67 protein-coding genes, 10 pseudogenes and 1 CRISPR repeat array (2 of these 78 running past the window's edge) are annotated in these 115,343 nt (G+C 70.5%); of the genes and pseudogenes, 49 read left to right on the top strand and 28 right to left on the bottom strand.

The features are described 5' to 3' along the window. The 7 genes from Prum_RS05600 to cas2 all read left to right on the top strand — a co-directional run. A protein-coding gene (locus Prum_RS05600) for a helicase HerA domain-containing protein (RefSeq protein ID WP_308785333.1) crosses the window boundary here: on the top strand, positions 1-2,451 show its 3' portion. The gene continues 897 nt to the left of window position 1, outside the view; only the last 2,451 of its 3,348 coding nucleotides appear in the window; the start codon falls outside the window, past its left edge; its stop codon occupies positions 2,449-2,451. A gap of 219 nt (positions 2,452-2,670) precedes the next feature. After that, positions 2,671-3,909: a type I-G CRISPR-associated RAMP protein Csb1/Cas7g gene (cas7g, locus tag Prum_RS05595; protein WP_173074543.1), complete on the top strand. Its 1,239-nt coding sequence runs from the start codon at positions 2,671-2,673 to the stop codon at positions 3,907-3,909. Then, positions 3,906-5,426: a type I-G CRISPR-associated protein Csb2 gene (csb2, locus tag Prum_RS05590; protein WP_173074541.1), complete on the top strand. Its 1,521-nt coding sequence runs from the start codon at positions 3,906-3,908 to the stop codon at positions 5,424-5,426. Before cas7g ends, csb2 begins: the two co-directional genes overlap by 4 nt. Continuing rightward, entirely contained in the window at positions 5,423-8,161 is a 2,739-nt protein-coding gene (gene cas3g, locus Prum_RS05585) for a type I-G CRISPR-associated helicase/endonuclease Cas3g (protein ID WP_173074539.1), read from the top strand. The genes csb2 and cas3g overlap by 4 nt, the downstream gene beginning before the upstream one ends. After that, positions 8,158-9,207 (top strand): hypothetical protein, encoded by a 1,050-nt coding sequence (locus Prum_RS05580; protein ID WP_173074537.1) that lies wholly within the window; start codon positions 8,158-8,160, stop codon positions 9,205-9,207. The genes cas3g and Prum_RS05580 overlap by 4 nt, the downstream gene beginning before the upstream one ends. Continuing rightward, positions 9,207-10,820, top strand: coding sequence for a CRISPR-associated endonuclease Cas1 (cas1, locus tag Prum_RS05575; RefSeq protein WP_173074535.1), 1,614 nt, complete (start codon positions 9,207-9,209; stop codon positions 10,818-10,820). The genes Prum_RS05580 and cas1 overlap by 1 nt, the downstream gene beginning before the upstream one ends. Next, complete coding sequence (gene cas2, locus Prum_RS05570) at positions 10,817-11,119, top strand: CRISPR-associated endonuclease Cas2 (protein WP_173074533.1); 303 nt, start codon at positions 10,817-10,819, stop codon at positions 11,117-11,119. The genes cas1 and cas2 overlap by 4 nt, the downstream gene beginning before the upstream one ends. A gap of 185 nt (positions 11,120-11,304) precedes the next feature. Next, positions 11,305-19,539: direct repeats of the CRISPR family, unit length 36 nt; unit sequence GCCGCAGCTCCCACCGGAGCTGCCCTTCATTGAGGC. A 1,082-nt stretch (positions 19,540-20,621) separates the two neighbouring features. Here the strand turns inward: cas2 and Prum_RS05565 are convergent. After that, positions 20,622-21,785, bottom strand: coding sequence for an aldo/keto reductase (locus Prum_RS05565; RefSeq protein WP_173074531.1), 1,164 nt, complete (start codon positions 21,783-21,785; stop codon positions 20,622-20,624). 260 nt (positions 21,786-22,045) lie between these two features. Between Prum_RS05565 and Prum_RS05560 the strand changes: the two genes are divergently transcribed. Then, positions 22,046-22,909 (top strand): helix-turn-helix transcriptional regulator, encoded by an 864-nt coding sequence (locus Prum_RS05560; protein ID WP_173074529.1) that lies wholly within the window; start codon positions 22,046-22,048, stop codon positions 22,907-22,909. A gap of 125 nt (positions 22,910-23,034) precedes the next feature. Continuing rightward, positions 23,035-23,412, top strand: coding sequence for a nuclear transport factor 2 family protein (locus tag Prum_RS05555; RefSeq protein WP_173074527.1), 378 nt, complete (start codon positions 23,035-23,037; stop codon positions 23,410-23,412). Positions 23,413-23,586: 174 nt separating this feature from the next. Here Prum_RS05555 and Prum_RS05550 read toward each other — a convergent pair whose 3' ends face one another. The 5 genes and pseudogenes from Prum_RS05550 to Prum_RS53570 form a co-directional block, all read right to left on the bottom strand. Continuing rightward, the gene (locus tag Prum_RS05550; RefSeq protein WP_173074526.1) at positions 23,587-24,630 is read right to left on the bottom strand and encodes an NAD(P)-dependent alcohol dehydrogenase; all 1,044 of its coding nucleotides are present in this window, start codon (positions 24,628-24,630) and stop codon (positions 23,587-23,589) included. Positions 24,631-24,647: 17 nt separating this feature from the next. Continuing rightward, positions 24,648-24,832: pseudogene (locus tag Prum_RS50980) on the bottom strand (DUF2255 family protein). 178 nt (positions 24,833-25,010) lie between these two features. Further along, positions 25,011-26,486: an MFS transporter gene (locus Prum_RS05540; RefSeq protein ID WP_281368845.1), complete on the bottom strand. Its 1,476-nt coding sequence runs from the start codon at positions 26,484-26,486 to the stop codon at positions 25,011-25,013. A gap of 230 nt (positions 26,487-26,716) precedes the next feature. Further along, positions 26,717-27,712 carry a cation:proton antiporter domain-containing protein gene (locus Prum_RS53575; RefSeq protein ID WP_281368844.1) on the bottom strand — a complete coding sequence of 332 codons (996 nt, stop codon included), beginning with the start codon at positions 27,710-27,712 and terminating at the stop codon, positions 26,717-26,719. Then, complete coding sequence (locus Prum_RS53570) at positions 27,664-28,302, bottom strand: cation:proton antiporter domain-containing protein (protein ID WP_281368843.1); 639 nt, start codon at positions 28,300-28,302, stop codon at positions 27,664-27,666. Before Prum_RS53570 ends, Prum_RS53575 begins: the two co-directional genes overlap by 49 nt. A gap of 191 nt (positions 28,303-28,493) precedes the next feature. On the opposite strand from Prum_RS53570, the gene Prum_RS05530 reads away from it, so the two are divergent. From Prum_RS05530 to Prum_RS05515, 4 genes and pseudogenes are all read left to right on the top strand, one after another. After that, complete coding sequence (locus tag Prum_RS05530) at positions 28,494-29,381, top strand: helix-turn-helix transcriptional regulator (RefSeq protein WP_173074522.1); 888 nt, start codon at positions 28,494-28,496, stop codon at positions 29,379-29,381. Positions 29,382-29,578: 197 nt separating this feature from the next. Then, positions 29,579-30,280: a flavodoxin gene (locus Prum_RS05525; protein ID WP_173074520.1), complete on the top strand. Its 702-nt coding sequence runs from the start codon at positions 29,579-29,581 to the stop codon at positions 30,278-30,280. 151 nt (positions 30,281-30,431) lie between these two features. Beyond that, a pseudogene (locus tag Prum_RS54925) lies at positions 30,432-30,758 on the top strand (DUF2255 family protein); the annotation flags it as partial. Positions 30,759-30,867: 109 nt separating this feature from the next. Further along, positions 30,868-31,755, top strand: coding sequence for an aldo/keto reductase (locus tag Prum_RS05515; RefSeq protein ID WP_173074519.1), 888 nt, complete (start codon positions 30,868-30,870; stop codon positions 31,753-31,755). Positions 31,756-31,954: 199 nt separating this feature from the next. On the opposite strand, the gene Prum_RS05510 is transcribed toward Prum_RS05515, so the two are convergent. Beyond that, positions 31,955-34,393 (bottom strand): glycoside hydrolase family 2 protein, encoded by a 2,439-nt coding sequence (locus Prum_RS05510; RefSeq protein ID WP_173074517.1) that lies wholly within the window; start codon positions 34,391-34,393, stop codon positions 31,955-31,957. Positions 34,394-34,623: 230 nt separating this feature from the next. Here Prum_RS05510 and Prum_RS05505 point away from each other — a divergent pair, with 230 nt between their 5' ends. From Prum_RS05505 to Prum_RS05485, 5 genes are read left to right on the top strand one after another with little or no spacing between them, the layout of a single operon-like run. Beyond that, positions 34,624-36,303, top strand: coding sequence for an ABC transporter substrate-binding protein (locus Prum_RS05505; protein ID WP_173074515.1), 1,680 nt, complete (start codon positions 34,624-34,626; stop codon positions 36,301-36,303). Positions 36,304-36,312: 9 nt separating this feature from the next. Then, positions 36,313-37,302, top strand: a complete 990-nt coding sequence (locus Prum_RS05500) for an ABC transporter permease (protein ID WP_173074513.1) — start codon at positions 36,313-36,315, stop codon at positions 37,300-37,302. Continuing rightward, positions 37,302-38,522, top strand: a complete 1,221-nt coding sequence (locus tag Prum_RS53565; protein ID WP_281368842.1) for an ABC transporter permease subunit — start codon at positions 37,302-37,304, stop codon at positions 38,520-38,522. Before Prum_RS05500 ends, Prum_RS53565 begins: the two co-directional genes overlap by 1 nt. After that, positions 38,501-39,046, top strand: a complete 546-nt coding sequence (locus Prum_RS05490) for an ATP-binding cassette domain-containing protein (RefSeq protein WP_173074509.1) — start codon at positions 38,501-38,503, stop codon at positions 39,044-39,046. The genes Prum_RS53565 and Prum_RS05490 overlap by 22 nt, the downstream gene beginning before the upstream one ends. Beyond that, positions 39,043-39,852 carry an ABC transporter ATP-binding protein gene (locus Prum_RS05485; RefSeq protein ID WP_173074507.1) on the top strand — a complete coding sequence of 270 codons (810 nt, stop codon included), beginning with the start codon at positions 39,043-39,045 and terminating at the stop codon, positions 39,850-39,852. The genes Prum_RS05490 and Prum_RS05485 overlap by 4 nt, the downstream gene beginning before the upstream one ends. A 68-nt stretch (positions 39,853-39,920) precedes the next feature. Here the strand turns inward: Prum_RS05485 and Prum_RS05480 are convergent, their stop codons facing one another. Then, complete coding sequence (locus tag Prum_RS05480; RefSeq protein ID WP_173074505.1) at positions 39,921-41,198, bottom strand: ROK family transcriptional regulator; 1,278 nt, start codon at positions 41,196-41,198, stop codon at positions 39,921-39,923. Between the two features lie 219 nt (positions 41,199-41,417). Between Prum_RS05480 and Prum_RS05475 the strand changes: the two genes are divergently transcribed. Next, positions 41,418-42,935, top strand: coding sequence for a cellulase family glycosylhydrolase (locus Prum_RS05475; RefSeq protein WP_173074503.1), 1,518 nt, complete (start codon positions 41,418-41,420; stop codon positions 42,933-42,935). Positions 42,936-43,164: 229 nt separating this feature from the next. Here the strand turns inward: Prum_RS05475 and Prum_RS05470 are convergent, their stop codons facing one another. Then, a complete protein-coding gene (locus tag Prum_RS05470; protein ID WP_246277669.1) occupies positions 43,165-43,542 on the bottom strand; it encodes a winged helix-turn-helix transcriptional regulator in 378 nt (125 codons plus the stop codon). Between the two features lie 102 nt (positions 43,543-43,644). On the opposite strand from Prum_RS05470, the gene Prum_RS05465 reads away from it, so the two are divergent. Then, on the top strand, positions 43,645-44,301 hold the full coding sequence (locus Prum_RS05465; RefSeq protein WP_173074499.1) for an NAD(P)-dependent oxidoreductase: 657 nt from the start codon (positions 43,645-43,647) through the stop codon (positions 44,299-44,301). A 247-nt stretch (positions 44,302-44,548) separates the two neighbouring features. Here the strand turns inward: Prum_RS05465 and Prum_RS05460 are convergent, their stop codons facing one another. The 5 genes from Prum_RS05460 to Prum_RS05445 all read right to left on the bottom strand — a co-directional run bounded on the left by Prum_RS05460 (position 44,549) and on the right by Prum_RS05445 (position 49,027). After that, on the bottom strand, positions 44,549-45,847 hold the full coding sequence (locus Prum_RS05460) for an ArsB/NhaD family transporter (protein ID WP_173074497.1): 1,299 nt from the start codon (positions 45,845-45,847) through the stop codon (positions 44,549-44,551). 88 nt (positions 45,848-45,935) lie between these two features. Beyond that, positions 45,936-46,568, bottom strand: coding sequence for a ThuA domain-containing protein (locus Prum_RS50970; RefSeq protein ID WP_246278528.1), 633 nt, complete (start codon positions 46,566-46,568; stop codon positions 45,936-45,938). Next, positions 46,469-46,915: a hypothetical protein gene (locus tag Prum_RS50965; protein WP_246277668.1), complete on the bottom strand. Its 447-nt coding sequence runs from the start codon at positions 46,913-46,915 to the stop codon at positions 46,469-46,471. Before Prum_RS50965 ends, Prum_RS50970 begins: the two co-directional genes overlap by 100 nt. 26 nt (positions 46,916-46,941) lie before the next feature. Continuing rightward, positions 46,942-47,754, bottom strand: a complete 813-nt coding sequence (locus Prum_RS05450) for a citryl-CoA lyase (RefSeq protein WP_173074495.1) — start codon at positions 47,752-47,754, stop codon at positions 46,942-46,944. A 76-nt stretch (positions 47,755-47,830) separates the two neighbouring features. Beyond that, on the bottom strand, positions 47,831-49,027 hold the full coding sequence (locus Prum_RS05445; RefSeq protein WP_173074493.1) for a CaiB/BaiF CoA transferase family protein: 1,197 nt from the start codon (positions 49,025-49,027) through the stop codon (positions 47,831-47,833). A 152-nt stretch (positions 49,028-49,179) separates the two neighbouring features. Here Prum_RS05445 and Prum_RS05440 point away from each other — a divergent pair, with 152 nt between their 5' ends. From Prum_RS05440 to Prum_RS05420, 5 genes are read left to right on the top strand one after another with little or no spacing between them, the layout of a single operon-like run. Beyond that, positions 49,180-50,670, top strand: coding sequence for an aldehyde dehydrogenase family protein (locus Prum_RS05440; protein WP_173074492.1), 1,491 nt, complete (start codon positions 49,180-49,182; stop codon positions 50,668-50,670). Beyond that, complete coding sequence (locus Prum_RS05435; RefSeq protein ID WP_218577077.1) at positions 50,667-52,442, top strand: thiamine pyrophosphate-binding protein; 1,776 nt, start codon at positions 50,667-50,669, stop codon at positions 52,440-52,442. The genes Prum_RS05440 and Prum_RS05435 overlap by 4 nt, the downstream gene beginning before the upstream one ends. A gap of 39 nt (positions 52,443-52,481) precedes the next feature. Further along, positions 52,482-54,623 (top strand): outer membrane protein assembly factor BamB family protein, encoded by a 2,142-nt coding sequence (locus Prum_RS05430; RefSeq protein ID WP_218577076.1) that lies wholly within the window; start codon positions 52,482-52,484, stop codon positions 54,621-54,623. A 10-nt stretch (positions 54,624-54,633) separates the two neighbouring features. Next, positions 54,634-55,092 carry a type II 3-dehydroquinate dehydratase gene (locus Prum_RS05425; protein WP_173074490.1) on the top strand — a complete coding sequence of 153 codons (459 nt, stop codon included), beginning with the start codon at positions 54,634-54,636 and terminating at the stop codon, positions 55,090-55,092. After that, positions 55,083-56,165 (top strand): Gfo/Idh/MocA family protein, encoded by a 1,083-nt coding sequence (locus Prum_RS05420; protein WP_173074488.1) that lies wholly within the window; start codon positions 55,083-55,085, stop codon positions 56,163-56,165. Before Prum_RS05425 ends, Prum_RS05420 begins: the two co-directional genes overlap by 10 nt. Positions 56,166-56,251: 86 nt before the next feature. On the opposite strand, the gene Prum_RS05415 is transcribed toward Prum_RS05420, so the two are convergent. Both Prum_RS05415 and Prum_RS05410 read right to left on the bottom strand, forming a co-directional pair. After that, complete coding sequence (locus Prum_RS05415) at positions 56,252-56,914, bottom strand: TetR/AcrR family transcriptional regulator (RefSeq protein ID WP_173074486.1); 663 nt, start codon at positions 56,912-56,914, stop codon at positions 56,252-56,254. A gap of 147 nt (positions 56,915-57,061) precedes the next feature. Then, entirely contained in the window at positions 57,062-57,871 is an 810-nt protein-coding gene (locus tag Prum_RS05410; RefSeq protein ID WP_246277666.1) for an IclR family transcriptional regulator, read from the bottom strand. Between the two features lie 317 nt (positions 57,872-58,188). On the opposite strand from Prum_RS05410, the gene Prum_RS05405 reads away from it, so the two are divergent. From Prum_RS05405 to Prum_RS05390, 4 genes are all read left to right on the top strand, one after another. Continuing rightward, on the top strand, positions 58,189-58,752 hold the full coding sequence (locus Prum_RS05405) for a TRAP transporter small permease (protein ID WP_173074484.1): 564 nt from the start codon (positions 58,189-58,191) through the stop codon (positions 58,750-58,752). Further along, the gene (locus Prum_RS05400) at positions 58,749-60,029 is read left to right on the top strand and encodes a TRAP transporter large permease (RefSeq protein WP_173074482.1); all 1,281 of its coding nucleotides are present in this window, start codon (positions 58,749-58,751) and stop codon (positions 60,027-60,029) included. Before Prum_RS05405 ends, Prum_RS05400 begins: the two co-directional genes overlap by 4 nt. Continuing rightward, a complete protein-coding gene (gene dctP, locus Prum_RS05395) occupies positions 60,002-61,132 on the top strand; it encodes a TRAP transporter substrate-binding protein DctP (protein ID WP_173074480.1) in 1,131 nt (376 codons plus the stop codon). Before Prum_RS05400 ends, dctP begins: the two co-directional genes overlap by 28 nt. An 86-nt stretch (positions 61,133-61,218) precedes the next feature. Then, positions 61,219-62,073 (top strand): shikimate dehydrogenase, encoded by an 855-nt coding sequence (locus Prum_RS05390; RefSeq protein ID WP_173074478.1) that lies wholly within the window; start codon positions 61,219-61,221, stop codon positions 62,071-62,073. On the opposite strand, the gene Prum_RS50960 is transcribed toward Prum_RS05390, so the two are convergent. Both Prum_RS50960 and Prum_RS05380 read right to left on the bottom strand, forming a co-directional pair. After that, the gene (locus Prum_RS50960) at positions 61,974-64,475 is read right to left on the bottom strand and encodes a TIM barrel protein (RefSeq protein WP_246277665.1); all 2,502 of its coding nucleotides are present in this window, start codon (positions 64,473-64,475) and stop codon (positions 61,974-61,976) included. The genes Prum_RS05390 and Prum_RS50960 overlap by 100 nt on opposite strands. A gap of 387 nt (positions 64,476-64,862) precedes the next feature. Next, positions 64,863-66,719, bottom strand: a complete 1,857-nt coding sequence (locus Prum_RS05380) for an alpha/beta hydrolase family protein (protein ID WP_173074476.1) — start codon at positions 66,717-66,719, stop codon at positions 64,863-64,865. A gap of 468 nt (positions 66,720-67,187) precedes the next feature. On the opposite strand from Prum_RS05380, the pseudogene Prum_RS50955 reads away from it, so the two are divergent. Continuing rightward, positions 67,188-67,277: pseudogene (locus tag Prum_RS50955) on the top strand (hypothetical protein); the annotation flags it as partial. A gap of 43 nt (positions 67,278-67,320) precedes the next feature. Here Prum_RS50955 and Prum_RS05370 read toward each other — a convergent pair. Then, positions 67,321-67,854: pseudogene (locus Prum_RS05370) on the bottom strand (hypothetical protein); the annotation flags it as partial. 131 nt (positions 67,855-67,985) lie between these two features. Then, entirely contained in the window at positions 67,986-68,504 is a 519-nt protein-coding gene (locus tag Prum_RS05365) for a P-loop nucleotide/nucleoside kinase family protein (protein ID WP_173074474.1), read from the bottom strand. A 1,168-nt stretch (positions 68,505-69,672) separates the two neighbouring features. On the opposite strand from Prum_RS05365, the gene Prum_RS05360 reads away from it, so the two are divergent. From Prum_RS05360 to Prum_RS05345, 4 genes are all read left to right on the top strand, one after another. After that, on the top strand, positions 69,673-69,948 hold the full coding sequence (locus Prum_RS05360) for a hypothetical protein (RefSeq protein WP_246277664.1): 276 nt from the start codon (positions 69,673-69,675) through the stop codon (positions 69,946-69,948). Positions 69,949-70,019: 71 nt separating this feature from the next. Next, positions 70,020-70,529 (top strand): SigE family RNA polymerase sigma factor, encoded by a 510-nt coding sequence (locus Prum_RS05355; protein WP_173074472.1) that lies wholly within the window; start codon positions 70,020-70,022, stop codon positions 70,527-70,529. A 2-nt stretch (positions 70,530-70,531) separates the two neighbouring features. Beyond that, positions 70,532-71,128, top strand: coding sequence for a hypothetical protein (locus tag Prum_RS05350; RefSeq protein ID WP_173074470.1), 597 nt, complete (start codon positions 70,532-70,534; stop codon positions 71,126-71,128). After that, a complete protein-coding gene (locus Prum_RS05345) occupies positions 71,101-71,751 on the top strand; it encodes a hypothetical protein (RefSeq protein ID WP_173074468.1) in 651 nt (216 codons plus the stop codon). The genes Prum_RS05350 and Prum_RS05345 overlap by 28 nt, the downstream gene beginning before the upstream one ends. Positions 71,752-71,995: 244 nt before the next feature. Here Prum_RS05345 and Prum_RS05340 read toward each other — a convergent pair whose 3' ends face one another. Further along, positions 71,996-73,030 (bottom strand): pyridoxal-phosphate dependent enzyme, encoded by a 1,035-nt coding sequence (locus Prum_RS05340; protein ID WP_173074466.1) that lies wholly within the window; start codon positions 73,028-73,030, stop codon positions 71,996-71,998. 138 nt (positions 73,031-73,168) lie between these two features. On the opposite strand from Prum_RS05340, the gene sbnB reads away from it, so the two are divergent. The 4 genes from sbnB (at position 73,169) to Prum_RS05320 (ending at position 81,502) form a co-directional block, all read left to right on the top strand. Further along, a complete protein-coding gene (gene sbnB / locus Prum_RS05335; RefSeq protein ID WP_173074464.1) occupies positions 73,169-74,203 on the top strand; it encodes a 2,3-diaminopropionate biosynthesis protein SbnB in 1,035 nt (344 codons plus the stop codon). Between the two features lie 72 nt (positions 74,204-74,275). Continuing rightward, positions 74,276-75,205: an ornithine carbamoyltransferase gene (locus tag Prum_RS05330; protein WP_173074462.1), complete on the top strand. Its 930-nt coding sequence runs from the start codon at positions 74,276-74,278 to the stop codon at positions 75,203-75,205. Positions 75,206-75,222: 17 nt separating this feature from the next. Then, positions 75,223-80,733, top strand: a complete 5,511-nt coding sequence (locus Prum_RS05325) for a type I polyketide synthase (protein ID WP_173074460.1) — start codon at positions 75,223-75,225, stop codon at positions 80,731-80,733. Between the two features lie 37 nt (positions 80,734-80,770). Continuing rightward, positions 80,771-81,502: a thioesterase II family protein gene (locus tag Prum_RS05320; RefSeq protein WP_173074458.1), complete on the top strand. Its 732-nt coding sequence runs from the start codon at positions 80,771-80,773 to the stop codon at positions 81,500-81,502. A gap of 38 nt (positions 81,503-81,540) precedes the next feature. On the opposite strand, the gene Prum_RS05315 is transcribed toward Prum_RS05320, so the two are convergent. From Prum_RS05315 to Prum_RS54920, 3 genes and pseudogenes are all read right to left on the bottom strand, one after another. Beyond that, positions 81,541-83,817 (bottom strand): lantibiotic dehydratase, encoded by a 2,277-nt coding sequence (locus Prum_RS05315; protein ID WP_173074456.1) that lies wholly within the window; start codon positions 83,815-83,817, stop codon positions 81,541-81,543. Next, positions 83,814-84,158, bottom strand: coding sequence for a hypothetical protein (locus tag Prum_RS05310; RefSeq protein WP_173074449.1), 345 nt, complete (start codon positions 84,156-84,158; stop codon positions 83,814-83,816). The genes Prum_RS05315 and Prum_RS05310 overlap by 4 nt, the downstream gene beginning before the upstream one ends. After that, positions 84,107-85,915 (bottom strand): annotated as a pseudogene (locus Prum_RS54920) (lantibiotic dehydratase); the annotation flags it as partial. The gene Prum_RS05310 and the pseudogene Prum_RS54920, both read right to left, overlap by 52 nt. A 428-nt stretch (positions 85,916-86,343) precedes the next feature. On the opposite strand from Prum_RS54920, the gene Prum_RS50945 reads away from it, so the two are divergent. Both Prum_RS50945 and Prum_RS54915 read left to right on the top strand, forming a co-directional pair. After that, a complete protein-coding gene (locus tag Prum_RS50945; protein WP_246277661.1) occupies positions 86,344-86,544 on the top strand; it encodes an MbtH family protein in 201 nt (66 codons plus the stop codon). Then, a complete protein-coding gene (locus Prum_RS54915) occupies positions 86,499-87,515 on the top strand; it encodes an LLM class flavin-dependent oxidoreductase (protein WP_371871356.1) in 1,017 nt (338 codons plus the stop codon). The genes Prum_RS50945 and Prum_RS54915 overlap by 46 nt, the downstream gene beginning before the upstream one ends. Positions 87,516-87,594: 79 nt before the next feature. Here Prum_RS54915 and Prum_RS54910 read toward each other — a convergent pair whose 3' ends face one another. Both Prum_RS54910 and Prum_RS05295 read right to left on the bottom strand, forming a co-directional pair. After that, complete coding sequence (locus tag Prum_RS54910; RefSeq protein ID WP_371871355.1) at positions 87,595-87,858, bottom strand: acyl carrier protein; 264 nt, start codon at positions 87,856-87,858, stop codon at positions 87,595-87,597. A 512-nt stretch (positions 87,859-88,370) separates the two neighbouring features. Beyond that, positions 88,371-92,507, bottom strand: a pseudogene (locus Prum_RS05295) (amino acid adenylation domain-containing protein); the annotation flags it as partial. Positions 92,508-92,616: 109 nt separating this feature from the next. Here Prum_RS05295 and Prum_RS50940 point away from each other — a divergent pair. The 7 genes and pseudogenes from Prum_RS50940 to Prum_RS49260 form a co-directional block, all read left to right on the top strand. After that, a complete protein-coding gene (locus Prum_RS50940; protein ID WP_443094357.1) occupies positions 92,617-95,328 on the top strand; it encodes a non-ribosomal peptide synthetase in 2,712 nt (903 codons plus the stop codon). Further along, positions 95,289-98,989 (top strand): annotated as a pseudogene (locus Prum_RS55710) (amino acid adenylation domain-containing protein); the annotation flags it as partial. The gene Prum_RS50940 and the pseudogene Prum_RS55710, both read left to right, overlap by 40 nt. Beyond that, positions 98,989-102,804, top strand: a pseudogene (locus Prum_RS50925) (amino acid adenylation domain-containing protein); the annotation flags it as partial. The pseudogenes Prum_RS55710 and Prum_RS50925, both read left to right, overlap by 1 nt. Positions 102,805-102,838: 34 nt before the next feature. Further along, positions 102,839-103,741 (top strand): condensation domain-containing protein, encoded by a 903-nt coding sequence (locus Prum_RS54905; RefSeq protein ID WP_371871354.1) that lies wholly within the window; start codon positions 102,839-102,841, stop codon positions 103,739-103,741. Between the two features lie 36 nt (positions 103,742-103,777). After that, positions 103,778-105,018, top strand: a pseudogene (ectB, locus tag Prum_RS50920) (diaminobutyrate--2-oxoglutarate transaminase). 134 nt (positions 105,019-105,152) lie between these two features. Next, positions 105,153-105,350 (top strand): AfsR/SARP family transcriptional regulator, encoded by a 198-nt coding sequence (locus Prum_RS05275; protein WP_173074443.1) that lies wholly within the window; start codon positions 105,153-105,155, stop codon positions 105,348-105,350. After that, positions 105,347-107,716 (top strand): annotated as a pseudogene (locus Prum_RS49260) (AfsR/SARP family transcriptional regulator); the annotation flags it as partial. The gene Prum_RS05275 and the pseudogene Prum_RS49260, both read left to right, overlap by 4 nt. 203 nt (positions 107,717-107,919) lie before the next feature. On the opposite strand, the gene Prum_RS50915 reads toward Prum_RS49260, so the two are convergent. Continuing rightward, positions 107,920-109,173 (bottom strand): MFS transporter, encoded by a 1,254-nt coding sequence (locus Prum_RS50915; protein ID WP_173074442.1) that lies wholly within the window; start codon positions 109,171-109,173, stop codon positions 107,920-107,922. 2,099 nt (positions 109,174-111,272) lie between these two features. Here Prum_RS50915 and Prum_RS05265 point away from each other — a divergent pair. Then, positions 111,273-111,440 (top strand): universal stress protein, encoded by a 168-nt coding sequence (locus Prum_RS05265; RefSeq protein ID WP_246277659.1) that lies wholly within the window; start codon positions 111,273-111,275, stop codon positions 111,438-111,440. A gap of 67 nt (positions 111,441-111,507) precedes the next feature. After that, on the top strand, positions 111,508-114,951 hold the full coding sequence (locus tag Prum_RS05260) for a tetratricopeptide repeat protein (RefSeq protein ID WP_173074440.1): 3,444 nt from the start codon (positions 111,508-111,510) through the stop codon (positions 114,949-114,951). Here Prum_RS05260 and Prum_RS05255 read toward each other — a convergent pair. Beyond that, a protein-coding gene (locus Prum_RS05255) for a tetratricopeptide repeat protein (RefSeq protein WP_173074438.1) crosses the window boundary here: on the bottom strand, positions 114,948-115,343 show its end. Its footprint extends 2,964 nt past the window's final position; the window shows 396 of its 3,360 coding nt (coding positions 2,965-3,360); the start codon falls outside the window, past its right edge — the gene reads right to left on this strand; its stop codon occupies positions 114,948-114,950. The genes Prum_RS05260 and Prum_RS05255 overlap by 4 nt on opposite strands.

Here is a 115,343-nt window from a genome sequence, read left to right as displayed (position 1 = left end):
CTGCCCGTGTCGTGGGCGGTGATCAAGAGCAACGCGGTTGACACCGTGCAGGACCGGTTTCGCGAGACAGCCACGCTCGAGTCGATCCCGGACGCCGGCGTCGGCAGGTCGCTGATCGAGCGCCGACTCGCTGCGCACTACGACGAGGTCGGGTTCGTGCCGCCGTACCCGACTTGGCCAGTGCGGCCCGAGGCGTTCGCCGACGCCGCCGACTTCACGCCGCGACAGCTGCTCATCAACGTCGAACGACACATCCGCTCGTGCGTACTCAACGGCGAGCTCACCGAGATGACGACGCTCGCGGCCGCAGCCGAGACAGCGGCGCCGGTGCCAGCGCAGGCCGACCGCTCGTCGCTACGGCTGCTGGACGAGCGGTACGCGGCGCTGCGGGAACACGCACAGGTGGCCAGGTTGCTCGACCCGGAGAACGAGGATACGGAGGTGCCGTCCCTGCTCGCGTCCGCCCTGAACGCGTGGATCAGGGAGGGTACGGACGCCGACTTCGACCAGGACACGATCCCGGTCCGCAAGCCCGCGCTGCATGCACGGCTGCGGCGGACGCTGGACGAGCGGAATGGGGACGAGGCCCATTGGGCTTTCCGGGCTATTGCCGCGCAGCATTACAACGCTGAGCTGGCCCGCCTGCGCAACGCCTGCGTGGCTGCCGGCCTGGCCCACGGGGTCGCCCAGCGGCGGCTTTTCGTACTGCGCAACGACGAGTGGTCGGAGAGTCCCAAGCGGCGCAAGGCGGTGGAGGAGTTCGTCGCGGTCGGCGGGCGGACGCTGCCGCTCGGCGAGAACGACCTGCGCAGCCTTGTCGCGCTACGGACGTTGCTCGCCGAGGAACCGGACGATCTCCAAGCCTGGCTGGCCGATCGGCGCCCGGCCTCGCGGATCGCACTGCTGGCGACCGCGCTGGCTGATGCCGGACGCGAGCCAGCCGCTGAGAGCGTCCAACCTGGCGCGGGAGTGACGCCGGTCGACGTGGAGACGCCCCTTCGGGCCGACTGGGTTGATGCCGTGACCGCCGGCGTGGACACCGAACCGACTGCCGCGGCGGACGCTGACCCGTCTGTCACGCAGGTCGAGGTGACTCTGGAACCAGCCGGCGTTGATACCGGGAGCGTTGCGGTGGCCACACCGGCTGGGGCGTACATCCAGGTGGGTATCGAATTCGACCGGGACGACCCCATCCACGTGGAGCTCGCCGCGCTGCGCAAGCACACGGCGATCTTCGCCGGGTCGGGATCGGGCAAGACAGTCCTCATCCGACGGCTGGTCGAGGAGTGCGCGCTGCTGGGCGTCTCCGCGATCGTCCTCGATCCCAACAACGACCTCGCCCGCCTCGGCGACGCTTGGCCGGACGCGCCACATGCGTGGAGCGACGCCGACGCGCAGGCGGCGACCGACTACCTCGACTCGACGGAGGTCGTGGTCTGGACGCCGGGGCGGGAGGGCGGAAGGCCGCTGACCTTCCAGCCGCTGCCCGACTTCAGCGGCGTGCGCGACGACCCTGACGAGTTCACCCAGGCGGTCGACAGCGCAGTCGACGCGTTAGCCCCGCGCGCCCAGGTGGCCGCCAACACGGCCAAGTCCCTGCGTGGCCAGGCGGTGTTGCGGCAGGCATTGCGGTACCACGGCCGGCACGGCGGGGCGGCGACCCTCAGCGGCCTGATCGAGCTGCTGCGGGACTTGCCCGACGGGGTGAGCGAGCTGATCGGCGCTGCGGCGATCGCCGCCGACCTGGCGGAGAATCTGGAGGCTGCCCGGATCAACGACCCGCTCTTCGGTGGCACCGGCGAGTCGGCCGACCCGGGCACGCTGCTGACGCCGGCACCGGGCAAGCGCGCCCGCGTGTCGGTCATCAGCTTCGTCGGACTGCCGGGCGAGGAGAAGCGGCAGGGCTTCGTCAACCAACTCCAGATGGCCCTCTTCTCTTGGATCAAGCGCAACCCGGCCCTCGACCGGCCACTGGGCGGCCTGCTGGTGATGGACGAGGCGCAGACGCTGGCGCCGTCCGGCCCGGTCACGGCCTGCACGCGCAGCACGTTGATGCTCGCGTCCCAGGCGCGCAAGTACGGCCTCGGCCTGGTCTTCGCCACCCAGGCGCCCAAAGGCTTGCACAGCCAACTACCCGGCAACGCGGCGACGCAGTTCTTCGGGCTTCTCAACGCGCCGGTGCACATCGAGGCGGCCCGCGAGATGGCTCGCTTCAAGGGCGGCGACGTACCGGACATCTCTCGCCTGAGGAGCGGGCAGTTCTATGTGGCGGTCGAGGGTCAGCCGTTCCGCAAGGCGCGGACCCCGCTGTGCCTCAGCCACCACCCCGCGAGCCCACTATCCCCTGAGGACGTCGTCGCCCGCGCCCGCCGCTCGCCTTCCGCCGCTTCCGGCAGCCCAGCTACATCACCTTTGGGAGGAGGCGCGGCTGTCACATCGAACGCGACGTAGGTGAAATCTGAGCCTCAACGAAGGGTGCCTCCCTTGCCGGTCACCCTAGCAATCAAAGCGGCAAGGACCACGGTGTCCCTCGAACGAGGGATTGTTCCGTCCAAGGCGCCGCATTGGCTACTTGCGCCCCATCTAACTACATAGGACGGTCATGTGGGGCGGCGGTTTCGGCTGACCCCGATGCCCGAACCCGCGTTGTCCGAAATGGAGAGTTGGCTTATGCGTTCGTTGGATCTTGCTGTCCTGCTTGCCGCTGGGTCGCCGGGCGGGTCCAGTTGCCTTGCGTCGACGACGTCGCTGGAGCCGGCCGGTGGGCGGCATACGTCGGTCGCTCCGGCCAAGTTCGCCGAGCGAGGCAAGAAGGGTGGCGTGTACGCGTACGAGCAGCGTTACCTCGGTGACGAGAGCCGCTACGCGGTCGTCATCGACTCCAAGCAGTCACAGCTCAACCGGGCTGAGCAGGCATTGGCTCAGGCCGTCGAGGACGGGCACCCGTTGCTGTCCCGTGTGCCGCACGTGCAGGTCACGTACGAGCGTGACGGCATGGTCGAACGCTACTACGACCTCACGCTGCCACACCGCGTGTTCGACGGGCACATCCGCGCCGGCATGATCGACGGGCAGCCGACCACGCAGACGGCGGCGTACCGCGCCGTCCGGGACGCGACCCCGGCCAACGCGCGGGCGTTGCTGGAGACGAGCCCGGTGACGCTGGTCTTCGGGGGCTGGGACTCGAGCCGGCGCAGCCGGCAGGGTCGCTGGCGTAGCGCGCTGGTCGGGGAGATCGTCGGCTTCGTCTCGGCGAGCCGTGACGGGACGGGTGTGCTGACCGAGCCCAAGCCTGGGATGCGCGGCGGCGCGCGGGTCGACCCGGTTGGTATGCAGATCAACCTTGGCAAGAAGGTGATGGCCGAGACGGCCGAACGGCAGCGGGCGGAGCTGAGTCCAGGCAACTATGACGGTATCGTCAAGGTGGCGAACGGGATCAAGCCCGGCGACGCGAAGTCGGCGTCCGCGCTCGGTCTAGGTGGAATCCCGCCGACGTTGGACCAGTTGGCCGGCGTCGCCTGCGACACCATCATCCGTACGCACGTACTGTCCTTCGCCACGCTGCGCCAGATGCGGTTCGGGGCCGGTGTCGAGGGCGACGCGGCGTGCCGGGCGTTGCTGGCCGCGCTGGCGCTCAACGCGCTCGCCCGGTCTGACGCCGAGCTCTACTTGCGGGCCAATTGCGACCTGGTCGAGGCGGAGGTGCCGATGGTCCGGCTCGACCAGCGGGGCGGCGAGTTCCTCGACGTCGAGCCGCTCTCCATCGACGCGGCCGACCTGCTGCTGAGCGAGGCGCTCGCGCACGCCGAGAAGGTCGCCGACGTCACGTGGTCGGGCCTGGCATTGCGGGTCACCGGCAACCCGGACATTGTCTCCGGCGCGGTCGACACGGATGCGGAAGAGAAGTGAGCTTCGCGATCGTCGCCGAGCCCCTTCTTGGTGTCTACAAGGGACACATAGGCGACGGCCAGCCCGACCCGCTGCCGTCACCGGCCCGGCTGCACGCCGCCCTGCTCTGCGCGGCGGCGCAGGGCGTCCGGGCGGTCGCCGAGGCCGATGGGCTGCGGCCATGTGACGCCGACCGCGACGCGTTGCGCTGGCTGGAGGCGAACCCGCCGGACGGCATCGCCGTGCCGCAGACTCTGCGCAACGGCGGTGCCGCGACGGCATACCGGAAAGAGGGTTTGGTCGTCAAAGAGGGCCGCAACCCACTCTCGGACAAGCTGATCGGCAAGCCGGCGGTTCGTGGTGTCGCGGTGACCGGACGGTTCGCCTGGACGTGGGAGCAGAGCCCGCCCGAGCCGGTCGCTGCCGCGCTGGCCGAGTTGTGTCCCGAAGTGCCGTATCTCGGGACCAGCGAGTCGCCGGTGCTGCTCTCGGTGGTCGATGCCGAGCCGACCCACCGCCTCGACCGGGAGGCCGACCTATTCACCGGCGACGGCCTGGACCTCGCGGTGGCCGTCACCGGCCGGGTCGATGCGCTGGAGGCGGCGCACCGGGCGGCCTCTTCGCCGCCGCCGCTGAAGGCCGACGCGCACCGGTCGAGCGAGCGGACCGAGCCGCCCCCGGTGGCGACGGCAAGCCTGACTATCGGCCGGTATTCCCAGCCCCAGCCGCCACCTTCGCCGACTCCATGGGCGTCCGCGCTGCTTTTTCCGCTGGAGCGGCCGATCCCGCCGGAGTCGCGGGTGCGGTGCGCGGTCGCCGTGCATCGCACGCTCATCGCGCTGGTCGGTGACGGTGCGCCCGCGATCCTGACCGGCGTCTACGAAGCAGGGGTGCCACGCCCCGCCAACCGGTGCGCGATCCAGTTCCTTGGACCCGGTGCTCCGGCCGTCGGCGGTGCGGCGGCGGTGCTGTTGCTGTTACCGCGGGAGGCGAGCGACGTCGACCTCGCCCTGATCCGGATCGCGGCGCCACGGCTGCGGGTCGTCCGGGTCGCTTCCGGCCCGTTCTCTGTCGGTGTGCCGGTGGAGGTCCCGGCCGACCGGTTCTGGCCGGAGCCGGCCGCGGGGACTGAGCGTTGGTGGCAGACCGATCCAGTCGCCGTGCCCGACACCCGGCCGCCGCGCGGCGGCCGCTGGTCTCTGGCCGACGCCGCGGCGTTGTCGGTCGCGTTGGTCTGGCGGCAGGAGATCTCGGCACTGGGTCGGGGTGACGCACGATATCGAGCCTTGGCCGAAGCTGCCGCCGGCCGCGGGGTTCGGGTCCAGTCCGCGGTACGGGTGATGGACGGCGACGTCGGCCGCTACGTGCACCGAGTGCACCCAGACACGCTGATCCAGCCGTACCGGGCCATCCTGGGCCTTGGCGACCTAACCGGTCCCCGGACGATCGCCGCCATCGGGCAGAGCCGGCACCTCGGCGGCGGCCTGCTCGTGCCCGTGGACCTGCCCGCCGACATCGCGCGGAGGATGGTCCGATGAGCCTCGACCGCACCGACTTCGGCGCCTTCTTCGGTGAGGTCCATGATGGACATACGCCGTTCCGGTGGCAGGAGCGGCTTCTTGACCACCTCCTCCACACCGGACGGTGGCCGGACCAGCTCGTCGCGCCCACCGGAGCGGGCAAGACCAGCGTCATCGACGTACATGTGTTCGCGGTGGCGCTGATGGCGTCCGGTCACCCGGTCCGGGTCCCGCGCCGGCTGGCGCTCGTCGTCGACCGCCGCGCCCTCGTCGACGACCAGCACGAGCACGCGAAGTCTGTCGCGGAACGCCTGACGGATGCCCGCGATGGTGACGGCGTACTCACCCGGATGGCCGAGGCGCTCAGCTTGCTGCGCCGGCAGAGCCGGAGGCCGGTCGACCCGCTGCTGTGGACGCCATTGCTGCGTGGCGGGGCGCCCCCGTCGCGGGAGTGGCTGGATGACCCGGTCGGTTGCGCTGTGCTCTGCGCGACGCCCGACATGTGGGGCTCGCGCCTGCTGCTGTCTGGCTACGGGTCGCGGGCACAGGCGCGGCCCCGTGAGGCGGGCCTGCTCGCGTATGACACGGTCGCCGTCGTCGACGAGGCACACCTCTCTCGGCAGTTGGTCACCACGGCGCGCCGCGTCGCCGAGCTGGCCGCGGTCGCGGAGGAGCCACTCGACGTCCCAGTCCTTCAGGTCGTCGAGACCACCGCCACGCCCACCGCTGACGCCGGTGTAGCGGTCGGTGTCGAACCGGACGACCTGGAGGTGGACGAACCGTTGCGACAACGGCTGACCACGCCGAAGCCGGTTACCCTGCTGCCGCTCGCGTCCTGGCCGCTCCCACCCGGCGGCCCGGCCCGGAAGGCAGGCGTCACAGCGCTGGCGGACGAGGCGGTACGGCTGCGTGAGGCATACGGCCCGACGGTCGGGTGCTTCGTCAACACGGTCGCTGTCGCCGCCGACGTCGCCGCCGAGTTGCGCGCGCGTGGCATGAAGATCGAACTGGTCTGCGGGCGGGTGCGCCCACACGACGTGATCCGTCTGAAGCCGCCACGGTCGGGTCTGCTCAGCATCGCCGGCGACGCCACGGTCGACGTGCTGGTGGCCACCCAGAGCCTTGAGGTCGGCGTCGACCTCGACCTGGCCGCCATGGTGACGGAGCTGGCACCCGGTGGGGCCATCGCCCAGCGGGCCGGCCGTGTCAACCGGCTCGGGCGGCGTACAACGGCCATCTCCGTGGTGGTGCCGGCGGCCGACCTTCCCGCCGGGGACCGGCTCGGGCCGTACCGTCGTGAAGACCTGGCGGCGGCCCATGCGTGGCTGGCGGAGCGGCAGTCCGATCCGCACGGCCTGGCGCCGTGGGCGCTGTGCGAGGACCGGCCGCCGGTCCCGACACCGAGCCGCGAGCTGTTCCAGCGACTGGAGCTGGCCGAGGCATGGCATCTGGCCCGCACCAGCGACGACCTGGCCGCCCCGCAGGAGGACCTCGACCTGTGGCTCTCCGACGACCTCGACGAGGAGGACCACGAGTTCGGCCTCGTCGTACGGCACGCGCTGCCGGAGGATCCGGGCGACGCCGTACGGCTGATCGAGGCACTGCCGCCCCGCGGATACGAGGTGTTCCCGGTCTCGATCCGCCATGCGGCGACGATCCGGGCGCGCCTGAAGCCGGATCCGGGCGCGCTGCTGCTCCGGCCCGGCGAGTCACCGTGCCCCTTGGGCGACGAACGGCTGCGGCCGGGCGACCAGGTGGTCGTGGACGACACCGCGGAGCTGTTCCGTGCCAAGGTCTTCACGCCGGACGGCAACGAGCGGGTCGACGACGTGCTGGACGCGCTCGACAGACCGGGTCCGGGTGAGGTCGTGCTCCGGATCGAGGGCGAGACCGCCGGGCATCGCCGGCTCCTCGGCGCCGTGGCCGCCGCGACCGACAACGCGGATGACCCCGACCCGGTCGCGATCGCCCGGCTGCTCCGTGAACACCAAGAGGAGCTGACGCCGCGGCCGATGGTGCTTGCAGCGGCTGACCTGCTCGACCGACCGGAGAACGAGCCGGCCGGAGCCGAGGCGAGGTTGGTTTGGCGCGATCAGGACGACGACGAGCGGGACCTGCTCCGGCTGATAGTGGTCGACCTTCGCCAGGCGTTCGCGGACGCGGAACTTCGGCAGACGTGGACCCCGTACCGCAGGCGTGTCACGCTTCGGCGGCATGCCGAAGCCGTAGCGGAACGGGCCAAGCTGGTCGCCACCCGGCTTGGCCTCGGCGCGGAACTGGTAGAGACGTTCCGCCTCGCCGGACTTCACCACGACGACGGCAAAGTGGACGAACGGTTTCAGCGTTCGTTGCATGCCGACCCTGCCCTCGGGGAGCCACTGGCGAAGAGCGGGGTGCGGGACGCACGGATGATCCGGCGGCTCCGCACGGCCTCCGGCCTGCCGACCCGCTGGCGGCACGAGCAGCTCTCCGTCGTACGCGCCTGGCCCGAACTGTCCACACTGGACCAAAATTGTCGGGATCTGGCGGCTCGGCTGATCGGCACGAGCCACGGGCACGGCCGGCACGGCTTCCCGCACACGGGCGAGCAGTTGGTCGACGGCGCCGACGACGTCACCACCGCGCTCTTCGACGAGGGTCTGTGGGACGAACTGATCGAACGTACACACGCCCGTTGGGGTGTGTGGGGCTGCGCCTACCTGGAGGCGTTGCTGCGCGCCGCCGACGGCCAAGTCTCCGCGGAGGGATCATGACCAACTTCGTACTGGCGACCGCCGAACCGAAGACGATGCTTTCGCACATGGCGCTGTACGGCCTCGCGGCGATCGTCGAAGACAGTGGACTCGACGACGTCCGGCTGTTCTGGACCGGCGGCATGGAGTCCCGACCGGTGCTCACGGCGCCGCGGGCCACGCCGGAGACGATCGGCGAAATCGTACGCGCACACGCGGCCCAGCGCGCCACCCCGGACAGTTGGCCGAGCCGGGCAGTCAGCGACGGCGAGCCGCGAGCGCTGATGAGCCCTCGACTCAGCGTCATCCCCAGCAGCGAAGGCTGGAGCTCGCTCCAGGACCGCCGACGCGACGTGCTCGACCGGCTGACCCGGTCGCGGGCGCTGCTCGACCTGCGGCTGCTCGCCGCGCTCGGCGAACCGAGCTATTGGAGCCTCAACCGTAAGGGCGAGCGGTTCCAGGACGACGGCGCCAGCCGACTGGAGATGCAGCCCCGCAACCAGGGCTCCGAGTTTGTGGGCAACCGGATACGCCCACTGGCCGCGGCGGTCGCCGCCCGGACCGCCGCGGCGGTCAGCGACGGACTGCTCGGCCGCAGCTGCCGCGACGAGATCGGCAAGGACGCCGCAACCAGCCGCACGCCCACCGGTTTCGCCTCGCCAGGGCCGACCGACAACGCACTCGCGTGGTGTGCCCTGTGGGGCATCTCGCAGTTCCCCATCGCGCAGCGGATTCGCATCCGTGTACGTGGCGGCCGCGAGGGCTTTGCCATCACGACCGGCCATATTGGACAGGGCACGGCCGGACATTGCTACGTGCCTATCTGGTATGGGCGCTGGCGTACGGCTCGGCTGCGCTCCATCGTCGCGAGTAGACAGCTCCGCGAGTTCGCTGCGACCGGCCTGCCTTCGGAAGAGGTTGGACCCATTGACCCGACCGCCTGCCAGTGGTTGGCGATTCGGGGCGTCGGCGCGGTAGTGCGGTTCACAGTGGAGCGGTTCGGCAGTGACAGCGCACCCGAACGCCGCGCCGCGCTCGGCGAAATCGTCAAGACCGGTCGCCGCTGATGCCCGAGACCCTAGGTGAAGGGCGCGACCTGATTCCCATCAGCCTGGTGGCACATCAGGCGTTCTGTCCTCGCCGGGCCTGGCTGGAGGCGATGGGGGAGACGACCGACACGCACCAGGTGGCGGTCGGCACCGAGGCCCACGCGCCGGCCGACGACCCGACCGGGTCACGGTCCCAGCGCTACCGCGCAGTCGACGTGATCAGCCACGACCTCGGCGTGATCGGACGCTGCGACACCGTCGAACTCGATGAGAGCGCCGCGATGACGGTCGTCGAGCACAAGGCCACGCCGGTCCGCCGGCGGCCCGAAGTCACCGAACCGATGCGGGTCCAGGTCGCGCTCCTGTCCGGTGCCCTGGCCGACATGGGATACCCGGTGACGGGGCAGGCGATCTACTTCATCAATCACCGCACCCGGGTCGACGTTCCCCTCTCCGAAGAGGACAAGGCGTTCGCGCGGGAGACAGTCGCGGCCACCGCCCGCACCCTCGCCGCGGAGGAAGCGCCGCCCCCGCTCGAAGACGATCGGCGCTGCTCCCGCTGCTCGCACATCACCGTCTGCCTTCCCGACGAACGCCCGCTCGCACCGGTAACCCGCCGGATCGTTGTAGCCGACCCGGACACGCAGGTACTGCACCTGACCACCCCAGGCTCCCGCGCGTACGTCACCCGCGGACGGATCGAAGTCAGCAAGAGCGGCGAGAAGCTCGGCACCTTCCCAATCGAACGCGTGCAGGGCGTCGTGGTGCACGGCAATGTCGACCTCTCCAGCGGCCTCATCCGGGAACTGTTGTGGCGCAGCTTGTCCGTCGTCTGGTGCACCAGCACAGGCCGAGTCACCGGATGGGCCAGGGCGGCCCAGGGGCCCAACGGCGGGCCGCGACTGCTTCAACACCTCGCATCCCACAGCGGGCGCATCGACCTGGCCCGACAGTTCGTGTCCGCCAAGGTCGCCAACCAGGCGACGCTGCTGCGCCGACATGGTGACACCCCACTTGTGGTCGCACGGCTGCGGGAGCTCCAGCGGGAGGCGCTCGAGGCACCATCACTGGCGGACCTCTTCGGTATCGAAGGCGATGCCGCGGCACGCTACTTCGAGTCCTTCCTCACCATGCTCAGGCCCAGAGTCGTAGCGGCCGAAGAGCTGACCTTCTCCGTACGGACGAGACGCCCCGCCCGCGACCCGATCAACGCGGCGCTGAACCTCTGCTACGGCCTGCTGACCGCGGACGCCCTACGAGCCGTCGTCGCCTGCGGTCTCGACCCCCACGCCGGCTTCCTACACAGCAGCGGACGCAACAAGCCAGCACTGGCGCTGGACCTGGTCGAGGAGTTCCGCGCGCCGGTCGCCGATTCAGTCGTCATCAACGCCTTCAACAACGGCGAGGTCCGCGCCCGAGACTTCTCGACCGTGCTCGGAAGCACCCGTATCGGCGAGCGTGCACGCAAAGCACTGATCGCCGGCTACGAACGCCGGGTCACCGGCACCTTCCGACACCCCATATTCGGGTACGACGTGACGTGGCGACGCGCGATGGAGATTCAGGCACGACTGGTCCTTGGAGTGGTCGACGGGACGCAGCCCCAATACCAGGGCATCAAAGTCCGATGAGCCTGGACGACGTACGGCGCTACCTCATCGCCTACGACATCTCGGACGACGTCCGGAGAACGAACGTAGCCAAGAAGCTCGAATCGTACGGCGACCGCGTCCAGTACAGCGTCTTCATCGTGGACACCTGCCCAGCCAAGCTCCTGCGGCTTCGTACCCAGCTCATCGACCTGATCGACCAGGGCACGGATTCGATCCTGTTCTGCAACCTGGGTACTCTGCGCGACAACCAAAGCCGAACGCTCGACGTAATCGGCCGCAGCCGCACCATCACCGACCACGGGCCAGCAATCCTCTAGACCATCGGCGAAGCCTCCGTCATCCCGCATCCAAGCGTGCACCTGTCGCGCGGGTGTTTGTCCAGCCAGCGCGCCCTGCAGGACGCCGCACTGGCAGTCGTGATGGCGCTATCCGATCATGGGAAACAGACCCTTCGCAGCAGACCGGCTGGGACCCTGCTCAAGACGGCTAGGATCTTGACCCTGCCGCAGCTCCCACCGGAGCTGCCCTTCATTGAGGCAGCAGCGGCGCTACGCGCCGGGGGTTCCGGCCCCGGGCCGCAGCTCCCACCGGAGCTGCCCTTCATTGAGGCGGTGTCCGCCATGTTCTCCGACGTGGACCCGGGCGGCCGCAGCTCCCACCGGAGCTGCCCTTCATTGAGGCCGCCCGGCAAGCGCCCCTCGACGCTGCCGCCGTGCACGCCGCAGCTCCCACCGGAGCTGCCCTTCATTGAGGCGCGCGGCGGCTCATCGGGTGAACCACAGGACGCCGTTAAGGCCGCAGCTCCCACCGGAGCTGCCCTTCATTGAGGCGTGGTCGTCGCGACCATCCGCCCGCACCGCATCGAGCCGCAGCTCCCACCGGAGCTGCCCTTCATTGAGGCACACGCGGGGCGTCGACGGCGATGATCCTCGGCCAGCCGCAGCTCCCACCGGAGCTGCCCTTCATTGAGGCGCCGCCTTCACGGGCAAGGCCGCCTACGTGCTGCGCAGCCGCAGCTCCCACCGGAGCTGCCCTTCATTGAGGCGCGGACGCCATCGTCGCTCTCGACGGACGACCCACTGCGCCGCAGCTCCCACCGGAGCTGCCCTTCATTGAGGCGGCCTGCTCGCGGGTCCAGTCGCCGTAGACGTGGCCGTCGCCGCAGCTCCCACCGGAGCTGCCCTTCATTGAGGCACCGCCGACGAAGTCTTCGGGAAAACCCTCGCCGACGCCGCAGCTCCCACCGGAGCTGCCCTTCATTGAGGCCTTTCGGGGTCGGGCAGGATGAGGTCGCGGAGTGGCCGCAGCTCCCACCGGAGCTGCCCTTCATTGAGGCTCACGCTGCGAATGCGGTCGCGGTGTCGTTCCAGCGAGCCGCAGCTCCCACCGGAGCTGCCCTTCATTGAGGCTCGGCAGCCAGACCGCGCGGGAACATCCTGGCGGCCGCAGCTCCCACCGGAGCTGCCCTTCATTGAGGCCGCGGAGCCCACCCAGGAACCCGATAACAGAATTCCGCCGCAGCTCCCACCGGAGCTGCCCTTCATTGAGGCCGGCTCGCCCAGGGCGTGTTACCGCCGAGGATGGGCCGCAGCTCCCACCGGAGCTGCCCTTCATTGAGGCAGCAGCATGGCCTCCGACGCGTCGACCACGACGCGGTAGGCCGCAGCTCCCACCGGAGCTGCCCTTCATTGAGGCAACGTCACCCCAGCCTGCGACAGGATCGGGTCGGGAGCCGCAGCTCCCACCGGAGCTGCCCTTCATTGAGGCGACGTTCCCGGGCCCCTCGGCGCCGCTACCGCTACGCTGCCGCAGCTCCCACCGGAGCTGCCCTTCATTGAGGCTCTTCGCACTCGCTTTTCAGCGCGTCCGAGGCGTTCGGGCCGCAGCTCCCACCGGAGCTGCCCTTCATTGAGGCATCGCCGCAGGTCAGGCAGGGGTGGAATATTAGCCGCAGCTCCCACCGGAGCTGCCCTTCATTGAGGCGCCACTGCTCAGCCACCCCTCACATATAGATCCGGCCGCAGCTCCCACCGGAGCTGCCCTTCATTGAGGCTTCCCGGCCGTGTTGGAGGCGCCGGCCTCCCAGCCGCAGCTCCCACCGGAGCTGCCCTTCATTGAGGCACCTACGGCTCGTGGTTCTTCCTGTTCCGAATCCTCGCCGCAGCTCCCACCGGAGCTGCCCTTCATTGAGGCACGTTGCAAAACGATGACGAGCTAAGCGGATATGACTGCCGCAGCTCCCACCGGAGCTGCCCTTCATTGAGGCACCATCAGGTGGACGGTGGCGGGTGCGCCGCAGCGGGCCGCAGCTCCCACCGGAGCTGCCCTTCATTGAGGCCTGGCCGCCGGGGTCAGACCGAGCCCGTACCCGAGCCGCAGCTCCCACCGGAGCTGCCCTTCATTGAGGCAGGTGCCGCAACCCTGCGGCTCCTTACAACGGGAGCCTCGCCGCAGCTCCCACCGGAGCTGCCCTTCATTGAGGCACGGTCGGGATCACTGGCGCGCTGACCGGCGAGCCGCAGCTCCCACCGGAGCTGCCCTTCATTGAGGCTTGCCCGGCCGGACCGTCCGGCCACCAACTGAAGGAGGCCGCAGCTCCCACCGGAGCTGCCCTTCATTGAGGCGTCGAGGCCGGCGGTGACACCGATCCGGTGACGCCGGAGGCCGCAGCTCCCACCGGAGCTGCCCTTCATTGAGGCATGTCGAGCCGGGCCATGCCCCATTGGCCGTTCCAGAGGCCGCAGCTCCCACCGGAGCTGCCCTTCATTGAGGCACGGCGCACGTCAACACCTCGTCGATCTTCGCGGATGCCGCAGCTCCCACCGGAGCTGCCCTTCATTGAGGCTGGGAAGGGCCGGACGAGACGTGCGAAGACTGCGGCGCGGCCGCAGCTCCCACCGGAGCTGCCCTTCATTGAGGCGAATCCCGGCCGTACCCAGGACTCCCCATTCCAGTCCGCCGCAGCTCCCACCGGAGCTGCCCTTCATTGAGGCCTGGACATGGTCGCGTCCCTGGTGGCGATCTACCAGCCGCAGCTCCCACCGGAGCTGCCCTTCATTGAGGCGGCGCAGCGCTGATCGGCGTGTATCTGGCCGTGTCGCCGCAGCTCCCACCGGAGCTGCCCTTCATTGAGGCGGGTTCCTGAGCCGTGGCGGACCTGAGCCGGCTGCCGCGCCGCAGCTCCCACCGGAGCTGCCCTTCATTGAGGCACGCTCATCGACGCTCCCTACGGTCCGTGTTCATGCGCCGCAGCTCCCACCGGAGCTGCCCTTCATTGAGGCCCGTTGGGGCGGATCCACACCGCCCCTGTCCAGCCGCAGCTCCCACCGGAGCTGCCCTTCATTGAGGCTTTCGGGCGCGGCGTTTGGGCCGGCGTTTTCGAGGCCGCAGCTCCCACCGGAGCTGCCCTTCATTGAGGCGCGGTAGGGCTTCAACGGGCGGAGGTAGCCGCCGCCGCAGCTCCCACCGGAGCTGCCCTTCATTGAGGCGAGTTCGACATCGTCGGCACCCTCGACGACGCCAAGCCGCAGCTCCCACCGGAGCTGCCCTTCATTGAGGCACCGGCTCGCCGGGAGCGGAGCACAACAGTGCGTCGACATGCCGCAGCTCCCACCGGAGCTGCCCTTCATTGAGGCGCGTCCGATTCGCTGATCAACGACGTGATCGACGCGCCGCAGCTCCCACCGGAGCTGCCCTTCATTGAGGCCGGGCCGGCCAGCGCGGACAGTGCTCGTGGTGCTGGGCCGCAGCTCCCACCGGAGCTGCCCTTCATTGAGGCTCATCGGCTGCCCCCTCGCCGATGTCAAGCCAGAGCCGCAGCTCCCACCGGAGCTGCCCTTCATTGAGGCCGCAGCGCCCGGTCGTCGGATGACGCGAGCACGCCGCAGCTCCCACCGGAGCTGCCCTTCATTGAGGCACGAACGCCATCACGTACTTGCCCCAACGCAGCGGGCCGCAGCTCCCACCGGAGCTGCCCTTCATTGAGGCCGTACGCCGTCTTTGCTGAAGGGGAATAGGGGATTCCCGCCGCAGCTCCCACCGGAGCTGCCCTTCATTGAGGCCCTTCCGCGCCGATCCGCTGCCGTGCGTGCGATGCTGGCCGCAGCTCCCACCGGAGCTGCCCTTCATTGAGGCCTGCGCGCAGGCGACCCGGCCAGCCCGGACACGTTGCCGCAGCTCCCACCGGAGCTGCCCTTCATTGAGGCCTGATCGGCTGCGCGGTGCTCGCCGCGCTGGCCATGCCGCAGCTCCCACCGGAGCTGCCCTTCATTGAGGCATGGAGCTGCACATGGCCGTCGAGCGCGCCGCGTTCGGGCCGCAGCTCCCACCGGAGCTGCCCTTCATTGAGGCCGCTGTCGCCGCGTGCCGGCCGGGGTGCGCGTGCCGGGCCGCAGCTCCCACCGGAGCTGCCCTTCATTGAGGCAGCCTCACCGGTCGCGTCGGGCTGCGTGGTCTTGACGCCGCAGCTCCCACCGGAGCTGCCCTTCATTGAGGCGGTATCGCCGGCTCTCCGGACGACGGCTCGGAGATGCGGGCCGCAGCTCCCACCGGAGCTGCCCTTCATTGAGGCGCGATCGACCCCTCCAGCCCGTCGGGGGACATCGTCATCGCCGCAGCTCCCACCGGAGCTGCCCTTCATTGAGGCGCGGACCGCAGGGCTGACCCCATCATGTCGGCGGGCCGCAGCTCCCACCGGAGCTGCCCTTCATTGAGGCCTGGCGTACAACAGCGCGCTGGCCAAGGAGGCCCGCCGCAGCTCCCACCGGAGCTGCCCTTCATTGAGGCTTTCAGACCACGGCTCCGGCGCGCTCGAACACGGTGTGGCCGCAGCTCCCACCGGAGCTGCCCTTCATTGAGGCCCGCGTGGCCGGCATGGCTGGCCTCCTGGTCGCCTCCGGCCGCAGCTCCCACCGGAGCTGCCCTTCATTGAGGCCCGCCGACCGTGAAGTACATGGCGGTGCTGAGGACGCCGCAGCTCCCACCGGAGCTGCCCTTCATTGAGGCGAGGCAGAGCCCGGCGCGACCCCGGACTGGACCGCCGCAGCTCCCACCGGAGCTGCCCTTCATTGAGGCAAGCTCGCGTGCGGGCCGTTGGCGTCGGCGAACGCCGCAGCTCCCACCGGAGCTGCCCTTCATTGAGGCGAGCTGCCGCCCTGCGCTCCGCCGCTGAGGATCTTCTGCCGCAGCTCCCACCGGAGCTGCCCTTCATTGAGGCGTCCATCGCCTCCTCGACGCGTTCCTCAGCCAGCAACCGCCGCAGCTCCCACCGGAGCTGCCCTTCATTGAGGCCTGCACTCCGGTCGCTCGCGCCGGCAACGCGTGGCCGCAGCTCCCACCGGAGCTGCCCTTCATTGAGGCGCCGCAGCAAGACCCACCTCAGGTCTCGCCGTCGTATCGAGCCGCAGCTCCCACCGGAGCTGCCCTTCATTGAGGCTTGGTGCGCAGCGCGGATGGTGGCACCACCTACGACGCCGCAGCTCCCACCGGAGCTGCCCTTCATTGAGGCCACGTGTTGAAGCGCGAGAAGCTCACACTCAACGTGGCCGCAGCTCCCACCGGAGCTGCCCTTCATTGAGGCTCGTCCGGCTCGACCGACCGCTCACCCATCCCCGAGCCGCAGCTCCCACCGGAGCTGCCCTTCATTGAGGCTCGTCCGGCTCGACCGACCGCTCACCCATCCCCGAGCCGCAGCTCCCACCGGAGCTGCCCTTCATTGAGGCACGTCCGGGATCTGCTCGGGCGGCGGCGGATGGAAGCCGCAGCTCCCACCGGAGCTGCCCTTCATTGAGGCACCGTGCAGTGGGTCACGAACGTGTCCGTGGCGCCGCCGCCGCAGCTCCCACCGGAGCTGCCCTTCATTGAGGCGTCGCTGAGGCCAACGGTCACGTCTGGCGCTGCGGCCGCAGCTCCCACCGGAGCTGCCCTTCATTGAGGCCCGAAGGGCGCGCGTACCCAGCACCACCCCGGCTTCCGGCCGCAGCTCCCACCGGAGCTGCCCTTCATTGAGGCGCCTCGAACACCTCGACCGCGGTCCACCGCGAGCCGCAGCTCCCACCGGAGCTGCCCTTCATTGAGGCAGGGTCGGCAGGCACCACTTCGCCACCAACCACTGGGCCGCAGCTCCCACCGGAGCTGCCCTTCATTGAGGCAGGGCGGTCCGGCCGGGGGTGGTCAGCGTGTACGGGGCCGCAGCTCCCACCGGAGCTGCCCTTCATTGAGGCAACGCGTCGGACAACGTCGGCAAATCGAAGGTAACGGGCCGCAGCTCCCACCGGAGCTGCCCTTCATTGAGGCGGGTGAGAACCGCACCACGCCGGACATCTGGCCGCCGCAGCTTCCCACCGGAGCTGCCCTTCATTGAGGCGCCGACGAGCTCGTGATGGTCCCGACCGCCTCGTACCTGCCGCAGCTCCCACCGGAGCTGCCCTTCATTGAGGCGCGCTGGGGAAGGCCGGCGTGCCGAAGGCCGCGGTGCGGGCCGCAGCTCCCACCGGAGCTGCCCTTCATTGAGGCGAAGGCGCGGCCAGGGTTTCCGCCTCGGTCACGTCGCCGCAGCTCCCACCGGAGCTGCCCTTCATTGAGGCGAAGGCGCGGCCAGGGTTTCCGCCTCGGTCACGTCGCCGCAGCTCCCACCGGAGCTGCCCTTCATTGAGGCCTGTTCAAGCGCGTCACCTGACCACATCCGCACTTGGCCGCAGCTCCCACCGGAGCTGCCCTTCATTGAGGCTCGTACGCGGACTTGTCGACGGTGCCCCAGATCTGCGCCGCAGCTCCCACCGGAGCTGCCCTTCATTGAGGCGCCACGAGCGGTGTCGTGCGCGGCGTCCACGGCGAAGGGCCGCAGCTCCCACCGGAGCTGCCCTTCATTGAGGCCAACCCGCCCAGTCCCCGGGTGTCTATCCCGGGCCCCAGGCCGCAGCTCCCACCGGAGCTGCCCTTCATTGAGGCAGGACCGGGGGGCCCTGCGGGGCCCCTTCCTCCGCCGCAGCTCCCACCGGAGCTGCCCTTCATTGAGGCTGGGCGCGGCCGTAGCTGCCGCCCTCGTAGACGAGCCGCAGCTCCCACCGGAGCTGCCCTTCATTGAGGCGGCCAGCACGAGGCCGGCTGGCTCAGCTTCTACGCCGCAGCTCCCACCGGAGCTGCCCTTCATTGAGGCAGGCCGGCGTCGAGGCATGTCTGCCAGTGCGGGGTGCCGCAGCTCCCACCGGAGCTGCCCTTCATTGAGGCGCTGTTCTTTGCTCAGGGGCCATGGTGCATTAAGGCCGGCCGCAGCTCCTACCGGAGCTGCCCTTCATTGAGGCTTGTCCGATCCGATCCGCTGGTCGATCGACAACCGGCCGCAGCTCCCACCGGAGCTGCCCTTCATTGAGGCATGTCGGCCAGCTGCGGGTACGAGGGAAGCTTCGATGCCGCAGCTCCCACCGGAGCTGCCCTTCATTGAGGCTGGACCATGCAGACCGGGCTGGCCGCCGAGAGCGCTGGCCGCAGCTCCCACCGGAGCTGCCCTTCATTGAGGCAGCGTGCTGCTCAAGCTTCCATAAAGGACTGTCGCAAGGCCGCAGCTCCCACCGGAGCTGCCCTTCATTGAGGCAGCCCGCCGCAGCACGCCAGCACCGCGAGTACGCCGCCGCAGCTCCCACCGGAGCTGCCCTTCATTGAGGCGTCCGCGCGGCCACGTCCGGGTTGATCGGCTTGCCGAGCATGCCGCAGCTCCCACCGGAGCTGCCCTTCATTGAGGCCCGAGCGGCTCCGGCGCACGGCGGAAGACCGTAAAGTCGCCGCAGCTCCCACCGGAGCTGCCCTTCATTGAGGCCTCAAGCGGCCGGCGCGTCGCCCCAGCTCTAGCCAGAAGCCGCAGCTCCCACCGGAGCTGCCCTTCATTGAGGCGACATCCCGGGCATCGATCCGTCAACGTTGCAGTAGGCCGCAGCTCCCACCGGAGCTGCCCTTCCTGGCTGGGCCGTGGACCCAGGCCGCAGCTCCCACCAGAGCTGCCCTTCATTGAGGCAGCCTGGGGGCACCGGACCAGCGGGTGCGGATGACAGCAAGCCGCAGCTCCCACCGGAGCTGCCCTTCATTGAGGCTTCGTGGTCCCGTAGCCATGTCCCACATCGTCAAGGACCTGGCCGCAGCTCCCACCGGAGCTGCCCTTCATTGAGGCAGGCCTTCCCGGATCCTGCGTGCCATCTGCCCCGACGCCGCAGCTCCCACCGGAGCTGCCCTTCATTGAGGCGCGTCGGCGGCACGCACCGCCACACCCACCGCTGCCGCAGCTCCCACCGGAGCTGCCCTTCATTGAGGCTTTGCGCGGGTCGTCGTCACCTACACCGAGAAAGGCAAGCCGCAGCTCCCACCGGAGCTGCCCTTCATTGAGGCGTGGCGTACAACAAGGCCCTCGCAGGCGAGGCGAAGGCCGGCCGCAGCTCCCACCGGAGCTGCCCTTCATTGAGGCAGATGTCGCCAACTATCCACAAAGGGGAGATCGGCAGCCGCAGCTCCCACCGGAGCTGCCCTTCATTGAGGCAGCTTGTAGGTCACGGTCGCGGTGACCGAGTGCGCCGCAGTTCCCACCGGAGCTGCCTTTCATTGAGGCTGGCTGGCCAGCTCGCTGCCGGCGGCTATGCCCAACAGGCCGCAGCTCCCACCGGAGCTGACCTTCATTGAGGCACGTCTCCGGCGAAGGTTTCGACGTACGCGACCGGCCGCAGCTCCCACCGGAGCTGCCCTTCATCGAGGGGGATGCAGAACGCGGCGGCCATCGCCTTGGCAGGCAGCCGGCGATCTGGCGGCGACAGGAGCGGGGAGGTATCTCGCCGAGGCCCAGATATGGGAGGTAAGGCGGTACGAATCGTGACACGGCGCCGTCCGCGTTCTCGACGACGCCGGGTCACGATGAAACGAGAGGGCCGGGTGGTGGAGTGCCTATCGTCCGATGACGATTTGGGCGTCGGCCGGCTGGTCATGTGGGGTTGCGGTGTCGATCTGGCCACCGACATGAACCCCCACGCATCGGCGCGTTCATGGGGCGGCGCACGTCGGGTTCCTCAGCCGTGAGAGCTGTCCGGCTGCTGCTGGCTTATCGGGCGTCGATGGCATCGAACGGCCGAAGGCGGATGCCGAGGCGCCGCCGGTGCGACCAGAAGGTCCGTCCTCGCCCCCCGTTTACCCCCCGAAAACCTCTGCGTAGGGGCGACAATCAGTGATAAGAGGCGAGCACTGAAGAACTTCGTTTGGGCAGGTCAGTGCACATAATTGACAACTAGTGATAAGTCCAGGATGGTGACGGTTGGTAACAAGGGGTCGTCGGTTCAAATCCGGCCGTCCCGACGGTGTGAGCAGGGAAAACTCTGCCACAGTGTGTCCTTTGTGGACGTTGTGTGTTAGCGGGCGCTCACGGTGATCGAGCGAGTTCCGTTGGCCCACACCGGACCAATCCGACGAAACGAGCCGAAATCGGCCGAAGGTATATCCCTTATGTCGGGTTACGTCGGCGCGCATTTGATGCGAATCAAGTGCGCCCAATGTTCGCCAGTGCCATATCGTGCCGGGGTGTCTGCTCGGGCAGCGTAGCGGCGGTCGGCGAGTAGGAGCCGAGCGTTGCCCGCTCACGGCCACCACGTCGGTGGTTCGACCGAGCCGTGCACGAGCTGCGCGGTCGAGTCCGGCGATACACCCTCAGTATCTGCCGGAACCCCTTCTTGGCAGCGTCGCCCTCAGCGACGCGCAGTCAGGTTCGGTGACAGCGGCCGCGACGGTCGTCTGGCTCCGACGACGGGGCCGGGCAGACCATGACGCCTACCCGGCCGACCGCCTGCTACGTCAGGGCAGAGGCGCTTCGACGCCCGAGAGGGCGAGCACCGGCGCGGGCAGCCGCTCGCCGCGGATCGGGATCGCGTTCAGCGCGGTGGTGAACTCGCGCAACTCGGCCGGGGTGAAGGCGAACTCCTCGGTGCCGATGTTCTCCAGCAGGTGCGAGGTGCGGGTGGCGCTCGGGATGGGCACAATCCACGGCTTCTGCGCCTGCAACCACGCCAGCGACAACTGCCCCGGCGTCGCTCCCTTGCGCACGGCCCAGTCGGACAGCAACTGCACGACCGCCATGTTCGCGGTCATGTTCTCCGGCGCGTGCCGCGGCACCCACGCCCGGAAGTCACCCTCGGCGAAGCGTGTGTAGGGGTTGATGGTGCCAGTGGTGAACCCGTATGCCAGCGGCGCCCAGCACACGAACCCGATTCCCAACTCTTCGCACAGCGGCAGGATCTGCTGCTCGGGGCCGCGCCACAGCAGGTTGTACTCGTTCTGGATCGCCGCCAGCGGTTGCACCGCGTGCGCGCGGCGTACCGTCTGCGGGCCTGGCTCGGACAGCCCCCAGTGCCGCACCTTGCCGGCCCTGATCAGGTCCTTGATCGCGTCGGCCACGTACTCGATCGGCACCTGCGGGTCGACCCGGTGCTGGTAGAGCAGGTCGATGTGGTCGGTGCGCAGGCGCTGGAGCATGCCGTCGACGGCTCGCTTGATGTGCGCGGGTTGGCTGTTGAGGCCCGGAAGCTGCTGCCCGGTGTCCGGGTCGATGTTCCAGCCGAACTTCGACGCGATCACCACCTTGTCCCGCACCCGCCGCAGGGCCTCGCCGACGATGCGTTCGGACTCGAACGGCCCGTATGCCTCGGCGGTGTCGAACAGGGTGACGCCTTGGTCGACCGCGGTGCGGATGATTTTGACCATGTCCGCGCGGCTGCTGACCGGGCCGTACAGACGGCCGGTCATGGTCTGGCAGCCCAACCCGATGCTGGAGACCTTGAGCCGGCCCAGCCGGCGGCGGCTGGTCAGTGTGGTGGCTGTTGTCGCCGGGGCACCATTGCCGGCGGGACGGCTGGACGCCTGCGCGGCCGTCGCTGGACCGACCAGGCCGGCCACCGCGGGAGCTGCCGCGACGCCGGCCGCACCCAGCAGGAACCGGCGTCGGCTGTTGTTGTCTGACATTGAGCACCTTCTCGTTGTCGCGACAGGACATGACTTGCGGCCCATGCAACCCGCGATACCGACGAACAGGGAGACTCTGCTGAAAGGGGTGCCGACAGTAACCCCCACACGTCGGGGCGGAATCCGCTTGGCGATCTTCGACCTGATACATGCACCTGCCGAGCACTCAGGAAGATGCCAGCACCACTCCGAGGGGATACTGCCGTGAGGGGTGCTGAGAGCGTCTCCCTGCGGCGAGGCCGGGCTCGTAGCGTGGAGACATGGACAACCGCAGCGAGGTACGAGACTTCCTGGTCACCCGCCGTGGCAAGGTCACCCCTGAGCAGGCGGGCCTTGCCGCACACGGCGGCACCCGCCGGGTCTCCGGGCTTCGCCGAGGCGAGGTCGCCCAGCTCGCGGGAGTCTCGGTCGAGTACTACACCCAGCTGGAGCGCGGCAACATCCGCGGCGCCTCCGACAGCGTGCTCGACGCGCTCGCCCGCGCCCTGCAGCTCGACGAGGCCGAACGGGCGCACCTGTTCGACCTGGCCCGGGCAGCCACCAACTCCAGCACCACTGTGCGCCGCAAGCCGGCCGCCCAGCGGATACGCCCCGTCGTCCAGCAGATCCTCGACAGTCAGCTCTGCCCCGCCTGGTTGAGTAACGGCCACTGCGACATCGTCGCGACCAACCGCCTCGGCCGGGCACTGAACTCGCCGCTGTTCGACAGCCCCGTCGGTCCGGCGAACCACGCCCGGTTCCGGTTCCTCGACCCACGGGCCGCGGACTACTACCGCGACTGGGACGCCACCGGTCGCGACACCGTGGCCGCTTTGCGCACGGCGGCCGGCAACAACCCGTACGACAAGGCGCTCAGCGACCTGATCGGCGAGCTGGCCACCCGCAGCGAGGAGTTCCGCACCCGCTGGGCCACCCACGACGTCCGCCTGCACCGCACCGGCATCAAACGCCTGCACCACCCGATCGCCGGCGATCTGGACCTGGCCTACGAAGCCCTCGAACTGCCGTCCGACCCAGGACTGGCCCTGCTGATCTTCACCGCCGAACCCGGCTCACCCTCCCAGCAAGCGCTCGACCTGCTCGCGAGCTGGGCCGCCACCGAGGCACAACACGTCTCGCCCTGATCTTCAGCACATCCCGCTCCGGCACACGCCCACCCGAGGTGCCCGCCATCACCCGTTGCCCGAAAGGTCTGCCCCGAAGCTGACGGCGGTCGGCACCGCAGGGATGCGCGATAGTAGGAGTCGATATGAGCCCTAGCAGCGACGCCAATGCCCCGCTCGTCGAGGCGCACCGCGCAATGTACCGCGGCATGCTCGAGCGAGACACCGATCTGCTCGACGACCTGCTGGATGGCGGTTACACGCTCACCCATCTGACCGGATACCAGCAGTCGAAGACGGAATGGTTGCAGCAGATCGACTCGGGCGAGATGCGGTACCACTCGTGGCGGGAACGGAGCACCTCAGTCGAGGTCACCGACGAGACAGCCGTCGTGGTCGGCAGGAATGTCGTCGACGCCACCATCTGGGGCAGCCGCGCCACCTGGAACTTGCAGCTGACCACCACCTACGAGCGTCGTACCGGCGAGTGGATCGCGTTACAAACGGTCGCGACGACCTTCTGATGTCGTTGGGGTTCCTGTCAGTACCTCTCACAGCAGTGGCTCCTACTGCGGGTGGACCTGTGGGTCGCTTCGCGTGGATAGGACTTCTCGTCAACCTCTTCATCCCGGGTGCGCGCATGCGAGCCGGGGGCGCGGCAACGCGCCCCCGGCTCGCCCGGAGATGGTGAGCGTGCGTCAGTTCAGCGTCGTGGTGTCGATGACGAACCGGTACCGCACGTCGGAGGCCAGCACCCGTTCGTACGCCTCGTTGATCTTTTCGGCAGGGATGGCTTCGATGTCGGCACTGATGCCGTGTTCGGCGCAGAAGTCGAGCATTTCCTGGGTCTCGCGGATGCCGCCGATCAGCGAACCGGCATAGGAGCGGCGGACCATGATCAGGGAGAACACGTTCAGCGACAGCGGCTCGGCGGGGGCGCCGACGTTGACCAGGGCGCCGTCCAGGGCCAGTAGGCCCAGGTACGCGTCCAGGTCAACCTTCGCGCTGACCGTGTTCACGATCAGGTCGAAGGTGCCGGCGAGTTCCTCGAACGTTTGCGGGTCACTGGTGGCGTGGTAGTGATGGGCTCCCAGCCGCAGGCCGTCGTCTTGCTTCTTGAGCGACTGCGACAGCACGGTTACCTCGGCACCCATCGCGCGGGCGAACTTGACGGCCAGGTGCCCGAGCCCGCCGAGGCCGATGACCGCGACCTTCGTGCCGGGCCTGGCACCCCAGCGGCGCAGTGGCGAGTATGTGGTGATGCCGGCGCACAGCAGCGGGGCGGCGGCGTCGAGCGCGAGACCGTCGGGGATCTTGAGAACGAAGTCCTCGGTGACCACGATGTGGGTGGAGTAGCCGCCCTGCGTGGGGAGGCCGTCATTGTCGATCGAGCCGAAGGTGAGGGTGCTGCCGTTCAGGCAGAACTGCTCCTCACCCTTGCGACAGTTGACGCAATCGCCGCAGGAGTCGACCATGCAGCCCACCCCGACCTGATCGCCGACGGAGTGCTTGGTGACCTCGGAACCAATTGAGGTGACGATCCCGACGATCTCGTGACCCGGGACGACGGGATACGTCGTCATGCCCCATTCGTCGCCGGCGGTGTGGATGTCGGAGTGGCAGATGCCACAGAACTTGATCTCGATGAGCACGTCGTGCGGGCCTACGTCACGCCGTTCGATGGTGATTGGGTGCAGCGGCTCGCTCGCCGAGGTGGCGGCGAAGGCGTTGACGGTGAACATGTTTTCCTTTGCGAGAGTCAGCGGGGTACGAGTTTGATCGTTGCGGCGCGGGAGTCGGGGTTGACGACGAAGTCGACGTCCTTGTCGACGCCGCCGGCTCGGATGTGGCCCTCGTGGCGGGTTTGCGTGCCGCGGAACCAGACGCCGGCGCGGCCGTACATGGACGCACGTACAGTTCGTCGCCGGCGCGTACCACCCACATGGTCACCGGGCGGCGCAGACTGCCATCGTCTCGTCGGGAGGCGAGCTGTCCAGGTACTCATCGGACGCCTCCTTCCTCATGCGCGGACCGAAAATCCCTCCGACACCCATGCAACACGCAACAGGACTGGCGTGGGAGATCCTGCTGTTCCAGGTACTGGCAGTACCTCTCACACCGGTCATGTTTGTGCGTCGGGAGTGGATGCGGTCGTGAGTGTCAGCTGCGGCTGCTGGGGCAGCGACGGCTCAAGGGCAGGTGTCCGGCGGGCGATCAGTGTGAGTACGGCTGCCAGCGCCAGCGCGAGTAGGACGCTGCCTACGGTGAGCGCGGTGGCGACGTGCCGGGCGAGGGTGGCGTCGGCGCCGCCCGGGTCGGTGCCGGCGGTGGACGCGACCGCGACCAGGATGCCGAGGCCGAGCGAGCCGCCGAGCTGGTGCGCGACGTTGACCAGCCCGGAGGCGGCACCGGCGTCGTTCGGGGCGACGCCGGCGATGCCGGCGGCGGTCAGCGGCCCGAACGCCATGCCCTGCCCGACGCCGATGAGCACCATGGGTAGCGCGACCGCGGTCAGGTACGGGCTGCCGGCGTCGAGGCGGCTGAGCCACGCCATCCCGAGCACGGTGACGGCGATGCCGGCCGCGAGGAGCGTGGTGTTGCCGAACCGCCGGGTCAGGCGGGGCACGGCGAGCGCTACCACGAAGTTGACCAGTGTCATGGGTAGGAACGCGAGTCCCGCCTGGAGCGGGGTGTAGCCGAGGACCTGTTGGAGGAACTGCGTGGTGAAGAAGAAGTAGCCGACCATCGCGCCGAGGAACAGCAGCCGTGCAAGGTAGGCGCCGGAGCGTTCCCTGCTGGCGAACAGCCGCAGCGGCATGATCGGCTGCCGGGCCCGCCACTCGTTAAGGACGAACACCACGGCCAATACCGCGCCGGAGATGACCGCCGCGACGGTTAGGCCGTCGCTCCAGCCGGCCTCGGCGGAGCGGACGAAGCCGTACACCAGCGCGGTCATGCCCAGCGTGGAGGTCAGGGCGCCGAAGACGTCCAAGCGGCCCGGGTTGTGTTCGGTCTCGGTCAGGTAGCGTCGGGCGGCGACCAGCATGGCGGCGCCGATGGGTAGGTTGATGAAGAACCCGTACCGCCAGGACAGGAAGCCGGTCAGGACGCCGCCGAGTACGAGGCCGACGCTGGCTCCGACGCCGGCGACGGCGCCGTAGGCAGCCACCGCACGGGTGCGCTCGGGGCCGTCCGGGAAGCTCGCGGTCAACAGGGCCAGCGTCGACGGCGCCAGTGCTGCCGCGCCGACCCCTTGCAGCACGCGGCCGGCGAGCAGCCATACCGCCGACGGCGCGGCGCCGACCACGAGCGAGGCGAGGGTGAACAGCACCAGACCGAGGATGAACACGCGGCGCCTGCCGATGATGTCGCCGGCGCGGGCGCCGAGCAGCAGCAGACCACCGAACACGAGCGTGTAGGCGCTCTGCACCCAGGACAGGCCGGCGGTGGAGAAGCCGAGGTCTTCGCGGATCCGCGGCAGCGCCGTGATCACCACTGAGATGTCCAAGACGATCATCAGGTAGCTGACCAAGATGATCGCCAGAACAGCCGTCGGATGCGAGCGGACACCAACGGGATGATCGTCGCGACCAGGCACCGGGGATCCCTTCTTCGGAAGCGTTACGGACGGAACCCTTGTCATAGCGTCGTTACGGTCTGCTTACTCGTCGGCTTTGGTCGGGGCACACCGGTTGTCCGGTCGCGGGATTACGGCGCGGGTCATCGTCGCCGGCGCAGAAGTCGAGCGGGCGTCGGTGCGGGAGATCCTGTCGTTCCAGGTACTGGCAGAACCCGTTACCTGCCCTGGGTTGGCCCGCGCCGATAGGGTTAGTCGATCACCTCGCGTCGGGACAGGCGGACCTCTTCGTGGTCCAGTTGGTTCTGTACCTGGCGCAGCACGGTGTCGTCGATGCGGCGCTCGTCGCGCAGCCGGACTACGGTGGTTCGTTTGTGAGCCAGCACGGCCAGGCGCAGCGCGGCGTATTGCTGTTCGTGCCGCAGGACCGGCTCGTCGTCGATGCCGGCATCGTTGGCGCGCAGGACCCGCAGATGTTCCTCGTACTCCCGGTACAGCCGGTCGACCACCTGCGGCTCGGCGCCGTGTTCGGCGGCGAGCCGCGGTATCGCGGCCAGCGCCTCCTCCGTGGCGAGACACTCGGCGAGGTGGCGCTCCTGCTCAACCGCCGTGTCGTGGGGCAGCCGGGCCCAGCGGACCATGACCGGTAGCAGTAGTCCCTGCCCCACCAGGGTCACCGCGATGACCCCGCAGGTCACGAAGATGATCATGTCGCGGCCTGGGAACGGCTCACCCGAGTCGAGCGCCAGCGGCACCGCGAGCGCCGCGGCCAGTGACACCGCACCGCGGAAGCCGGCCACGGCGCTGACCACCCGGGTCCGGGCACCTGTCCGCAGGAGGCGTTGCTGGGGTCGCCGGTCCAGTAGCCGGATCAGGTACGGCGCGGTGAATACGAACGCGAAGCGCACACCGATCACGACCGCCGAGGCGACACCCACCCCGGCCAGGCCACGGGTGAGGTCGGCGGCGCTCAGGCCGCGGACCGCTGCCTGCGCCTCCAACCCCACCAGGACGAACAGCGCGCCGTTGAGCACGAAGGTGGACAGCGACCAGAACGCCTGACCGTACTGGCGGGTGTCGGCCCGCACCACGCGCGGCACGGCTTGGCTGATCATCAGCCCGCACACCACCACCGCGAGGACGCCCGAGGCGTGGACCACCTCGGCCAGCAGGAAAGCGGTGAACGGGGTCACGAGGCTCACCAGGTTGCCCAGTAGCGGGTCGTCGACCCGGCGGCGTGCCCACACTCCGCCCAGGCGGTTGCCAGCCCGGTTGCCACGCCGCCGCCGTATGAGAGCAGGAACAGCCAGGAGACGTGCGGCACGCTGAATCGTTCTTCGCCGATCGTGACGCCGACCGCCAGGCCGTAGATGACCAGGGCGGTGCCGTCGTTGACCAGGCTCTCGGCGCGCAGCAGGGTGACGGTGCGGCGCGGCAGTGCCCGGGCGAGCACCCCTACGGCGGTCGCGTCGGTCGGTGCTACGGCGGCACCGAGCACCCACGCCGGTCCCCAGGGCAGTCCCAGCGCGTGCGCCACGACCGCCACCGCCGCGGCCGTCGCGATCACCAGCACCGTGCTCATCAGCACGATGCCACGCAGGTAGCTGCGGATCTCTCGCAGCGACGTGGTTAGGCTCTCCCAGTACAGCAGCGCTGGTAGGAACAGCAGCAGCATCGCCTCCGGCGGCAGGTGTACGCCGCGCAGCGCTGGCGCGAAGCCCAGCAGCACGCCGCACACCAGCAGCACCACCGGTGGGGCGATCCGCAGGCGGCGTGCCACGAGGTGGCTCAGCAGCATGGTCACACCGAGGACCACGACGAGCTCGAGACCGAGCAACCTTCACCTCTCTACTCAAAGCGATGCTTTCACTGTTATTTCTGGCAAATCGACCATACCGACCAGTGTGGGTGTCCACATGCGGGTGGCTACCTATGAGACCCCATCCCGGAACCCGCGAGGGAGTTTCTGGTGTTCCGGGTACTGACAGGACCTCCCACCGGCGGTTGCGCGCCCCTACCGTCGAAACCGTGGACACCCGCGACGAGATCCGTGACTTCCTGACTTCCCGCCGGGCCAAGATCACTCCGGACCAGGTGGGGCTGCCCGTCTACGGCGGCAACCGGCGGGTGGCCGGGCTGCGCCGGGAGGAGGTCGCCATGCTGGCCGGGGTCAGCGTCGACTACTACACCCGGCTGGAGCGCGGCAACGTCCGCGGCGTGTCCGACAGCGTGCTTGAGGCACTGGCCCGCGCGCTGCGTCTTGACGAGGCCGAACGCACGCACCTGTTCGACCTGGTCCACGCGGCGAACACCAGCACCGCACGGACACGGCGCCGGCCGACCAAGCAGCGGCAGGTGCGTCCTAGCGTCCAACGCATCCTGGACGCGATGACCGGCGCACCGGCGTACGTGCGCAACGGGCGCCTGGACATCCTGGCCACCAACCGGCTCGCCGCGGCGCTGTTCGCGCCGATATTCGCCGACCCGGTCCGACCGGCCAACCCGGCCCGGTTCCTGTTTCTGCACCCGGATTCGGCCGAGTTCTACCTCGACTGGGAACGTCTGGCGCACGATACGGTCGCGGCACTGCGTTCCGAAGCCGGGCAGCACCCGTACGACCGCGCGTTGTCCGACCTCATCGGCGAGCTGTCCACCCGCAGTGACACCTTCCGGCAGCTGTGGGCGGCGCACAACGTGCGCCACCACCGCACCGGCCTCAAACACCTCCACCACCCGACGGTCGGCGACCTGCACCTGACCTACGAGGCCATGGAACTGACCGCCGACCCAGGGTTGACGCTCATCACATACACCGCCGAACCGGGCTCCCCATCCCAGGATGCGCTGAACCTCCTCGCGAGCTGGGCGGCAACCCTCGACCAGGCCCAGGCGACCGAGAGCGCCGACCAGGCATAGCAACGCATCGCAAACACGGGAGAGACCAATGCAGCTGCCGGCTCCGATTCTCGCCCGGACGGGCGTGGAAACGTCGCCCCGCTGACCCGGCTGCGTCTGCTCATCGGCTGGTTACCGACGCGGGACAAACCCGCGTGACCTTGACGATGCGTCGCGCATGTGCAGGTGACGGCAGATCTGGAGAACTGATGGATGTGATGAGCAAGCACCATCCGCGCCGCGCGTTCCTGCGCAGCGCGCTGCTCGGTGCCGCCGGGACGGCGGCGGGCACAGTACTGGGCGCCTGCACCGATTCCCCGGCGGTTTCCCCTACGGCTTCGCCGCCGGCTGACAGCGAGTCCCGCACCGCCCCGGTTCCCTCTTCCTCCGCGGGAGGCACCGTGCTGCTGGCCTACTTCTCCCGTGCCGGGGAGAACTACTTCAACGGAGGTCGCAAGCGACTAAGCGTCGGTAACACCGAGGTGGTAGCGGGAATGATTAGCCGGCTCATCGGCTGCGACGTGCACCGCATCGAGGCCGCCGACCCGTACCCGGACGACTACGACCCGACGGTCGAGCGCAATGTGCGCGAGCAGGAAGCGAACGCCCGGCCGGCCATCACGAACCCGCTGACATCGGTCGAACGCTACGACACGGTGGTGCTGGGCAGCCCGATCTGGAACGTCCGAGCACCCATGATCATGACTACGTTCGTCGAGGGCTTGGACTTCGCGGGCAAGACGGTCCACCCGCTCACCACGTACGCGATGAGCGGTCTGGGAACCACCGAGCGTGACTATGCCGCGTCATGTTCTGGCGCGACGCTCGGGGAGGGTCTCGCCGTGCGCGGCGAGGAGGTCGCCGACGCCCAGCCGACCGTCGAGGCGTGGCTGCGCCGGATCGGGCTGCTCGCCCGCTGAGCCGTGAGGAGGCAGCGGGTGCAGCACCGTGTTGTTGCGGCGAGGGGGTCCTGCTGTTACCCCTTTCAACAGAAACTCTCTGAAATCGGGACAGCGATGTTTTGCTGGTGTGGGCCGGCCGCCGCGGACATGATCGGGCTCGATCGGGGGCATGGCGGAAAGCGAAGAGGGAGACGCTGTGGCACACGAATCGACGACGACGTCCTGGACGAGCGGCGAGCTGATGCAGATCGGTCGCGCGGAGGAGCTGGAACTCGCGTCGCTGCGAGAACACGGCACGCTGCGCCCCTACGTGACGATGTGGGTCGTGCGCGCCGGCGACGAGCTCTACGTCCGCTCGGCCCGCGGCCCTGCCAATCCCTGGTTCGTCCACGCACGGCGCAGCGGCGCGGGCCGCATCCGGGCCGGCGGCCTGGAGCGCGACGTGATCTTCTCCGAGGCCGCCCCGGACGTCCACGCCGACATCGACGCTGCCTACCACGCCAAGTACGACCGGTACGGGCCCACCATCGTGGGCTCCGTGGTGGGGAGAAGGCCAGCACGGTCACCATCCGCCTGCTGCCCCGAAACTGAGAGGAAACGCCGCCATGCCCACCACCACACACCTGACGTTGAACAACGGCGTCGAAATGCCCACCCTCGGGTTCGGTGTCTTCCAGACCCCGCCGGACGAGACCCGCTCCGCCGCCGAGGCCGCCCTCGCGGCCGGCTACCGGCACATCGACACCGCGGCCGCCTACGGCAACGAACGGCAGGTCGGCGAGGCCGTGGCCAAGTCGGGCGTCGACCGTGCCGACGTCTTCCTGGAAACCAAGATCTGGATTAGCGACTACGGCTACGAGCAGACTCTGCACGGCTTCGACAAGAGCGTCCGCAAGCTCGGCGTCGACCAGATCGACCTGCTCATCCTGCACCAGGCTCTGCCGTCTGAGTTCGGCAAAACCCTGGAGGCCTACCGCGCCCTGGAGACGCTGTTGACCGACGGCAAGGTCCGCGCCATCGGGGTCAGCAACTTCATGATCGACCACCTCACCGCCCTGCTCGACAAGGCGACGGTCGTGCCCGCGGTGAACCAGATCGAGGTGCACCCCTACTTCGCCCAGCGCGAGGTACAGGCATTCGGCGCCGAGCACGGCATTCTCACCCAGGCGTGGTCACCCATCGGCGGCATCACCTTCTACCGCGACGGCAGCCACGGCAGCACCCTGCAGGACCCGGTGATCGGCGAGATCGCCAAGGCGCACGCCAAGACCCCCGCGCAGGTAATGCTGCGCTGGCACCTGCAACAGGGCCGCTCGGCGATCCCGAAATCGACGCGCCCGGAGCGCATCGCGGAGAACCTCGACGTGTTCGACTTCGAGCTCACCAGCGAGCAGCTCGCCGCGATCGACGGACTGGATACCGGTCGACGCGGCGGCCCGGAGCCCGCCGACATCACGCTCGAGACCTTCGGCCGGCCGATCCCCGAAGCCTGATCCGTCCTACTCCGCTGTCCCGGCAATGCCGCGGGACAGCGGGCGTCGCCCGTCGGCCGGGCGCTGAAGGGCCGCTGCGACCAGGTCGTGCTGGCCACGAAGTTCGGCCTCGTCGCGCACGACGGCCGCGGCCCCTGGGCGGTACGAGCAGTTCGTCCACTGTAGATAGATGGAAGGCGGCGCCTGCGCGGATGCCGCGTCACGTGCGGGATGCCAGCGTGTTGGCGCAGCGCAGCACCCGCGGATCGAGCAATGCGGACGGTTGCGTCAGCGTGGCATCGGTGCGGACCAGGAACCTGTGGGAATGCCCCGCCGGCAGCGAGACGAGCATGTCGTCCACGACCGCGTCGGGCGCGACCTTGTCGGCTAGGACCGCTATGTCGCGCGCGAAAGACGTGGCCCGTACGTCGATGCGGTAGCCGCCGGCCACGGCCGCGATGTCCGCGGTGAGCGGCATCGGGTCGTAGGCGAGGTCGCGGTCCTCGGCGAACAGATGGTGCGTCCGGGCGCCGGCGGTGGCCGCGACCAACACCTCGCCGGCCACGTCGGCGGGTTTGAGTAGATCGTCTGGCAGGTAGACCTGGACGGTGGCCCGGGGGTGCACGGTGAGACGGATTTCGGCGGTGGCCAGCACATCGCCGGCGAAGGTCTGCCTCGTGACGAGTACCTCCGGTGTCCAGGGCTCGTCGTCGTCGTTCACCGCGATGAGCATGGGGATTCCGTGCCTGGGCTGCACCGACAGCAGCCGTGGAGCGAAGGCGTGCTTCACCGCGTAGTAGAGGGGTTTGAGCCGCTCATCGCTGTCCACCGCCGCCCAGGAGGTGACCGGCCAACAGTCGTTGAGCTGCCACATGAGGGCGCCGGCGGTCCGCGGCCACCACGAGCGGAAGTGCTCGATGCCGACCGCTACCGCGCGGGCCTGATTGAGTTGCGTCGCCCAGTGCCAATCCTCGAAATCGGCCGGAACGGGCAGGTGGGCGGCGAGTCCGCGGTGCAGCTTACCGTTGCCGTCCTCGGCCTTCTGATGCGCGAGGAAGGCCGGCGACGTTGGCGTCATCGGTTCGTCATGGATCCACCGGGTGAGGGTGGCCCAGGTGGGCGGCCCCTGGAAGCCGAACTCGGCGCAGAACCGCGGCACGACGTCGCGGTAGTGGCTGTAGTCGACGGCATTCCAGACGTCCCACTCGTGGCGGGTGCCGTGGTCGGCGTCGTTCGGCGGCAGCTGGCCCGGGCTGTACGGGCTGCCCGGCGCGTACGGACGGGTGGGGTCCAGCTCCGCGACGATCCTGGGCAGCAGCTCGGTGTAGTAGCCGAGCCCCCAGGTGCGCCCCCGCAACCCGTCCTGCCAACCCCAGTCCGCGTGCGCCGGCAGGTTCTCGTTGTTGCCGTTCCACAGCACGAGCGAAGGGTGGGCCACGAGCCGGACGACGTTCTGGCGGGCCTCGGCTTCGACCTCGCCGCGCAGCGGCTCCTCCTCGGCGTAGAAGGCGCACGCGAACGGGAAGTCCTGCCACACCAGCACGCCGCGCTCGTCGCAGATGTCGTAGAAGTCGTCGGTCTCGTAGATGCCGCCGCCCCAGACCCGCAGCATGTTCATGTTCGCCCCGACGGCCTGGTCGACGCGCCGGGCGATCCGCTCGCGGGTGATCCGGGTGAGGAAGTGGTCGTCCGGAATCCAGTTGGCGCCTTTGGCGAAGATGCGCTTGCCGTTGACGACGAAGGTGAACGCCGTGCCGAACTCGTCCGGGCCGGTGTCCACGGTCACCGTGCGAAAGCCGATGCGGCGCCGCGCGGCATCCACCGGTTCGCCGCCGTCCAGCAGCGTGACAGTCAGGTCGTACAGTGGCTGGTCGCCATACCCGACCGGCCACCACAGTCGCGCGTTCGGCACGAGGATGGTCACCGTCGCGGTGTCACCGGACACCAACACGTGCTCCTCGTGATCGTCCACCGAGGCCACCACGGTGTACGCACGCTCCTGGGCCCGGTCCAGCTCCAGGTGGACCTCGACCCTGCCGGTGCCATCGGCGTCGACGGTGACCAGGGGACGCACCTGGACCAGGCGGGCAGTGTCCCAGCGCTCCAGCCGGACCGGTTTCCAGATGCCCGCGGTCTGCAGGTCTGGGCCCCAATCCCAACCGAACGAGCAGGCCATCTTGCGGATGGCGTTGTACGGATGCGGGTAGGCACGTTGGCGCCAGCCGAGCCGAGCCTCCATCTGTTCCGCGTAGGTGAGCGCGGACCTCAGCATCACCACCAGCTCGTTGACGCCGTCTCGCAGCGACTCGCCCGCGTCGAACCGGTACCCGCGGTGCATGTTGGCGGTATCGCCGAGCACCTTGCCGTTCAGCACGACGGTGGCGACGGTGTCGATGCCGTCGAAGGCCAACTCGACGCGCTCGCCGGGTCGAGGCGCCGCCGCGTGGAACACCGTCGAGTAGTGCCAGTCGACACGGTGGGCCCACGCCAGTTCTTCCTCGTTGCGGTCCAGGTAGGGATCCGCGATGACGCCCGCGGCCATCAGGTCGAGGTGGGTGCTGCCCGGCACCTGGGCGGGCAGCCGGCGGTCCACCAGGAAGTCCGGCACCTGGCCACCGGCGGCTCGCAGGTACCAACCATGCAAGGTCGTCCGAAACATCGACCCTCCCCGATTATAAGTTGGGCCAGATCTTTACGCATGTCGCCTAAGTAAGTCAAGCAACCTGCCAAGCTGCGGCTCTCCCGTGCGGCGGCGTCCGAGCGGGCACATCTTCCCGGTGTGGGCAGGAGTGTTGACGGACTTTGTATGTCAACTTAATAATGTGCGGGATCGACGCGGTCCCATGTCGCAGCACACCCGAGTTGAGCAGTATCGAGGGAGGATTCGCGATGGCGTTTAAGGCAGAACGCACAAATGCCCGCGTCGTAGCCGGGCTTGCCGTCGTGGCGGTGGTCGCCGCCGGGTGCGGGTCATCCGGCACGTCGTCCGACCAGAGCCCCACCCTGGTCGCGTACACCGGCCAGTCGACCGACTACCAGATCAACTTCAACCCGTTCGCGCCGACGAACATCGGCGGCACGGGCACCATCTTCCAGACGCTGTTCTTCTACAACATCGTCCGCGACGACGAGCCGGCGCCGCGCCTGGGCCAGCAATTCTCCTGGAACGCCGACGGCACGCAGCTCTCGATCACGCTGCGGGACGGCGTGAGCTGGTCCGACGGCGAGAAGTTCACCGCCGAGGACGTCGTGTTCACCCTTGACATGATCACAAAAAACAAGGGGATGAACAGCGGCAACTACAGTGGCCGCGCCACGGCCACCGACGACACGCACGTGAGCATCGCGTTCGACCAACCGTCCTTCGTGGACGGCCCGACTGTGCTGGGCAAGACGTACATCGTGCCCAAGCACAAGTGGGCGGACCTCGCCGATCCGGCGGTCGCCGTCCTGAAGGATCCGGTGGGCACCGGCCCTTACCTGCTCGAGGAGTTCAAGCCGCAGGCGTACACACTCAAGGCCAACCCGAGCTACTGGGGCGGCGAGCCCGCCGTCAAGAAGATCCGGTACCTGGCGCTGTCGGGCAACCAGGCCGGAGCCACCGCGCTCAAGTCCGGCCAGATCGACTGGCAGACGGGCCCGGTGCCGGACGTGAAGGACGTCGAGAAGAACTACCCCGGCTACCGGTCGGTCGTCACACCGGTCAACCAGATCGTGCTGGACACGTGCAGCAACGCCGCGCTGGGCTGCTCCGGGCCGCAGACCGATCCGGCAGTCCGCCAGGCGATCTACTACGCCCTCGACCGGACCCAGCTGAACGCGCTCGCCTTCGAGAACACCGCCAGCGAGGTTTCGCCGAGCTTCATGCTGCCGGAACGGGACCAGCAGCTCATCTCCGGCAGGCTGCAGAACCGCGTCGCGCCGATGCAGCCGGACCTGGCCAAGGCTCAGCAGCTCCTGGACGGCGCCGGCTACGTCAAGGGCTCCGACGGCATCTACACCAAGGGCGGCAAGCCGTTGTCGCTGACGGTGAAGACGGTCGCCGGATGGACCGACTACATCACCGCGGTCAACACGATGACCCAGCAGCTGAAGCAGGTGGGCATCAAGCTGGCTCCACAGCAGCTGTCGTGGAACGAATTCGTCGACGCCAAGGACCGCGGCGAGTACCAGCTGATCATCGACTCGCTCTACCAGGGCCCCGCACCCGACCCCTACTACCTCTACAGCTACTTCTTCAGCACCGCACAGACCGCGAAGGTCGGGGCCAAGCCGGGCGCGAACATCAGCCGCTTCTCCGACCCGCAGGTCGATCGGGCGCTGGACGCCCTCAAGCACGTCAACCCCAACGATACGGCCGCGCGGCAGCCGCACCTGGAGACGATCCAATCCCGCATCGAGCAGGCCATGCCGTACATCCCGGTCGTCACCCAAGGCACGATCAGCGTGTACCACTCGGCGAAGTTCACCGGCTGGCCGACCGAAGACGACCTCTACGCCTTCCCGGCGGTCTGGGCACATCCCGACCAGGCGGAGGTCTACCTGCGGCTCAAGCCCGCCGGAAAGTGAGCCGCACCAATGCGGTACTACCTGCGCAAGTTGGCGTTCTACCTGGTCGCCCTCTGGGCGGCGGTGACGCTGAACTTTTTCATCCCACGGATGATGCCCGGCGACCCGGTGGACATCCTCATGGCGAAGCTGCAACAGCGCGGTGGCAGCGTGGACCCGGCCGCTCGCAGGGCCTACGAGTTACTGCTCGGCACCGACTCGGACGAGCCCTTGATCAGGCAGTACGTCTCCTACCTGGGCAACATGGTGCGCGGTGACTTCGGCATCTCGGTGAGCGACTTCCCGACACCGGTCTCGACGGTCATCGCCACCTCGCTGCCGTGGACGGTCGCGCTGGTCGGTATCGCGACCGTGCTGGCCGTCCTGGTCGGCGTCGTGCTGGGCGTGTTCGTGGGGTGGCGGCGCGGGACGTGGCTGGACGCGCTCGTGCCCGCCACCACCGTGCTGTCCGCGGTGCCCTACTTCTGGCTGGCGCTCATCCTGGTCGCCGTCCTCGGGTCCGCACTGGGCTGGTTCCCGCTTATCGGCGGGTACGACGTCGTCCTCACGCCCGGATGGAACGCGCAGTTCATCGGTTCCGCCCTCTACCACGGCGTGCTGCCCGCCCTGACGATCGTGATCTCCTCGGTCGGCGGCTGGCTGCTGGGCACGCGAAACATGATGGTCTCCACGATGGCCGAGGACTTCGTGCTCACCGCCGAGGCCAAGGGCCTGCGCCAGCGTCGCATCATGGTGTGGTACGCGGCCCGTAACGCGGTGCTGCCGTCGGTCGCCGGGTTCGCGATCTCCCTCGGTTTCATCGTGGCCGGCTCGATCGTCACCGAGCAGGTCTTCGCCTACCCCGGCATCGGATCGAAGCTCCTGCAGGCCGTGCAGAACAACGACTACGCGCTCATGCAGGCGATCTTCCTGGTCATCACGGTCGCTGTGCTGGCCGCGAACCTGGTGGTGGACCTGCTGTACGGCGTCATCGACCCGCGTACCCGCACGAGCGGATGATGGCGAACCGACCGCGCGCCGGCTGGCGCAACCTGCTGCCCCGCTGGTCACCCAAACTCGCCGCCGGATCCGGCTTGATCATCGCGATCACCCTGTTCGGGCTCGTCGGCCCCTTGCTGCTGGGCGACCCGGACCGGATCGACAACGTCGGCCTGACCGCGCCGGGCGCGGGGCACCTGCTCGGCACCACCCAGCTCGGTCAGGACGTGTTCGCCCAGACCGCCCAGGCGACCCGGGGATCGCTCTACATCGGCGTCCTGGTCGGCGTCATGGCCACCTTGCTGTCCGCGCTGTTCGGCATCGTCGGCGCCTACATCGGTGGCCTGGTGGACGAGGCGTTCTCGCTGTTGTCCAACGTGATGCTGGTGATCCCCGGCCTCCCGCTCGTGATCGTGATTTCCGCGTTCGTACCGCCGGAGCGGCGCGGTTCCTGGACCATCGCCGTGGTGCTGGCGATCACCAGTTGGGCCGCGTCGGCGCGGGTGCTGCGCGCGCAGACCCTGTCCCTGCGCAACCGGGACTACGTGCTGGCCGCCCGCGTCGCCGGGGAGAGACCGTGGCGGGTCGTCGCCGTCGAGGTCCTGCCGAACCTGATGCCGCTGCTGGCCTCCCAGTTCGTCTTCGCGGTGATCGCCGCGATACTCAGCGAGGCCGGTCTGTCGTTTCTCGGGCTGGGCGCCTCGTCCTCCTCGACCCTGGGCACGATGCTCTACTACGCCCAGAACGGCTTCGCCCTCCAGCGCGGCGCCTGGTGGTGGTTCGTACCACCCGGACTGATCATCGCCCTGTTCGGCTGCGGTCTCGCGCTCGTCAACTTCAGCATCGACGAGATCATCAACCCGAAGCTACGGCACCTCACCCGGCGCGGGCGGGTCTCGCGCGCGTCGGCACCCGAGCCGGACGCCGACGCCGGCGCGGTGCTCACCCTGACCGGCCTGTCCGTGACCTACCAGGGCGAGCGCCCGGTGCACGCCGTACGCGATGTGTCGCTCACCCTGCGACGGGGCGAGATCCTCGGCCTGGCCGGCGAATCCGGCTGCGGCAAGACCACCCTGGCGTACGCCGTCAACCGCCTGCACCGACCACCCGCGGAGGTCACCTCGGGCTCCGTGACGTTCCACGACAAGGTGCGCGGGGACCTCGACGTGCTCGCCCTGACCCCGGCCAGTTGCGGGCATTCCGGTGGTCGAAGCTGTCCATGGTGTTCCAGGGGGCGATGAACGCCCTCAACCCGGTGCTCACCATCCGGGCGCAACTGGCAGACGTGCTGAGCACCCACCACCCGGCGATGTCCCGCTCGGCGCGCCGGGCCCGCTGCGCCGAGGTGCTCACGCTGGTCGGGGTGGACCCTCGGCGGCTGCGCTCGTACCCGCACGAACTGTCCGGCGGTATGCGGCAACGCGTCATGATCGCGATGGCGCTGCTGCTGGATCCGGACATCGTGGTCCTGGACGAGCCGACAACGGCGCTGGACGTGGTCGTCCAGCGCGGCATCCTGCGGGAGATCCTTCGGCTGCGCACAGAGCTCGGCTTCGCGGTCCTGTTCATCACTCACGACCTCCCGCTACTGCTGGAGGTCAGCGACCGCATCGCCATCATGCTGGATGGCGAGATCGTCGAGCACGCGCCGGCTGAGGAAGTCCGGGACCGCGCCCGCCACCCGTACACGCGGCGACTGCTCGATTCCTTCCCCAGCCTCACCGGCGAACGCGGGGCCTTTGTGCGATCTGGAGAGGCGCCATGACCACACTGGAGGTACACGACCTGGTCAAGGACTTCCGGATCCGTGGTGGCCTGCGCCCCACCCGGCTGCGGGCGGTGGACCACGTCTCGTTCGCCCTCACCCCCGGCCGCACGCTCGCGCTGGTCGGCGAGTCAGGCTCGGGCAAGTCCACGATCGCCCGCATCATCGCGCGGCTGGACAAGCCCTCCGCCGGCCGCGTCAGCCTCCGGGGACCTGACGGCACGCCGGTGCCCGATCGCGCCTACCGCGACCACGTGCAGATGGTCTTCCAGGACCCCTTCGCCTCCCTGAACCCGTTTCACAGCATCGAGCACCACCTGGCGCGTCCCCTGAGACTGCACGGTCGCACCCGCACCCGTGAGGAAACCTGGCAGGAGGTGGCGCGGTTGCTCGAGCGGGTCAGCCTGCCAGCCCGGGACATCGCCCACCGCCGGCCACACGAGCTGTCCGGCGGCCAACGCCAGCGGGTCGCCATCGCCCGTGCGCTGGCACCGGGGCCGACGGTCATCGTGGCCGACGAACCGGTGTCCATGTTGGACGTCTCGATCCGGCTCGGCGTGCTCGGCCTGCTGGCGCGCCTACAACGCGAGGAGGACCTGGCGCTGCTCTACATCACCCACGACCTGGCCACCGCGCGGCACTTCGCCGACGACATCCTCGTTCTCTACGGCGGCAGGGTCGTCGAGCGGGGTCCCGCCGGCGACGTCATCGTCAACCCGCAACACCCCTACACCCAGCTGCTGGCCGCGGCGTCGCCCGACCCCTACGCCAGGGACGGTCGTTCGAGATCAGCCCGGCTGACGTGATCGAGGCGGGCAGCGCGGCGCCGTACCAGCATGCGCGGCGACCGTGACGGTGCGATGTGCCGCCCGCTTCACTCGGCGGGCTGGGCGGCCGCCTGCGACGCCGTAGCGGCGTCAGAGCGCGCGCCGTCCTCCGGGCGGGCATGGGCGCCGAGGGTGAGTTCGCTCTGCAGGACGAGGACGGCTCCGCCGATCGCGGCCGCGTCCGATCCGCTGACCGACGGCACCACCCGCACCGGATGCGCACGCCGGGCGAACGTGCGACGGTCCACCTCCTGCTGGACCAGGGACTGGTAGATCGCACCTGCCACGGCGAAGCTCGGCCCGGCCAACACGATCACGTCGAGATCGAAAAGGCAGGCCATGGTGACGGCGGCGCAACCCAGATACCGGGCCGACCGTTCGATCAAGGCCCGGGCCGAGGGCTCGCCGGCGTTCGCGGCGGCCCCGATCCGCGCGAACTCGGCCAGGAAGTCCCCTTCCGCCGGATCGAGTCCCAACCGCTGAGCCAGCCCGGGCTCCGCCAGCGCCTGCCGGACCACTGCGGACGGGCCGGCATAGTTCTCCAGGCAGCCACGGTTGCCGCACGGGCAGTCGTCGCCGTTGACATCGATGGAGATGTGGCCGATCTCCACGCTGTTCGAGGAGCTGCCGCGGTACACCTCGCCCGCGACCACGACCCCGCCGCCGATACCGGTGGCCATGTAGATACAGCCGTAGGTGCTACGGGGATCCACCGCACCCATCCAGTACTCGCCGATCGCGGCCGCCGCGGCGTCGTTGTCGAGCAGGACCGGTAACCCGAGGCTCTCCGCGAGCCGCCGCGCGACCGGGTAGCCGAACCACTCCTGGGTGGGTTGCGGGGTCAACAACGTCCCCGCGCGCCGGTCCTGCGGGCCGTAACCGACCAGGCCGACTCCCAACACCTTGTCGCGGTCGACGCCAGCCGTAGCGAGCAACGCATCCACTTGCGCGGCCACGAGCGGCAGCGCACGGTCCGGCGGCATCGACGCCGCACCGCGGAACGAGGTCCTGGCCACCTGCCGCCCCGCCAGATCGACGATGACGATGACACACATGTTGCGTTCGAGCTGCACCCCGACGCTGTACCGGGCGTGCGGGTTGAGCTGCACCAGCACGGGCGGCTTACCGCCGGTCGAGACACCCCGACCGGCCTCGACGACCAGACCGTCCGCGATGAGCTCCCGCACGACCTCCGAAATGGTCGGTGCCGTCAGACCGGTCGCGGCCGCGAGCTCGACCCGGCTGATGGCCCGAGCCGCCCTGATGTGATCGAGCACCATGCCGCGCGTCTTCGGTCGGCTCGCCCAGACTGGGCTGCTCGCCATGTTCACCCCCCTCGGTCACCGCTTTACGAAACTACCTTACTTAGACCGGATCTCGGTCGTTGGACCGGTCACGCGCAACCCCTCGACGCGGCACTTCCATCGTCCAGCCTCGCGCGTACCCGCTGCGTAGAAGGCATGCCATTGACTTTCGTAAGTTGTCTAACTAAGAATATCGGGCAGCGCTCCCATCGATCACCTCACGACACTGGAGGAGATCACATGAAACATCGATCTGTCCTGCTGGCTGGCGGCGTCGCCGCCGTCCTGGCACTGGGCGGCATGGCCACCGTTACGCTACCCGCCTCGGCGGCCAGCACCGGCTGCTCCGTCACGTACACCGTGCAGAGCCAGTGGCCCAGCGGGTTCACCGCCAACGTGGCCGTCACCAACCTGGGCTCGGCCGTGACGAGTTGGACGTTGACGTTCGACTTCCCCAACGCCAGCCAGAAGGTCACGCAGGGGTGGAGCGCGACCTGGACGCAGTCCGCCGCCCGCGTTTCGGCGGCCAGCATGAGCTGGAACGGATCGCTGGGCACCGGCGCGTCGACGTCAATAGGCTTCGTCGGCGCCTGGAGCGGCGCCAACCCGGTGCCGGCGTCGTTCGCGCTCAACGGCACGACGTGCACCGGCTCGGTCACCACGCCGACGGCCAGCCCCACCACCGCCAGCCCTTCACCCACCATCGTCCCACCCACCACCGCCCCACCCACCGGTCCGGCCCCCAAGCTGCGCGTCTCCGGCAACAAGATCGTCACCGCGGGCGGGCAGCAGTACCGGCTACTGGGCGTCGACCGATCCAGCGGCGAGTACGCCTGCGTGCAAGGCAAGGGCCAATGGGACAGCGGCCCGATCGACCAGGCGTCGGTCAACGCGATGAAAACCTGGAACATCCACGCGGTGCGGATCCCGCTGAACGAGGAATGCTGGCTGGGCGTCAACGGCTCGCCCGGCGGCGCCACCTACCAGCAGGGTGTCAAGGACTACGTGAACCTGCTGGTCGCCAACGGCATCAACCCGATCCTCGACCTGCATTGGACCTGGGGCGCCTACACCAACAGCCCCGACTGGCACTGCAAGGACGAGCACGCCACCTGCCAGAAGCCGATGCCCGACGCCCGGTACGCCCCGCAGTTCTGGACCGGCGTGGCCAACGCGTTCAAGGGCAACGACGCAGTCGTCTTCGACCTGTTCAACGAGCCCTACCCGGACATGCCCGCCGAATGGAACAAGACGCTGGGCTGGCAGTGCCTGCGCGACGGCGGCACCTGCACCGGCATCCCGTACGAGGTCGCCGGCATGCAGGACCTGGTCGACGCGGTTCGGGCCACCGGCGCCACCAACGTGCTCATGGTCGGCGGTCTGGAATGGACCAACGACATGCGCGAATGGTTGGCGTACAAGCCGAACGACCCGCTGAACAACATCGCCGCGTCGTGGCACGCGTACAGCTTCAACGCCTGCGCCAACGCGACCTGCTGGGACAGCCAGATCGCGCCCCTGGCACAGCAGGTGCCGGTGGTGATCGGCGAGTTCGGCCAGGACAACTGCGGCTTCGACTACATGCGGGGCCTGGTCGACTGGGCGGACGCACACGACCTGGGATACCTGGCCTGGACGTGGAACCCGTGGGGCTGCACGACCGGCGGGGTCCTCATCCGCGACTGGGCCGGCACGCCGGAGACCGGCATCGGCGAGGGCTACAAGGCACACCTGCTCACCCAGAACCCGTACGTCTAGCAAGTCCACGGTGGTGACCTCGGCCGGCCCCCCAGGCCGGCCGAGTCCCACCGCCGCGCCGCGTGCACACTCCTCGAAGGGGCGTTGGACGGATCACGGCGGCGAGCACCCCGGGAATGACGAACTAGCCGATGGTCCAGCGGACGACCACCGCGGCGAACAACCCAGCGCGAGCAGCGCCCGAAAACGGCACCAGCTCCTCGCACTACCGACCCGCCCATGAAAATCGTCAGGCGGAGTTTTCCTGCGCCGGTGACGCCGCGCCGGGCGTGAGACCACGCTGGTGGGCGACGATGCCGGGCAACTGGTGATAGATCGTTTCGATGAGGTCACAGATTCGGTCGGCGATTGGCCGGCCCAGATCGGTGAGGTCATAGTCCACGCGTGGCGGGATCGTCGCCTGGGGAGTCCGACGAACGAGGCCATCGGCCTCCAGCCGCTGCAGGGTCTGCGACAGCATCCGGTCGGATACCCCGACGACGGCACGGCGCACCTGCGCGAACCGCAAAGGCCCATCGACAAGGGCGGCGAGCGTCAGCGCACCCCACCGGCCAGTGGCGTGCTCCAACACCTCCCGAGACGTGCAGTCGGGGTCGAACACGCTCATCCCCGCTACGCGTTCCGTCCCTCGACTCATGACGCCATGTTAGAGGCCTCAGGTTGCTTACGAATAGGAAGTACTATAAATTCGTAAGCAAGTTGACCAGGCATGCGAATGGAGACCGCTGCGATGAAGCTCCTCCTCCTCGGCGCCACCGGCGCCACCGGCCGCCTGTTCCTAGAACGGGCCACCGCTGCCGGCCACGATGTGACGGCCTACGTGCGTGACCCGGCCAAGCTGCCCCCTCGAGCGCGGCTGACCACAGTCGGCGGCGACGTCCGCGACGCCGACACGCTGGCCGAGGCGATGCGGGGTATGGACGCCCTCGTCAGCACCTTGGGCATCGGCAAGGCCAGGGAGCCTGGCAACCTCATCGCCGACAGCACACGCGCGATCGTCCACGCCACTGAACGCAATAGCACCAAACGTCTGGTGATCATGTCCGCGTTCGGCGTCGGAGCCTCTCTTGCCAAGGCGAACGCGCTGATGCGTTTCCTCTATGCCGGCGGTAAGGCGACCTTCGCCGACAAAGCCGTCGGGGAACAGATCCTCACCGGCTCCGGCCTCGACTGGACCCTCGCTTACCCGGTCCTGCTGACGAACAAGCCGGCTTCGGGCCGGGTACGCGCCACCGACCTGGCCGACCTCGACCGGCTGCCCGGCCTGCCCCGGATCTCTCGCGCCGACGTCGCCGGGTTTCTGCTCACCGCCGCCGTTGAAGGCACCTGGTCCAGGCGCACCGTCGTCCTCACCACCGGCCGCTGACCACCCAGCCAAGAACACAAGGGCGGCGACCGGCTGCTGCCGGGCGGGGCGAAGCCGAGGGTCCCTCGCTGTCGAGGTGTGCCGACGGCTGTCAGGGTCGTCAATTGAGGGAAGCGGAAGTAGAGGGGAAGCGGAAGCCGGGACTGCGGAGGCTGGTCGCCGTTTACCCAAGGAGGGCCTGCGTCGAACGGACGTGTGTCGTGGCGTGTGCCTTGAGACACATCGAGGTGGAGACGCCGACCTGGTCTCAGGCGAGGGCGAAGTAGCGTAACCACACGTACGGCGTGGTAACTGCGATCGATACGATTGTGACGATCAGGCCGTATTTGGTGAAATGCCAGAAGGTGATGGGTTTGCCGGCGCGTTCGGCGATGCCGAGCACGACGACGTTGGCGGAGGCGCCGACGGCGGTGGCGTTGCCGCCCAGGTCCGCCCCGAGCGCGAGAGCCCACCACAACACCTGCGACTGACTGGTGTTGCCGTTGCTGTGGACCATGTCCGCCACCACGGGACTCATGGTTGCGACGTACGGGATGTTGTCGATGACGGCGGACAATGCCGCGGATCCCCACAGCAGCACTATGGAGGCGAAGAAGAGCCGGCCTTCGGTGGCGTCGCTGGCCGCGCGGGAGATTTCCCCGATGACCCCGGTGTGGACCAGGGCGCCGACCATGACGAACAGGCCGGCGAAGAACACCAGCGTCGGCCACTCGAGGTCCTTGGCGATCTCGCCCGCGTCCAGCCGGGACAGCGCCAGCAAGACCAGCCCGCCCACGATGGCCACGACCGACGGCTCCAGATGCAGCACGGTGTGCAGGACGAACGCGGCGGTCACCACGGCCAGCACCACCATGGTGACCACCAGCAGCCGGCTGTCTCGGATCGCGTCGCGTTCGCGCAGGGCGGCGATCTGCGTGGCCCGTTCCGGGTCGTACCGGAACGCGGACCGGAACAGAATGCGGCACAGGCCGATGAACACCACCATGAGCACCAGCACTATCGGGGCAAGGTGGATGAGGAAGTCGTTGTAGGACAGGCCACTGCGGCTGGCGATGATGATGTTCGGCGGATCGCCGACCAAGGTCGACGTTCCGCCGATGTTGGATGCGAAGACCTCCGCGATCAGGAACGGCGCGACCGGTACGTTGAGCCGCTCGCAGACCAGGAAGGTGACCGGGGCGATCAATAGCACCGTCGTCACGTTGTCGAGAAACGCGGACACGAACGCGGTGACGAGCACGAGCAGCACCATCACCCGGAACGGACGGCCTCTGGCGCGTTTGGTGGCCCAGATGGCCAGGTACTCGAACGCGCCGGTGCGCTTGAGGACGGCGACGATGAGCATCATCCCGATTAGCAGGACGATGACGTTCCAGTCGACGCCGGCCCTTTCGGAGAAGAACGCGTGTTCGGCGTCGGTGGCCCCGATGACTAGCATGATCGCGGCGCCGGCGAGGGCGGCGGCCACCCGGTGGATCTTCTCTGTGGCGATCAGCACGTATGCGGTGGCGAAGACCGCGATCGCGGCCCAGGCGGTGCCGCTCACGAACCGAGCATGGGAGTGAGCCACGCACGGGCGGCGGATGGCAGCGCCGAACGGCGCCGCCATCCCCGATTGGCACCACGTTCGATGATCATTGGCAGAACGGGCTGTGTCCCATGGCCGACTCGATGCCGCCGAGTACGTGGCGCAAGAAGTACCCGTCGCCGGTCATCGGGGTGTCGGTCCACGCCTCCACCGCGTGCCCGAGGGTGGTGACCCAGGAACGGCCACCGTCGTAGTACTGGCACCAGGACACCGGGTGGTTGCGGCCGTGGCCGGGGTGGCCACTGCCGCCGGTCGGCCCCTCGGGCAATGTGGACTCGTCGACCTTGGCGAGGATCCGGACCCGGCTGGGGAAGGGCACGAGGTTGTACCACTCGTCGGTGAAGTCCCAGCGGGCCGGAAGCCCAGCGGTCGAGACGTCGCGGCCGCCCATCGTCACGACAGTGCCGGGCTGGTTGCGTCCGTGGTCGTAGTAGTTGGCGCCGCCGAGCAGGCCCTCGTACCACTCCCAGTTGTACTCGGTGCCGAACGCGTTGTGGATGCCGACGAAACCGCCACCGCCGCGGATGTACTGGCGCAGTGCGGTCTGAGCCGGGTCGTCGAGGGTGTCGCGGGTGGTGCTCATGAAGATGACCGCGTTGTAGCGGAACAGCCGCGACGGGGAGGAGAGTTGGGTGACGTCCTCGGTCCAGTCGACGGCGAAGTTGTTTTCGGCGCCCAGCTTGACGAGCGCGTTCTGCGCGGCGTGGGCGGGGTGAGCGGAGGGTTGAGACCCGCGGGCAGGGCTGGGCCGAGGTGGGCGTGGCGGGGGCCGGCGGTACGGCTGTAGACCAGCACGCGGTGTCCGTCGGCGGCGGGGTCGAAGTTGCCCCAGTCGTGGTAGCAGTCCGGATCGGTGCCTCGACAGACACCGTAGTCCGGGTCGCCGAGGTTTTCGGCGCCGCTGTCCTTCGGGCGTTGTGCGGGCTTCTCCGCCGCGCTGGGGATGGACGTGGTCAGCAGCATGACCGTCGCGGCCAGGGCGGCCCCGAACGCGGTGCTGAGGATCGTGTTGCGTCTCAAGGGCATGGGTGCTCCTTGGTGTGGTGGTCAGCTCAGGTATCTGCTAGATATGTCGGCTGGATGGACGGTGGCATGGGGCCCTTGTTGCGGCGGCCTTGGCCCGTCTCCTCCCACGCGTGGGCGAGTATCCCGACGCTGCGGCTCAGGACGAACAGGCCGCGGGCCAACGGCGGTGCGAAGCCCAGCTCGCCGTAGACGACGGCGGTGCAACCGTCCACATTGATGGGTATCGGTCGCGTCCGCCCGTTGGCGAGCATCTCTTCGACGGCCTTCGCCGCGCGCAGGTAGACGCCCGCCACGACGCCGTCGCCGACGGCCTCTTGGACCCGGCCTAGCAGCGGCTCGCGGCGGGGATCCACGGTGTGGAAGCGGTGCCCGTAGCCGGGCAGGTAACGGGAATGCGTCCGCCATTGCTCGACGACGGATGATGCCGCCTTCTCGATTGGTTCTCCGGCCTCGGCGCGGCTCGCGACCTCGCCGAGCATGTGCAAACACTGTTCACCGGCGCCGCCGTGCACGTCGCCCAGGGTGTTCACGCCGGTGGCGATGGCGTTGTTCAGCCCGATCCCGCAGGTGGCCGCGATGCGGGCGACCGCGATCGACGGTGCGTGCGGGCCGTGGTCCACTGAGGACACGAGGGCGGCCTCGAGGAGCCGTTCCTGGCCGGGAGTGGGTAGCTGCCCGCGCAGCAGTAACCAGATCACACCGACGAAGCTGACGCTCCCGATGAGATCCTGGATGGGGCGGCCACGCAGCTCGATCAGGTCGGGCTCGACGCGGGAGATCCCGGTCGACCACCAGTCCGACACGTCGCCAACCGTCGGTGCGGCGCTGTCGTCGCTCACGGCCGTCCTCGCTTCGCTGCGGGCGGCCGCGAGGCTCCAAGCGTACTGAGCTTGATGGTTCGCTCGCTTCGCTCACTCACGGCGCGCTCACCTCGTCGGTGGTGACGGCCACGTCCGCGTCGTGGATGTCGAACTCGATGTTGTGCTCGCCCAGCAACGGCGGCGGTGAGCCCGGTCGCAGTGGGGCGCCATTGACGTGTACGCCGTTCCCGTTGACCCGCAGCCGCCGTCCGGGATCGCCGGGAAACGGAAGGTCCGTGAAGAAGCCGCGTTGCCGCAGCTGCTCCAGCTCGACGGTCTGTGGAACGCTGAGGATCCGTGCTGCCGGTACACCAGCTCCGGAGAGCAGCCGCTCCCATTCCAGCGCCGGGCGGCGTCGTAGGGCCGAGTTGATCTCTCGATTCAGTGCTGTCCGGTTGACCTTTCGCGCCTCGCGGTCGGCGAAGCGTTCGTCGGTGGTGAGGTCGTCCCGGCCGATGAGCCGGCACAGCACCTCGAACTGTTGTTGCCTGTTGGCCGCGATGTTGAGCGGCCCGTCGGCCGCGTCGAAGGTTCCCGACGGCGCGGCTGTGGCGTTCTGGTCCCCCATCGGCTCGGGTGGGATGCCGCTGACGAGATAGTTCGACGCCGCCCACCCCATGGCGGACAGGGATGCCTCCAACATGGACACGTCCAGGTGGACGCCGGTGCCGGTGCGCGATCGGCCGGTGAGGGCGGCACAGATGGACATAGCGGCGACCAGTCCGCCTACCGAGTCGCAGACCGGGAAGCCGACCCGGAGGGGAGCGGTCTCCGGCGTTCCGGTGATGCTCATCATCCCGGACAATCCTTGGATGATTTGGTCGTACGCCGGTGCCTGGCTCATCGGCCCGGCCTGGCCGAAGCCGGAGATGGCGCAGTAGATCAGGCGCGGGTTGATGTGGTGCAGCACGTCCCAGCCATAGCCCGTGCGCGCCAGGACGCCCGCGCGGAAGTTTTCCAGCAGGACATCCGCGTCGGCTAGCAGCCCCTCGAAGGCGGCCCGGTCCCGGGGGTCCTTGAGGTCCAGCTCGACCGACTTCTTCCCGGCGTTTTGGGCGAGGAAGGACGCGCCGACGCCGGCCTGGTTGAGCGCCGGCTCGGGACCGAGCCGGCGGGCGAGGTCGCCGTGACCCGGTTTCTCGATCTTGATGACCTCGGCGCCGAGGAGCATCAGCTGGTAGCTGCAGTACGGTCCCGCCAGCACGTTGGTCAGGTCCAGGACTCGTACGCCGTGCAACGGTCGGTCGTCCATGTGTCGCCCCTCGGTCGTTGATGGCGCGGCTTCATGTCGCCGTTACAGGTTCGGAACCAGCTATTGCCAGGTGACCTCGCCGCCCGTACGTTACACCTAGTCCGTACAACGGTCCAGGAGTACCGCTGAGCGGTTCAGTCGAAGGAGCGGTGATGCTCGACAACCTCACCCGGAGCGCGCCGCCGACCGAGGTCGTCGAGGTCGGCTGCCTGGTCGCCGGCGACTGGCTGGACGGCGGGACGCGGCTCGACCGGTTCGGTCCCTGGGTGCGCCGGGTCGTCAGTACCGCCCGGCAGGCGGACGACGGCGACGTGCGGGCGGCTCTGACGTACGCGCGGCGTGGTGCCAAGGTGGTCGCCCGGTTGTCGCCGGCGGCGCGCGCCGGCGTGCTCGAGCGGGCGGCGGCGGCCGCCGCCGAGCGGCGCGAGGGACTGGCCCGCCTGCTGGCGCTGGAGCTCGGCAAGCCGCTCAAGGACGGGCGGGGCGAGATCGACCGGGTGGCCGACACGTTCGCCGTCTGCGCCGCCGAGGCCCGACGGATAGGTGGCGAGGTGCTGCCGGTCGCCGGCTGGGCCCGTGGTGTCGGCACAACCGCGTTCACGCATCGCGCCCCTGTCGGTGTGGCACTGGCGATCACGCCGTTCAACGCCCCGGCGAACCTGCTCGCGCACAAGCTGGCGGCCGCGTTCGCCGCCGGCAACACGGCGATCGTCAAGCCGCCGCCCCAGGCACCGGCGGCGTCCGCCGCGGTCGTGGCGCTGCTCCTTGAGGCGGGGATGCCGCCGGAGGCGGTCCAGGTGCTGCACGGCGACGGGCGCCTGGGCACGGCACTGTGCGCCGCGCCCGAGGTCGGCGTCATCAGCTTCACCGGAAGCGTGGCAACGGGAGCGGCGGTGGCCCGGGCGGCCGGCGCCAAACGCCTCGTCATGGAGCTCGGCGGCAACGCCGCAACGATCGTGTGCGAGGACGCGGACGTGGGCGCCGCCGCGCGGATCTGCGCCAGCACCGGCTACAGCAACTCCGGCCAGAGCTGCATATCGGTGCAGCGGGTCTACGTCCACCGCGACCGCTACGAGGAGTTCCTGGAGGGCTTCACCCGGCAGGTGGAGAAGTTGACCGTCGGCGATCCGCTCGATCCGGCCACCGACGTCGGGGCGATGGTCGACGACGACGCGGCCGAACGCGTCGTCGCGTGGGTCGGCGAGGCGGCCGCCGCCGGAGCGACGGTCAGGACCGGCGGCCGCCGCGACGGTGCCACCGTCCTCCCCACGATCGTGGCGTCCCCACCAAGCGACGCACGGTTGATCCAGGACGAGTTGTTCGGCGCGGCAGTCAGCGTCCTGCCCTTCGACGACTTCGACGACGTTGTGGCCACCTGCAACGACAGCCGCTACGGCCTGCAGGCGGGCCTGTTCACCAACGACGTCCGCCGGATCGTGACGGCCTGGCGCGAACTGGAGGTCGGCGGCCTGGTGGTCAACGGTTCGTCGAACTTCCGGCTCGATCACGTCCCGTTCGGCGGCGTCAAGGACTCGGGATTCGGGCGCGAGTCACCCCGCTGGATGATCGACGACTACACGGTCGTCAAGACGCTCATGCTGCGCGGCATGTCCCTGTTCGGCGATCAGGAAGGTACCCGATGAGCCTCGACGAGCTTGTCGACACCGGCAGCCACAGCGACACGGTCACGGCGGCGGTGGCCATGGTCGCCCAGCTCGAGTCGTACGGCGTCGAATACGTCTTCGGCACCTGCGGCCACACCAACATCGCGCTGTTGGACGCGATGGGCCGCAGCACGATCCGCTTCGTCATCGCCCGCCACGAGCAGGCCGCCGCGCACGCCGCTGACGGCTACGCCCGGGCGACCGGCCGACCGGGTGTCGTGCTGCTGCACGTCGGTCCGGGGATGACCAACGCCGTCACCGGCGTCCTCACGGCCGCCCTCGACTCCGTGCCGCTGGTGGCGATCACGGGCGACATCCCGTCGTACTACCGGGGCCGGCACCCGCACCAGGAGGTGAACCTGCACGCCGACGGTGACCAGGCGGCGATCTACCGGCCGTTCGTGAAGCGGGCCTGGCAGGTGCACCGGGCCGCCGACCTGGCCCGATTCACCGAGCGCGCGTTCTGGACCGCGACCTCCGGCCGCCCCGGCGCCGTTCTGTTGAGCGTGCCGATGGACCACTTCTCGCGTCCAGTACCGCGGGACGCCGCCGCGGGCTTCCCGCTCGCGGCCCCGGAGCGCCCCGGCCTGCCCCGCGAGGTCGCCGGACGCATCGCCGACCTGCTCGTCGCGGCAGAGCGACCGCTGGTCTACCTCGGCGGCGGCCTGCGCCGCGGCCCCGGCCTCGACGCCCTGCGCTCGCTGCTGGAGCACCTCGACATCCCGGTCGCGCACTCGCTGATGGCCAAGGGAACGCTGCCAGACAGCCATCCGCTCCTGCTCGGCATGCCGGGCTTCTGGGGCCTGGAGCTGACCAACCGGTACACCCGCGAGGCAGATGTCGTGCTGGCGCTGGCCACCCGCTTCGCCGAGACCGACGCCAGCTCCTGGGACCGCCGTTACACGTGGCAGTTCCCGCCCGGGCGGCTCATCCAGGTCGACATCGACCCGGCGGAGATCGGACGCAACTTCCCGGTCACCATCGGCGCCGTCGCCGACGTGGCCGACGCCGTTCGCGCGATCGACGCGGCTGTCCACGAAAGGCAGGCCACGCCTCGGCGGCGGCCTGGGCTGCGCGAGACCATCACCGCGACCCGACGCACCCTCTTCACCGAGAGCCGGGAACGCGGCACCAGCGCGCAGTTTCCGTTGCGGCCCGAACGGATCCTGACCGACCTGCGGGCCATCCTCCCGCCCGACGCGATCCTCGTCACCGACGTGGGGTGGAACAAGAACGGCGTGGCCCAGTGCTACGAACTGCCCGAAGAGGGCCGCTTCATCACCCCCGGCGGCGCCTCGACGATGGGCTTCGGCCCCGCGGCGGCGGTCGGCGTCCAGATCGCGCAACCCGACCGCACCGTCGTCGCCCTGATCGGCGACGGCGGGATGGGGGCGCAGTTGCCGGCGGTACCGATGGCCGTCGAGCAAGGCGCGCCGGTGATCTTCGTCGTCATGAACAACCGATCCCACGGCACCATCTCCGACCTGCAGGCGGCGAACTTCGGGCGCAGCTACGGCTGCGACTTCCTCGGGCCGGACGGCTTGCCGTACAGCCCGGACTTCGCCGCCTTCGGCCGAGCCTGCGGCGCGCACGGCTACACAGTGGACAGCGCCGACGCGCTCGGCGAGGCGCTGCGCGCCGCCATCGCGTCCCGCCGGCCGGCGGTACTCGACGTACCCATGGTCAACGAACCCGTCCCGACACCCGGTCACTGGAACATCAAGGACATCTACCAGGGCGTCTTCGACTGACCGGTAGCGCTTTCACACCAACGTATCGAGGTGACCCCGATGGCACACATCGACCGAAGAAACGTGCTCAAAGGCGCCGCGGTGGCGGCCGTCGCCGCGGCCGCCGGCCCCGCCGTCGCCGCGGCACCCGCCGGCGCGGGTGGGCAAGGGACAGGCCGGCAACCCGTTCCCGGCGCCGCCGATCTCAGCCGCTTCGACACCCCCGGCGACAAGGACTTCCCCAAGGTCGGCGGCAACCTGGGCAACCAGAACTACACCTCGCTGCGGCGCATCCATCCCGGTAACGTGCGCCGGCTGCGGGGCGCGTGGGTCAACCGCATCGAGGGCGGGATCACCGAAGGCAACAACGAGAGCACCGCGGTCGTGGTCGACGGGACGATCTACATCGAGTCCGCGCTCGGCAACGTCGTCGCCGTCGACGGCGTCACCGGCCAGACGAAATGGCGTTACGAGCAGACGCGCGGCACGCTGGTCCGCCGGGGTGTGGCGGTCGGTGACGGCAAGGTGTTCACCAAGTCGAACGAGAACTACGTCATCGCATTGGACCAGGGAACCGGCCAGGTCGTGTGGGAGCGTCAGGTCAACGGATTCGGCAACATCGAGAAGGTGGCCGTCGTGTACTGCGACGGCATGCTGTTCTGCGGCACCAACGACGGTCCGCGCGGTGCCGCCGTGGCGCTCGACGCCCGCAGCGGCGACCTGCTGTGGCACTTCTGGGGCACGCCCGGGCCGGGCGAGCTCGGCAACGACACCTGGGAGGGCGACTCCTGGATGGACGGCGGCGCGACGCCGTGGATCCACCCGGCCGTCGACCCCGAGCTGGGGCTGACGTACTGGACGTTCGGCAACGCCCGCGGCAACAACTCCTCGCAGGACGGCTCGGCCCGCGGCGGGCAGAACCTGTTCGCCAACTCGCTCGTGGCGCTGGACATGCACACCGGCGCCTACCGCTGGCACTTCCAGTCGGTACACCACGACATCTGGGACATGGACAATGTGATGGCGCCGGTGCTCGCCGACGTCCGGATCCGGGGCCGTCGGCGCAAGGTGGTCGTGTACGGCAGCAAGTCCGGTATGTACTTCATCCTCGACCGGGTCGACGGCACCGCTCCGCTGGGAATCGTCGAGCGACCGGTGCCGCAGGAGCCGCGGCAGAAGACCTGGCCGACTCAGCCGTTTCCGGTGCAGGGCGGCTGGACCGAGCAGCGCGTCGTGGACCAGCCGCTGGGAACCGCCGTCCCGGGTGACCCGAACCGGGCCGTGCCCAACTACATGCAGGGCGCCCTGTACGACCCGCACTGGGACGTGCCGATCTTGTCCATCCCCGGCCACGGCGGCGGTGCGGACTGGTCACACATGTCCTTCAGCCACCGCACCGGGCTGGTCTACACCGGTTACGGGTACGTCGCGGCCGCGCACTCGCTCACCGAGAGCAGCAACGGCCTGCGGGCACCGGGGGAGTACCAGACCGGCGGCATCGTCGCCGTCGACGTGAGCACCAACCGCGTGACGTGGAAGCGGCGCATGCCCTACTCGCTGGCCCACGGCAACGGCATCCTCACCACCGCCAGCGACCTGATGTTCATCGGCCAGCCGGACGGCAACCTGATCGCCATGGACGCCCGAACAAGCCGGGAACTGTGGCGCTTCCAGACCGGAGCGGCGATCAGCTCCAGCCCCATCATGTACCGCGCCGGCGGCAAGGAGTACCTGGCCGTGTACGCCGGCGGGACCAGCATCCCGTACGGCAATTCCGCCCCGCGCGGCGACTTCCTCTGGGCCTTCGAGATCGACGGGGACGTCGGGCCGGCACCCACCCCGCCGCCCCCGGTGATCCGCCGGCCGGTCTCCGGCGGTCCGGTCGAAGGCGCCGCGGTGGCCAACACGGTTGTCATCGGCCGGACGTACAACGCCGCGACCGGGCAGATCGGCGCGAGCGAGTCGTTCGCCGTCGCCGGTATGGCGCCCACGCACCTGCGGGTGCCGTCCGGCACCACCGTGACGTTCACCAACCATCCCGGCAACGCCGGCGAGCGTGGCGTGACCCAGTTCTTCGAGGGCCTTTTCAAGGTTCGCCTCGATCCCGGTGAGTCATTCCAGTACACGTTCAGCCGCGCCGGCGAGTACTTCTTCAACGATCCGGCAAGCCCGCGGTCGACCGGCAAGATCGAGGTCTACTAGGAGGCCGTTCGTGGCACGCCGCCTGTTCATCCTCAACGGACCCAACCTCAACATGCTCGGCCGCCGCGAGCCACACCTGTACGGCACGGCGACGCTCGCCGAGATCGAGAAGCGGTGCGCGACCCTTGCCGCCGACCTCGGCTTCGACCTGTTCTTCGGGCAGTCCAACTCCGAAGGCCAGATCCTCGACTGGCTGCACCAAGCGTACAACGAAGGGGCCTGCGTCATCATCAACCCCGCCGGGTTGTCAACCCGGTCGGTGGCCCTGCTCGACGCGCTGCGGATGCTCGACCAGCCGATCGTGGAGGTTCATCTCACCAACGTCTTCAGCCGGGAGGCGACCTACCACCACGAGCTGTTGACCGCCCGCGCCGCCGGCGGGTTCCTCGCCGGCTTCGGCCCCGCGGTGTACGAGTTGGGCATGCTCGCTCTCCAGGGCATGACGGGTGGCGAGCCGGCGTGCGGGTAGGAATCATCGGCTGCGGCAAGATCGCGAGAAGTCACGTGGCCGCGCTCCGCGGTGTCGCGGGCGTCCAGGTGGTCGCGGTGGTCGACGTCGACATCGGCCGCGCCCACAGTTTCACCGCCGCGCACGGCATCCCGCAGGCATATCAGGACGTCGATGAAATGCTCGGGTCCGGCCTGGACGCTGTAACCGTCTGCACGCCGCACAGCGCGCACGAGGCCGGCGTGCTGGCAGCGGCGCGGCACCGCACGCATGTGCTGTGCGAGAAACCGGTCGCCCTTACTGTCGCACAGGCCCAACGAATGATCGCCGCGACCGCCGCGGCCGGCGTCCGGTTCGGCGTGCTGTTCCAGCGCCGCTTCTGGCCCGCGGCGATACGCATCCGCCGCGCGATCGAAGATGGGCGGCTGGGCACACCGATCTGCGGCGGCGTCGTCGCTCGGTTCAACCGCGACGCGGACTACTACGCGGAGCCGTGGCGCGGGCGGGCGGCCACGGAGGGCGGCGGAGTTCTCATGACCCAGGCGATCCACCACGTCGATCTGCTGCAATGGTTCATGGGTCCGGTCCGCCGGGTCACCGGCCGGTGCGCCACCCTCGTCCACAAGGGACTTATCGAGGTGGAGGACACCGCGGCGGCGGTCGTCGAGTTCGCCTCCGGTGGCATCGCCACCATCCAGGCCGGCACGACGTTCCGGCCCGGGCTCGGCGCCCAGGTCTGGGTAAGTGACGCACAGGGGCGTACGGCGAGCGTGATGGAATTTCCGGAAGGCGTCGGCTTCACCGACATCTCGACCGTTCCCGGGCAGGAGGTATCGCAGACAGGCCGCGTGCGTGCGGGCGCGCCCGACCTGCCGCTGGCGGAGATCCACGATCAGCTCGTGCCCTACCACGCCCAACAGATCGAAGACTTCGTCGGCGCCATCAGGCACGACCGCGAGCCGGAGGTAACCGGGCTCGACGCGGTCAAGTCGCTCGAGATCATCGAGGCGATCTACGCGTCGTCAGGTACCGGCGCGGCCGTGGAGTTCACTCACGCTGTGCCGCCACGTGAGCGGGTGCGGCGGCGCCTGTAGGCAGCGCCTTCCCGGCGGCGGCGATGTCCGCGTTGGCCAAGGTTCGCGACGCCACCGGGAAAGCGCCGCCGCGCCGCCACACCCGCTCACGCTTGACCCACGCCCGCGGCGAGATACCGCACGACCATGTCACCGCACATGGTCCGGTACTGGCCGCGGCGCGAAGGGTCGAGCAGGTCACGCCCGAAGATGGCGCCGAACGTGTGCCGGTTCGCCACGTGGAAGACGCAGAACGCGCTGATCATCATGTGCACGTCGATGGCGTCCACGTCGGTTCGGAATAGTCCTTCCGCCCGCCCACGGCGCAGGATGCCGTCCAACATCGAGATCACCGGGCCGCTGAGGTCGACCAGCTTGACGAGCTCCTTAACGTGTTCCGCGTTGTGGATGTTCTCGATGGAGACCAGCCGGATGAACTCCGGGTGGGCTCCGTGATGGTCGAACGTGACCTCGGCGACCCGTCGTAGGGCGGTGACCGGGTCGAGGTTGTCCATGCTGACCTCGCGCTCGGCGGCGCGGATGCGGGCGTAGGCCCGCTCGAGCACGGCGATGTAGAGCTGTTTCTTGCCGCCGAAGTGGTAGTAGATCATCCGCTTGGTGGTGCGGGTCAAGGCGGCGATTTCGTCCACGCGCGATCCGTGGTAGCCGTGGGCGGCGAACTGCTCGGTGGCGACGTCGAGGATCTCGCTGCGGGTTCGCGCGCTGTCCCGCACGCGTGTGGCGGTCTCCGTGGCGTGCGTACCGGCCATCCCATCCTCCGATGTCGACTCGGTCGCGGCGAGAACGAGCTTGCCACGCCTCTTGACTTTCACACCAACCGATGACTAACTAACGTACCAGTTCGTATAACAACGGTCGGGAGGTGCTTGACCGTGTGTGCGGCGAGGACTGACCCGTTAGCTTCCGCCGAACGGATGCGTGAAGCCCCGTTCGGACATCCGGCGTGCCATCTGCGTGACTTCGGCGGCGAACTCGGCGACGCGGGTCTCGGTGAAGCGGATGGTCGGTCCGCTGAGTCCCAGCGCGGCGATGACCCGTCCGGACCCGCCGAGAATCGGGGCGGCGACAGCGGACAGGCCGTCCTCGCGCTCGCCGTGGCTCTCGGCGTACCCCTTCACCGCGGCCTCGTCGATCCACTCCCGCAGTCGCTTGACGTGCTTCGGGCCGTAGGGCGAACTCCGTGCGATGCGCTCCAACAGGCTGGGGCTGGCATCGCGCAGCAGGACCTTCGCCGAGGCCCCCGCCCACATGGGCAGCTCGTCGCCGACGTGCACCACGTGACGCAGCGGCTGGGGGCCTTCCTGCTGGGCGATGCACACCCGGTAGATGTCGCGGGCGACGTAGACGTTGACGGTCTCGCGCTGTCGCGCGGCGAGCTCCCGCATGCTGCGCTGGGTGTCCGGCGGCAGCTCCCAGGTCCGTTGGACGAGGTGTGCCCATCGCCAGAGGCCCGGCCCGGCCATGTATCCGCCGGCGGTGGCCCAGAGCAGGCCATTCTGTTCCAGGGTCGACACCATGCGCAGCACCGTGGTTTTCGCCAGGCCGGTCGCGTCGACGATCTCTCGGACGGTGATGGTCGGCCGATCCTCGGTGAGCAGCGCGAGGATGTCCAACGCGCGCTGCACGCTGCGCACCCCCTGCGCGTCGCCGCCGTCCGCCGCCGGTGGCTGCTCCGCCGGAGCACCTTGCCTGATGGGCGACTCCACGCTCTCCCACTCTCCTCGCCGCCCGGTGGATGCCGCCGGGCGAACCATCGAATCACGCAGCACCGCGATTCTCCTACCAGGGCGCCGTTTTCACACATCCGTAACGGTCTGGACTCGAAGTCTTGCCAGAAGCGGCGGGCGCCCGTACGTTAACACGCAGTCCGCTAGGTGGGTCAGCAGGTCCGACTAGCGGTTCGCGGTCGAGTCGGCCGGCCGCCGGCGTTTCAGCGGAGAGCGAGGCAAACAGTGACGACATCTGCCCTCTGCCACCGGCAGCGCGGGCCGGCGCGCTCGTCCCGCGTGGGGAGTGACGGTCCATGACCGGCGAGCAGCCACTGGTCGAGCATGACTCCGCGGCGGATGCCGTCGAGCAGATCCCGCGGCGGCCCGAGCCGAAGTTCCTGCGCGTGTGGGCGTCGGTCGAGCTGGCGATCGGCTGCGCCATGGTCGTGGTCATCTTCGTCAGTGTGCTCTGGCAGGTGGTCAGCAGGTATGTGCCGGCCCTCAACTGGCCGGAGGTCGGGGAGGCGGCCAGCTACTCGTTGATCGTCCTGACGTTCGTCATGGTCGGCTACTTGATCGGCAACAACGGCCACATCACGATCCAGATCATCGACTACGTTGCCAAGGGGCGGGCGCTGGTCGTCGTCAAAGCCGTCTCCGCCGCCTGCACCGCGATCATTTGCGCGGTGCTGGTCTGGGAGGCCTACGAGCTGATCCGGGCCTATCCCAACCGCCGGACGGCCGCTCTGGAGATCCCGATCTGGGCGATGTACGCGTTCCCGCTCGTGGGGTTCCTCTCCGGCACCATGCGGGCGATCGTGCGCATCTTCCAAGCCAACCAGCCCGATCCCGTCTTCGACTCGGCGGAGGTCCGATGATCCTCGAGCTCTGGATGGTCGGTGTCGTCATCGCCCTCCTGATGCTGATCCGGGTGCCGGTCGGGCTCGCGTTCATCGGACCCAGCTTGTGGTATGCGCTCGCCGACGGTAACTCCGGCGGCTTCGCGCTGAAGACCACGTTCGACGGCCTCAACAGCTTCCCGCTGCTGGCGGTCCCGCTGTTCATCCTCGTCGGCGTTATGGCCAACCGGCTCGGCATCGCCGACCGGCTCTACGACTTCTGCCTGGCGGGGCTGAGCCGGGTCCGGGGCAACCTCGCGTACGTCAACATCGGCACCGCGGTCGGCTTCTCGTGGATGAGCGGGTCGGCGCTCGCCGACGTGGCGGGACTGGGCAAGATCGAGGTCCCGCACATGGTGAAGGCGGGCTACCCGTACCGTTTCGCCGCCGGCCTGACCGCGTCGTCGTCGCTCATCAGTCCGGTCATGCCGCCGAGCATCCCCGCCGTGATCTACGCCGCGACGGCGACGGTCTCCACCGGTGCCCTCTTCGCCGCGTCGGTCGTCCCGGCGCTGCTCATGGCGGTCGGCCTCTGCGTGTACGTCTTCATCTGGACCGCGCGCCGCCCGGACCTGACCTCCGTGCCGTTCGACGGCCAGCGGTTTCGCGCCGCGGCGATCGGCACCATCGGACCGATCTTCGTCCCGGTCATCCTGCTCGGTGGCATCCTGTCGGGCACCTTCACCCCGACCGAGGCCGCATCGGTGGCCGTGCTCCTCATGCTCGTGCTCGGCCTGATCTACCGTACGCTGACGCTCCGGGTGCTGTTGCAGTCGCTGCGTGAGACGGCCGCCATCACCGGCGGCATCGGGCTCATCCTGGGTTCGGCCGCGCTGCTGGGTCTGCTCCTGACCCGGGCCCACGTGTCCAGGGACATTGCCGAGCTCATCACGTCCATATCGGACAGTCCATGGGTCTTCATGATCCTGGTCAACATCGTCCTGCTCATCCTGGGCACCGCGATCGACGCGACCGCCGTCATCCTCGTGGCCGTGCCGGTGCTGTTGCCGATCGCCACTGACCTCGGGGTCGACCCGGTCTACTTCGGTGTGGTCATGATCATCAACCTGATGATCGGTCTGCTGACCCCACCCGTGGGCAGCGTCCTCTTCATCACCAGCTCAGTCACCGGAAGGCCGGTCGAGGAGGTGTTCCACGGGATCATCCCATTCCTGATCCCGCTGGTCGCCGTGCTCGTGCTCATCACCGCGTTCCCCATCGTTTCCCTGTGGCTCCCCGGCGTGCTCGGATTCTGACCTTCTTCGATTTCCCCCAAAGCCCAGCGGAACAAGTCATCCCTAACCTGAGAGGAGAGGGAGTCCTGATGTATCCAGAACCCGCCGGCTGGCGCCGGCTCGCTGCCACACTCGCCCTCACCATGCCACTCGTCCTCGCCGCCGGCTGCTCCACGAAGGACAACGCGCCGACCGCGGCCGGCGAGAACCCCCGCGTGACACTAAAGATCGGTAGCTCCCAGCCCGAGACGCAACCCAACTTCTACTGTGGAATGAAGCTGCTCAAGGAGCGCGTCGAAGCGCAGAACCTCAACCTCACCCTGGACCTGTTCCCGAACAGCCAACTCGGCCCCGACGCGGAACGGTTCGCCAGCGTGCAGGTCGGAGACATCGACATCGACCTGCAAGGGGGGTCGGCGATGTCGACCGCCTTCCCGAAGATCGGTGTCCTCGACGCGGCGTACGTCTTCAACGACGTTGACCACTTCTTCAAGTGGATCGACCAGAATGGCGAACCGTTCTTCAAGGAGTTCAACACCGCAACCGATACCACCATTGTGGACGCTTGGTACTTTGGTATGCGGACTTTTACCGCGACGAAGCCGATCCGCAAGCCGGACGACCTCGCCGGTCTGAAGATCCGTTTCCCGAACACGCCACAGTTCCTGGCCAATGCCAAGGCGCTCGGCGCGAACGCCGTCGCCATCGCGGTGGAGGAGCTCTACCTCGCGCTGCAGCAGGGTGTCGCCCAAGGACAGGAAAACCCGGTCGTCGCCACCCACGCGCAAAAGTTCGACGAGATCCTCAAGGTCGCCAGCCTGACCAACCACCAGGTCGGCACGCACTATGTCGTCATGTCGGACAAGACACTGGACAAGATGAGCCAGGCCCAGAAGGACGCCCTATTCAAGGCGGTCAAGGACATCCGGGCAGAGAACCGCAAGTGTGTCGACGACGAGACCAAGAAGGTGCTCGACGGATGGCGCGCCGAGTCGGGACGGACCGTGGTGGAGATCGACCAGGTCGACCGCCAGGCGTTCATCAGCAAGGCCGAGGCGTACTTCAACACCTTCTACAAGGGCGCCGACCTGGAGCTCTACAAGAGCGTCCGGGCAGCCGCCTGACCGCGACCGCCAGCGCCTACGTGAAGGGCCGGCCTGCCCGGCCCTTCACAAGGGGCGTCCCAACGACCCCACCGGGAGAGGTGGCCATGGTCCTGATCGGACTGGTCGGCGAGGGCATCCAGCGATCACACGCACCCCTGCTCCATCAGGCGGAAGCAGACCGGCAACGGATCCGGCTCTGCTACACGACCATCGACTCGGCTGAACGCGGTCTGGCAGCCGGCGACCTTCCAGAGCTCCTACGTTGGGCCCGCACGCTCGGCTACCGGGGTCTGAACATCACGCACCCGTTCAAGCAGGACGTCGTGAGACACCTGGACGAACTGTCCCGCGAGGCCGCGGTGCTCGGGGCGGTCAACACCGTCGTGTTCGACGACGGCGCCACCCGCGGTTACAACACGGACGCCCCCGGGTTCGCGCGCAGCTTCGCCCAAGACTTCGCCGACGCACGGCGGGACGATGTCGTGCAGCTCGGCGCGGGCGGTGCCGGCAGCGCGGTCGCGCACGCCCTGCTGGCGCTCGGCGTTCGGCACCTCACCCTCGTAGACCTCGACCGTGCCAGAGCGACTCGGCTCGCTAGCGCCCTAACCGCGGAGTTCGGCGCGGAACGCATCGCCGTGGGGGCACCGGACGACCTGGCGGCGACGTTGGCGAAGGCCGATGGTGTTGTCAACACCACCCCGGTGGGGATGGCGCATCATCCCGGGTCACCGGTGCCGGAATCCGACCTGCGAAGGGACATGTGGGTCGCCGACATCGTGTATCGGCCGTTCGACACCCCCCTGCTCCGCGCCGCCCGTGCCGTCGGGGCACCGACACTGCACGGCGGTGGCATGAACGCCTACCAGGCCGCTGTGGCGTTTGAGCATTTCACCGGACGGCCGGCGGACGCGGAGGCGATGCGTGCCCACTCAGCGGATCTGCTGAGCTCCGGGCTCTGACAAGGCGCGCTCCGGGTCGAGAAAGTCACGGGTGGCCGCGAGTGACATGCGGGCATGCTCCTTTCCGCCCACCTGGGCGACCAGCGTCGCTCGGGGATCTCCAGCGCGTACGGCAGTCCAGGAGGCAGGGCCGCGAGGATTCCGTGTACGTCGATACCGCCTTCGCCTGGGACGAGGCGCTCGAACCGCGCGGTGTGGATGAGGCCCTCGTTGGTCGTGGGAACCCCTGGTGGCGCGTCGCAGACGTGGACGAAGTGGAACCACTCGGCGGGCAGCTGGCGAAGGTCGGCCACGCTGGAGCCGGACCGGGCGAAGTGCAGCAGGTCAACCAGGATCCCGGCGTTGGGCTGGTCGGCTCCGCGCAGTACACGCACCGCCTCGCGCAGGTCAGGCGTCTCCGTCCACGATGGAAACTCGAGGTCGACCGTGAGGCCGAGCGGTCGCGCCAGCTCACACAACCGCGCGAACCGGTCGGTCTTGCGCGCGCGATCGGGATCGGGCAGCTGCGTGATGACGTGGCGCGCCCCGAGCTCCGCCCCCGCCTCGAGGAACCGCAGGAAGTCCTTCGGGTCCTCGTCCGGGCTGATCCGGGCCAGCTCGATGTCGAGGACCTCGATACCGGTCGCGGCGAGACGCACCTTGGTGGTGCGCATCAGTGCCGGATCGGTAGCCAGCGGATAGTGCGGCTCCTGCGGCGTCACACGGGTCAGCCGCAGCCCCACGTACCGGTAGCCGGCCTCGGCGGCCGCGTCGACCAGCTCCGGCGGAGACAGGCTCAGCGCCGTCAGATGGGCAAGCGAATACTCGTGCCGCTCGTCGCCGCGCGGCGACGACGTGTCCCGCAGCGCGATCAGCCGGCGCTCCCGATGGGCGGCCATGCGTACCGGAGCACTAGGGTCGCCGTAACCGGCGTACCCGTCGATGCGTTGCACAACCGCGAAGAAGACCCGGGAGCCGAGCATCTCGGTGTAGAAATGCAGGTACGCGCCCTGCTCGTCCCGGTCGTAGAGGATCGAGTTCTCCCGCAAGGCCGCCAGTAGGTCTGCTGGCGGGGCGAGGCGGGCGTCGAGATCGGCGAAGTAGTTGTCCGGGATCTTCAGGATCGGCGCGCCGAGCGCGCGTACGGCTTTGGCGCTGGCGATCGCGTCGTCGGTGCTGAACGCGACATGTTGCGGGCTCGGGATGGCCGGCGCCCAGTCACCGCGCCGCAGCGGTGCCGTGCTGAGCGTGATCCTGACTCGCCCGGCCGGGTCGGTGGCGGCCCGGCTCCGAATGAGTCCAAAGGGTGCGGCGATCTCGGTGGTCTGGCCCGCGTGCAGACCGAGAACCGCTCGGTAAAACAGGGTGGATTCGTCGAAATCGTCGACCGAGTCGGTTAGCGAGACGTGGTCGGTGTCTGCGATGCGACCCGCACCGGACGTCTCGGCACCGGTGGAAACGAAGTCCTGAAGCCAGCTTTCGCTCTCCGCGCCGGTGCGGACCAGGAAGACCGCGGTCCCGTCAGGGGCAGCCACGGATGTGAGCTCGGCCTCCTCGGGCTGGCGAAGGCGCGGCAGCACCGGGGCGAGCAGGCGCTCGGCCCGGCGCGTCGATCCGACAGGGTCGGCGCTCTCCACCGCCAGGGCGCAGATGGTGGCCGTGCCCGGCGTGACCGTCCTTTGTGGTGCGTAGTTCAGCAGTAGCCGGGCCCGCCCCTGTTCCCAGAGCTGCACTGGTTTCGAACGGTGCTGGCCGGTGTGGGCGAAGCCCAGCGCGGTCAGGGTGCGGGCCACGACCGGCCCGGAGGCGGCGTCGACGGCGAGTTCGGTGAACACGTGCCCAGCGAGGGATGGCGCCGGCGGCAGGCCGCCGAGCTGGAGCCGCTCCCGCACTGCCGGCGCCGCGGACGCGCCGGCCGCCTCCTGCAAGGCGAGGAGCGAGCGCATGCCGTCGATCGCGGCGTACCGGGGATCCGCCTGCCGGTAGACGTCGTTGAAGACCTCTAGTGACAGCGGCCCGTCGTAGCCGGTGGCGAGTACGTGGCCGACGAAGCCCGTGAGGTCGAACGAGCCCAACCCCGGGAACAGGCGGTGGTGCCGGCTCCACTCGACCACGTCCATGTTCAACCGCGGCGCGTCCGCCAGCTGAAGGTGGAACACCTTCGCCCCGGGTATGACCCTGATCCCGGCCGGATTCTCGCCGCGCGACAGCACATGGAAGCTGTCCAGGCACAGGCCCAGCGCCGGATGGTCCGCACGTCGGACGATCCGCCAGGCGTGTGCGTAGGTGTTCGCGAAGCGGCCCCAGGCCAAAGGCTCGTACGCGATCCGCAGGCCGCGCGCCTGCGCCCGGCTAGCCAAGGCGTGCAGCTGTTCGGCGGCGAGGTCGTCGTCGTCCACGGCGTCGGGGACACCGACGAGCACACCAGCAGCGTCCCGGCGCCCAGCTCCTCGAGGACGTCGAAGGTCCGCTCAGCCCGGCGGAGATTGGCCGCCAGGACATCAGGAGCGACCGCCTCGAAGTCGCGGAACGGCTGGTAAAGGTCGATCGACAGCCCTCGCCGGGCACACTCCTGACGCACCCGGCGCGGCGACCACGACGACGCGATCAGGTCGCTGTCGAACAGCTCGATGCCCTGGAAGCGCGCCGCCGCGGCCGCCGACAGCTTGTCCTCGAGCGTCCCCGAGAGACAGACGGTCGCGATGGCCAGCCGATAGTCGGTCACAGACCGGTCCACCTTCCGCGATAGCGAACGTACTAGATAGTTACTTATACGCCTGCGTCACCGGGCGAAGGAAGACCGGCCCGCGTCAAAGTCGCCTCCGGTCTTGAGGACGCCGGAAGCCTGACTCGCTGTAGTAGCGGATCACCTTTCCGTGGGCGTCGACCTCGCGGCTGTAGCGCCTGAGGAAGTCCCATAGCAGCGGTGACTCCTCAGGCATGGTGTTGTGCGAGCGGTAGAGGTTCTTCGTCAGCTTCAGCACCGGCATCGCGGTATCGGGATCGCGCCATGTCCAGGTCTGGAAGCGGTCATGCCAGCCGTCGCGCTCACCATCGGGGTCGTCCACATCGGACAGCTCCAAGCCGTTGGCATGGAGGTGGTACCGCGCCCAAGCGTCGAGACTGTTCTCCGTGTCGTCCCACAGTCCACCGGCGAGGAAGCCGAGGTCACCGTAGCCGTAGATCTGGTAGTTGGGGATCACCTGCCCGCTGGCCGGGTATTGCACGCCGTCCATGCTGACGCCGCCCGAGGAATTCGGGGCGGCGGTGAAGGAGGTGGAAGCGACCGCCGCGAAGTAATCCGGAAACGCGATCGCGAAGTTCTGGGTGACCTGGCTGCCCGCCGACTGCCCGGTGGAGTAGAACCTGGTCGGGTCGACGGGGTACTCGTCGATCATCACGTCGCGCAGCTGCCGGAAGAACGCGACCGAGTCGCGGTGACTAACAGAGATGGAGGTGTTGCTGTACTGCTCGCAAACGGTGACGAGGATGAAGCCCTCCCGTTCCGCGACCTTCCACCACTGGGCGGCGTCGAAGAAGATCTTGTCGGTCTGGCTGTTGCCGGGCCACACGTACACGACGGGCGCCTTGTCCCGCCAGAGGCGGCGGGCGGATCGGGGGACATGGACGAGGTACTCCCTGACGAACCCTTCGATGGTCATCGTCCGTACCTGAACGCCCAGCCGGGTGTAGTCGGCACGTTCGAAGAGCTGGTTGCCGTAGGCAAAGAAGTTCTCGTAGCGGGTGTATGCGGTCAGGAAGTCGACGATGTGATCGGTGCTCAGCTTGTTCCAGGTGCTGATCGGTCGCTTCTGGACCGCAACCTGGGAAATCGGCCCGGCGTACGACGTCATCCACCTGCCGGACCGGCGCCGCTGTTTGAAGACCGTGCCGAGGGTCCGGTCCGAGGTGCCGGCGTCGACGGTGTCGTTGGCTCGCTTCCAGTAGGACAGGCTCGCGTTGACAGAGCGCGGCTGTGGGTGGATGAACCAGGTCGGCAGGACCGTCTCGTCGTACCGGATCAGGTCGAAGCCATCCGGAAACACGACGGTCGTGTAGCTCGCGTCGGTCTGGCCGTCGAACTCGCGCGCCGCATAAGAGCTCAAGTAATCGGCGCTCAAGCCGGGGGAGTCGACGTACACCTGGCTGATGACCCGCAGGGGATGCGCGACCGCCCATGCCTCCAGCACTGGAGCGCCGCCGCCGTACCCGACGAGATAGTGCAGGCCGAAGATCGAGAAGTACCGGTTGCTCTGGTAGAAGGCCATCGCCGCCTCGACGTAGGCCGCCTCGGCCTCAAGATTCCCCCAGCCGGCCTCACCCGGCTCGAGGATGAACAACCCCTCCTCCCGCCGGTCCGCGATGTCGACCCACGACGACCTCTGGAGGAACTCGGCCGTATCCACCCCATCGGGCACCGCGATCACTGTGTAGTAGGAGCGGATGGGTGTCTCGGGCGAGATGTAGACCTTCGCGGTGCGGGTCTGGCCGTCGACATCGAACGACTTCGTCCAGTATCCGGTCATCTCCCTCGGCAGCTTGTTGGCGCGCGTGTAGTCGTAGGCGGGGAACGGGCGTCCGTCCAGCGGCTGCGGCTCGCCGAGCACGCCCGGTCCGCGACCCGAGCCGTGAGCCGCGGCGGGCGGCACCGCGAGTGTTTCTGTCACCAGCGTCGTCGTCACGGCGAGCGCGGCGGTTCCCTGAAGTAGTTGACGTCGATCGATCATGCCCATTGTTAGCGGCCTCTCCGTTCTGGTGAGACAAGGCTGTAGCGGCGATAGCGCCGGGTGGACCGGCAATCGGCCAGGGGTGCTCGTCGAAGTCATGGCGCGCTTGGGCGGTCAATGGCCGGCCGCAGGCTGACGGCCACGCTCACGCGTTTCCGGCGGTTCGCTCCTGATCCGCCGCGAGGTGTTTGGTCCATCTGATGGACCAGTCGATCTGCTAGGCAGACCATAGTCCTTGGTGTGAGTCGGCGGCAATACCCTCGCAACGATCAGAGTTCAAGGACGCAACCCGAACGCGCTCTCGGAGATGCACGACGCGAAGCTGCCACGCTGACCTCGCCATCAACATGCTCTGGGACTTCACCTGGTACACCCAGGCCACCGAGGGCGAGCCGTTCCACAACCTCGATGCGGCCTTCGCCGAGTGGTTTCACCGGACCCGGGGTCAAGCGCTTTCACCATCCGGTCGTGGGCGGACTCAGCCTCACGTTCGAGGCGCTCGACCTCAGCGCGGACGGCCTGCGGATCACTACGTACACCGCCGAACCCGGCTGGTGTCATGCTCGCGGCCGGGACGTACCGGGGAGGTCCAGATCACCTGCACATTGCCGCCGTGGTTATCGTGCTTGCCCGACCACCAAAGGTCAACGGCGGGAGTGGGCCCGGGGGTGCGGGACCGGTCGGTCTCGACCAGCATCCCGTCGATGTTCACGTGGCTGTAGCCGGCGGCCTTGGCCGCTAGCAGCGCCCCGTGCAGGCTAGGGGCCTGGGCGGCGAGCACGTCAATGCCCTCGTGTAGGTAGTCATAGCCGGTGGACTTGCCGATCTTGTTGTCGCGGGCCAGTTGGCGCATCCGGGTGCCGTCCAGGAGCCATCGAAGGGCCAGTACTGCCTGGTCGCGGCAGGACAGCGCGCGGGTGCCGGCGCGGGTACCGCGCCGGGCGCGTTCGGCGGCCAGCAGACCGGCCAGGAAGTCCACCGTCCGCTCGCTTACTGGCAGCACCGCCGTGTATGTGACTCTCGTCGTCGACGCAGAGCCCTCTATGAAGTTGATCTGTAGAAGGACCACCTTCATACCGGGGGCCTCTGCGTCTTCTTGTCGCACCACAGAGGATCTGGCGCGTCACGCGCCGCGAGGGTGTTCGCTGATGTCGAAGGTCGTCGCGACCGCGTCTGGGGCATCGGCCCAGCCGGCGCGCTATCTGGTCAGCGGTGACTGACCACAATAGCCTCCTCGCCCTCGCCATACGGTGGCTCAAAGCTGTCCAGGTAGCGAGCCAGTAGCCCATCGGTGATCGGGAACGCGGCGTTGGCGTCGAACCGCTCAGCTCGCTCATACAGACGCGCCCGCAGCAGTGCCGGGTCGACCTGAAGGTAGACCAGACGCCAGCGCCCGCCGGCTTGCTCGATCAGCTGTTTGTACTCCTGCCGCCGTGACCGTTGCCAGAAGCTGGAGTCGACGACGACGTCGCGGCCCTCCGCAAGCAGTGAGAGCAGCCGCTCTCGCATGGCCTCCCTCGCCACTTCGGTATGCTGCTCGTACTCGTCGGGCCCGTAGTCGATGCCGTAGCGGCCGAAGCGGTGCCAGATCTCCTCATCGATGGACAGGCGTACAAACCCCTTGGTTTCGAGGTCCTTGGCGTACGTGGTCTTGCCCGAGCCCGCAATCCCGCACATGAGGACTACCTCAGGCTGCCCAGGGCGTCGACCTTCGTTCATTCCCATGATCACCAGGGTGCACGGACAGCGAATGTGCTGTCATCCGCTATTTGACCGTGCGGGCTGCAGACGGCCACTCCTAGCCTGATTACTCTCCGTCACTGCGACGGCGGCGCGGCCGGCCCGGTCGGCCTTGGCTACACGACGTTACCGCCAGGTTGCTCGGCATGGCTCAGTGCGTCCGGGCTATGGCCGACGTCGTGGTCGGTGGCGTCACCGGCGCGGTGAGCGTGGCCGCAGACCGTGCTGCTGGGCCGGTATGACGCGACCGGCGCGCTGCGCTGCATAGGCCGCAGCCACCCGCTGAACGATCGCCGACAATGCGAGCTGGTGTCACTGCTTGCGCGGGCGCCACAGTGCCGTCGCGGAGGCTCGACCATCCGTGGCCGCAGCCGTTACCGGCCTCACGGTCCCGTATCTTCCACCTTCCGATGCCGCCATCGGCGTCGCGAGCGGTCGGGTTGATGGAGACCCGCGCGGCACATCCGAGCTGTGGTTTTCGTGGATGCGGTCCTACCCGACCGGGTTCCTATCCAGTCGTTGGCCCGTGTCCCGGCCGTCCAGCTCGCCATTGCGTGGAGTAGGCGGAGACCGGGACGGGTCGGGACGTGTCGTCCCGATCGGTGGTCCCGGATCGGGACGGATAGGCGAATGGCGTGTCCCGCGTCTCGTCGACGGGCGTGGCCGCGTTGCCTGCGCGTCGCGGTGCTGGATCCGAACTGGGCTGGTTCGCCGCGAGTTCGCCGTTGCATAAACCGGCGGATCGCGATTCGCCCCGCGGTCGACGTCGGTGTCTGGCACGCCGACAGCGCGCGCGAGTCCAGTGTGGACGCAATAGCACGAACCGCACTTGATTGGGGGCGCTAACAACGCGCTCACAGCAGAGATCAACTTCATATGGACGCGGAAGCATGACGCAACAACGGTCAGCACACAGAGGTGTTAATTTTGGGAGGTCAATTGGATGTGAGGATATAGGCCGACACGAGGCAACACTCCATAGTGGAGCCGGTTCAAGCCTGGGGGTCAAGGGGTCGTCGGTTCAAATCCGGCCGTCCCGACAGCGAGAGGGTTTCCGCAGGTCAGAGCCTTGCGGGAGCCCTCTTTTCATTGCTCGGCATGAATGCCCGGTCTAGCACGCCGCTGTTGGACCACAAAACTCGGGCAGGTTGCCATGGCACTACTGGATCTTCAGAAGCTCACCGCGGGGCTGTCCCGGACCTGGGCCGGATTCCTGCGGGATTGGGATCGGTCACTGCGCTCCGGGAATTACCCGGAGACGACCCGGTACAACTACCTCCTGGCCGGCGCGCAGCTGGCCCGGTATCTGGGGGAGTACTCGCCGGACCCGGACGCCGACGACGGCGCATCGGAGGGTGGCGTTGACGGCGCTGCCGAACGCGCCGAGCCCGGTACCCGCGCTGGGCTTGCCGTGCCACACCGATCATGATCGACGGGAGTAGCCTTCCAACCCCGCCTGCGCCTGCTTCGTGTTACACCGATGACTGAAGGAGGCGGCAGTTGGCCCAGTTCGACGGGTTTGGCGAATTCCTCGCCGCCCATACCGAGGCGTGGTCGCGGCTGGCGTACGTGCTGGCCGGCAGCCACGCCGCGGCCGAGGACCTGCTCCAGAACGCGCTGCTCAAGACTGCCCGCCGGTGGCGGATGATCTCGGGGTACGACCAGCCGGAGGCATTCGTCCGCAAAGTGATGTACCACGAGGCGATCTCGCTGTGGCGGCGCCGGCAACGGCTCGACGAGCGGCCGGTCGAGCGGCTGCCGGAGTCGCCGGTAGGGCACGAGGCCGACAGCGCCGTACGCCGTATCGCGCTGGACCGGGCGTTGGCCCGGTTGACGCCGCGGCAGCGGGCGGTGCTGGTGCTTCGTTTCTACGAGGACCGTTCGGTGGCGGAGGCGGCCCAGATCCTGGGCTGCTCCGAGGGGACCGTGAAGAGTCAGACGGCGCACGCGCTGGGTCGGCTGCGCACGCTCGAACCCCACCTGGCCGAACTGATCACTGAGGAGGTGTAGTGATGACCGGACTGCGCGAGCACTTTGCCACGCAGGCCGACCAGGCCAAGTACTACGATGTCGCGAACTCCGTCATTCGGGTCGCGCGCCGCCGGCAGCGGCTGGTTCGACTGGCGCCGGTCGGCGTGGCGGTCGCGGCCGTACTGGCTGTGGTGGCGGCTTGGGCGCCGCTCGCCGGAGGATCCGGCGGCGGTGGCCTGCCGGGCATCGACGCCGCGGGGCCGGCCGACACGCTCGACGTCGACTGGATACCCGAACGTTGGGACGTGCCCGACTCGGCGCCACCGCTTCCCGCGGACCGGCCGGTCGGAGCGGGCGCGCTGGTACACGCACCGTGCGCCACCTTGGACGAGAGCTGCAGGACGTTCTTCCTGCTGACCCGCGACGGCGCGCAGTACAAGGCCGACGACGGCGGGCGGGCGAGTCTTTCGCCCGACGGCCGCTGGCTGGTATCCGGTCGGGACAGCGCCCGAACGCTGCGCGACCTGACCGGCACCATGAGCCGTCCGCTGCCCGACGGGACAGTGGTCGCCTGGTCCCCGACAGCCGGCTGGTCGTGGTGGAGCCAAACGTGCCCGGCGCCAACGCGGCGAGCGTGACTGTGGTGGCGCTGGCCTCTGGTCAGAGCCACGAGGTGGTCATCCACGATCCCGACGCCTGGGCGGTCCGGGACATCTTTCCGTCGGGCGACCTCCTGCTGGCCCCGCGCCGGGACCACGACCCTAACGAGGACTCGACCGGCACGCCGATGCCATCGCTCACCGGCCCGTACCGGCCCAACGGCGAGCCGCCCGGCTTTTTCCTCGCCGTCGCCGACGGCCGCACCGGCGCGCAGCGCGGCCTGTACGTGCCAATGGGCAACGGGGTACTCGGCAAAGGCGACGAGCTGAGCACCGGTCCGGCCATGCCACTGCTCATCGCTCCGAGCGGCCAGACGCTGGTCTACCAGCTCGTAAGCGCGCGTTCCGGCGGGAGCGGCGACCTGTTGACCATCTCGGCCGCCGGCCAGGTCCTGGACCGGTACCGGTTGCCGTCGGGGCGCGGAGCAGCCAGTCGCCAACTCGCCGCGGTACGCGCCGACGGCGCGGTGCTGATCACCCGGACCGGTGACGTGATCACCGTCGAGGTGCTGGACCTGGCCAGCGGCCGGCGCTGGGTAGTCGCCACCGCACCAGCCGGCTCCCACCTGCTGCTGGCCGGCACGACATCCTGGGACGGGTAGAGCCAACGAAGGGCGTAGGCGCGCGGCACGGTGAGCTCTGCCGTGCTGCCGCCGGCGAACGTCGTCAGCCGCATCGGAGCGTTGGGGTAACGGGCGTATTGCGACGGTCGTTTGCCGGGTGGCCGCATTCCGCGATCGGGAGATCGGTCTGTTGTGGACCGAGCCGACGTCGCCGCACTCATCGAGATGGTCCTGCGCACATTTCGCTGACCGCGCCGGCTCCTCAGCGGCGTAGCCGCCGGGCTTATGGGGTTCGACGGAAGGCCAGGCCGTCGGCGCGAAGCTCGCCGATGGTTCGCTTGACCTCGTCCATCGCGTCCACCTGGATGAGCCAGTCGTCCTCGTAGAGCGTCTCGCCGTACACGCCCCCGCCGTCAGCGGCGAGGCAGACAGACAGTCGCGGCGGCTCGGTACCGGCCAGTTCGTCGACGCAGGCGCTCACCACGGCACCACTCGACCCGCCGACGTCGATTCCGGTGTCCTCCAGCAGGATCCGGCACATCGCGATGGCCCGGGAGTCGGCGACCGCGATCACACCGTCGACCGCCCGGGGGTGCAGAAAGGAGGACGGCCGGCTGGCGCCGATCCCCGGGATCAGCCGGGCGCCCGCCGCGATCGGGGCCCGCGGGTCAACCTGGCTGGACGTGGTCAGCGATGCCGCCGCGTCGACCGCGACCAGCCGGATGGGCCTGCCCAACGGCCGGACGTATCCCGAGATCCCCGCCAACGTGCCGCCGGTCGACACCGCCACGTAGATCGCGTCGAGGCCCGGGCCCGCCTGAGCGACGATCTCGGGACCGGTCGTTTGCTGGTGGATCAGCGGGTTGGCGGGGTTGCCGTACTGGTCGGTCCAGCGGTATCCGGGATTCTCGCGGCAGATCCGGGCGACGGCCTCGAGCCGGTTCAGCAGGTAGCCACCTCGCCCGTCCGGTTCGGTCACCATGTGCGTGTTCGCGCCGCTCGCGTGCAGGCTCCGCAGCGTGGACTGCGGGATCTTGGGGTCGACGACCGCGATCAGCCGGCAGTCGAGCTTGCCCAGTAGGTGCGCCAGCGCGACGCCGAGATTTCCGGACGTCGACTCCACCACCACCGTGCCGGGTCGCAGCGGCTCCCGGGCGTGCAGGTCGCGCAGCAGGCCGGCGGCGGTGCGGTCCTTGACGGACCCGGTGACGTTGCACGACTCGCGTTTGAGCAGCATGCGGTGAACGCGGCCGCGGTACGTGACCGAGACCGGTGAAACCGGTGTGCGAGTGGTCTGGTTCCACGGGTTTGACGGCACCCTGGCCACAATCGCGGCCGGTGTGCCTGGTGAGAAGGCTTTGGCGACTTCCAGCCAACCTTTCCCGGCGACCGGCCCGTGGCGTACGCCTGCGGGGTTTGAATCGTGGTTTCGTCACCGTCCTCGGAGTCGCCAGCCATGAGCAACACACCGTCCTTCGCCGTGATCTCCGGCGCGCAGGTCCACCAGGTCCTCAGCGGGCGCGAACCGCAGGTCATCAGCGTCGTCGAGGCCGCCTACCGTGCCCACGGCACGTCGGCCACGGTGAACCCCGACTCATACTTCCTGCGGTTCCCCGACCGGCCCACCTCGCGGATCATCGCGCTGCCCGCCTCACTGCGCGCGGGGTTCGACGTCCATGGGATCAAATGGATCTCCAGCTTTCCGGAGAACGTGGCGACGGGCCTGCCACGCGCGTCGGCGGTGCTCATCCTCAACGACACCGAGACCGGGTACCCGTTCGCCTGCCTGGAGAGCTCGATCATCAGCGCCACGCGCACGGCGGCCTCGGCGGCCCTCGCGGCGGCACGGCTGAGCGAGCATCGCGACGGCGGCCGCCCGATGCGGGCCGGCTTCTTCGGCGCCGGGCTCATCGCGCGGTACGTCCACACCTACCTGGCCGGCAACGGCTTCGCGTTCGAGCGAGTCGGCGTCCACGACACGGCGGCCGGCAACGCCGAGGCGTTCCGCGGATACCTCGAGCGTGCGCAGCGGGCGCCGGTCACGGTGCACGATCGCCCAGCGGACCTGATCCGCTCCTCGGATCTGATCGTGTTCGCCACCGTCGCGGACGAACCGCACATCGCCGATCCCGCCTGGTTCGCCCACCACCCGCTCGTCCTGCACCTCTCGCTGCGGGACCTGGCGCCGGAGATCATCCTGTCGTCGTACAACGTCGTGGACGATGTTGAGCACTGCCTCAAGGCGAACACCTCCCCGCACCTCACCGAACAGCGCGTGGGCGACCGGTCGTTCGTGGCGGGGACACTGTTCGACGTCCTGACCGAGGCCGTCACGCCGCCCGCCGGGCAGCCGGTGATCTTCTCACCGTTCGGCCTCGGCGTCCTCGACCTCGCGGTGGCGAAGTTCGTGTACGACGAGGTCGCGGGCGCGGGCGCCCTGCAGGAGGTGCCCGGCTTCTTCCACGACCTCGACCGCTACGGAGCCGCGTAGGCATGTCCAGTTCTCGCCACGCTCGCCGCCGAGCATTGTCCGTGGCAAGGGCGGCAGCCCATGTTTACAGCCATGTACAGCCATCTCGTCTCCCTCCGCGACGTGACCGACGCTGACCTCGAATACCTCGTCCGGCGCGGCGTCTGGTTCGCGAGCGAGCAGGCGGCTGCCCACCGGCCGCTGACCGGCACGGTGGTCGGCGGCTACTTCAGCAAGACCTCGACCCGGACCCGGACGGCGTTCGCGAGCGCGGCGCTGCGGCTGGGCGCCGGGCACATCGCGTACGGACCGGCGGACCTGCAGCTCGTCACCGGCGAGTCGATGGAGGACACCGCGCACGTCCTCTCCCGGATGTTGGACGCCCTGGTGGTGCGCACGGCCGACGACCCCGCGGAGGTGCGGGCGCTGGCCAGCCAGAGCCGGATGTCGGTGGTCAATGCGATGACCGCCGACGAGCACCCCACCCAAGCCGTGGCCGACCTGACCACCCTGATGCGGCACTTCGGGCGGATCAACGGGCTGCGCATCCTTTACGTCGGCGAGGGCAACAACACCGCCGCGGCGCTGGCGCTGGCCCTGTCTCGTTTCCCCGACGTCGAGCTTTGCCTGGCGACGCCGCCCGGCTACGGGATCGCCAAGGGGATTCTCGATCTGGCGCAGGAGCAGGCGGCCGCGCACGGCGGCCGCGTCACGCAATGCCACGACCTCGACGCGGCGCCCCGTGGCGCCGAGGTCGTGTACGCCACGCGCTGGCAGACGACCGGTACGTCTAAACCGGACCCACGATGGCAAGAGATCTTCCGGCCGTTCCAGGTGAACGAGGCCCTCATGGGACGGCACCCCGGCGCCGTCTTCATGCACGACCTGCCCGCCCACCGCGGGGAGGATGTCGCGGCCGAGGTCATCGACGGGCCGGCGAGCATCGCGTTCGACCAGGCCGAGCACAAGGCGCACAGCGCCAAGGCGGTCCTGGAGTGGTGCCTGCTCGGCCGGCAGGACTGACTACGAAGGAGAGACAGTTGAACCCTGAGCTGCGGGACGACCATGTCGCGATCATCGGTGTCGCCGGCCGGTTCCCCGGTGCGCGCGACGTCCGCGAGTACTGGGCGAACCTGGTCGACGGCGTGGAGTCCATCACGCGCATGACCGACGACGACCTGCGCGCCCGCGGGGTGCCGGAGTCGCACATCGGCAACCCCGACTACATCAAGGCCGCGGCCATGATCGAGGACATGGAGCACTTCGACGCCTCCTTCTTCGGCTACACGCCGGTCGAGGCGAAGATCCGCGATCCGCAGGGCCGGCTGTTCCTCGAGGCGTGCCACTCCGCGCTGGAGGACGCGGGCTGCGTGACGAGCGAGACGGACGGCGTCGTCGGCGTGTTCGGCGGCGGCGCCAACGACCTGTACGGCGAGCACTACGTCAAGCGCAACCGCGCGACCATCCGGGCCGCCGGCACGATGGGCATCGACGTCAGTAACCACCCGGACTACCTGACCACCACCGTGGCCTACCGGCTCGGCCTGCAGGGACCAGCGGTGAACGTGCAGACCGCCTGCTCGACGTCGCTGGTGGCGGTGCACCTGGCCTGCCAGGCGCTGCGCCTGGGCGAGTGCGACCTGGCCCTGGCCGGCGGCGTGGAGGTGGAGTTGCCGTACGGGGCGGGCCACGAGTGGGTCGAGGGCAGCATCTTCGCCAAGGACGGGCGCTGCCGCGCGTTCGATGCCGAGGCCGGGGGCACGCTCTTCGGCACCGGCGTCGGTGTGGTCGTGCTCAAGCGGCTGGGCGAGGCGATCGCCGCGGGCGACCACATCTACGCGGTCATCCGCGGCTCGGCGGTGAACAACGACGGGTCGGCCAAGGTCGGCTTCACCGCGCCGGGGGTGGACGGCCAGACCAAGCTGATCGTGGAGGCCCTCGCCGCGGCCGAGGTCGACCCCGCCACCATCGGGTACGTCGAGGCGCACGGCACCGGCACCCTGGTGGGTGACCCGATCGAGGTCACCAGCCTCACCCGCGCGTACCGGGCGGCCGGGGCGGTGGACAACCAGTACTGCGTGATCTCGTCGGTGAAGTCGAACATCGGCCATCTCGGCCCGGCGGCGGGCGCGGCCGGGCTGATCAAGGCTTGCCTGGCGTTCGAGCACGGCCAACTGCCGCCCAGCGTGAACTACGAGACGGCCAACCCGAACATCGACTTCGAGGACAGCCCGTTCTTCGTCAGCACCGAGCTGCGGCCCTGGGCGCGCGGGGACGTGCCGCGCCGGGCCGGCGTCAGCTCGTTCGGGATCGGCGGCACCAACGCCCATCTGGTGCTCGAGGAGCCGCCCGCCGAGACCCGCGTCGCCTCCGTCGAACGAAACTGGCACGTCGTACCGGTGTCGGCGCGGACCCCCGCCGCGCTGGAGAACGCCACCCGGCGGCTGTCCGAGCACCTGGAGTCCCGGCCCGAGCTGCCCGCCGGCGATGTCGCCTGGACCCTGCAGACCGGGCGTACGCCGCACGCCCACCGCCAGGCCGTGGTGGCCGCGGACACGGTTGCGGCGGCGGCCGCCCTCGCCGGCCGGGACGGCACGGCCGTGACCGGTTCCGCCGAGCGGTGCGCCGTCACCTTCATGTTCCCCGGCCAGGGCAACCAGTACGCCGGCATGGCGCACGGCCTGTATACCGGGCACCCGTCCGTCCGCAAGGACGTGGACGAGTGCGCCGACCTGCTGCTGCCCCTGCTCGGGCTCGACCTGCGCACGGTGCTGTTCCCCGCGGAGGGCGACCGGGAGCGGGCCGGTGAGCTGCTCACCCAGACGAGGATCACGCAGCCGGCCCTGTTCGTCGTCGAGTACGCGGTCGCCCGGCTGCTCCAGTCGTGGGGTGTGGCGCCCGCCGCGATGATCGGGCACAGCGTCGGCGAGTACGTGGCCGCGTGCCTGGCCGGGGTCTTCGGCCTGCGCGACGCGCTCACCCTGGTGGCCAAGCGCGCCGAGCTCATGCAGTCGATGGCCCCCGGCGCCATGATGGCCGTGCCGATGCCGGAGGACCTGCTGCTGCCGTACCTGCCGGACGGCGCCGAGGTCGCGGCGGTCAACGGGCCGCAGTCGACGGTCGTCGCCGGCCCGCGGGCCACCCTGGACGAGCTCGCGGCGAGCCTGATCCAGCAGGGCGTCCGGGCGCGTGCGCTGCACACCTCGCACGCATTCCACACCGCCTCGATGGAGCCGATCTTGGAGCCGTTCCGGGCGGCTGTCGCGGCCGCGTCCCCGGCACCGCCGCGGATCCCGTTCATCTCCAACGTCACCGGCACCTGGATCACCGACGAGGAGGCCACCGACCCCGGCTACTGGGCCGAGCACCTGCGGCGCACCGTCCGGTTCGCGGACGGGATCGCCACCCTGGCGCAGAACGCGGCGGTGGCGCTCGTCGAGGTCGGGCCGGGGGAGAGCCTCACCGCCACGGCCCGGCAGTGCCTGCGCGGCCGGGCCGTCCTCGCCGTACCCACGATGCGGCACCCGATGAAGGACGGCGACGACGCCCAGATCCTGGCCCGGACGGCGGCCCGGCTCTGGGTGAACGGGGTGGACCTGGACTGGGCGGCGATGCGGCCGGCGCCTGGCCGGAAGGTGTCGCTGCCCGAGTACCCGTACGAGCGGCAGCGGTTCTGGGTCGACCCCGATCCCGAGTGGGCCCGCGAGGAGCAGGCTGCCGCGGACGAGACCCGGGTGCTGCCGATCGAGGAGTCGTTCTTCGCGACGTCCTGGTCGGAGGCGGCACTCCCGCCCGGCCCAGCGCGGGTCGACCCGGACCGCCGCTGGCTGGTGCTCAGCCCCGGGCACGGGCCGGTCGAGGCGTTGGCCGGCGCGTTGCGGGCGGGCGGTGCGACCGTCACCGTCGCCCTGCCCGGCGACGACTTCGAGCCGCTCGGCGATGGGCGGTTGCGGTTGCGGCCGGGCCACCCGGCGGACTTCGACCGGCTGCTGGAGGGCTTCGACGCCGCCGCCTACCCGACCCATGTCGTGCACGGCTGGACGGCCACCGCCCCGGCGGCCGACCCGCTCGATCGGGCCCACGTGGACGCGGTCACCGACGTCGGCTTCTACGCGCTGACGTTCCTCGGCCAGGCGATCGATCGCCGGTCCACGGAGGACCACGTCTCGATCGTCGTGGTCACTAGCGACATGCAGGAGGCGGTCGGCGGCGAGCCGGTCGATCCGGCCAAGGCCCTGATGATCGGTCCGATGCACGGCATCAACCGGGAGATGTCCGGGGTGCGGTGCCGCATCGTGGACCTGCACCTCGCCGGGCCGCTGCCGGAGCCTGCCGTGGCCGGGCAGCTGCTCGCCGAGCTGCATGCGGCCACCGACGACCCGCAGGTCGCCTGGCGGGGGACCAAGCGGTGGCGGTGGGGCCACACCAAGCTGCCCGGGCTGCCGCCGGTCGAGCGGCCGGCCGCGCTGCGGGACGGTGGCACCTACCTGATCACCGGCGGGCTCGGGGGCATCGGCCTCACCGTCGCCGAGGACCTGGCGCGGCTGGTCGGCGCGCGGGTCGCCCTGCTCAGCCGATCGGCGTTCCCGCAGCGGGAGAGCTGGCCGGACATCCTGGGCGACGAGGGCGCCGACGAGCGCCGGCGCGGTCAGATCCGGCGGCTGCTGGCCATCGAGCAGGCCGGCGGCACGGTCGCGGTCGAGCGCTGCGACGTGACCGACGAGGACGAGCTGCGCGCCGTGTTGGCATCCGTCGAGGACCGTTTCGGGCCGGTGGACGGCGTCTTCCATTCGGCCGGCATCACGGCCGGCGGGATGCTCGCGGTGCGCACTCGGGAGGAGATCGATCGGGTGCTCGCGCCCAAGGTGGCCGGCACGCTCGCGGTGCACCGGGTGCTCGCCGGGCGCGACGCGTTCCTGGTGCTGTTCTCCTCGATCGACGCCGTCGTCGGCAACTTCGGCCTGGCCGACTACTGCGGTGCCAACAACTTCGTCGACGCCTTCGCCCGGCGGGCCGGCGCGCACGGCGAGCGGGTGCTGTCGATCGGCTGGGGCGTGTGGGCTGAGGTCGGCATGGCCCACGAGGCGAACGATGCGGCGCCGGTTAGCTTCCGCCAGCTCGAGCGGGGCGAACGGTCGACGCCCGCCGGCCTGCCGCTGCTCGACCGGCGGATCACCGACCGCGGAAACGACATCATCTACGCCGTCACGCTGTCGCCCGACTCGCACTGGGTGCTGCGCGACCATCAGATCGCGGGCCGCGCCGTCCTGCCGGGCACGTACTGCCTGGAGGCCATCCACGAGGCGTTCGCCGACGCGGTCGGCGGGTCGACCGTCGAGATCGGCGACGTGGTGTTCTTCGGCCCGATCGTCGTGCCCGACCCGCGCGAGCTGCGCGTCGTGTTGCACGAGGACGGCGACGGGTACGACGTGACGATCATGACGGCGCCGGCGCAGGGGACGCAGCGCTGGACCGAGCACGTCAAGGCCCGGGTGCGGGCCGTCGAGGCGGAGCCGGCCGCCACCCTCGACCTCGACGCTGTCCGGGAGGCATGCAACCGGCTGGAGTACGACCTGACCGGTGTCGAGTCGGCGGGCATCGTGTCGTTCGGCGACCACTGGCACAACGTCGGCGTGGTCCGGGTCGGGGAGATGCGGGAGATCGCCGCCCTGACGCTGAAGGACGAGTTCCGCGTCGAGTGCGGGCAGTACACGCTGCATCCCGCACTGCTCGACGACGCGGTCTCCAACTCCCAGTACCTGCCGATCGAGGCGGAGGCGCGCTACCTGCCCTTCGCGTACGAGCGGGTGACCGTGCTGGCGCCGCTCCCGCCGCGGCTGCACTCCTACATCCGCCACCTCGATTCGGCCGACGGTGAAATCATCACCAGTGACGTGACGCTGGTCGACGACGACGGGCGCGAGCTGGTCCGCATCGACGGCTACTCGATCCGCCGGGTCGACCCGGCGGCGATCGCCGGCACGGTGCGGTCCACCGTGGCCGCCGGCGGCGAGGCGGCGGCCGGGGCCGGCGACCGGGCCGGCAAGATCTGGGCGATCCGGCCCGACTTCGGCCTGGACGCGCTGCGCCGCCTGCTAGGCGCCTGGCCGCTGGCGCACGTGGTGGTGTCGCGCGAGGAACTGGCGGCCGGGATCCGCCGGATCGAGGGCGTGACCAGCGAACTGCTGGAGCAGACGCTGCAGGAGGCGGAGCCGGGGCAGACCGTCGAGCGGTTCGTCGGCACCCCGTACGTTGAGCCGGAGACCGAGGTGCAGCGCAACCTCGCCTATCTCGGGGCGCAGGCCCTCGGGGTCGACAAGGTGGGCATCGACGACGACTTCTTCGAGCTCGGCGGCAACTCGCTCGTCGCGGTCCAGCTCGGCGCGCGCATCCGGGACCGCTTCCGGATCGAGCTGCCCATCGGGACCATCTTCCAGCAGCCCACCGTCCGGCAGCTCGCCCAATGTGTGGAGCAGTCGCTGCTGGCCAAGGTCGAGTCGCTCTCCGACGAGGAGGCCGCCGCGATGCTGACCCTTCTGGAAGGACGCTGACGGTGAACCAGCGCGTATCTGTCCGGCCAGGGGGGCGGTGGACGTTGTTCGCCACGTCCCTGCCGGCCCGCGGCTGCGGCTGCTGTGTTTCCCGTTCGCCGGCGGCGGCGCCTCGGCCTACCGGGCCTGGGGCGCCGCCCTGGAGGCGGACGGCATCGAGGTGTGGCCGGTCCAGCTGCCCGGGCGGGAGAACCGCATGGGTGAGCCGGCCGCGGACGATCTCACGGCGCTGGTGCGGCGGCTCGCCGACGAGTTCGGCGACGACCTGGTCCGGCTGCCGTACGCGTTCTTCGGACACAGCATGGGCGCCTGCGTCGCGTACGAGTTGGCCCGGGAGATCCGGCGCCGCGGCCTGCCGGAACCGGCCCGGGTGATTGCCTCGGCGCACCGCGCGCCGCACTGGCCCGCCCTCGGTCCCACGTGCCACGACCTGCCCCGGGACGAGTTCGTGGCCCGGCTGCGGGAGTACGGCGGGACGCCCGAGGAGGTGTTCGCCATGCCGGATCTGCTGGACCTGCTGGTGCCGCTCCTCCAGAAGGACTTCGCCCTGTTCGAGCGGCACCGGTGGAGCGCGGGGGAGCCGCTCGACTGCCCGCTGACCGTCCTGGGCGCGCTGGAGGACACGGTGTCGGCGCAGGAGCTGGCGGGCTGGGAGGAGCTGACCACCGGGCCGTTCGAGGTCAGGATGGTCCGCGGCGATCACTTCTACCTGCTCGACGCCCAGGAGCAGGCCATCCGGACGGTACGCGAGCTGCTCGTGACCCGATAGGGACGTCCCCCGGCCGCTACGGCGGCCGGGGGATCCTGCTAGGCGCGGTCGACCGCGACCAGTCGCAGCTCGCTGGTGTAGAGCCGGCCGTCGGCGTCGGGCAGCCAGACGTGCTCGGGGTCCGGGTGCATCTCGGTGATGTCCACGACGCTGTCCTCGCGGCGCCGGGCCTGCCGGACGGCGGCGAGGAAGTCGTTGACGAACAGCGGGCTGTCGAAGTCCAGGTAGACCGGCTTGGTTCCGGCGGCCGCCCGCCAGAAGACGAACCGCGGCATGCCCCGCGACGCGGCCCAGCGCCGCAGCGCCGCGAACGCGGCCGCCTCGTCCGCCACCGCGCCGACGGGCACCTCCTGGCACGATATCCGCCACCGCTCGCGGGCGAACACCAGCCGGTCGATCGTCACGCGCGGCGTGTGCGCGGCCGGCGGGAGCGGGCGGAACAGGTTGACCACCGCCTCCTGGGCCAGCTCCCCGACGACGTCGAGCACCGGCAGCCGCTGCCCGGACGGCAGCCGCACCGTGACCGAGCCGCCAGTGCGCTCGGCCGTGAGCGCGTCCAGCGCCAGGCTCCGGCCGCGCGCCGCCGCCCGTTCCCCGTTGCCCGGCGCGAAGGCCAGATACCAGTAGCGGTCCGAGAACAGCGTCGGCGTGGGATAGTCGCGCCCGCTGACCTTCGGCGACCGCGGGTAAAGCGGCACCACCCGGGGCCGGCCGGCGAGCGGCGCCTCCGCCTCCCGCAGCAGCTTCGCCGGGTCGGGGTGGGTCCACGTGAACACGCCGTTGTCGAGCGTCGCCATGGCCAGATGGACCTCGCCGAGGACGAGCTCGAACCGGCCGGCCCGCAACGCCTCCGGGCCGGCCGCGGCGATCATGACGTCGGGGCTGTGGTGGGCGGCGCCGTACCAGCCGGCGGGCGGCGCTGCGAACCAGGTAGCGGCTGCGGCGGCCAGCTCGGCCGACTCGCGCCGCACCCGGCGCTCGCCCGGCGCCCAGGCCAGGATCTCGCTCCAGGACTTCTGGAACTCCGCGACCGCCGGCGCCGCCCACGACGGGTCCGACAGCCGGTCCAGCAGGCGGCTCACCAGCGTGGCCAGCGGGACACCGCCGCCACCGGTCATCGCGGCGAACTCGTCGTGCAGATCGCCGACGAGGGCCTCCAGACGCCCACCGAGCCGCCACATCAACCACCGGGCGCTGTCCAGTACCAGCGACAGCGGGGGCAGCAGGGCGTCGCGGACGGCGGCGCCGAGCACGACGTCGATGTCCCGCGCGCAGTCCTCATAGACCGCCCGGCGCCCGAACTGCCGCTCGTCGCGGGCGCGCACGGCCGCGGTGCCGGTCAACTCGGCCACGGTCTCGTCCAGGCGGGCGAGGGCGGCGGCGAGCGGCGCGGGCCGGTCGCCCGCCGCCGCGACCTCGTCGCGGGCCGCGACGAGACGCTCCAGGGCGCCGTGCGCCCGTTCCCGCGCGGGGGAGTCCGGCAGGGAGCCCAGGAATGCCCGCAACGCCCGCTCCGGCCGGCGGTCCACCGGGATGTTCGGCCGCCACCGGATCAGGCCGAACTCCGCCAGCCGGTCCAGGGCGCGGTGCACGTCGTCCTCGTCGGGCGTGCCGGCCACCTGCCGCCAGCGCAGGTCCACGGTGATGACCCGGGCCGTCCGTTTCCCGTCGACGGCGGCGAGCACGGCGGCGTCCAGCGGCGGCAGGCGGCGGGGCGTGCCGTCCGGGTGGACCGCGAGGGTGCCGGAGATCCCGGCGCCCAGGACCCGGGCGGCGGCGATCCGGTGGCGTACGGCCGGATCGGTGGCCACCGCGGCGGCGAGCGCGTCGATCACCCAGTCCTCGAAGTGGACGCTGCGCTGCGCGATCACTGCGGGGCCGGGCCGCAACTCCGCGACGGGCACGTCCTCGTCGAACCGGGTCCAGACGCTCGGGCCGAAGAAGCCGATGGTCTCGTTGCGGGCGTGGTAACGCTGGGCGTAGCGGGCGAGCGTCGACTCCCGGCGACGGCGGTCCCGGGAGCGGGTGGTGTCGCCGGCGTGGCGCCGCAGCCAGCCGGTGACGTTCTGCACGGCGGCCGGGTTCTGCCACAGCAACGCGGCCCGGAACGCGTCGCTCTCGCCGAGGTCGAGCAATGCCGCCGCGGTACGCCGGATGCCGCGCTCCCACGACTCCCGCAGCCGCTGCGGGGGATTGTCCGGGTCGAGCGCCGCGCGTGCCGTTTCTGGATCGGCGAGCCGGAGCAACTCCTGTACCGGAAAACCGGTGCCGCGCAGGACGAGGTCGTCCCAGAGACGCCAGGTCGGCTTGCTCACGACGGCCGGCCCGCGGCGGAGGCCTCGACGGCGGCCAGCCGCAGCTCGCTGGTGTAGCGGCGGCCTTCGGCGTCACGCAGCCACAGCTGGTCGGGCGCCGGCAGCATCTCCGAGATGGTGGCCCGGACGGCCGCCCCGCCGGGACGCCGGACGGTCGTGGCGAACAGCCCGACCAGGATGGGGCTGTCGAGGTCGAGGTAGAGCGGTTTGGGCTCCCCGGGATGCGCCAGAAGACGTGTCTGGGCAGACCGAGCCGCCGGGCCCAGCGGCGGATCGCCACGAACGCGGCGGCCTCGTCGTGTCCCCGGCCCGCCGGGATCGAGGTCAGCTCGGGCCGCCACGTCTCACGGGACAGCACCAGCCGGTCCACCGTGATCCGCGGCGTGTGCGGCAGCTCGGACACCGGGCGGAAGCAATTGACCACCCTCTGGGCCAGGAACTCGCCCACCACCTCCATCAGCGGGGTGCCCGGCCCGGCCCCGCCCGCGCGTAGCACCACCGGGCCGCCGGCCGACGGTCGCACGACGAGGCCGTCGATCGCCAGGGTGCGGTGCCGGGGCGCGGGTCGGGCGCCGCGACGGCGGCCGAACGACAGGTATGAGAACCGCTCGGACTGCAGCTCAGGGGTTGGGTAGTGCAGCGTCGAGAGGTTCGGCAGGCCGCGCGGGTAGAGCGGGACGTGCCACGGATGCGGGTGGGTGTGCTCGTCGGCCGCGGCCACCAGCCGGCCGGTGCCGGGGTGGAAACCGGTGAACGACAGCGCGGTGAAGCTCAGCTGGGACAGGTGCATCTCGCCCAGCACGGCCAGCCGGCCGCCGTCCGCGTCCTCGGCGACCATCAGGTCGGGGCTGTGGTAGCCGGCCGAGTGCCAGGGCGGCGGCCCGGCCGCAGGAAACGCCCGCGCGACGGGATCGGCGAGCTGCTCGGCGGTGCGATCGACACGGACGTCCGTTGCCCGGTACCCGAGGACGCCGTGCCACCGGTCCTGGAACTCGGCGAGGGCGGGCCGTTCGGCATGGGCGTGTTCCAGCGCGGGGATCAGCCGGGACACCACCTCGGCCAGCGGCGTCTCGACGGCGCCCGCGTAACCGCCGAGCAGATCGTCGAGGACTGTCGCGTACGCGTCGCCGAGATGCCTGACGAGCCAGCGCGCGCTGTCCAGCACGAGCGTCATGGCCGGGCCGATGTCCGAGAGGAGGTCGGTGCCGATCACGATGTCGGTGTCGCGTTCGCAGTCCTCCACGACGGTTCGGCGGCCCTTGGCGGCGGACCCGGCCTGGCGGTAGGCGGCGGTCGCGGTGACGGCGTGGAACGTCGCGTCGATGTCCTCCAGCTTCTTGCGCAGGACCCCGGCGTCGGCGGTCGACGGCGGCACATCGGCGCACGCCCGCTCGAAGTCGTCGAGCACGGCCAGGGCACGCCGCCGACCGGGGTCGTCCGGCAGCCGGTTCACCTGCTCGCGCAGGGCCGCCGCGGCGTACGGGCTGACCGGGACGTCGAAGCCCCAGGTCACTATGCCCAGGTCGGTGAGCTGCCGCAGGTCCCGGCAGACGTCCTCGACGGCGGGCCGCCGGGTGGGGTCGCGCCAGCGCATCTCGGCGGCGATGGCCCGCGGGGTCCGGGAGCCGTCGCAGCACGCCGCGATCTCGGCGAGGCCCGGCGGGAGCACGACCGTCGGCGAGCCGGCTCGCAGCACCGCGCGGCCGTGCAGGCGTACGTCCAGCGCGAGCACCGGCGGAAGGTGGCGGCACAGCCCGAGGTCGTCGGCGAACGTGCGGGCCAGGGCCTGCACGGCCCAGTCCTCGAGCACGACGACGCGGTCGCGCACGAGGCCCGGCCCCGGGCGCAGCCGGATGCCCCGCTCGCCGGCGTCGAAGACGCCCCAGGCCGACGGACCGAAGAAGCCGATCGTCTCGTTCTTGGCGTGGTACCGCTGCAGGTACTTCGCCAGCTTGACCTCGCGGCGCTTGCGGCTCTTGTCCCGCACGCGCGGCTCACCGCCGGCCTCGCGCAGCCGGTCGACCACGGCGTCCAGGAAGCCCGGGTTCTGCCAGACGAGGGCCTGGCGCACTCCGCCGTCGTCCACGATGCGCAGCATCTCCCCGGCGATGCGCTCCAACGCGGCATCCCAGCCCGCACGGAACCGGGCCGCCGCGCCGGCATCCACATCGGCCAGATCGGCCAGCCGCGCGCACTCTGGTTCGGCGAGGGCCGCCAGTCCCGACAGCGGGAACCCGGCACCGCGCAGGCAGAAGTCGCGCCACACCAGCCAGCGCGCCGGGCCCAGCGGCAGCCGCAGGGGCGGTTCGTCCGGCGCCGCGTCCACGCTGCCCATCCAGACCAACCCCTCTCGCACAAGGCGCATCCCGCCGACCAGTCTGTGGCCGGCCGCGGGCGCCGAGAAGGCGGTCGGCCGGCGCGCGGCGAGAACTCGCCATCCTTGCGCGGACGCTGCGGCCGGGGTGGCGGACGCGGGCATGATGGGCCGGCATCGGCCGTACGACGAATGGTGGTGAAGTAGCGCAGATGTTCGAGGATGACGACACACGCGGCTACGAGGTCGTGGTCAACGACGAGGAGCAGTACTCGATCTGGCCGGCCGACCGTGAGCTGCCACCGGGCTGGACGGTGGCGGGCAAGCAGGGCACGAAGGTGGACTGCCTGGCCCACATCGATGTGGTGTGGACCGACATGCGGCCGCTCAGCCTGCGGAACCGGGTCGCGTGAAGCCCCGCATCGGCGTAGTCCTGGAGCCGCAGGGCCTCTCGGTGCCGGAGACGCTGGAGCGGGCCGACCTCGTCGAAAACCAGGGTGTCTCCTCGTTGTGGCTGGTCCAGATGCCCGGCCGGTGGGACGTCGGCACCGTGCTGGCCGCGCTGGCGGCCCGCACCAAACGGATGACGCTCGGCAGCGCGATCCTGCCCCTGTACTCGCGGCCGCCGGTCGTGATGGCGTCCACGGCGCTGACCCTGGACGAGCTGTCCGGCGGGCGGTTCGCGCTCGGGCTCGGCCTCGGGCTCCGCGGGGTGGGCGAGTGGATGGTGGGCGCGGGCGCCGCGCCGCCCGCCGTCGCGGCCATGCGGGAGTACCTGCGGATCGTGCTCGACGCGGTCCGGGACGGCGAGGCCGACCACGACGGTACCTGGTTCAGCGGGCACGTCTTCTACCCGCCGGCGCAGAGCCGGCGGCCGGACGTTCCGGTGTATCTGGGCACGTTCGGCCCGCGGATGCTCGAGCTGGCGGGAGAGCTCGCCGACGGGGTGGTGCTGACGATGTGCACCCCCGAGTATCTGCGGGACACTGCCATGCCGGCGTTGCGGCGCGGGCTGGAACGCCGTACCGACGGGCGCTGGGCCGGGGGCGCCGGTTTCGACGTGGCCGTGTTGCTCCCCGCGGCGGTTACCGCCGACGCCGTGGTCGAGCGGGCGAGGTTCGGCGACTATCTCGCCAACTATCTGCGAGTGCCCACGTACAAGCGGCTCTTCGCCGCCAGCGGGTTCGGCGCGCAGCTCGCCGCGGGCCGCCCCGATGAGACGATGATCCGGGCCCTCAGTGCCATCGGCGACGATACCGAGGTGAGCGCGCGGGCCGAGGCGCTCGCCGCCGCGGGCGCCACCCAGCTCCTGGTCTCGTCGACGGCCGGCGCGTTCGGCGACCGGAACCAGTTCCTGGAGACGGTGCGCGCGGCGATGATCTGACGACCTATGTTCACGTCCCCGAGGTTCTGCCCCGGCCACCGGCCGGGGCAGAACCGCTTCCGGGTCGGGCCGGGCCGGGTCAGCGGGCGCGCCGGGCGGCGAGCCGCCGGTCGCGCTCCTCGGCGGCCGCCGAGGAGCGCGACCGGGACGACCGCGCCGGGGCCGGGCGGTTTCCGCCGAGGTAGCCGGCGAGGGCTCGGGTGGTCGCGTGCTCGTAGAGGGCCAGCAGCGGGATCTCGCGCCCGAGCTCCGCATGCAGGGCGGCGTGGACGGCGGCCATCCGCACCGAGGTGCCGCCCAGGTCGAAGAAGTTGTCCTCGGGACCGACGTCGACCCCGAGCACGGCCCCCACACGTCGCGGACCAGCCGCTCCAGGTCGTTCACGCCGTCCGGGCCGGACGGCGCGGGGCCGGGGCGGCCGGTGACCGGCGCCGGCAGCGCGGCGTGGTCGACCTTGCCGTTGGGGGTCAGGGGGAAGGAGTCCATGTGCATCACCAGGGTGGGAATCGTGGGGCCGGGCAGGCGGGGGGTCAGATGGGCGCGCACCTCGGCGACGCCGATCGGGGCGCCGTCGGTGGTGCGTATGTGGCAGACCAGCTCGAGATCGGCGCCGATCCGCTGGGCGTGCGTGACGCACTCGCGTACCCGGGGGTGATCGCGCAGCGCCGCGTCGACCTCGGCGGGCGCGACACGGTGGCCGCGGATCTTGACCTCGTCGGCATCGAGCCGGCCGAGGAACTCGATGGTGCCGTCCGGCAGCCGGCGCCCGGCGTCCCGGGTCTCGAAACGCCGCACGCCCGGCGCCGGATCCGCGGTGAAGCGCGCCCGGGTCAGCTCGGCGTCGAGATAGCCGAGGGCGAGGTGCCGGCCGCGGACGACGATCTGGCCCACCTCGCCGGTCGCGGCCGGATGGCCTGCGGCGGTGACGACCGCCAGCTCAGCACCGGGAGCGCCGGGCCCCAGCGGTAGTGTCGCTCCCCAGCCGCGTCGGTCGGCCCATCGTTGCGCGTCGCGCATCGTGACAACGCGCAGCGATGGCAGCTGAGGCGTCTCGGTGGCGCCGTAGCCCAGCACGACCTCCGTGCCCGGGGCGAGGCCGAGCAGGTCCCGGACGTCGCGCGGCGTGACCTGGTCGCCGGACAGGCAGGCCAGGCGCAGGCCGGGCAGGCGCAGTCCGGTCGCCTCCGCGGCGCCGGCGAGCATGCGGGACAGCTGCGGGGTGAGGTTGACGACTGTGATCCGCTCGGCCGCCAGCCAGCTCAGGAGATCCCGCGGGGACAGCCCGGCCGGCGGCACGTGCAGCCGGCCGCCACACCACAGCGGCGTGAAGACATCCCGCAGGACTGGGTCGTGTCCGAGCCCGGCGAGCAGAGCGAACCGATCCCGGGCGCAGAGCGCGAACGCGCGGCAGTACCAGTCCAGAAAGTGCACGAGCGGGCCTGGCCCGGCCACCACGGCCTTGGGGCCGGAGGTGGTGCCGGAGGTGAACAGGATGTGCCCGGCGCCGCCGCGCGGCGCGTGCGGCGGCGCCGCACCCTCGACGCAGACCTCGCCGGCGTCGGTGATGCCGATCAGCGCCGGTCCCCCGCCGGCCCGCACGAGGTCGCGGGCGGCGGGCTCGTCGCGGTGCGACAACACGGCCGCCGGCGCTACCGATGCCACGCTCGCGGCCAGGCGCAACGCCGGCAGTGCGGGATCGAGCACGGCGTGCCGGCAACCCGCCAGCCAGCTGCCGAGCAGCAGCGACGGCAGGGCGGCGGACCGGGTCGCGACGACGGCCACGGTGGCGCCGCGGACGACGCCGGCGCGTTGCAGGGCCGCGGCGACCCGCCGCGCGTCCTCGTGAAGCTCCGCGGCGGAGCGGATGCCCCGCTCCCCGGCGACGGCTGCGCCGCCCGTGGCCATCCGGCCGGCCAGCTCCCGCACCGCGCGAGCGGCGGGTAAAGCCTCGGTACGCGGCGGGCCGGTCTCGGCGACCCGCAGCGGGAACCGCGACGGGTCCCGGCCCGGGTCGGCGACGAGGGCGGTCAGCACCTGCTCGTACTGGTCCAGCACCGCGGCGGCCAGCTCGGCCGGGAAGGTCGCCGCGTCACCGACCACCGTCACGGCCAGCCGCTCGCCGTCGTCGGTCAGGTAGACGTTGAGGTCGTAGATGGCCGGGTGCGGGACGGGCGGCGCCATGCCGGTCCGCACGCCGGTCATCGAAGGCGCCGACTCGGGCGCGCCGAGGTGGTTGAACCAGACCGAGAACGGCCGTTCCAGCCCGGTCGCGGCGAGCACCCGGTCGAACGGGACGTCCGCGTTGGCCTGGATCCGGGCCCACCGCTCGCCGAGCCGGGCGGCCAGCTCGGCGAACGACGCGGTCCCGTCCAGGCCGATCCGCACGGCGACGGTGTTGATGAAGAAGCCCACCGTCGACGCGGCGCCCGGACCGTCCCGCCGGGAGACGGGCACGCCGACGCAGACGTCCCGCTGCCCGGTCCAGCGGCCCAGCAGGGTGCCGAACGCGGCGAGCAGCACCACGAACGACGTGGTGCCGCACCGCCGGGCCAGGCGCTCGATCGCCACGCGAACCTCCGGGGGAAGGTCGCGGGCGCGGTGTGGGCCCACGCCGGCCGGCCGGCGGGCCACGTCGACCGGGAGCCGGGCGGGCCGCGCGCCGGACAGGTGGTCCCGCCAGAAGTCGAGCTGGCCGTCGTCGATCTGGGTGGCCTGCCGGCGGGCCGCGTCGGCGAAGTCGGGGGCGGCCGGCAGCCGCGGCGGCGAGCCGCGCAGCAGCGCGTCGTACAGCTCGCCCAGCTCGGCCAGGATGATCTCGGTGGACCTGCCGTCGACGGCCAGGTGGTGCAACGCCAGCACCAGGCGGTGCCGGTCCGGCGCGGTGAGCAGGAGCGCGCGCAGCGGCGGGTCGGCGGCGAGGTCGAAGGGCCGCCGCAGGAACGCCTCGCTGCTCGCGTCGAACACGCCGTCCGGCCGCTGCGCCACCTCGAGCTCCGGGAGCGTGTCGAGCACCCTGGCGACCGGACCGCTGTCGCGGGCCTCGACCACCGTACGCAGCGTCGTGTGCCGGCGTGCCAGCTCGCGTACCGCCGAGCGCAGCACCGCCCGGTCGAGGTCGCCGCGCATGTCCAGCACCAGGGGGACGGTGTACATCGTGCTGGCCGGGTCGAGCGAGTGCGACAGCCAGATCCGGAACTGCAATGGGCTGAGCGGGTACTCGGTCGCGCCCGACGGGGTCACCTGTGCCGCCGGCACAGCCTCGTCCCGCAGCCAGGCTGCCAGGGCCGCCGGGGTGGGATGCGTGAACAGGACGTGCGAGCGGACGTCCAGGGCCAGCCGTCCCCGCAGCGCGGCGGAGACGACGGCGCCGGTGAGAGAGGTGCCGCCCAGCTGGAAGAAGTCGTCGTCGGCGCCCACCGCGTCGAGGTCCAGCGCCTCGGCGAACGCCTGCGCCACCGTGCGCTCGAGCGGGTCACCCGCCGGGGCCCCGGCCCCGCTGGGTACCCGGATGTCCGGCAACGCCCGCCGGTCCACCTTGCCGTTCGGCGTGAGCGGAAGGCGGTCCACCTCCGAGACGAGGGCCGGCACCATGTACGACGGCAGCCGGCGCGCCGCGTGCTCGCGCAGCCCGTCGGCCGACCCCACGACGAACGCGGCCATCAGCTCGCCCTGCACCTTCACCACCGCCTGCCGGACCGCGGGGTGCTCCTCCAGCACCGCCTCGATCTCACCGAGCTCGATCCGGTGGCCGCGGAGCTTGACCTGGTTGTCGGCGCGGCCGGCGAACTGCAGGGTCCCGTCCGCGCAATACCGCACCAGGTCGCCGGTGCGGTACAGCCGCGCCCCCGGCGGCCCGGCCGGGTCCGGGACGAATCGTTCGGCGGTCAGCGCTGGCCGCCCGAGGTAGCCGTCGGCGACCCCGGCGCCGCCGATGAGCAGCTCGCCGGACGCCGCGGGCTCGCCGGCGGCGTCGAGGACGTGCAGCGTGGTGTTGTCGATGGGCAGCCCGATGCGGATCGGGCCGGGCTCGGCGGGGACCTCCCACGAGGTGGACCAGATGGTGGTCTCCGTCGGTCCGTACACATTGACCAGGCGGCTCACCCGGGACCGCAGCTGCCGGGCGAGGCGCGCCGGCAGCGGCTCGCCGCCGGCCAGCGCCACCACCGGCGGGACGTCGGCGGTCAGCAGCACCCGCCAGCCCGACGGGGTCGCCTGGACGTGGGTGACGCCGTGCGCGCGGATCAGCTCGGCCGCGGCGTCGCCATCGCGGGCCTGCGCCGCACCGGCGATCACGCAGCTCCCGCCGCTGATCAGCGGGAGGTAGAGCTCCAGCGCCGAGATGTCGAACGACAGCGCCGTCAGCGCGAGCCAAACGTGGGCCGGCCCGGCGTCGACCAGGTCGCGCGCCCAGAGCAGGAAGTTGACGAGGGCGCGATGGGGCACGACCACGCCCTTGGGCCGGCCGGTGGAGCCGGACGTGTACAGCACGTAGGCGGGGCTGCCGGGATCGACCCGGACCGGTCCATGTTCCGCCTCGCCCGGTTCGGTCCCGGTGAGGAGGTCGGCGGCGTGCAGCGCGGGGACGCCGGCCGGCGCCAGCCCGGGCTCGGTGACCACCAGGCTCGTGCCGCTGTCGGCGAGCACGTGGGCCACCCGCGCCGCGGGATCGCCCGGGTCGATCGGCAGGTAGGCCGCGCCGCAGGCCGACACGCCCAGCAGGACGGCGAGCATGTCCGCGCTGCGGCCGACGCGGACGGCCACCACCGCACCCGGCCCGGCCCCGCGCCGGCGCAGCCGCACCGCCACCCGGCCGGCCCGCCGCAGCAGCTCCTCGTACGTGAGGTGGTCGGCGCCATGGCGGACGGCCACCGCCCGCGGGGTCCGGGCGGCCTGCCGCCGTACCAGGTCGATCAGCGCGAGGTCCGGCAGCTCGCGCGCCCGACCGGCCGCGACCTGTCCGCCCGGTTCCCGCGTGTTGCGCGAGGTCCCCAATCGTGTTCACCCCCGGCACTGCCACAAAGGCGAGGTCGAGTCCCGCCGGTCCGTTGACATCGCGCAGCATCACCGCGGACCGGGCGGCGTGGAAGGCCGGTGGCGAGAAATGGTCAGGCATTCTCGCGATCCTTGTTGGCCCGCGACGGCGGCCAGAATCATGCCGCTCATGAACGGACGTCCGAACGGCGACGCGGCGCTGTCCCCGGCGAAGCGGGCGCTCCTGGAGAAGCTGCGCCACGCGGAGACCGCCGCGGCTCCGGCCATCCCGCGGCTCACGTCCGGCGGGCCCTTCCCGCTGTCGTACGCGCAGGAACGGGTGTGGTTCGCGGATCGGCTCGCGCCGGACCGGCGGGTGTTCAACCTGGTCGCCGCGGTCCGGCGGGTGAGCTTCACCTCGGCCGGGGAGGTGGAACGGCTGCTGGCCGGCATCGTCGCCCGCCACGACGTGCTGCGCACCTCGATCCGGATGGACGGCGAGGAGCCGAGGCTGTACGTCGCGGACACCGTGCCCATCCGGGTTCCCCTGCACGACCGCTCCGCAGAGCGCGACGCCGGCCCGGACGAGATCGCCCGGCATGCGGCGCTCGCGACCGGCATGCGCGAGTACGACCTCGAGAACGCTCCACTGTGGCGGGTGGAGCTGGTGAAGCTGCCCGGCGACGAGATGATGGTGGTGATCGCCGCGCACCACGTGATCATGGATGGCACGTCGTTCCAGCGGTTCGGGTTCGAGATCGGGGGCCTGCTGCCGGCCGCCGAGCCGCCCGTCCGGTTCGCCGACTTCACGTCCTGGCAGCGCGAGCAGGCCGGGAGCGGCGGGTTCGAGGCGGAGCTGAGCTACTGGCGGGAGCGGCTGCGCGACCTGCCTGCGCCGCTGGAGCTGCCGTTCGACCGCCGCCGGACCGCCCGCCTGTCGCTCGACGGCGCCACCATTGGCGTACCGCTGCCGGCCCCGACCGTGGACGCGGTCCGTGCCCTCGGCCGGGAGCTCGGCGCCACCCCGTACCTCACCCTGCTCGCCTGCTTCGTCGCGTTGCTGCACCGCTGGACCGGCGAGCGGGACGTGGTGATCGGCTCGTCGACCTCCGGGCGCACCCGTCCCGAGGTCGAGCACGTGCTGGGCGTGTTCAACAACGTGACGGTGCTGCGTACCCGGATCGACCGCGCGATGACCTTCCGCGCGCTGCTCGACCGGGTGCGGGAGGGCGCCACCGAGGGCTTCGGCCACCAGGACGTGCCGTACGAGTATCTGGTCCGCGAGCTGGCGGGCGGGGCGGACGGCCTCCTCACGGTCTGCTTCAACATGCCGACCGACCAGGCCACACCCCACATGCTCGACCTGCCGATCTCCCTCGACGGTTCGCACTTCGACCTGACGGCCCACGTCCGGGCGGAGCCGGACGGCGGGCTGCGGATGGAGTTCGAGTACTCCTCGGAGCTGTTCGACGAGGACACCGTGCGCCGCCTGCTCGACCAGTACGCCGGCTTGATCGGCGAGCTCCTCGCGGAGCCGGACCGGCCGGTGGCCACCGCGCACATGCCGGTGTCGGTGACCGGCGCGGCGCACCCGGCCGACGTGCGGCCGCTGCCCGAGCTGGTGCTCGCGCAGGCGCGCCGGACACCGCGGGCCACGGCCGTCATCAGCGGCGGCGACTCGCTCAGCTACGCCGAGCTGGCGCACCGGGCCCGGGCCACGGCCGCCGCGCTGCGCGCCCGCGGGGTGCGAGCGGGCACGGCGGTGGGCGTGCGGCTGGAGCGCGGCCTCGACCTGCCGGTCGCGGTGCTCGGCACCTGGCTGGCGGGAGGCGTCTACGTGCCGCTCGACCCCGCGCTGCCCGATGAGCGGACCCGGCTGATCCTGGCGGAGACCGGCGCCGTCCTCGTCGACGGGCCGCTGGACGGCGAACCCGCCGTTGGGACCACCGAGACCGGCCCCGGGCCGGGGGACCCGGCGTACGTCATCTACACCTCCGGCTCGACGGGCCGCCCGAAGGGTGCCGTGGTCACGCACGCCGGGATCGCCAACCGCGTGCTGTGGGCGGTGCGCGAACACGGGTTCGGCCCGGCCGACCGCATGCTGCACAAGACCAGGAGCAGCTTCGACGCGCACGTGTGGGAGCTGCTCGCCCCGCTGGTCAGCGGGGGAGCGGTGGTCATGGCGCCGCCGGGCGCGGAGGAGGACCCGGAGGCCATGCTCCGGGCCGTCGCCGAGCACCGGGTCAGCGTGCTGCAGGTGGTGCCGTCGGTGCTGACGCTGCTGGCCGAGGTCTCATGGTCCGCCTGCACGCGCCTTCGTCTGCTGTTCTGCGCCGGTGAATCCCTGTACGCGGAGCTGTGCCGGCGGGTGTTCGCCCGCCGGCCCGGCATCCGGATCGTCAACACGTACGGCCCCACCGAATGCGCGATCGACGTCAGCGCGCACGTGGTGGATCCCGCTCAGGTGGCGGGACCGATACCGATCGGCCGCCCCATCGACGGCCTGCGCCTGTCGCTGCTCGGCCGGGACGGCGCGCCGGTTCCCCTGCTGGCGCCGGGCGACCTGTACGTGGCGGGCCCCGCCGTCGGTCTCGGGTATCTCGGTCGCCCCGGCCTGACCGCCGAGGCGTTCGTCCCCGATCCCGCGGGCGGCGGCGAGCGCCTGTACCGCACCGGCGACCGGGCCCGCATGGGGGCGGACGGGGTTCTGGAGTTCCTTGGCCGGCGCGACCACCAAGTCAAGATCAATGGGTACGGGTGGAGCCGGGCGAGATCGAGGCGACCCTGCTCCGCCACCGCGCCGTCCGGGCGGCCGCCGTCACCGCCCGGGACGGGCGCCTGACCGCGTACCTCACGGGGACGGCCGACCCGGCCGACCTGCGTTCCCACCTGCGCGCCCAGCTGCCGGCCCCGATGGTGCCCGGCCGGATCGTGGTGCTGGACCGGCTGCCGCTCAACGCCAGCGGCAAGGTGGACTACGCCGCGCTGCCGGCGCAGGACGTTGCCCTCGCCGGCCACGACCGTCCGTCCTTCCGCGACCCGGTGCGCGAGCGGATCGCCGAGATCTGGGCCGAGGTGCTCGGCCTCGCGGCGCCCGCGGGCGACCACGACGATTTCTTCGCCATGGGCGGGCACTCCCTGCTCATGACCCGCCTTGGCATGCGGCTGCGCCGGGAGTTCGGCGTCGAGATCCCGCTGCGGGACCTGCTCACCGCGGGCACCGTGGCGCGGCAGGCCGCGTTGGTCGCCGCCGGCGAGGACGCGCCGGCCCCGATCCCGGCCGCCCGCCGCGACCGGCCGCTCCCGCTCTCGCCCGGCCAGCGGCGGCTGTGGTTCCTGGACCGGATGGAGCCGGGCAGCACCCAGTACGTCGTGCCGCTTCTGCTGCGCCTGTCCGGCCCGCTCGACGCCGATCGGCTGGCGCGTGCGCTGGCCGAGGTCGTGCGCCGGCACGAGGTGCTCCGCACCCGCTATGACGTGGCCGTCACCGCGGACGGCGATCCGGAGCCCGTGCAGATCGTCATGCCGGCGGCGCCGGTGCCCCTGCGGCGGGCCGGCGCGCCGCTGGCCACCGTGCTGGCGGAGGAGCTTGGCCACCCCTTCGACCTGGCCGCCGGGCACATCCTGCGCGCTGTGCTCGTCGCCGAGGGACCGCGGCGGCACGTGCTGGCCCTGTTCGTGCACCACATCGCGTGCGACGGCTGGTCGCTGGAGCTGCTGGTGCGGGAGCTCGGCGCGCTGTACGCGGGGAGTCACCCGCTCCGCCGCCGATCCAGTTCGGCGACGTCGCCGCGTGGGAGCACAGCACGCGGCGTGCCGGCGGGGCACAGGACGAGCTGCTGGCGTTCTGGCGGGAACGGCTGAGCGGGCTGGCTCCGCTCGAGCTGCACGCCGACCGGCCGCGGCCGGCCGAGTTCACCGGGGCGGGGGCGGTCAGCGGCTTCCTGGTCCCCGCGCCGCTGGCCGACCGGCTACGCGAGCTCGGCCGGGCCTGCTCGGCGACCCCGTTCATGACGCTGCTCGCCCCGTTCCTGGTGCTGCTGTCGCGGTACACCGGGGCGGTGGACACGGTGGTGGGCACGCCGCTGGCCGGGCGGACGCGACCGGAGACCGAGAACGTGCTCGGGTTCTTCACCAACACGCTGGTCCTGCGCACCGACCTGGCGCAGGATCCGTCGTTCACCGAGTTGCTCGGCCGGGTGCGGCGCACGGTGCTGGACGCCTACGCACACCAGGAGCTGCCGTTCGAGCGGCTCGTCGAGGAGCTGGTGCAGCGGCGTGACCTGTCCCGCAACCCCCTGTTCCAGATCATGTTCGAGGTGAGCGACGGGGACGCCACGCAGGCGCCCGGCTTCGGCGACGTCGCGGCCGAGCGGGTCGTCGAGATGCCGTGGCACACGGCCAAGTTCGATCTCACCCTGTCGGTCGAGCAGCGCCCCGGCGGCGACCTGCGGTGCTGGTTCGAGTACGCGACCGACCTGTTCGACGAGGCCACCATCGAACGGATGGCCGGCCACTACGTGCGGCTGCTGGAGGACATCGCCGACCGCCCCGGCGCGCCGGTCAGCGCGCTCGACATGATCACCGACGGCGAGCGCGGCGTCCTGGTGGACCGGTGGGCCGACCCGCAGGCCGGCCGGCTCGACCTGCTCGACCCGTCCGATCGGCGGCACCTGTGCGTGCCGGCCCTGTTCGAGGAGCAGGCCGGGCGGACACCGGACGCCGTGGCGGTCGTCGCCGGCGGGCGACGGCTCACCTACGCCGAGCTCAACCGGGACGCCAACCGGCTGGCCCGCCACCTGCGGTCCCTCGGCGCCGGGCCGGAGACCGTGGTCGGCGTGTGCCTGGAACGCAGCGCTGACGCGGTCGTCGCGCTGCTGGGCGTGCTGAAGTCGGGTGCGGCGTACGTGCCCTTCGACCCGGACGGCCCCGCCGAGCGGCTCGGCTACATGCTCGCCGATGCGGGCGCCGGGATCGTGGTGACGCAGGAGCGGTTCCGCGGCCGGTTCGAGGCCGGCGCCCATCGGGTCGTCACCGTCGATCCGGGCGCGGCGTGGCGCGGCGAGGCCGAGACGGGCGATCTCCCGGCCGCGGCCGGGCCGGACAACCTCGCGTACCTCATCTACACCTCCGGCTCGACCGGAAGGCCCAAGGGCGTCATGATCGAGCACCGGTCGTACGCTCACCACTGCCAGGTGATCGCCGACGCGTACGGCATCGGCCCTGATGACCGGGTCGTGCTGCTCTCGGCCCTCACCTTCGACGTCGCCATGGACCAGATCGCGGCCACCCTGCTCGCCGGCGCGACGATCGTGGTCGGCGACCCGCTGTTCTGGGCTCCGGCCGAGCTGGCGGCCCGCCTGATCGAGCACCGGGTGACGATCATGGAGATCACCCCGGCCTACTACCGCGAGTTGCTGGAGTCCGACGTCGGTGGGCTGACCGGTCTGCGGCTGATGAACGTCGGCAGCGACGTGGTGACGGTGTCGGACGCGCGCAAGTGGGCGCGGACCGGGCTGCCCGGACGCTTCCTCTGCAATTACGGCCCCACCGAGGCGACCGTCACCTGCGTGCTGCACCCGGTAGCCGGCATCGGCCCCGGCGAGCGGGACGAGGCCGCCCTGCCCATCGGCCGGCCGGTGGCGGGCACCGCGGCTTATGTGGTCGACTCCGGGTTCCGGCTGGCTCCGGTGGGCGTTCCCGGTGAGCTGTGCCTCGCCGGGGTACGCCTGGCCCGCGGCTACCACCGGCGTGCCGAGCTGACCGCCGACAGGTTCGTCCCCGACCCGTTCGGAGCCGAGCCGGGCGGGCGCCTCTACCGCACCGGCGACCTCGTGCGCCGGCTCCCCGACGGGACCATCGAGTTCCTCGGGCGGATCGACCAGCAGGTCAAGATCCGCGGTTTCCGCATCGAGCTCGGCGAGATCGAGGCGGCGCTGGCCGGGCATCCGGCGGTGCGATCCGTGGCGGTCGTGAGCCGGCCCTCGCCGGCCGGCGATCCCCAGCTGGTGGCTTACCTGGTCGGCCAGGACGGTCGGGCGCCCGACGTCGGCGACCTGCGGTCCCACCTGCGCGAACTCCTCCCGGACTACATGGTCCCGGCGTACTGGGTGACGCTGGCGGAGCTGCCGTTGACGGTGAGCAAGAAGGTGGACCGCAAGGCGCTGCCGCCGGCCGGCCCGCAGCTCGCGGCGAGCGCCGCACCGCCGCGGACGCCGGTGGAGAAACACATCGCGGAGATCTGGTCCGCCGTGCTGGGCATCGACGACATCGGCCTCGGGCAGGACTTCTTCGCGCTGGGCGGGCACTCGCTGCGCGCCACCCGGGTGCACACCCGGATCCAGGAGGCGTACGCCATCGAGCTGCCGCTGCGCCGCCTGTTCGAGGCGACCACGGTCGAGGACCTGGCGCAGGCGGTGTCCGACGAGGTCGAGGCCGCCGTCGCGGCACTGTCCGACGAGGACGTCGCGGCGCTGCTGGAGCAGCCGGAAGGGGACCTCTGATGACCGAGGGCAACACCGTCGACGCGTACGCCGAAGCCCGGCGCCGCCTGCTGGAACGCCGTCTAAGTGGCCGGTCGGCCGAACGCGGCATCGAGCCCGCGCCCCGGAACCGTCCGTTGCCGCTGTCGCCCGCGCAGCGCCGGATGTGGCTACTGGACCAGCTGCTGCCCGGCACCGCGGAGTACGTCGTGCCGCTGGTGCTGCGCGTGCCCGGCCGGGCCCGGGTGGACGACCTGCGCGCGGCGCTGGACGCGCTGGCCCGGCGGCACGAGATCCTCCGCACCCGCTACACCGTGCTGGCCGGCGAGGTCCACCAGGTGGCGGACGAGCCGGCGCCGGTGCCGCTGCCGGTGATCGAGCTCGGCGCAGAACCGCTGGACGCCGCCGTCCAGCGCGAGATCGGCCGGCCGTTCAGCCTGGCCCACGGCCCGGTCTGGCGGGCGGTGCTGCTTCGCGGCGGCGCGGACGACGTTGTGGTCCTCGCCGTGCACCACATCGCCTGCGACGGCTGGTCGATGGACATCCTGGCCCGCGAGCTCGTCGCACTGTACGAGGGCGCCGCGCTGCCCGCCACGCCCGTGCAGTACGCGGACTTCGCGCTCTGGCAGCGCAGCCGGCTCACCGGCGACCGGCTGCGGCGGCGCCTCGACTTTTGGCGCGCCGAGCTGTCCGGGCTGGGCACGCTGGACCTGCCGACCGACCGACCCCGCGCCGCGCCGCGCGACCCGGCCGGGGCACGGGTCACGTTCGCGCTGCCCGCCGAGACGGTCCGGGCCCTGCGCGACCTGTCGAGCGCCCACGACACGACGCTGTTCATGACCCTGCTGGCCGGGTACGCCGCGCTGCTGGCCCGGCACACCGGCCAGACGGACATCCCGGTGGCGACCCCCGTCCTGGGCCGGCCACGCTCGGAGGTCGAGCACACCGTCGGGCCGTTCATCAACACGCTCGTCCTGCGCTGTGACCTCGCCGGCGACCCCACCTTCGGCGACCTGCTGGCCCGGGTGCGGGAGACGGCGCTGGCCGCCTTCGCCAACGACGACCTGCCGTTCGAGAGGCTCGTGGAGGAGCTGCGGCCCGAGCGCGACCTATCGCGCAACCCGCTCGTGCAGGTGATGCTCCTGCTCGAGGAGGGCGAGCTGGCCGGAACCGCCTCGGGCGGCTGGGCGGAGCTGCCGGTCGCCTCGCCCGCGGTCAAGATGGACCTGACGCTGGGCCTGCGTGAGCTGCCCGGCGGAGGCATGGCCGGCGCCGTGGAGTACCCCACCGCGCTGTTCGACGCCGCGACCGCCGAGCGGCTCGCCGCCCGCTTCGTGCGGCTGCTGACCGCCGCGGTCGCGGCGCCCGGCACGCCCGTCGGGCAGCTGCCGCTGATGGGTGCGCAGGAGCAGGCGCTGGTCGCCGGGTGGGAGACGGGTCCCGCGGCGCCCCCGCTTCAGCGCTGCCTGCACGAGCTGATCGCGGAGACGGTACGCCGCGGCCCGGACGCCGTGGCGGTCGTCAGTGCCACCGAACGGCTCACCTACGCCCAGCTGGACGCCCGCGCCGACGCCCTGGCCGGCGAGCTGCGCGCCCGCGGGGCCGGGCCGGATCGCATCGTCGCGGTCTGCCTGCATCGCGGCGCCGACCTGGTCGTGGCCCTGCTCGCCGTCCTCAAGTCCGGCGGCGCCTATCTGCCGCTCGACCCCGAGGACCCGCCGGCCCGCCGCGCCGCCCTGCTGTCGGACGCGCGTGCCGTCTGCGTCGTCACCGACGGTGGCGTCGTCGCCGGCGAGTCCGGCGCCCAGCAGGTGCCGGCGCGCCGGGTCCGCCCGGACGACCTGGCCTACGTGATCTACACGTCCGGCTCCACCGGAACCCCCAAGGGCGTGATGGTGCCGCACCGGGGCATCGTCAACCGTCTACTGTGGATGCAGGACCGGTACGGGCTCGCGCCCGGCGACCGGGTGCTGCAGAAGACGCCGTACACCTTCGACGTCTCGGTGTGGGAGTTCTTCTGGCCGTTGCTGGCCGGCGCCACGGTGGTGGTCGCCCCGCCCGGGGCGCACCGCGACCCGGTCGAGCTGGCGGCGTTCATGACGGCCCACGAGGTGACCCACGTCCACTTCGTGCCGTCCATGCTCGACGCGTTCCTGGACGCCGCCGGCACCTTCGACGGGCAACGCTGCCCGCCCAGCTGGCGTCACGTGTTCAGCAGCGGCGAGGCGCTGCGGCCGGCCACCGCGCGGCGCTTTTTCACCCTGTCCGGCGCACGGCTGCACAACCTGTACGGGCCGACCGAGGCATCGGTGGACGTCACCTTCCACGAGGTGACGCCGTCCGGCGGGCACATCCCGATCGGTACGCCGATCACGGGCGTCAGCGTCCGCGTACTCGACGCGGAGCTCAACCCCGTTCCGCCCGGCGTGCCGGGGGACATCCACCTGGCCGGCGTCGGCCTGGCGCGCGGATACCTCGGCCGCCCCGGCCTGACCGCGGAGAGGTTCGTGCCGGATCCCCGCGGCGGTGGCCGGCTGTACCGCACCGGCGACCGCGGGCGTTTCCTGCCGGACGGGTCGGTGCGGTACCTCGGCCGCCTCGACGACCAGAAGAAGCTGCACGGGCTGCGCATCGAGCTCGGCGAGATCGAGGCCCAGTTGCTGGCCTGCCCGTCGGTGGCGATGGCTGCGGTCGCCGTGGCCGGCGAGCGGCTGGTGGCGTACGTCGTGCCGGCCGAGGGTCATCAGGTGTCGGCGTCCGCGCTGCGGGCACACCTGTCCACGGTGCTGCCCGCGTACCTGGTTCCCACCCAGTATCTGCGCCTGGCCGAGATGCCGCTGACCGCCAGCGGCAAGACCGACCGGGCCCGGCTGCCGGAGCCGCCCCACCGCCGGGCGGTCGTCGCCGCCGTCCCGCCGCGAACGCCCGTGGAGGAGGCGATCGCCGCCGCGTGGTGCCAGGTGCTCGGCCTGGAGCGGGTGGGCGTGACCGACGGCTTCTTCGACGTCGGCGGCGACTCCATGCGCGCGGTCCGGCTGGTCGGCGAGCTGCGCTCCCGCGGGTTCGACGTGGCCGTGGCGGACATCTTCACCCGCACGATCGAGTCGCTCGCGGAGGTCGCCGGCGGGGGCACGGAGCGCATCGACGACCTGCGGTCCGAGCCGCTGGCCCTGCTGTCCGGGGCGGACCGCGAACGGCTGCCCGGCGGCGTGGCCGACGCGTATCCCCTCTCCGCGGTACAGGCCGGCATGGTCTTCGAGATGCTCTCCGACCCCGAGATCCGGCCGTACACCAACGTGACGGGGTACCGCATCGCCGGCGACCTGGTCGTCGATGACCTGCGGCGCGCCGCGTGCGCGGTGACCCGGCGGCATCCGCTGCTGCGGACGTCGGTCGACCTCGACACGTACTCGGAGCCCATCCAGATCGTCCATGGGGAGGTTGAGCCGGAGGTCGCGTACACGTCGCTGCGGGAGGCGCCCGACGCCCACGCCGAGATGGACCGGATCCTCGCGGCCGAGCGGACCCGCGCGTTCGACCTCGCGACCGCGCCGCTGTGGCGGCTGCACGCCTTCGAGGTCTCGGGCGACGAGTGGTGGCTCGCCATCGTCGAGTGCCACGTGATTCTCGACGGCTGGAGCCACAACGCGCTGCTCGCCCAGCTCATGGAGGCGTACGGCGCCGTGCGTGCGGGCCGAGCCACCGACACGGCGGCGCCCGAGGTCAGCTACGCCGACTTCGTCGCCATGGAGCGCCGAATGCTGGAGTCCGGCGCCGACCATGACTTCTGGTCCTCGCGGCTGGCCGGTCACGACCGCGTCGCCTTCCCCGTGACTGGGGCGCGCCGGGCCCGACGCCGTCGAGAACAGGGTGTTCCCCGCCGCCCACCTGGACGAGGGCGTGCGCGCGCTCGCGGCGGCGTGCGGGGTCTCGCCGAAGACGGTCTTCCTCGCCGCCTTCGCCGCCACGCTGGCACCGCTGGCCCCGTCGGACCGCTTCTTCTTCGGGATGGTCAGCAGCAGCCGGCCCGAGGCGGCAGGCGGGTACGACGTGTTCGGCATGTTCCTCAACACGGTGCCCTTCGCCGTCACCCGCCCGGCGGGCACCTGGCGGCAGCTGATCGCGGAGGTCTTCGCCGAGGAGGTCGCGCTCTGGCCGCACCGCAGAATGCCGCTGCCCTCGCTGCAACGGGCGTACGGCGCCCGGCGCGTCCTGATCGAGGCCGCCTTCGACTATCTGGACTTCTACACCGTGGCCGGCACCGGCGTCGTCGACCTCATGGCCACCAAGGACGACAGCCCGAACGAGCTCCCATTCGAGGTGACGATCATGCCCGGGCGCATCCTGGTGACGACGCGGCGCGCCAGCCTGGACGAGCAGCACGCCATGGACCTTGGCCGCCGGCTCCTCGCGGCGGTGGAATCGATGATCGCCGACCCGGACGGCCCGGCCGCCGTGCCCGGGTCGCCCGGTCTCCCCGCCGACGCCCCGGCACCGGACGCCCATCGGCGCACGGGCGCGCGCCCCGCCCACCGCGCACCCCGCGACGCCCGGGAGAAGGCGGTCGCAGCCGTTCTGGAGGAGATTCTCGATCTCGCCGAGATCGGCGTCGACGACGACTTCCACGAGGCCGGCGGCCACTCCCTGGCGGCGATCCGGGTCGCCGGCAGGCTCCGCGGCGCCCACGGGCTGCACGTCACCCCACGCCAGGTCATGGAGCTAGGCACGTGCGCGCAGATCGCCGCGGCCGCGCTCGACCTGCGCGACCTCTGAGTCCGGTAGATCTCTCCCCGAGGAGTCCCGCCCCCAATGAATGTCTTCCACGCCATCGAGTCCGAGGTGCGCAGCTACTGCCGCGCCTGGCCCGCGGTGTTCGACCGCGCCCAGGGCAGTTGGATCCACGACGAGCAGGGCCGCGCGTACCTCGACTTCTTCACCGGCGCCGGGTCGCTCAACTATGGGCACAACCCACCCGAGCTCAAGCAGGCCCTGCTGCGATACCTCGAACGCGACGGCATCGCGCACAGCCTCGACATGTTCACCACCGCCAAGCGTGCCTTCCTGGAACGGTTCGAGGAGGTGATCCTGCGTCCGCGCGGCCTCGACTATCGGGTGCAGTTCCCGGGCCCCGCCGGCGCCAACGCGGTGGAGGCCGCGCTCAAGCTGGCCCGTAAGGTCACCGGCCGCAAGCTCGTCGTGAGCTTCACCAACGCGTTCCACGGCATGACCCTGGGCGCGCTCGCGGCGTGCGGCAATGCCCGGACCCGGGCCACCGCGGGCGTGCCGCTGCCGCATCACCTGGTCCTGCGGTACGACGGTTCCGGCGATGACCGAGCGGCCGAGCAGCAGCTGGCGGCCGTCCTGAGCGGGAGCGCGGGCGAGCGGCCCGCCGCGGTCATCGTCGAGACGGTGCAGGGCGAGGGCGGCGTCAACGTGGCGAGCGCGGCGTGGCTGCGCCGCCTCGCCGAGCTGTGCGAACGGCACCGGGTGCTGCTGATCGTGGACGACGTGCAGATGGGGTGCGGGCGCACCGGTCCGTTCTTCAGCTTCGAGGAGGCCGGGATCACGCCGGATGTCGTCGCACTGTCGAAGTCCATCGGCGGCTACGGGCTGCCGATGGCGCTCACCCTGTTCAAGTCCGATTTGGACGTCTGGGCGCCGGGGAGCACAACGGCACGTTCCGCGGGCCCAACCCGTCGTTCGTCACCGCGACGGCGGCGCTGGACTTCTGGGCCGCCGGGACCATGGAGAAGCAGACCCTGGCCAAGGGCGAGCTGGTCGAGGAGCTGCTGGCCCGGCTGTGCGCCGGCAACGCCGTCCTGGGCGCGATGCACCGCGGACGCGGTCTGGTGTGGGGCCTGACGTTCGACGCCGACCACCTGGCCGCAGCCGTATGCGCGGCGGCGTTCGAGCGAGGTCTGCTGGTGGAGACGTCCGGGCCGCGGGATGAGGTGGTCAAGCTCTTGCCGCCGTTGACGGCGACCAGGGACGAGCTGGCGCAGGGTCTGGACATCCTTGCCGACGCGGTGCGGGCGTGCGCCGTGCCTTGACACATGATCTTTATCGGTCCACGATTCTGATCGGCTTCTGAGTACCTGTCGGACACGCCCCAACGAAGCCGACCCGCGCCGGGGCCGTGCCGCGCATCCGTGGGCGGACCATGGCCGGCCGTTGAGGACAGCAATTGGAGTTCCAGGTGCTGGGCCCGGTCGCCGCAACCGTGGGCGATCATCAGGTGGACATGGGGCCGCCGAGACAGCGGTGCGTCCTGGCCGTGCTGCTGGTCGAGGCGGGCTCGGTCGTCCCGGCCGAGCAGCTGATCGACCGGGTCTGGGGCACTCGCCGCCGGGTGCGGCCCGCAGCACCCTGTACAGCTATGTGACCCGCCTCCGCGGTGTCCTCCAGTCGCAGCGCGCCGAGGCGGACGATGTCGCGCTCGTCCGCCAGGCGGGCGGCTATCTCCTGCGGGTCGCGCCCGAAAGGGTCGACCTGCACCGCTTTCGCCGGCTGGTGAAGGAGGGGCATGCCGCCGGCGACGAGAGCGGCAGCGTGCTGTTGCGGCAGGCGCTCGCGCTCTGGCAGGGGGACTCGCTCACCGGCGTGTCCGGGATATGGGCCGAGCGGACCCGCGCGCAGCTGGACGACGAGCGGGTCATGGCACACCTGCTGTACCAGGACCTGCAGCTGGATCGGGGACGGCATGAGGATCTGCTGCCGGACCTGCGCGATCTCGTCGCGAGCCACCCCTTCGACGAGCGACTGGTGGCCCGGCTGATGACGGTGCTGGATCGCAGCGGTCGACAGGCGGACGCGCTGCGACTGTACGAGCAGGTACGCTCCCAGCTCGCCGAGCAGCTCGGCGTCGATCCCGGTCCGGAGCTGCGGGCACGCCATCTGGAACTGCTGTCCTCGCCGCCCGTGTCCGTCGCCGTCGCGCCACCGGTGCCGCGCCAGCTGCCGATGTCGCCCGCGGGGTTCGAGGGCCGGGCCCGCGAGCTGGCCGAGCTGGACCGCATTGACGACGAGACCCGGGAGGCGGTCATCACCGTCGTCGGGACGGGCGGTGCCGGAAAGACCTGCCTGGTGCTGCACTGGGCCAACCAGCGCCTGGACCGGTTCCCCGACGGGCAGCTGTACGCCAACCTGCGGGGCTTCAGCCCGACACGTGAGCACCTGTCCCCGTCCGCCGTGCTGCGGAACTTCCTCGAGTCCCTCGGCGTCGAGCCCACGGCCGTTCCGTCCGACGACAACGCCCGGGCGGCCCTCTACCGGTCGCTCGTGGCGGGCAGGCGCATGCTCATCGTCCTGGACGACGTCCGGGACGGGGACGCCGTGACGTCGCTGCTGCCCGGCGGCCCGGCCTGCACGGTCCTGGTGACCAGCCGCAACCAGCTCACCGGGCTGGCGGTCACCCACGGGGCCCGCACCCTGACCGTGGACATGCTCTCGCGCGAGGAGGCGCGCGGCATGTTCATCGGCAGGATCGGCGCCGTGCGCGCGGCCGCCGAGAAGGACACCGTGTCGGCCCTGCTGGAACACTGCGGGGGCCTGCCGTTGGCTCTGGGCATCCTGGCCGCCCGGGCCACGGTGCACCCGCAGTTCCCGCTCGCGTTGCTCGCGGAGGAGCTGAACGAGGAGTGCGGCCGGCTGGACGCGCTGAACGCCGGTGCCTCCGGCGCCGACGTACGCGCCGTCTTCGCCGCGTCCTATCGCGCCCTGCCCGCGTTTGCCGCGCGCGCCTTCACACTGCTGGGACTGGCCCCCGGATCGAGCATCGGCCTGCCGGCGGTGGCCGCGCTCCTCGGGCTGCCGATTCCGGGCGCCCGCACCGTGCTGCGCGCCCTCGAAATGGCCCACCTGGTCCAGCAATACGCTCCCTTGAGGTACCGCATGCACGACCTCGTTCGCCTCTACGCGATGGAGGTCGCCGAGCGCGACCTGCCGGCGGACGGGCGGGACGCGGCCATGCGTCGCCTGGTCGGGTTCTACCTGCGCGGTTCGTACGCCGCCGACCGCCTGCTGTATCCCCATCGCTTGACCATCGACCTGAAGTCCCCTTCGGACGATGGCGCTGCGCTCCCGGCGGTGACGAATCGGGCGGAGGCGCTGGCCTGGTTCGCCGCCGAGTACTCCGCCCTGCTCGCCACGCTTCGGTTCTGCGCGGCACACGCCTGGGATGCCACGACCTGGCAGTTGGCCTGGACGCTGGACACGTACTGCTGGCGGCAGTGCCGCCTCGCGGGCGGCGTCGAGATCTGGGAGGCCGGATTCGAGGCCGCGGAGCGAGTGGCGGACCCGACGCCCCGCGCCATAGCGCGCTGGCGCCTGGCGTACGCCCGCGCGCACGCCGGTGAACGAGACGGCGTTCTCGACCAGCTGCGCGAGTCGCTGGTGCTGTTCGAGGAGACGGGCGACACCGCCTCACAGGGCCAGGTGCACCAGTCGCTCGGCTGGTTCCTCTCCCGCCGGGGCGAGCCCGAGATGGCGCTGCACCACACCGAGCGCGCCCTGGCGATGTACCAGGACGTCGGCAACCCGACCTGGGAGGCCAATGCGCTCAACGGGGTGGCCTGGTGTCTGGCCCAGCTCGATCAGGACGAGAAGGCACTGCTCCACGGCGAGCAGGCCCTTGAGCTGTTCCGCAAGAACGAGGACGGTGACGGGGAGGCCGCCGCCCTGGACAGTCTGGGCTACATCGCCCACCACATGGGACGGCACCGCGAGGCGATCGCCTACTATCGCTCGGCCACTCGGCTGCGCAATGTGGTCGGCAACGCCACCCAGGAGCCGGACACGTTGGTCCGGATCGGAGACTCGCACGCGGCCCTAGGCGAGATGTTCCAGGCCCGGGAGGCTTGGGAGCGTGCGGCGCTGCTCTACCGGGGCAACACCGGGCGAGCGACGCCGAGCGGGCCGAGGCCAGGATCGACGCCGCACGCGATTGACCCGGGTCAGAGCGTTGCGGGGGCAGTGACGGTGACCTCGCGTACGCGGATCAGTGGCGAGCGGAGCAACCACACGATGCCCAGCACGGCGCCGACTGTGCCGATCCACAGAGACGGGCGGAGCCCGATGGTCGTGCCGAGCCAACCACCGGTGAGGGCGCCGAGCGGGCGGACGCCGTAGTTCGTGGTCTGCCAGGCGCCGGACACCCGGGCGCGCAGCCGTTCCGGGATGAGGGCGACCTTGAACGCGTTGGCGGCTATGTCAAGGATCATGACCCCGCACGACGAGAGGAACTGCGCGAGGAAGAGCATCGCGAGAATCAACGGCCGCGGTCCGGCGGCGGCTGGGACAAGCACCAGGGGCACGGTGTATCCGAGGAACCCCAGGGCCGTCGCACGCCCGATGCCGAGCCGGGCGACCACCCGGCCGGCGCCGAACGCGCCGAACAGCCCGCCGACGGCTCCCGCGCCGATGACCAGGCCGAGCGTGCTGGCGCCGACGCCGAGCTCCCGCGTCACGTAGAGCATGAACAGCGCCTGGAAGATGAAGTTGCAGAAGTTCATCGACGCGACTGTGGCGAGAAGAGAGCGGATGCCGGGGGTGCCGATGATCCACGCCGCCCCGGCGAAGAAGTGCCTCTGTTCCCGTGCGGGCGGTCGCGGTTCGACCGCCGACACGCGCCAGAGCTGCGTTGCCGACACGAGATAGCTCAGCGCATCCGCGAGCAGAGCCACCGGGGCCGCCGCGAGCTGCACCAGGAGGCCACCCACGCCAGGCCCGGCCACGACCGCTAGGGCGCGGCTGCCGTTGAGCAGCGAGCTGCCGAGCACGTAGCGGTCGGCCGGAACCAGCGAAGCGAAGACGGTGTTCTCGCAGACGTCGAAGAGCACGTCCAGCATGCCGATCGCGAAGGCCGCGACGACCAGGTGACCGAAGGTGAGCAGGTCGAGGTAGTAGGCGACCGGAAGGGAGATCAGGGCCAGGAATCGGCCGAGATCTGTACCGATCATGATATGGCGCCGGCTTGCTCGGCCGTCGGCCCACGCGCCCAGCGGCATCGAGAACAGCAGCGCCGGCAACAGCGCGGCCGCGGTGAGCCATCCCATGTCCGTCGCGTCCGCTTGCAGGGCAAGGACGGCGGCGAGCGGGATCACCACGCGCGATACTTCGTCGCCGAGTTGGGAGACGCCTTGCCCTATCCAGTACCGCCTGAACTGTCGATCGGCGAGCAGGTGGGGCGGGCCGAGCGCTGGGCTCACGCGATCCCTCTCTCAGCTCCCGCGGCTCGTCGGCGGCCGTTCCGGAGGGCGGGCCCCGCCACCAGACGTGCCCCGTCCCGGCTGATGGCCCGCCGCACGTCCGTGCGGTACGGGCGCCAAGCCTCGCGCCACGGCCTGCACTCCACCCTGGAATCGGGTGCTTGCCCCAGATACCGCAGCAGTTCGGCTACCCGCCGGTTGAACGTGCGGGGCGACATGTTGAGTCGCCGGCTGGCCGTGACGTCGAGGGTTCCGGCCAGCAACTCCCGGAGCACCGGCATGAGGTGAGCGGGGGAGCCTCGCGGGTGGGTTCCTGCCCGCCTCTCCAACCGTCCGTGTTGCTGCTAATAGTCATCTGTTCACTCCTCACACGCTGCCCTAAGCGAACCGGGAGCCGGCGACAAGTTCCAATGTGTCAACGTGATCACGGCGAAAACCTTGAAAGATCCTTGACTCGCCGCCCGCGTCGTTCAAGGGCGAATGTTTAGCCGGGCGTGTCGCGCCGGAGGAACGTTTCCCGGTTCGGGTTGCCAGCCGCGGTGCTTGGTACTTGACAGGCGACGACCGCCGGAGGTCAGCGATTGGCGGACGGCGGCGCGATCGTCCGGCCGAGCCGTGTCCATCGCATGTTTGGGTTCGGCAGCCTTGTTGAGCGGTGTCGTCGGCCGAGGTTGCTTCGTTACGCCGACCCGGTGGCCCAGTCTGGTGCAGGCGTCGCGGCATGTCGTGCCCAGGCTGTGTCTTGGAGGTCGGCGGCGAAGCGGCGGGCCACGTTGGTGAGGTGGTGTTCGCGGTCTGGTCGCGCCAGCAGCCCCACCATGGCCCGCCACGCCCTCGGTCTAGCCCGCAGCGAGTTCAACGCTTACCTCGATGGCAGCGACCGCGCGTACCCCAACCCCACGACGCGTCGGGGCACGCCGTGGCAGGATCGATCCCCGTTGGATCTATGGCTCACCGCCACGACGGTGACCGCCGCATCTAGAGACGTTTTGGGTTTGGGGTCAGGCGGCGTTGTGGTTTGTCCGAGCAGATATGCCCCGGCCCGCGTCACCTGCGGGCCGCATGCTCCCGCGGGCACCGCGCAGGTCGGCGGCTCGCTGGCGCTCGCCGAAACCCCCGACCAGCGCTGCCAGCCCCGCCGCACAAGACCCAAGGACAACGACCGAGCCCCGCCCGGGGACGGTGGTGTGCGTCGCGGTCTTTGCTCTGCTTCCGTTCTAGAGACTAGTTTTAGGCCCCATACCTGAGAGGCATATTTATGACTGTGAGGTATGGGGCCCAGAAACCAACCTGCCCTGTGACGGCGTCACGGGCTGTGAGGTCCATCTCGGGGATGGTTGTGGACCGCGCAGGATGCGGCCGCGGGAGCGACGGCCCGGACCGCGACGAGCGCCGCGGCAGCTCAGAACTCGATCCTGATTCTGAACCTGACCCCGAAAGGTCTCTAGTCAGGGGCAACATCCTGCGCATACCCGACATGCGATCTCGACACGCGAACGTCAGAAGGGCGGCGCACCGACCCGCTCCGCCCCTACGGTTGGTTTGAACGGCTGTTCCGTGTGGACCATCTAGGGCCACCCGGTCTGCCTCATCCCAAAGAAGTGACAACACCGGAGCCCAAGTGCCGTCGCGCGGCCTCCGTCCCCTCCCGGCCCAGCCGCCGGGCAGCTCTGGCAGGATGGAATAGACACCACTGCGGTGGCCAGGCCCGGAAATCCTCCTCGACGCTCGCCGCCGCCTCCCCGTCCGATGTACGCGCCCAGGCTGGCGTCGAGCAACTCAGCGACGCACTCACCGAGCAGCTCAGCTGATCACAGCCGGGGGAGTGATGCAACGACCTCTTTACGCGGCCGGTTTATGCTTGCAGTGACCTGGGCACACGTGCGTGAGCATGCCGCTGGGCCACCGGAGTACCCCCTGGGGGTCAAGGGGTCGTCGGTTCAAATCCGGCCGTCCCGACTTTGTGAAAGGCCAGCTCAGCTGGCCTTCTTTATTGGGTCGGCGAGACGCCTCGATATCAACGCAGACCGCCCACTCCCGCCCGCCACGGACATCCCGAACGAGAGGTCGTCGCCGCCTGCGCCGGCACGGACCTGCTCGTGCTGGCCCGGGACGGCGACCGCAGCCGGCTCGGTCCGCGCAGCCTCGGCCCGCACACCCGGTTCGTGATCGACCACGCGCCCTGCGGCGTCCTGCTGGTCTGGCCCGATCAGCCGCCAGACCTCGCCACCCTGCCACCTCGGCCGGGTCCGCGGCACGGCGGCTAACGGCTCGTCCCGGACCGATAGGCTGTTGGCGGCGTGCCGGGGCCGACCCGCGCCGTGGGAGGTCAGTGTGTCGGTCACCCAGGTCGTCAAGGTCGAGAGTGGATTCGGGTACGGCCTGATCGGCGCGGATCTGCACGTCTTCGCGGACCGCGGTCCGGTGTACGTCCTCACCTGTCACCAGCCGGCGCCCCCGTCGGATCCCGCCTGGCTGCCCGAGCAGCCCAGCCGGCTGCTCAACGCCCGGCATCGGATCGTGCCGTTCCGCGGGCGCGACGACGAACTGGCCCGGCTGAGCCGGTGGCGTGACGGCCGCGGGATGTCCGCGATGTGGCTGCATGGGGCGGGCGGAGCGGGAAAGACGCGGCTGGCCGCCGAGTTCGCGGACCTGAGCGCCGCCGCCGGGTGGAAGGTGGTGGATACCCGGCACGGGCCGGGTACGGTGATCCCGCCGCCCGGGAGCCAGGACCTGACCCTGGATGGCGCGGCCGGCCTGCTGATGGTCGTGGACTACGCCGACCGGTGGCCGTTGACTCACCTGGCCTGGTTGATGAGCAACGCGATCCTGCACCGGGGCGTGCCGACGCGGCTGCTCCTGCTGGCCCGCTCCGCGTACGCCTGGCAGGCGGTGCGATCCTCGGTGGAGGAGCTCGACGGCTCCGTCCATGATCTGCCGCTCGGGCCGCTGCCGGCCGACCGGGAGCGCATGTTCCTGGCGGCCCGCGACGCCTTCGCCGGCCGGTACGGCATCGCGCCGGAGACCGTCGCCGTGCCGGCACGGCTCAACGATCCCGAGTTCGGGTTGACTCTCACCGTGCACATGGCGGCGTTGGTCGCCGTGGACGCCGGCGCCCGGCAGGGTGGCACAGCCGGCGACGCCGCGGCCGGCGACCCGGCCGCGCTGTCGGCGTACCTGCTCGATCGCGAGCACCGGCACTGGACCCGGCTGCACGAGTCCAGAGTGGACGGTCTGGAGTTCGGCACCGCGCCGTCGGAGATGACCCGGCTGGTGTTCACCGCCGCGCTCACCGGCGCCACGGCGTACGACAGCGGGGTCCAGATCCTTCGCTCGCTCGACCTGCCCGGCCACCCGGACGCCCTGCTGGCCGACCACGCGCGCTGCTACCCCGCGACCGAGCCCGCCACCGTGCTGGAACCGCTGTACCCGGACCGGCTGGCCGAGGACTTCCTGGCGCTGACGCTCCCGGGCCACCCGGCGCACGGGTACCAGTCGAGACCGTGGGCGCCGTCCACCATGGCGACGCTCGTACACGGTGGTGCGACGACGTACGCCGGCCGGGCGCTGACGTTCCTGGCAGCGGCGGCCGCGCCCGGGCGTTGGCCGCATGTGGCCGAGCACCTCGCCGTGGTGCTGCGCGACGCGCCGGAGCTGGCGCTGACCGGCGGCAGCGCCACCCTCGGCGCACTGGCCGACATCGACGATCTCGACCCTGCTGTGCTGGCCGCGCTCGACCCGCTGCTGCCCGAACGCGCCCAGGCCGACCTGGACCTGGGCCTCGCGGCGATCGCGCGGCGCCGCGCCGACCAGGCGACCGCGTCGGGCATGACCGGCGAGCCGCTCGCCGCCCTGTTCGTGACGCTTGCCCGCCGGTACGTCAACGCCGGCCTGTTCGAGCCGGCGCTGGATGCGGCGACGCGGGTCACGGCGCTGGTCGACGGGCGCGGTGCGGTGGCGGCCGCCGGCGCGTACGAGCGGAGCCGGGCGCTCAGCGGGCTCGGCCGGCGGGTCGAGGCGGAGGCGGCCGTCGCGCAGGCCGTGGACATCTACCGCGACCTGGCCGACCGGGACGGCGACGTCCACAGACCACGGTTGGCCGACGCGCTGCACCTGCTGGGCCGGGAGTCCACCCGACCGGAGCCGACCAGGATGGCACAGGCGCTCGCCCAGACCGAGGAGGCCGTGGCCATCTACCGCGGGCTCGTCGAGGCGGACCAGCGGCGGTACCTCCCGGACCTGGCGAGCGCGCTCAACAGCCTGACCATCCGGCTGCTGGAGATCGGCAGGCGGGACGAGTGCCTCGCCGCGGCTCTGGAGGCCGTGGCGATCCGGCGCGGGCTCGCCGAGCGGGATCCCGACACGTTCCTGCAGGACCTCGCCACGTCCCTGAACAACCTCGGAAACGCCTACGCGGCGAAGGGCAACCACTACGAGGCTCTGGCGGTCAGCCGGGACGCGGTGGGCATCCGCCGCCGGCTCACCGAGACCAACCCGTACGCGTACGAGCAGGCGCTGGCCTTGGCCCTGAACAACCTCGGCATGCGGCTGCACACGCTGGGCCACGCCGGCGAGGCGGTCACGGTGCTGCGGGAGGCCGAGGCCAGGCTGCGCGACCTGATGGGGACGAATCCGGCGGCCAACCGCCAGTTCCTCGGCCTGGTCCTGGTCAACCTGGCCAGCGCGTTGCCGCCCACCCAGCCGGAGCAGACTCTCGCGTTCACCGCCGAGGCCGCCGAGGTCTTTCGGTGGCTGGCCGCGGACCGGCCCGACACCTACCTCGGCGGGCTGGCCAAGGCGCTCAACAACCATAGTGCCGCCCTGTCGGCCGTGGGCCAGAACCGCAAGGCGCTGGCTGTCATCGAGGAGGCGGTCGCGCTCCGGCGCCCGCTGGCCGAGACCGACCCCTCGTGGTTGCCCGACCTGGCGGCGTCGTTGGAGAACCACGCCACGACCCTGCAGAACCTCGGCCGCGCCCGCCAGGCGCCGGCTCCACAGCGCGAAGCGGCCTCGATCCGGGACCGGCTGGCCGACGCGGATGACCCGATCGCCAAGGCCGGGGCGACCGTTGCCGCGCTGCGGCAGGGCGGCAACCCGGCGGATCTCGCCGCAGCCCTGGCGAACCTCGGCAGCATCCTGGCGCGGAGCGACCCCGTGGCGGCCGAGGACCCCCTCGACGAGGCGTCCCGCATCTACCGGACGCTCGCCGAGACCGAACCGGAACTGTACGAGCCACGGCTCGCGGGCGTCCTGAACAACGAGGCGGCGAACTACCTCGGGCTGGGGCAGGCCGCCACGGCCGTCTACGTCGCCGAGACGCTGGTGGCGCTGCTGCGGCGCCTGACCGAGCGCGCACCGGCCTTCTACCAACCGGCGCTCGCCCGAGCCCTCTCCGTGCAGGCCGCGGCGCAGGGCCAGAGCGGCGACTTCGCCGCGGGCGAGCAGAGCGTGCGGGAGGCCATCGCGCAGTACAAGCAACTCGTCCAGCAGGCACCGTACGTCTTCAAAGCGGAGCTGAAAACGGTCCGATTGCTGGAGAGCCAGCTGCATCTGGCGCCCGTGGTACAGGCCAAGGTGCGCAAGCGATTCAGCCGCTACGGCCTGCGTCCGTCCATCATGGACCGGTTGGGGCTGACGTCCGGTCCGGTCATGGTCGTCGTCACGATCCTGGTGGGCCTCGTGATTGCCGTGGTCGTCGCCGTGGTGTTCGTCGTGGCCCTTCCCTGGACTGTCGTACGCCTGATCCTGCGCCGCATCCGCGGTGGAACGACCGGTTAGCCGGTCCACCGGGTGCGCAGGTCGGCGACCATCGCCTGTGCCTGCCGTAGGCCATCGCTGTGGGCCGCCGGCGACTGCCGCGCGAGATCGCGGTAGACCTCGACCGACTCGGTGCCGGCACCGAGCGCGGCCTCGTGACGACCCATGGTCCACAAGGTGATACACAGATTGATCAGCGAGGTCGCGAGGCCGGATGCGAACCTGGCATGGCCGGCCCCTGCCAGCCGCCGGTAGATGTGGACCGCCTCCTCGATGCTCGTCAATGCCTCGTCCGGCCGACTGAAGGCCATCAGGTCGGCGGTGAGGTTGGTCAGCGAGGCCGCGAGCTCCGGCTCGAAGACCGCTGGGCTCTCGGCGGCCAGCCGCCTGCGGATCGTGACCGCCTCTTGGGT

It is taken from the genome of Phytohabitans rumicis, from assembly GCF_011764445.1.
Taxonomy (GTDB): Bacteria; Actinomycetota; Actinomycetes; order Mycobacteriales; family Micromonosporaceae; genus Phytohabitans; species Phytohabitans rumicis.
This window is presented reverse-complemented; position numbering and strand designations above follow the sequence as displayed.

Bases quoted from the DNA above. Each gene is read 5' to 3' on its own strand.
- cas3g (WP_173074539.1), top strand. From the start codon at position 5,423: ATGAGCCTCGACCGCACCGACTTCGGCGCCTTCTTCGGTGAGGTCCAT.
- Prum_RS05400 (WP_173074482.1), top strand. From the start codon at position 58,749: ATGATCCTCGAGCTCTGGATGGTCGGTGTCGTCATCGCCCTCCTGATG.
- Prum_RS05515 (WP_173074519.1), top strand. From the start codon at position 30,868: ATGCCCACCACCACACACCTGACGTTGAACAACGGCGTCGAAATGCCC.
- Prum_RS05480 (WP_173074505.1), bottom strand. From the start codon at position 41,198: ATGGCGAGCAGCCCAGTCTGGGCGAGCCGACCGAAGACGCGCGGCATG.
- Prum_RS05470 (WP_246277669.1), bottom strand. From the start codon at position 43,542: ATGAGCGTGTTCGACCCCGACTGCACGTCTCGGGAGGTGTTGGAGCAC.
- Prum_RS05330 (WP_173074462.1), top strand. From the start codon at position 74,276: ATGTACAGCCATCTCGTCTCCCTCCGCGACGTGACCGACGCTGACCTC.
- Prum_RS05550 (WP_173074526.1), bottom strand. From the start codon at position 24,630: ATGTTCACCGTCAACGCCTTCGCCGCCACCTCGGCGAGCGAGCCGCTG.
- Prum_RS05440 (WP_173074492.1), top strand. From the start codon at position 49,180: ATGCTCGACAACCTCACCCGGAGCGCGCCGCCGACCGAGGTCGTCGAG.
- Prum_RS05350 (WP_173074470.1), top strand. From the start codon at position 70,532: ATGACCGGACTGCGCGAGCACTTTGCCACGCAGGCCGACCAGGCCAAG.
- Prum_RS05490 (WP_173074509.1), top strand. From the start codon at position 38,501: ATGGTGTTCCAGGGGGCGATGAACGCCCTCAACCCGGTGCTCACCATC.
- cas2 (WP_173074533.1), top strand. From the start codon at position 10,817: ATGAGCCTGGACGACGTACGGCGCTACCTCATCGCCTACGACATCTCG.
- cas1 (WP_173074535.1), top strand. From the start codon at position 9,207: ATGCCCGAGACCCTAGGTGAAGGGCGCGACCTGATTCCCATCAGCCTG.
- Prum_RS05430 (WP_218577076.1), top strand. From the start codon at position 52,482: ATGGCACACATCGACCGAAGAAACGTGCTCAAAGGCGCCGCGGTGGCG.
- Prum_RS05435 (WP_218577077.1), top strand. From the start codon at position 50,667: ATGAGCCTCGACGAGCTTGTCGACACCGGCAGCCACAGCGACACGGTC.
- Prum_RS05445 (WP_173074493.1), bottom strand. From the start codon at position 49,027: ATGGACGACCGACCGTTGCACGGCGTACGAGTCCTGGACCTGACCAAC.
- Prum_RS05560 (WP_173074529.1), top strand. From the start codon at position 22,046: ATGGACAACCGCAGCGAGGTACGAGACTTCCTGGTCACCCGCCGTGGC.
- Prum_RS05390 (WP_173074478.1), top strand. From the start codon at position 61,219: ATGGTCCTGATCGGACTGGTCGGCGAGGGCATCCAGCGATCACACGCA.
- Prum_RS05365 (WP_173074474.1), bottom strand. From the start codon at position 68,504: ATGGGAATGAACGAAGGTCGACGCCCTGGGCAGCCTGAGGTAGTCCTC.
- Prum_RS50945 (WP_246277661.1), top strand. From the start codon at position 86,344: ATGTTCGAGGATGACGACACACGCGGCTACGAGGTCGTGGTCAACGAC.
- Prum_RS50965 (WP_246277668.1), bottom strand. From the start codon at position 46,915: ATGCCCTTGAGACGCAACACGATCCTCAGCACCGCGTTCGGGGCCGCC.
- cas7g (WP_173074543.1), top strand. From the start codon at position 2,671: ATGCGTTCGTTGGATCTTGCTGTCCTGCTTGCCGCTGGGTCGCCGGGC.
- Prum_RS05485 (WP_173074507.1), top strand. From the start codon at position 39,043: ATGACCACACTGGAGGTACACGACCTGGTCAAGGACTTCCGGATCCGT.
- Prum_RS05405 (WP_173074484.1), top strand. From the start codon at position 58,189: ATGACCGGCGAGCAGCCACTGGTCGAGCATGACTCCGCGGCGGATGCC.
- Prum_RS05580 (WP_173074537.1), top strand. From the start codon at position 8,158: ATGACCAACTTCGTACTGGCGACCGCCGAACCGAAGACGATGCTTTCG.
- Prum_RS05415 (WP_173074486.1), bottom strand. From the start codon at position 56,914: ATGGCCGGTACGCACGCCACGGAGACCGCCACACGCGTGCGGGACAGC.
- Prum_RS05475 (WP_173074503.1), top strand. From the start codon at position 41,418: ATGAAACATCGATCTGTCCTGCTGGCTGGCGGCGTCGCCGCCGTCCTG.
- Prum_RS50940 (WP_443094357.1), top strand. From the start codon at position 92,617: ATGGTCAGGCATTCTCGCGATCCTTGTTGGCCCGCGACGGCGGCCAGA.
- Prum_RS05505 (WP_173074515.1), top strand. From the start codon at position 34,624: ATGGCGTTTAAGGCAGAACGCACAAATGCCCGCGTCGTAGCCGGGCTT.
- Prum_RS05465 (WP_173074499.1), top strand. From the start codon at position 43,645: ATGCGAATGGAGACCGCTGCGATGAAGCTCCTCCTCCTCGGCGCCACC.
- Prum_RS05555 (WP_173074527.1), top strand. From the start codon at position 23,035: ATGAGCCCTAGCAGCGACGCCAATGCCCCGCTCGTCGAGGCGCACCGC.
- Prum_RS05360 (WP_246277664.1), top strand. From the start codon at position 69,673: ATGGCACTACTGGATCTTCAGAAGCTCACCGCGGGGCTGTCCCGGACC.
- Prum_RS05525 (WP_173074520.1), top strand. From the start codon at position 29,579: ATGAGCAAGCACCATCCGCGCCGCGCGTTCCTGCGCAGCGCGCTGCTC.
- Prum_RS53565 (WP_281368842.1), top strand. From the start codon at position 37,302: ATGGCGAACCGACCGCGCGCCGGCTGGCGCAACCTGCTGCCCCGCTGG.
- sbnB (WP_173074464.1), top strand. From the start codon at position 73,169: ATGAGCAACACACCGTCCTTCGCCGTGATCTCCGGCGCGCAGGTCCAC.
- Prum_RS05510 (WP_173074517.1), bottom strand. From the start codon at position 34,393: ATGTTTCGGACGACCTTGCATGGTTGGTACCTGCGAGCCGCCGGTGGC.
- Prum_RS05500 (WP_173074513.1), top strand. From the start codon at position 36,313: ATGCGGTACTACCTGCGCAAGTTGGCGTTCTACCTGGTCGCCCTCTGG.
- Prum_RS05565 (WP_173074531.1), bottom strand. From the start codon at position 21,785: ATGTCAGACAACAACAGCCGACGCCGGTTCCTGCTGGGTGCGGCCGGC.